Source organism: Pseudomonas sp. DWRC2-2 (genome assembly GCF_049897885.1).
In the GTDB taxonomy this organism is placed as follows: domain Bacteria; phylum Pseudomonadota; class Gammaproteobacteria; order Pseudomonadales; family Pseudomonadaceae; genus Aquipseudomonas; species Aquipseudomonas azotoformans_A.
Genome location: NZ_JAFCXD010000001.1, coordinates 221,823 through 332,090 on the forward strand (window position 1 = coordinate 221,823; position 110,268 = coordinate 332,090).

General features: G+C 61.3%; 118 protein-coding genes (1 of these 118 cut by a window edge). 61 read left to right on the forward strand and 57 right to left on the reverse strand.

The features are described from left to right. Positions 1-375: the 3' portion of a Bax inhibitor-1/YccA family protein gene (locus ACP7EW_RS01205; RefSeq protein WP_025858161.1), read on the forward strand. Its footprint begins 297 nt before the window's first position; 375 of the gene's 672 nt are visible here — the last part of the coding sequence; the start codon falls outside the window, past its left edge; its stop codon occupies positions 373-375. Positions 376-437: 62 nt separating this feature from the next. Here the strand turns inward: ACP7EW_RS01205 and murB are convergent, their stop codons facing one another. The 8 genes from murB to ACP7EW_RS01245 form a co-directional block, all read right to left on the reverse strand. After that, entirely contained in the window at positions 438-1,457 is a 1,020-nt protein-coding gene (murB, locus tag ACP7EW_RS01210) for a UDP-N-acetylmuramate dehydrogenase (protein WP_426214753.1), read from the reverse strand. Next, positions 1,454-1,918 (reverse strand): low molecular weight protein-tyrosine-phosphatase, encoded by a 465-nt coding sequence (locus ACP7EW_RS01215; RefSeq protein WP_010209653.1) that lies wholly within the window; start codon positions 1,916-1,918, stop codon positions 1,454-1,456. Before ACP7EW_RS01215 ends, murB begins: the two co-directional genes overlap by 4 nt. Next, positions 1,918-2,682 carry a 3-deoxy-manno-octulosonate cytidylyltransferase gene (gene kdsB / locus ACP7EW_RS01220; protein WP_177112639.1) on the reverse strand — a complete coding sequence of 255 codons (765 nt, stop codon included), beginning with the start codon at positions 2,680-2,682 and terminating at the stop codon, positions 1,918-1,920. Before kdsB ends, ACP7EW_RS01215 begins: the two co-directional genes overlap by 1 nt. Next, complete coding sequence (locus ACP7EW_RS01225; protein WP_003174668.1) at positions 2,679-2,864, reverse strand: Trm112 family protein; 186 nt, start codon at positions 2,862-2,864, stop codon at positions 2,679-2,681. Before ACP7EW_RS01225 ends, kdsB begins: the two co-directional genes overlap by 4 nt. Positions 2,865-2,888: 24 nt before the next feature. Continuing rightward, positions 2,889-3,899: a tetraacyldisaccharide 4'-kinase gene (gene lpxK, locus ACP7EW_RS01230; RefSeq protein ID WP_426214755.1), complete on the reverse strand. Its 1,011-nt coding sequence runs from the start codon at positions 3,897-3,899 to the stop codon at positions 2,889-2,891. Then, a complete protein-coding gene (locus ACP7EW_RS01235) occupies positions 3,899-4,327 on the reverse strand; it encodes an ExbD/TolR family protein (protein ID WP_010209650.1) in 429 nt (142 codons plus the stop codon). The genes lpxK and ACP7EW_RS01235 overlap by 1 nt, the downstream gene beginning before the upstream one ends. Beyond that, on the reverse strand, positions 4,324-4,959 hold the full coding sequence (locus ACP7EW_RS01240; RefSeq protein WP_033896796.1) for a MotA/TolQ/ExbB proton channel family protein: 636 nt from the start codon (positions 4,957-4,959) through the stop codon (positions 4,324-4,326). The genes ACP7EW_RS01235 and ACP7EW_RS01240 overlap by 4 nt, the downstream gene beginning before the upstream one ends. A gap of 73 nt (positions 4,960-5,032) precedes the next feature. After that, complete coding sequence (locus tag ACP7EW_RS01245) at positions 5,033-7,258, reverse strand: DNA internalization-related competence protein ComEC/Rec2 (protein WP_426214758.1); 2,226 nt, start codon at positions 7,256-7,258, stop codon at positions 5,033-5,035. Positions 7,259-7,393: 135 nt separating this feature from the next. Between ACP7EW_RS01245 and ACP7EW_RS01250 the strand changes: the two genes are divergently transcribed. After that, a complete protein-coding gene (locus ACP7EW_RS01250; protein ID WP_033896799.1) occupies positions 7,394-7,909 on the forward strand; it encodes a DUF2062 domain-containing protein in 516 nt (171 codons plus the stop codon). On the opposite strand, the gene ACP7EW_RS01255 is transcribed toward ACP7EW_RS01250, so the two are convergent. Continuing rightward, positions 7,906-9,276, reverse strand: coding sequence for a histidine kinase sensor domain-containing protein (locus ACP7EW_RS01255; protein ID WP_426214761.1), 1,371 nt, complete (start codon positions 9,274-9,276; stop codon positions 7,906-7,908). The two genes, ACP7EW_RS01250 and ACP7EW_RS01255, sit on opposite strands and share 4 nt — an antisense overlap. Further along, positions 9,263-9,991 carry a response regulator transcription factor gene (locus ACP7EW_RS01260; RefSeq protein WP_426214763.1) on the reverse strand — a complete coding sequence of 243 codons (729 nt, stop codon included), beginning with the start codon at positions 9,989-9,991 and terminating at the stop codon, positions 9,263-9,265. The genes ACP7EW_RS01255 and ACP7EW_RS01260 overlap by 14 nt, the downstream gene beginning before the upstream one ends. A gap of 206 nt (positions 9,992-10,197) precedes the next feature. On the opposite strand from ACP7EW_RS01260, the gene ACP7EW_RS01265 reads away from it, so the two are divergent. From ACP7EW_RS01265 to ACP7EW_RS01280, 4 genes are all read left to right on the forward strand, one after another. Then, a complete protein-coding gene (locus tag ACP7EW_RS01265; protein ID WP_061448894.1) occupies positions 10,198-12,951 on the forward strand; it encodes a response regulator in 2,754 nt (917 codons plus the stop codon). 23 nt (positions 12,952-12,974) lie between these two features. Beyond that, positions 12,975-13,964, forward strand: a complete 990-nt coding sequence (locus tag ACP7EW_RS01270) for a 2-hydroxyacid dehydrogenase (protein ID WP_426214765.1) — start codon at positions 12,975-12,977, stop codon at positions 13,962-13,964. 71 nt (positions 13,965-14,035) lie between these two features. Continuing rightward, entirely contained in the window at positions 14,036-14,476 is a 441-nt protein-coding gene (locus tag ACP7EW_RS01275; RefSeq protein ID WP_033896804.1) for a hypothetical protein, read from the forward strand. Next, positions 14,473-14,877, forward strand: coding sequence for an META domain-containing protein (locus ACP7EW_RS01280; protein WP_016977565.1), 405 nt, complete (start codon positions 14,473-14,475; stop codon positions 14,875-14,877). The genes ACP7EW_RS01275 and ACP7EW_RS01280 overlap by 4 nt, the downstream gene beginning before the upstream one ends. A gap of 32 nt (positions 14,878-14,909) precedes the next feature. On the opposite strand, the gene ACP7EW_RS01285 is transcribed toward ACP7EW_RS01280, so the two are convergent. Then, entirely contained in the window at positions 14,910-15,371 is a 462-nt protein-coding gene (locus ACP7EW_RS01285) for a TlpA disulfide reductase family protein (RefSeq protein WP_426214767.1), read from the reverse strand. 115 nt (positions 15,372-15,486) lie between these two features. Here ACP7EW_RS01285 and arsC point away from each other — a divergent pair, with 115 nt between their 5' ends. The 3 genes from arsC to ACP7EW_RS01300 are packed head-to-tail and all read left to right on the forward strand — an operon-like array spanning position 15,487 to position 16,839. Continuing rightward, a complete protein-coding gene (gene arsC, locus ACP7EW_RS01290; protein ID WP_426214769.1) occupies positions 15,487-15,840 on the forward strand; it encodes an arsenate reductase (glutaredoxin) in 354 nt (117 codons plus the stop codon). Beyond that, on the forward strand, positions 15,837-16,451 hold the full coding sequence (wrbA, locus tag ACP7EW_RS01295) for an NAD(P)H:quinone oxidoreductase (protein WP_177112655.1): 615 nt from the start codon (positions 15,837-15,839) through the stop codon (positions 16,449-16,451). Before arsC ends, wrbA begins: the two co-directional genes overlap by 4 nt. Then, positions 16,435-16,839 (forward strand): DUF2069 domain-containing protein, encoded by a 405-nt coding sequence (locus ACP7EW_RS01300; protein WP_426214771.1) that lies wholly within the window; start codon positions 16,435-16,437, stop codon positions 16,837-16,839. Before wrbA ends, ACP7EW_RS01300 begins: the two co-directional genes overlap by 17 nt. 20 nt (positions 16,840-16,859) lie before the next feature. Here the strand turns inward: ACP7EW_RS01300 and ACP7EW_RS01305 are convergent, their stop codons facing one another. After that, entirely contained in the window at positions 16,860-17,531 is a 672-nt protein-coding gene (locus ACP7EW_RS01305) for a DNA-3-methyladenine glycosylase I (RefSeq protein ID WP_426214773.1), read from the reverse strand. 67 nt (positions 17,532-17,598) lie between these two features. After that, positions 17,599-18,423, reverse strand: a complete 825-nt coding sequence (gene ttcA / locus ACP7EW_RS01310) for a tRNA 2-thiocytidine(32) synthetase TtcA (protein ID WP_016977557.1) — start codon at positions 18,421-18,423, stop codon at positions 17,599-17,601. Between the two features lie 262 nt (positions 18,424-18,685). Here ttcA and ACP7EW_RS01315 point away from each other — a divergent pair, with 262 nt between their 5' ends. Continuing rightward, complete coding sequence (locus ACP7EW_RS01315; RefSeq protein ID WP_016977555.1) at positions 18,686-19,288, forward strand: Yip1 family protein; 603 nt, start codon at positions 18,686-18,688, stop codon at positions 19,286-19,288. A gap of 128 nt (positions 19,289-19,416) precedes the next feature. Further along, the gene (locus tag ACP7EW_RS01320; RefSeq protein WP_010209629.1) at positions 19,417-19,911 is read left to right on the forward strand and encodes a SprT family zinc-dependent metalloprotease; all 495 of its coding nucleotides are present in this window, start codon (positions 19,417-19,419) and stop codon (positions 19,909-19,911) included. 3 nt (positions 19,912-19,914) lie between these two features. Here ACP7EW_RS01320 and ACP7EW_RS01325 read toward each other — a convergent pair whose 3' ends face one another. Beyond that, positions 19,915-21,078 carry a CaiB/BaiF CoA transferase family protein gene (locus tag ACP7EW_RS01325; RefSeq protein ID WP_426214775.1) on the reverse strand — a complete coding sequence of 388 codons (1,164 nt, stop codon included), beginning with the start codon at positions 21,076-21,078 and terminating at the stop codon, positions 19,915-19,917. A gap of 157 nt (positions 21,079-21,235) precedes the next feature. Here ACP7EW_RS01325 and tusD point away from each other — a divergent pair, with 157 nt between their 5' ends. From tusD to ACP7EW_RS01355, 6 genes are all read left to right on the forward strand, one after another. Further along, positions 21,236-21,628 carry a sulfurtransferase complex subunit TusD gene (gene tusD / locus ACP7EW_RS01330; protein ID WP_033896872.1) on the forward strand — a complete coding sequence of 131 codons (393 nt, stop codon included), beginning with the start codon at positions 21,236-21,238 and terminating at the stop codon, positions 21,626-21,628. Position 21,629: 1 nt separating this feature from the next. Continuing rightward, on the forward strand, positions 21,630-21,980 hold the full coding sequence (gene tusC / locus ACP7EW_RS01335; RefSeq protein ID WP_033896810.1) for a sulfurtransferase complex subunit TusC: 351 nt from the start codon (positions 21,630-21,632) through the stop codon (positions 21,978-21,980). After that, positions 21,980-22,258 carry a sulfurtransferase complex subunit TusB gene (gene tusB, locus ACP7EW_RS01340; RefSeq protein WP_426214777.1) on the forward strand — a complete coding sequence of 93 codons (279 nt, stop codon included), beginning with the start codon at positions 21,980-21,982 and terminating at the stop codon, positions 22,256-22,258. The genes tusC and tusB overlap by 1 nt, the downstream gene beginning before the upstream one ends. Then, positions 22,255-22,590 carry a TusE/DsrC/DsvC family sulfur relay protein gene (locus ACP7EW_RS01345; protein WP_426214779.1) on the forward strand — a complete coding sequence of 112 codons (336 nt, stop codon included), beginning with the start codon at positions 22,255-22,257 and terminating at the stop codon, positions 22,588-22,590. The genes tusB and ACP7EW_RS01345 overlap by 4 nt, the downstream gene beginning before the upstream one ends. Next, positions 22,587-23,588, forward strand: coding sequence for a glycosyl transferase family protein (locus tag ACP7EW_RS01350; RefSeq protein ID WP_426214781.1), 1,002 nt, complete (start codon positions 22,587-22,589; stop codon positions 23,586-23,588). The genes ACP7EW_RS01345 and ACP7EW_RS01350 overlap by 4 nt, the downstream gene beginning before the upstream one ends. Before the next feature lie 88 nt (positions 23,589-23,676). Continuing rightward, positions 23,677-24,672, forward strand: a complete 996-nt coding sequence (locus ACP7EW_RS01355) for a glutathione S-transferase family protein (protein ID WP_426214783.1) — start codon at positions 23,677-23,679, stop codon at positions 24,670-24,672. Positions 24,673-24,719: 47 nt separating this feature from the next. Here the strand turns inward: ACP7EW_RS01355 and cysG are convergent, their stop codons facing one another. The 7 genes from cysG to ACP7EW_RS01390 are packed head-to-tail and all read right to left on the reverse strand — an operon-like array spanning position 24,720 to position 32,455. Further along, positions 24,720-26,114, reverse strand: coding sequence for a siroheme synthase CysG (gene cysG / locus ACP7EW_RS01360; protein ID WP_426214785.1), 1,395 nt, complete (start codon positions 26,112-26,114; stop codon positions 24,720-24,722). After that, positions 26,115-27,395 carry a serine--tRNA ligase gene (gene serS / locus ACP7EW_RS01365; RefSeq protein WP_426214787.1) on the reverse strand — a complete coding sequence of 427 codons (1,281 nt, stop codon included), beginning with the start codon at positions 27,393-27,395 and terminating at the stop codon, positions 26,115-26,117. It abuts the gene before it with no gap. A 16-nt stretch (positions 27,396-27,411) separates the two neighbouring features. After that, positions 27,412-27,786: a fluoride efflux transporter CrcB gene (crcB, locus tag ACP7EW_RS01370; RefSeq protein WP_012724934.1), complete on the reverse strand. Its 375-nt coding sequence runs from the start codon at positions 27,784-27,786 to the stop codon at positions 27,412-27,414. Next, a complete protein-coding gene (locus tag ACP7EW_RS01375; RefSeq protein WP_016975526.1) occupies positions 27,786-29,108 on the reverse strand; it encodes a replication-associated recombination protein A in 1,323 nt (440 codons plus the stop codon). The genes crcB and ACP7EW_RS01375 overlap by 1 nt, the downstream gene beginning before the upstream one ends. 10 nt (positions 29,109-29,118) lie before the next feature. Continuing rightward, entirely contained in the window at positions 29,119-29,742 is a 624-nt protein-coding gene (gene lolA / locus ACP7EW_RS01380) for an outer membrane lipoprotein chaperone LolA (RefSeq protein ID WP_016975527.1), read from the reverse strand. Positions 29,743-29,796: 54 nt separating this feature from the next. Then, positions 29,797-32,205, reverse strand: a complete 2,409-nt coding sequence (locus ACP7EW_RS01385) for a DNA translocase FtsK (RefSeq protein WP_033896820.1) — start codon at positions 32,203-32,205, stop codon at positions 29,797-29,799. Further along, positions 32,180-32,455 (reverse strand): hypothetical protein, encoded by a 276-nt coding sequence (locus tag ACP7EW_RS01390; RefSeq protein ID WP_426214789.1) that lies wholly within the window; start codon positions 32,453-32,455, stop codon positions 32,180-32,182. Before ACP7EW_RS01390 ends, ACP7EW_RS01385 begins: the two co-directional genes overlap by 26 nt. 246 nt (positions 32,456-32,701) lie before the next feature. On the opposite strand from ACP7EW_RS01390, the gene aat reads away from it, so the two are divergent. The 3 genes from aat to infA all read left to right on the forward strand — a co-directional run bounded on the left by aat (position 32,702) and on the right by infA (position 34,464). Next, the gene (aat, locus tag ACP7EW_RS01395; RefSeq protein ID WP_033896821.1) at positions 32,702-33,382 is read left to right on the forward strand and encodes a leucyl/phenylalanyl-tRNA--protein transferase; all 681 of its coding nucleotides are present in this window, start codon (positions 32,702-32,704) and stop codon (positions 33,380-33,382) included. A gap of 55 nt (positions 33,383-33,437) precedes the next feature. Continuing rightward, complete coding sequence (locus tag ACP7EW_RS01400; RefSeq protein ID WP_016975530.1) at positions 33,438-34,145, forward strand: arginyltransferase; 708 nt, start codon at positions 33,438-33,440, stop codon at positions 34,143-34,145. Between the two features lie 100 nt (positions 34,146-34,245). Then, complete coding sequence (gene infA, locus ACP7EW_RS01405; RefSeq protein WP_002553999.1) at positions 34,246-34,464, forward strand: translation initiation factor IF-1; 219 nt, start codon at positions 34,246-34,248, stop codon at positions 34,462-34,464. A 126-nt stretch (positions 34,465-34,590) separates the two neighbouring features. Here the strand turns inward: infA and clpA are convergent, their stop codons facing one another. Both clpA and clpS read right to left on the reverse strand, forming a co-directional pair. After that, positions 34,591-36,861: an ATP-dependent Clp protease ATP-binding subunit ClpA gene (clpA, locus tag ACP7EW_RS01410; protein ID WP_033896823.1), complete on the reverse strand. Its 2,271-nt coding sequence runs from the start codon at positions 36,859-36,861 to the stop codon at positions 34,591-34,593. A 29-nt stretch (positions 36,862-36,890) separates the two neighbouring features. Continuing rightward, positions 36,891-37,259, reverse strand: coding sequence for an ATP-dependent Clp protease adapter ClpS (gene clpS, locus ACP7EW_RS01415; protein WP_005789091.1), 369 nt, complete (start codon positions 37,257-37,259; stop codon positions 36,891-36,893). 224 nt (positions 37,260-37,483) lie between these two features. Here clpS and cspD point away from each other — a divergent pair, with 224 nt between their 5' ends. Next, a complete protein-coding gene (cspD, locus tag ACP7EW_RS01420; RefSeq protein ID WP_426214791.1) occupies positions 37,484-37,753 on the forward strand; it encodes a cold shock domain-containing protein CspD in 270 nt (89 codons plus the stop codon). Between the two features lie 62 nt (positions 37,754-37,815). Here cspD and icd read toward each other — a convergent pair whose 3' ends face one another. Next, positions 37,816-39,072 (reverse strand): NADP-dependent isocitrate dehydrogenase, encoded by a 1,257-nt coding sequence (gene icd, locus ACP7EW_RS01425; protein ID WP_426214793.1) that lies wholly within the window; start codon positions 39,070-39,072, stop codon positions 37,816-37,818. Positions 39,073-39,564: 492 nt separating this feature from the next. On the opposite strand from icd, the gene ACP7EW_RS01430 reads away from it, so the two are divergent. Next, positions 39,565-41,790 (forward strand): NADP-dependent isocitrate dehydrogenase, encoded by a 2,226-nt coding sequence (locus ACP7EW_RS01430; RefSeq protein WP_426214795.1) that lies wholly within the window; start codon positions 39,565-39,567, stop codon positions 41,788-41,790. A 57-nt stretch (positions 41,791-41,847) separates the two neighbouring features. Here ACP7EW_RS01430 and ACP7EW_RS01435 read toward each other — a convergent pair whose 3' ends face one another. Both ACP7EW_RS01435 and ACP7EW_RS01440 read right to left on the reverse strand, forming a co-directional pair. Then, positions 41,848-42,720, reverse strand: coding sequence for a LysR family transcriptional regulator (locus tag ACP7EW_RS01435; RefSeq protein ID WP_426214797.1), 873 nt, complete (start codon positions 42,718-42,720; stop codon positions 41,848-41,850). 71 nt (positions 42,721-42,791) lie between these two features. Next, positions 42,792-43,769 carry a DMT family transporter gene (locus ACP7EW_RS01440; protein WP_426214799.1) on the reverse strand — a complete coding sequence of 326 codons (978 nt, stop codon included), beginning with the start codon at positions 43,767-43,769 and terminating at the stop codon, positions 42,792-42,794. A gap of 167 nt (positions 43,770-43,936) precedes the next feature. Here ACP7EW_RS01440 and ACP7EW_RS01445 point away from each other — a divergent pair, with 167 nt between their 5' ends. From ACP7EW_RS01445 to ACP7EW_RS01550, 22 genes are all read left to right on the forward strand, one after another. Continuing rightward, the gene (locus ACP7EW_RS01445; protein ID WP_426214801.1) at positions 43,937-44,383 is read left to right on the forward strand and encodes an NUDIX hydrolase; all 447 of its coding nucleotides are present in this window, start codon (positions 43,937-43,939) and stop codon (positions 44,381-44,383) included. Positions 44,384-44,442: 59 nt separating this feature from the next. Next, complete coding sequence (mnmA, locus tag ACP7EW_RS01450) at positions 44,443-45,567, forward strand: tRNA 2-thiouridine(34) synthase MnmA (protein WP_426214803.1); 1,125 nt, start codon at positions 44,443-44,445, stop codon at positions 45,565-45,567. Then, positions 45,564-46,187, forward strand: coding sequence for a high frequency lysogenization protein HflD (hflD, locus tag ACP7EW_RS01455; protein ID WP_016975539.1), 624 nt, complete (start codon positions 45,564-45,566; stop codon positions 46,185-46,187). Before mnmA ends, hflD begins: the two co-directional genes overlap by 4 nt. A gap of 125 nt (positions 46,188-46,312) precedes the next feature. Then, positions 46,313-47,683, forward strand: coding sequence for an adenylosuccinate lyase (gene purB, locus ACP7EW_RS01460; protein WP_177113304.1), 1,371 nt, complete (start codon positions 46,313-46,315; stop codon positions 47,681-47,683). Between the two features lie 84 nt (positions 47,684-47,767). Continuing rightward, positions 47,768-48,934 carry a JmjC domain-containing protein gene (locus ACP7EW_RS01465; RefSeq protein ID WP_426214806.1) on the forward strand — a complete coding sequence of 389 codons (1,167 nt, stop codon included), beginning with the start codon at positions 47,768-47,770 and terminating at the stop codon, positions 48,932-48,934. Then, entirely contained in the window at positions 48,927-49,349 is a 423-nt protein-coding gene (locus tag ACP7EW_RS01470; protein WP_426214808.1) for a GNAT family N-acetyltransferase, read from the forward strand. The genes ACP7EW_RS01465 and ACP7EW_RS01470 overlap by 8 nt, the downstream gene beginning before the upstream one ends. A gap of 135 nt (positions 49,350-49,484) precedes the next feature. Next, entirely contained in the window at positions 49,485-50,222 is a 738-nt protein-coding gene (locus tag ACP7EW_RS01475) for a secretin N-terminal domain-containing protein (protein WP_426214810.1), read from the forward strand. Positions 50,223-50,712: 490 nt separating this feature from the next. After that, positions 50,713-52,038 carry an isocitrate lyase gene (aceA, locus tag ACP7EW_RS01480; RefSeq protein ID WP_003174717.1) on the forward strand — a complete coding sequence of 442 codons (1,326 nt, stop codon included), beginning with the start codon at positions 50,713-50,715 and terminating at the stop codon, positions 52,036-52,038. Between the two features lie 657 nt (positions 52,039-52,695). Continuing rightward, entirely contained in the window at positions 52,696-53,109 is a 414-nt protein-coding gene (locus ACP7EW_RS01485) for an NADH-quinone oxidoreductase subunit A (protein WP_003219575.1), read from the forward strand. Positions 53,110-53,119: 10 nt separating this feature from the next. After that, entirely contained in the window at positions 53,120-53,794 is a 675-nt protein-coding gene (locus ACP7EW_RS01490; protein ID WP_016975544.1) for a NuoB/complex I 20 kDa subunit family protein, read from the forward strand. A gap of 73 nt (positions 53,795-53,867) precedes the next feature. Next, positions 53,868-55,652: an NADH-quinone oxidoreductase subunit C/D gene (nuoC, locus tag ACP7EW_RS01495; RefSeq protein ID WP_426214812.1), complete on the forward strand. Its 1,785-nt coding sequence runs from the start codon at positions 53,868-53,870 to the stop codon at positions 55,650-55,652. Positions 55,653-55,654: 2 nt separating this feature from the next. Beyond that, positions 55,655-56,152: an NADH-quinone oxidoreductase subunit NuoE gene (gene nuoE, locus ACP7EW_RS01500; RefSeq protein WP_033896837.1), complete on the forward strand. Its 498-nt coding sequence runs from the start codon at positions 55,655-55,657 to the stop codon at positions 56,150-56,152. Next, positions 56,149-57,504, forward strand: a complete 1,356-nt coding sequence (gene nuoF, locus ACP7EW_RS01505) for an NADH-quinone oxidoreductase subunit NuoF (protein ID WP_003174722.1) — start codon at positions 56,149-56,151, stop codon at positions 57,502-57,504. Before nuoE ends, nuoF begins: the two co-directional genes overlap by 4 nt. Positions 57,505-57,639: 135 nt before the next feature. Then, positions 57,640-60,354, forward strand: a complete 2,715-nt coding sequence (gene nuoG / locus ACP7EW_RS01510; RefSeq protein WP_426214814.1) for an NADH-quinone oxidoreductase subunit NuoG — start codon at positions 57,640-57,642, stop codon at positions 60,352-60,354. Next, entirely contained in the window at positions 60,351-61,358 is a 1,008-nt protein-coding gene (gene nuoH / locus ACP7EW_RS01515; protein WP_017137518.1) for an NADH-quinone oxidoreductase subunit NuoH, read from the forward strand. The genes nuoG and nuoH overlap by 4 nt, the downstream gene beginning before the upstream one ends. 11 nt (positions 61,359-61,369) lie before the next feature. Next, on the forward strand, positions 61,370-61,918 hold the full coding sequence (gene nuoI / locus ACP7EW_RS01520; protein WP_003174725.1) for an NADH-quinone oxidoreductase subunit NuoI: 549 nt from the start codon (positions 61,370-61,372) through the stop codon (positions 61,916-61,918). A 9-nt stretch (positions 61,919-61,927) separates the two neighbouring features. After that, positions 61,928-62,431: an NADH-quinone oxidoreductase subunit J gene (nuoJ, locus tag ACP7EW_RS01525; protein ID WP_016974946.1), complete on the forward strand. Its 504-nt coding sequence runs from the start codon at positions 61,928-61,930 to the stop codon at positions 62,429-62,431. Between the two features lie 2 nt (positions 62,432-62,433). After that, on the forward strand, positions 62,434-62,742 hold the full coding sequence (gene nuoK / locus ACP7EW_RS01530) for an NADH-quinone oxidoreductase subunit NuoK (protein ID WP_003174727.1): 309 nt from the start codon (positions 62,434-62,436) through the stop codon (positions 62,740-62,742). After that, positions 62,739-64,592 carry an NADH-quinone oxidoreductase subunit L gene (nuoL, locus tag ACP7EW_RS01535; RefSeq protein ID WP_033896839.1) on the forward strand — a complete coding sequence of 618 codons (1,854 nt, stop codon included), beginning with the start codon at positions 62,739-62,741 and terminating at the stop codon, positions 64,590-64,592. The genes nuoK and nuoL overlap by 4 nt, the downstream gene beginning before the upstream one ends. A gap of 40 nt (positions 64,593-64,632) precedes the next feature. Then, a complete protein-coding gene (nuoM, locus tag ACP7EW_RS01540; protein ID WP_010209575.1) occupies positions 64,633-66,165 on the forward strand; it encodes an NADH-quinone oxidoreductase subunit M in 1,533 nt (510 codons plus the stop codon). Positions 66,166-66,172: 7 nt separating this feature from the next. Next, positions 66,173-67,636 (forward strand): NADH-quinone oxidoreductase subunit NuoN, encoded by a 1,464-nt coding sequence (gene nuoN, locus ACP7EW_RS01545; RefSeq protein WP_426214817.1) that lies wholly within the window; start codon positions 66,173-66,175, stop codon positions 67,634-67,636. Between the two features lie 244 nt (positions 67,637-67,880). Continuing rightward, positions 67,881-68,195, forward strand: a complete 315-nt coding sequence (locus tag ACP7EW_RS01550; protein WP_426214819.1) for a helix-turn-helix domain-containing protein — start codon at positions 67,881-67,883, stop codon at positions 68,193-68,195. A gap of 57 nt (positions 68,196-68,252) precedes the next feature. Here the strand turns inward: ACP7EW_RS01550 and ACP7EW_RS01555 are convergent, their stop codons facing one another. Continuing rightward, a complete protein-coding gene (locus ACP7EW_RS01555) occupies positions 68,253-69,005 on the reverse strand; it encodes an outer membrane beta-barrel protein (RefSeq protein WP_426214821.1) in 753 nt (250 codons plus the stop codon). A 136-nt stretch (positions 69,006-69,141) separates the two neighbouring features. After that, entirely contained in the window at positions 69,142-69,966 is an 825-nt protein-coding gene (locus ACP7EW_RS01560) for an arylamine N-acetyltransferase family protein (RefSeq protein WP_426214823.1), read from the reverse strand. Between the two features lie 120 nt (positions 69,967-70,086). Here ACP7EW_RS01560 and ACP7EW_RS01565 point away from each other — a divergent pair, with 120 nt between their 5' ends. Next, on the forward strand, positions 70,087-70,323 hold the full coding sequence (locus tag ACP7EW_RS01565) for a DUF6555 family protein (protein WP_016979650.1): 237 nt from the start codon (positions 70,087-70,089) through the stop codon (positions 70,321-70,323). A gap of 108 nt (positions 70,324-70,431) precedes the next feature. Here the strand turns inward: ACP7EW_RS01565 and ACP7EW_RS01570 are convergent, their stop codons facing one another. Together ACP7EW_RS01570 and ACP7EW_RS01575 are read right to left on the reverse strand one after the other, a co-directional pair. Beyond that, positions 70,432-70,806 (reverse strand): tautomerase family protein, encoded by a 375-nt coding sequence (locus ACP7EW_RS01570; protein WP_426214825.1) that lies wholly within the window; start codon positions 70,804-70,806, stop codon positions 70,432-70,434. Between the two features lie 6 nt (positions 70,807-70,812). Further along, positions 70,813-71,136: a carboxymuconolactone decarboxylase family protein gene (locus ACP7EW_RS01575; RefSeq protein WP_426214827.1), complete on the reverse strand. Its 324-nt coding sequence runs from the start codon at positions 71,134-71,136 to the stop codon at positions 70,813-70,815. Positions 71,137-71,243: 107 nt separating this feature from the next. On the opposite strand from ACP7EW_RS01575, the gene ACP7EW_RS01580 reads away from it, so the two are divergent. Together ACP7EW_RS01580 and ACP7EW_RS01585 are read left to right on the forward strand one after the other, a co-directional pair. After that, on the forward strand, positions 71,244-72,131 hold the full coding sequence (locus tag ACP7EW_RS01580) for a LysR substrate-binding domain-containing protein (RefSeq protein WP_426214829.1): 888 nt from the start codon (positions 71,244-71,246) through the stop codon (positions 72,129-72,131). Positions 72,132-72,245: 114 nt separating this feature from the next. Further along, a complete protein-coding gene (locus ACP7EW_RS01585; RefSeq protein ID WP_426214831.1) occupies positions 72,246-72,659 on the forward strand; it encodes a hypothetical protein in 414 nt (137 codons plus the stop codon). Between the two features lie 106 nt (positions 72,660-72,765). On the opposite strand, the gene ACP7EW_RS01590 is transcribed toward ACP7EW_RS01585, so the two are convergent. From ACP7EW_RS01590 to ACP7EW_RS01605, 4 genes are all read right to left on the reverse strand, one after another. Further along, positions 72,766-73,281 carry a GNAT family N-acetyltransferase gene (locus ACP7EW_RS01590; protein ID WP_426214833.1) on the reverse strand — a complete coding sequence of 172 codons (516 nt, stop codon included), beginning with the start codon at positions 73,279-73,281 and terminating at the stop codon, positions 72,766-72,768. Between the two features lie 292 nt (positions 73,282-73,573). Next, positions 73,574-74,020, reverse strand: a complete 447-nt coding sequence (locus ACP7EW_RS01595; protein ID WP_426214834.1) for a GNAT family N-acetyltransferase — start codon at positions 74,018-74,020, stop codon at positions 73,574-73,576. Between the two features lie 308 nt (positions 74,021-74,328). After that, complete coding sequence (locus ACP7EW_RS01600; RefSeq protein WP_426214835.1) at positions 74,329-74,529, reverse strand: DUF6021 family protein; 201 nt, start codon at positions 74,527-74,529, stop codon at positions 74,329-74,331. A gap of 14 nt (positions 74,530-74,543) precedes the next feature. Continuing rightward, positions 74,544-74,720 carry a hypothetical protein gene (locus tag ACP7EW_RS01605; RefSeq protein ID WP_016979666.1) on the reverse strand — a complete coding sequence of 59 codons (177 nt, stop codon included), beginning with the start codon at positions 74,718-74,720 and terminating at the stop codon, positions 74,544-74,546. Between the two features lie 114 nt (positions 74,721-74,834). Here ACP7EW_RS01605 and ACP7EW_RS01610 point away from each other — a divergent pair, with 114 nt between their 5' ends. Beyond that, positions 74,835-75,356, forward strand: a complete 522-nt coding sequence (locus ACP7EW_RS01610) for a DUF3087 family protein (RefSeq protein ID WP_426216357.1) — start codon at positions 74,835-74,837, stop codon at positions 75,354-75,356. On the opposite strand, the gene ACP7EW_RS01615 is transcribed toward ACP7EW_RS01610, so the two are convergent. The 11 genes from ACP7EW_RS01615 to ACP7EW_RS01665 all read right to left on the reverse strand — a co-directional run bounded on the left by ACP7EW_RS01615 (position 75,353) and on the right by ACP7EW_RS01665 (position 83,367). After that, positions 75,353-75,820, reverse strand: a complete 468-nt coding sequence (locus tag ACP7EW_RS01615; RefSeq protein ID WP_426214837.1) for an MEKHLA domain-containing protein — start codon at positions 75,818-75,820, stop codon at positions 75,353-75,355. The genes ACP7EW_RS01610 and ACP7EW_RS01615 overlap by 4 nt on opposite strands. A 16-nt stretch (positions 75,821-75,836) precedes the next feature. Beyond that, on the reverse strand, positions 75,837-76,967 hold the full coding sequence (locus tag ACP7EW_RS01620; protein ID WP_016979669.1) for an MFS transporter: 1,131 nt from the start codon (positions 76,965-76,967) through the stop codon (positions 75,837-75,839). A 47-nt stretch (positions 76,968-77,014) separates the two neighbouring features. Beyond that, a complete protein-coding gene (locus ACP7EW_RS01625; RefSeq protein WP_426214840.1) occupies positions 77,015-78,379 on the reverse strand; it encodes an MFS transporter in 1,365 nt (454 codons plus the stop codon). 86 nt (positions 78,380-78,465) lie between these two features. Then, entirely contained in the window at positions 78,466-78,918 is a 453-nt protein-coding gene (locus ACP7EW_RS01630) for an alpha/beta fold hydrolase (RefSeq protein ID WP_426214842.1), read from the reverse strand. Then, a complete protein-coding gene (locus tag ACP7EW_RS01635) occupies positions 78,911-79,660 on the reverse strand; it encodes a putative DNA-binding domain-containing protein (protein WP_426214844.1) in 750 nt (249 codons plus the stop codon). Before ACP7EW_RS01635 ends, ACP7EW_RS01630 begins: the two co-directional genes overlap by 8 nt. Continuing rightward, a complete protein-coding gene (locus tag ACP7EW_RS01640) occupies positions 79,657-80,481 on the reverse strand; it encodes a DUF692 domain-containing protein (RefSeq protein WP_426214846.1) in 825 nt (274 codons plus the stop codon). Before ACP7EW_RS01640 ends, ACP7EW_RS01635 begins: the two co-directional genes overlap by 4 nt. Positions 80,482-80,535: 54 nt before the next feature. After that, positions 80,536-80,808, reverse strand: a complete 273-nt coding sequence (locus ACP7EW_RS01645) for a hypothetical protein (protein WP_016979675.1) — start codon at positions 80,806-80,808, stop codon at positions 80,536-80,538. A gap of 26 nt (positions 80,809-80,834) precedes the next feature. Beyond that, positions 80,835-81,596, reverse strand: a complete 762-nt coding sequence (locus ACP7EW_RS01650) for an alpha/beta fold hydrolase (protein ID WP_426214848.1) — start codon at positions 81,594-81,596, stop codon at positions 80,835-80,837. A gap of 18 nt (positions 81,597-81,614) precedes the next feature. Beyond that, on the reverse strand, positions 81,615-82,022 hold the full coding sequence (locus ACP7EW_RS01655) for a DoxX family protein (RefSeq protein WP_033901356.1): 408 nt from the start codon (positions 82,020-82,022) through the stop codon (positions 81,615-81,617). Then, positions 82,019-82,291, reverse strand: a complete 273-nt coding sequence (locus ACP7EW_RS01660) for a BufA1 family periplasmic bufferin-type metallophore (protein ID WP_010209548.1) — start codon at positions 82,289-82,291, stop codon at positions 82,019-82,021. The genes ACP7EW_RS01655 and ACP7EW_RS01660 overlap by 4 nt, the downstream gene beginning before the upstream one ends. A gap of 200 nt (positions 82,292-82,491) precedes the next feature. Further along, positions 82,492-83,367, reverse strand: a complete 876-nt coding sequence (locus ACP7EW_RS01665; RefSeq protein ID WP_426214851.1) for a Dyp-type peroxidase — start codon at positions 83,365-83,367, stop codon at positions 82,492-82,494. A gap of 138 nt (positions 83,368-83,505) precedes the next feature. On the opposite strand from ACP7EW_RS01665, the gene ACP7EW_RS01670 reads away from it, so the two are divergent. Both ACP7EW_RS01670 and ACP7EW_RS01675 read left to right on the forward strand, forming a co-directional pair. After that, positions 83,506-85,122 carry an NADP-dependent glyceraldehyde-3-phosphate dehydrogenase gene (locus ACP7EW_RS01670; protein WP_426214853.1) on the forward strand — a complete coding sequence of 539 codons (1,617 nt, stop codon included), beginning with the start codon at positions 83,506-83,508 and terminating at the stop codon, positions 85,120-85,122. A 23-nt stretch (positions 85,123-85,145) separates the two neighbouring features. After that, the gene (locus ACP7EW_RS01675) at positions 85,146-86,204 is read left to right on the forward strand and encodes an FUSC family protein (RefSeq protein ID WP_426216359.1); all 1,059 of its coding nucleotides are present in this window, start codon (positions 85,146-85,148) and stop codon (positions 86,202-86,204) included. 180 nt (positions 86,205-86,384) lie between these two features. Here the strand turns inward: ACP7EW_RS01675 and ACP7EW_RS01680 are convergent, their stop codons facing one another. Beyond that, complete coding sequence (locus ACP7EW_RS01680; RefSeq protein WP_177110645.1) at positions 86,385-87,143, reverse strand: TetR/AcrR family transcriptional regulator; 759 nt, start codon at positions 87,141-87,143, stop codon at positions 86,385-86,387. A gap of 360 nt (positions 87,144-87,503) precedes the next feature. Here ACP7EW_RS01680 and ACP7EW_RS01685 point away from each other — a divergent pair, with 360 nt between their 5' ends. From ACP7EW_RS01685 to ACP7EW_RS01700, 4 genes are read left to right on the forward strand one after another with little or no spacing between them, the layout of a single operon-like run. Further along, positions 87,504-88,208: an ABC transporter ATP-binding protein gene (locus tag ACP7EW_RS01685; protein ID WP_426214855.1), complete on the forward strand. Its 705-nt coding sequence runs from the start codon at positions 87,504-87,506 to the stop codon at positions 88,206-88,208. Further along, positions 88,205-89,422 carry an ABC transporter permease gene (locus ACP7EW_RS01690; protein ID WP_426214857.1) on the forward strand — a complete coding sequence of 406 codons (1,218 nt, stop codon included), beginning with the start codon at positions 88,205-88,207 and terminating at the stop codon, positions 89,420-89,422. Before ACP7EW_RS01685 ends, ACP7EW_RS01690 begins: the two co-directional genes overlap by 4 nt. Then, a complete protein-coding gene (locus ACP7EW_RS01695; protein WP_426214859.1) occupies positions 89,415-90,893 on the forward strand; it encodes a TolC family protein in 1,479 nt (492 codons plus the stop codon). The genes ACP7EW_RS01690 and ACP7EW_RS01695 overlap by 8 nt, the downstream gene beginning before the upstream one ends. Then, positions 90,883-92,127, forward strand: a complete 1,245-nt coding sequence (locus ACP7EW_RS01700) for an efflux RND transporter periplasmic adaptor subunit (protein WP_426214861.1) — start codon at positions 90,883-90,885, stop codon at positions 92,125-92,127. Before ACP7EW_RS01695 ends, ACP7EW_RS01700 begins: the two co-directional genes overlap by 11 nt. Before the next feature lie 15 nt (positions 92,128-92,142). Here ACP7EW_RS01700 and ACP7EW_RS01705 read toward each other — a convergent pair whose 3' ends face one another. The 11 genes from ACP7EW_RS01705 to ACP7EW_RS01755 all read right to left on the reverse strand — a co-directional run bounded on the left by ACP7EW_RS01705 (position 92,143) and on the right by ACP7EW_RS01755 (position 102,975). Beyond that, positions 92,143-93,537: an FAD/NAD(P)-binding protein gene (locus ACP7EW_RS01705; protein ID WP_426214864.1), complete on the reverse strand. Its 1,395-nt coding sequence runs from the start codon at positions 93,535-93,537 to the stop codon at positions 92,143-92,145. Between the two features lie 12 nt (positions 93,538-93,549). Beyond that, entirely contained in the window at positions 93,550-94,317 is a 768-nt protein-coding gene (locus tag ACP7EW_RS01710; RefSeq protein WP_426214866.1) for an ABC transporter ATP-binding protein, read from the reverse strand. 3 nt (positions 94,318-94,320) lie between these two features. Beyond that, a complete protein-coding gene (locus tag ACP7EW_RS01715; RefSeq protein ID WP_426214868.1) occupies positions 94,321-95,661 on the reverse strand; it encodes an ABC transporter substrate-binding protein in 1,341 nt (446 codons plus the stop codon). A gap of 21 nt (positions 95,662-95,682) precedes the next feature. Next, entirely contained in the window at positions 95,683-96,732 is a 1,050-nt protein-coding gene (locus ACP7EW_RS01720; RefSeq protein ID WP_033901332.1) for a branched-chain amino acid ABC transporter permease, read from the reverse strand. Positions 96,733-96,736: 4 nt separating this feature from the next. Beyond that, the gene (locus ACP7EW_RS01725; protein WP_339549582.1) at positions 96,737-97,618 is read right to left on the reverse strand and encodes a branched-chain amino acid ABC transporter permease; all 882 of its coding nucleotides are present in this window, start codon (positions 97,616-97,618) and stop codon (positions 96,737-96,739) included. Continuing rightward, on the reverse strand, positions 97,618-98,388 hold the full coding sequence (locus ACP7EW_RS01730; protein WP_033901330.1) for an ABC transporter ATP-binding protein: 771 nt from the start codon (positions 98,386-98,388) through the stop codon (positions 97,618-97,620). Before ACP7EW_RS01730 ends, ACP7EW_RS01725 begins: the two co-directional genes overlap by 1 nt. Then, entirely contained in the window at positions 98,385-99,287 is a 903-nt protein-coding gene (locus ACP7EW_RS01735) for an AMP-binding protein (protein WP_426214871.1), read from the reverse strand. Before ACP7EW_RS01735 ends, ACP7EW_RS01730 begins: the two co-directional genes overlap by 4 nt. A gap of 58 nt (positions 99,288-99,345) precedes the next feature. Further along, the gene (locus tag ACP7EW_RS01740) at positions 99,346-100,725 is read right to left on the reverse strand and encodes an LLM class flavin-dependent oxidoreductase (protein ID WP_426214873.1); all 1,380 of its coding nucleotides are present in this window, start codon (positions 100,723-100,725) and stop codon (positions 99,346-99,348) included. Continuing rightward, the gene (locus tag ACP7EW_RS01745; protein ID WP_177110635.1) at positions 100,725-101,051 is read right to left on the reverse strand and encodes an acyl-CoA dehydrogenase; all 327 of its coding nucleotides are present in this window, start codon (positions 101,049-101,051) and stop codon (positions 100,725-100,727) included. Before ACP7EW_RS01745 ends, ACP7EW_RS01740 begins: the two co-directional genes overlap by 1 nt. A 9-nt stretch (positions 101,052-101,060) precedes the next feature. Further along, entirely contained in the window at positions 101,061-102,257 is a 1,197-nt protein-coding gene (locus tag ACP7EW_RS01750) for an SfnB family sulfur acquisition oxidoreductase (RefSeq protein WP_426214875.1), read from the reverse strand. 154 nt (positions 102,258-102,411) lie between these two features. Then, entirely contained in the window at positions 102,412-102,975 is a 564-nt protein-coding gene (locus ACP7EW_RS01755; protein WP_124528991.1) for a helix-turn-helix domain-containing protein, read from the reverse strand. A 92-nt stretch (positions 102,976-103,067) separates the two neighbouring features. Between ACP7EW_RS01755 and ACP7EW_RS01760 the strand changes: the two genes are divergently transcribed. From ACP7EW_RS01760 to ACP7EW_RS01790, 7 genes are all read left to right on the forward strand, one after another. Further along, positions 103,068-103,997 (forward strand): DMT family transporter, encoded by a 930-nt coding sequence (locus tag ACP7EW_RS01760; RefSeq protein WP_038846035.1) that lies wholly within the window; start codon positions 103,068-103,070, stop codon positions 103,995-103,997. Positions 103,998-104,126: 129 nt separating this feature from the next. After that, positions 104,127-107,048, forward strand: coding sequence for a monovalent cation/H+ antiporter subunit A (locus ACP7EW_RS01765; protein WP_426214877.1), 2,922 nt, complete (start codon positions 104,127-104,129; stop codon positions 107,046-107,048). Beyond that, positions 107,048-107,392 (forward strand): Na+/H+ antiporter subunit C, encoded by a 345-nt coding sequence (locus ACP7EW_RS01770; RefSeq protein WP_003192163.1) that lies wholly within the window; start codon positions 107,048-107,050, stop codon positions 107,390-107,392. Before ACP7EW_RS01765 ends, ACP7EW_RS01770 begins: the two co-directional genes overlap by 1 nt. After that, complete coding sequence (locus tag ACP7EW_RS01775; protein WP_426214879.1) at positions 107,389-109,071, forward strand: monovalent cation/H+ antiporter subunit D; 1,683 nt, start codon at positions 107,389-107,391, stop codon at positions 109,069-109,071. The genes ACP7EW_RS01770 and ACP7EW_RS01775 overlap by 4 nt, the downstream gene beginning before the upstream one ends. Then, positions 109,068-109,556: a Na+/H+ antiporter subunit E gene (locus tag ACP7EW_RS01780; RefSeq protein WP_426214881.1), complete on the forward strand. Its 489-nt coding sequence runs from the start codon at positions 109,068-109,070 to the stop codon at positions 109,554-109,556. Before ACP7EW_RS01775 ends, ACP7EW_RS01780 begins: the two co-directional genes overlap by 4 nt. Next, positions 109,553-109,831, forward strand: a complete 279-nt coding sequence (locus ACP7EW_RS01785) for a K+/H+ antiporter subunit F (RefSeq protein WP_010209507.1) — start codon at positions 109,553-109,555, stop codon at positions 109,829-109,831. Before ACP7EW_RS01780 ends, ACP7EW_RS01785 begins: the two co-directional genes overlap by 4 nt. Beyond that, entirely contained in the window at positions 109,828-110,166 is a 339-nt protein-coding gene (locus tag ACP7EW_RS01790) for a Na+/H+ antiporter subunit G (RefSeq protein ID WP_426214883.1), read from the forward strand. The genes ACP7EW_RS01785 and ACP7EW_RS01790 overlap by 4 nt, the downstream gene beginning before the upstream one ends. The last annotated feature ends 102 nt before the right edge of the window (positions 110,167-110,268 follow it).

Below are 110,268 nucleotides of genomic sequence, written 5' to 3' on the forward strand. Positions count from 1 at the left end.
CTCGGCATGGCCGGCGGCGCGGAAGTGGTCAGCTCGGCGTTTGCCATGACCGCACTGGTGTTTGGTGGTCTGTCGGCCTACGTGCTGATCACCCGCAAGGACATGAGCTTCCTGGGCGGTTTCATCACCGCTGGTTTCTTCGTATTGCTGGCGGCCGTGGTGGCGAGCATGTTCTTCCAGATCAGCGGCCTGCAACTGGCGATCAGCGCAGGTTTCGTGCTGTTTTCCTCGGTGTGCATCCTGTTCCAGACCAGTGCGATCATCCACGGTGGTGAGCGTAACTACATCATGGCGACCGTCAGCCTGTATGTGTCGATCTACAACCTGTTTATCAGCCTGTTGCAGATCTTCGGCATCATGAGCCGCGACGACTGATTGTCAGCACCCAAAAAAATGCCCCGCATCGAAAGATGCGGGGCATTTTTGTTTCAAGGGACTTAATACTGGTTGGGCTCCATTTCCAGATCGACCTTGAATCGCTCGGCAATATCGCGCTGGATACGCTGGGCCAGGTTCGCAATATCGTGCCCCGTGGCGTCGCCGTAGTTGACCAGCACCAGAGCCTGCAATTTATGCACGCCGGCATCGCCGTCACGGAAGCCCTTCCAGCCGGCCTTGTCGATCAGCCAGCCGGCCGCGAGCTTCATCTGCCCATCGGCCTGCGGGTACGCCACCAGGTCCGGATACAGCGCCTGCAGCTCAGCCGCCAGCACGTGGGACACCAGCGGGTTCTTGAAGAAGCTGCCCGCATTGCCCAGCTCTGCCGGGTCCGGCAGTTTTTCCCGGCGGATACTGCAGATCGCGCGGCTGACATCACTCGGTGTCGCTTCGGTGATCCCCTGCCCCGCCAGGCGCTGCTGTACCGGGCCGTAGTCGAGTTTGAGATGGCTGGCGCGGCTCAGGGCAAAGCGCACCCGCAGGATCAGCCAGCGGCCGGTTTCGTGCTTGAACAGGCTGTCGCGGTAGGCAAAGTTGCACTCGTCCAGGCTGAAGTCGCGCAGTTCACCGGTGTGGCGATCCAGGGCTGTCAGGCCGGCGAATACGTCCTTGATCTCCACACCGTAGGCGCCAATGTTCTGCATGGGCGCTGCGCCAACGGTGCCGGGGATGAGGCTGAGGTTTTCCAGGCCGCAGAAACCTTGTTCCAGGGTCCACAGCACGAACGGGTGCCAGGCCTCGCCAGCTTCGGCCTCGACCACCACCTGCGTACCGTCGTCGTGCAACACACGGATACCCTGGCTGGCCATGCGCAGCACCAGCGCCGGAATGTCCTGGGTCAACAGCAAGTTGCTACCGCCACCGATCACCAGCAGCGGCACCGCATGAGCGGCTGAATAGGCCAAGGCTTCACGAACATCATCGTCATTGTGGGCCTCGGCAAACAGCTGGGCGCGCACGTCAATGCCAAAGCTGTTGAATGGCTTGAGCGATACCTGCGCAAGCACCTGCAAGGTCATAACCGCCCCTTCAATTCGATCACCAATAAATCACAGGCGCGCTCGATCAGGTCCAGGACCCGTTCGAAGCCTTGTTCACCTTCGTAATACGGGTCTGGCACTTCGTCCACTTCGGCGTCGTAGCGGCGCAGGAACAGGTCCAGTTCCGCCTTACCCTGGCCCGGTTGCAGGGCCTTGAGGTTGCGCAGGTTGCTGTGATCCATGGCCAGGATCAGGTCATAGCGCGCAAAGTCGGCGCGAGAAACCTGCTGGGCACGCTGGGCCGACAGATCGTAGCCGCGCACCAACGCCGCGCGCTGGCTGCGTTGGTCCGGCGGGTTACCGACATGCCATTCGCCCGTGCCAGCGGACGCGACCTCGACCTGCCCCGCCAGCCCCGCTTCGCGCAATTTATGGCGCAGTACGCCCTCTGCGGTGGGCGAACGGCAGATGTTGCCCAGGCAGACAAACAGAACCTCCATCAGGCCCCCAGCAGGCGACGGACGCGCTCAAGGTCTTCCGGGGTGTCGACACCGGCGGGCGGCGCTTCCAGCGCATCGCCCACATGGATCCGCACGCCGTGCCACAGGGCGCGTAGTTGCTCCAGGGACTCGGTGTTTTCCAGCCAGCACGGGCCCCAGCTGACAAAGTCATGCAGGAAACCGGCGCGGTAGGCGTAAATGCCGATATGGCGACGGTAAGGCACGCCTTCCGGCAACACGTCAGGCTGCTTGGCGAAGGCGTCGCGCGCCCAAGGCAAGGTCGAACGACTGAACGTCAGCGCCAGGCCATTGATGTCACTGACCACTTTCACCACGTTCGGGTTGAACAGGGTCTCGATATCTTCGATCGGCTCGGCCAGGGTCGCCATGCGCGCTTCGCCATGGGCGGCGAGGTTGGCGGCCACCTGGTCGATCACGCGCGGCGGGATCAGGGGTTCGTCGCCCTGCACGTTGACCACGATGGCGTCTGGCGCCAGGCCAAGCTGGGTGGCCACTTCGGCCAGGCGGTCGGTGCCGGAGTTGTGGTCCTCGCGGGTCAGCACCGCCTCGGCGCCGAAGCCCTTGCAGGCTTCGATGATGCGCGGGTCGTCGGTGGCCACCACCACGCGCTCGGCGCTGCTTTTGCAGGCCTGTTCCCACACCAACTGGATCATCGGCTTGCTGCCGATCAGTTGCAGCGGCTTGCCCGGTAGGCGAGTCGAGGCGTAGCGGGACGGGATGACAACGGTAAAGGCGGTGGTCATTTATCCAAGCGCTCGTCGGTGGTCAAGGTGCGGGCTTCGCTTTCCAGCATCACCGGGATGCCATCACGGATCGGGTAAGCCAGGCCAGCGCCTTTGCTGATCAGCTCGGTTTTGTCGGCGCTGAGCTTGAGCGGGCCTTTGCAGATCGGGCAAGCGAGGATGTCGAGCAATTTGGTGTCCATGAGTGTTTCCTGGAAAGCAGCGGTTTAAGGCAAAAGGCGGGCAGGCAGCAGACGCATCAGCTGCGTGTCGAACCAGGCGACGAACGCCGGCGACGGCAGCGCATCCACCGCAAGGTACCACCAGTCGGACTGGGCAAAGGCGCGGCACTTCACCGCGTCCTTCTCGGTCATGACCAGTGGCGATGACGGCGTAAAATTCAGGACCTCGGCGCTGTAAGTCGCGTGGTCGGCAAAGCCATGGGGTATCGGCTGCCAGTGTAGCGTTTCAAGGGTAGTGAAGAAACGTTGCGGGTTGCCGATGCCGGCGACCGCATGCACCTGCTGGCCGGCTGGAAAATGATCCACCGGCTGCCGTTCGCCGGTCAGCAGGTTGACCAGCGCGGTGGGTTGCAGGCGAAAGGCAAAGCCATCGTCTCGATCACTGGCGGCGCCGTTGTACAGCAACGCGTCGACGCTCTGCAGACGCTCCACCGGCTCACGCAACGGCCCGGCCGGCAGGCAACGGCGGTTGCCCAGGCCACGGGCGGCGTCGATCAGCACCAGTTCAAGGTCACGGGCCAGGCGATAGTGCTGCAGGCCGTCGTCGGAGAGGATCAGGTCGAGGGTTTCGCTGGCCAGCAGCGCCTTGACCGCACGGCTGCGGTCGGGGTCGATCATCAACGGCACGCCGCAGCGCTGTACGATCAACAGCGGTTCATCACCTGCCACGTCGGCGCTGTGGCTGGCTTCGACCCGCCAGGGCAACTGCGGCGGCTTGGCGCCATACCCCCGGCTGACCACCCCCACGCGCAGGCCGCTGCGTCGGCAGTGTTCGATCAGCCACAGGATCAACGGCGTCTTGCCGGTGCCACCCACGGTGATATTACCGACCACCACCACCGGCACCGGCGATTGATAGATCTCGCCCTCTCCCGCCAGGAAGCGTGCACGCTTGCCCTGCACCACCCGGCGATACAAGGACTCCAGCGGACGGAGCAGCGCAAGTGCCGGATGGCCCTCGTACCAGGCCTTGAGCAAACGATCGGACAGGGCCATCAGGGTTGGCCCGCCGCCTCGACGGTGGTCATGCGCAAATGGCTGAAACCGAGCTTGCCGGCAGCGTCCATCGCAGTGATCACAGCCTGGTGCTGGGTCTTGCCATCGGCACTGATGGACAGCGGCAGCTTAGTGTCGCCGCCGGACTCTTTCTGCAAGGCATCCATCAGGCTGGCCAAGTCGTTTTTCTCGAGCAATTGGTTATTCACCGAAAACACCCCGTCGGCGCTGATGGCGATGTCCAGTTGCTTGACTTGCTGGTCTTCGGCCGGCGAACCGCTCACGGCTTCCGGCAGGTCGACGCGCAGCTCGGTCTGCCGGGTGAAGGTGGTGGTGACGACAAAAAACAGCAGCAGGATAAACACTACGTCGATCAGCGACGCGAGGTTGATATCGACGTTTTCCCGTTGCTTGCGGCGAAATTTCACGCTTTGCCCCCAACCAGGTCCACGTCACGATCGCCCTGCACCACTTCCACCAGCTTGATGGCTTCCTGCTCCATGCCGACCACCAGTTCATCGATGCGGCGTTGCAGGAAACGGTGGAAGAACACCGACGGAATACCCACCATCAGGCCTGCGGCCGTGGTGATCAGCGCCTTGGAGATACCACCGGCCAGTACGGCTGCGTTGGTGGTCATGCCGGAACCCATGAACGAGCTGAAGATATCGATCATGCCCAGCACCGTGCCGAGCAAGCCGAGCAACGGCGCCATGGCGGCGATGGTGCCGAGGGCGTTGATGTAGCGCTCCAGTTCATGGATGACGCGGGCCGCGGCTTCCTCGATGCACTCTTTCATGATCTCGCGACCATGCTTGGAGTTGGCCAGGCCAGCGGCGAGGATTTCACCCAGCGGGGAATTGGCGCGCAGTTCCTTGAGCTTTTCCTTGTCGAGCTGCTTGTTCTTGATCCAGGCCCAGACCTGCCCCAGTAAATGCTCGGGGGTCACGCGGCTGGCGCGCAGGGTCCACAGGCGTTCGGCGACGATGCCGAGTGCGGCGATAGAGCTCATGATGATCGGCAACATCATCCAGCCGCCGGATTTGACCAATTCCCACACAGTGAATGTCCCCTCGAAAAAGTGCGCCACTTTACCATATAGGTGCGTTGACCACAGACCCCATCGGCCGCGCCTAAGGTAACCGCTCGCGCCAGAACCGGCGTTGATTGCGCGCAACTACCGGCGGCGTAAAAGCCCCCAACTGCAGACGCACGGCGCCCTGCTCGGCACTGTCATACACCTGGCTGCCCAACCGCCGGTAGCGTTCCATCACCTGTGGATGAGGATGGCCGAACGCGTTGTGGCGCCCTCGCGAGATCAGCACGGATCGCGGACTAAGCCGTTCCACAAAGGGCCAGGACGAAGAACTGCGACTGCCGTGGTGCGGCGCTTGCAGCCAATCAGTGCGCACCGCCAGGGGTGATGCGAGCATGGACTGCTCGGCGGCGCGGTCAATATCACCGGTCAGCAGCAGGCGCTCGCCATTGGCCTGCACCTGCAAGACGCAGGACTTCGCGTTTCCACTGATGGCGTCCGGCCACTGCCAGAGTTCGAAGGTCACACCGTCCCAGGTCCATCGCTCGCCGCTGACACAAGGTTGGGTGCCGAGCGATGACGGCAGGCCTTCAGTTTCCCCGCCCACCACGCGCTTGATCGGCATGCCCTTGGCAACGGCTGCTGCACCACCCGCATGATCGGCATCGGCGTGGCTGAGCAGCAGCATGTCCAACTCCCCTACCCCGAGTTTTCGCAGCGACGGCAGGACAACGCGTGCGCCCAGATCAAAGCTTCCGGAGCGCGGGCCGGCGTCGTAGAGCAAAGTGTGATGACGGGTGCGCAGAATCAGCGATTGGCCCTGGCCGACGTCCAGTTGCACGACCTCTACTGTTCCATGAGGGACCAATTCTCGCGGGGGAAACACCGCCAACAGTAGCATCGACAACCCGAGCAGGCGAAATGGAACACCCTTGGGCAGCAGGAGCAGCACGGTCCCCAGCAGACTCACCAGCCAATAGCCCAACGGCACTTCGGCCGGAATCCAGGCGGGCATTAGCCCGGCGAGCCACGCCAAGCCCTTGAACAAGACATCCAGTGCCCCACCCGCTAGCCATAGCAGACCGTCACCCACAAAGGGCAGCGCGAGCAGAGCTGTCCCCAACAAGGCCAGCGGCAACACCACCAAGCTGATCCACGGCACGGCTATCAGGTTAGCGAACGGTGCGCTCAGACTGATGGGCAACCCCAACACCAACAAGACCGGAAACAACCCGATGGCAATCAACCACTGCGGCCGGGTCCACGCCTGCCACAGGCTCCACGGCCCCAGACGGCCACCAAACGCCAGGATCAGCACCGCCACCGCCGCAAAGGACAGCCAGAACCCCGGCTGCAAACTCGCCAACGGCTCCAACACCAACACCCCATTGAGTGCCAGCAACAAAGGCCACCACAGCCCCAGATGACGAAAGCGCAAACGCCACAACAACACCAACCCGACCATCACACAGGCGCGCTGCACCGGCACGCCAAACCCGGCCAGCAAGCCGTAACCCAGCGCCGTGGTGAACGCCAACCCACAGGCCCACGGCAACCACGGCCAGCTTCGGGGCCAGCACCCATAGCGCGCCAGGCTGGCGATCAAACCGTAGACCAAGCCCGCAAGCAAACCGATATGCTGGCCGGAGATGACCAGCAAATGCACGGTCCCTGTGTCCTGCAGCACCTGCCAATCAGCAGCGGTCAATCCAGAGCCATCGCCCAACACCAGGGCAATCAGGCCTGCTTCCCGGCCCTGGGCGTCCACCGCAAGCAAGCGCTGACGCACACCGTCGCGCCAGGCATTAGCAGCCGGTGCCAGGCGTTCTCCGTCCTTTACCGTGCCTGTGGCGCCAATTCGCTGGGCCAGCAACCAGGCCTCCTGATCAAACCCATGGAAGTTCAGCAACCCGGCCGGCCGCTTCAGGGTGATTGCCAGGCGCCAGCGTTCGCCACTGCGCACAGGCGGCCCGCCATGCCAGGAGACCCGGATACGCGTGGGCAACCGGGCATTACGCGACCGACTGTCGGTCAGCACGAAGCGCACGCCATCGCCCGTTTGCTGAGGCAAACCGGTAACCCGCCCTTCTACCCAGCGCGTCTGGCCATCCAACACCGGCCTAAGGCGATCATCCAGCGCCCACTGCGCACTCATGCACGCCCAACTCAGCCCGAACAGGAAAAACGCCAAGGGATACGTGCGAAACGGCAACAACATCAAGGCCAGCACCAGCAAGGCAATCAGCCAACCGGTCGTCGGCAATGCCGGTAAAAAGCGCAAGGCCAGCAGCCCCAGCGCAAACGCGCACATCCCTGTCCTCATGGATCATCCTTTTCCAGTGATCCACTCAGTCTTAGCCAGATGCCCAGCACGGCCTATGATGTTTTGTCACAAAGTCTGAATTTTCTGTTTATAGAATGCGGGCATACTTGCCCCTCGAACTGACCTGGACCCCTTATGCCCCGGCGCTTATTCAAACGGTACATGCCTGACCCCAGCAGTATCAGGGAACACAAGTCATTACAGTTTCTCGGCACTTTGCTGCATGACCCGAACCTCTGGCACCTGAACCGGCATTCGGTCGCACGCGCAATGGCCGTGGGTTTGTTCGCGGCATTTATCCCGATTCCGTTGCAGATGCTGCTGGCCGCCGTGCTGGCAATCACCGTGCGCGGCAATATGCCCATCGCGGTCAGCCTGGTGTGGCTGACCAACCCCATCACCATGCCGGTGGTGTTTATCTGCACCTACATGACTGGCGCCTGGCTGATGAATGTGCCGCCGCGCAGCCTGCCGGATGACCTGACCTGGGAATGGATCAGCGGCCAATTGAGCACGTTATGGCAGCCATTCCTGCTGGGTTCAGTGGTGCTGGGGCTGGTGTTGGGTGCGATAGCGTATTGCCTGACCATGGGTTATTGGCGCTGGTGGGTGGCCCACCAATGGAAAAAACGCAAACAGCGTCGCGCCTAGCAAGCCCTCAGGCGCAGATGCACGCGCAGCCCTTTTCCGGTGTTTTCCGCCCACAGGCTGCCGTCCTGGCGCTGCACGGCATTGCGCGCGATGCTCAGCCCAAGCCCGAAGCCACCATCGCCAGGGCGTGATCCGTCCAGGCGCGTGAACGGTGCGAAGATCCGTTCCAGGTCCCCGTCATCAATCCCGCCGCCCTGATCCTCCAGCCACACATGCCAATAGTCACCTTCGCGACGCCCATCCAGGCTGACCACACCGCCCACGGGTGAGTGGCGAATGGCATTGCGCAGGATGTTTTCCAGGGCCTGGGCCAACGCATTCAGGTTGCCCCGCACCCAGCACTCCGGGCCGAGCAGGCACGGCAGGCGCGGTGCCGGCCAATCGCTCTCGAAACATGCGTTTTCGCGCAGCATGTCCCACAGTGCCTGAAGCTGGATATCTTCCTGGGGCAGCGGCGCCCGTTCGGTGTCCAGCCAGGCCAGTTGCAGGCTGTCTTCCACCAGGCGCTGCATGGCGTCGATCTCACGGCCGAGCCGCTCGCGCAGTTGCGTCAGGTCTTGCTCACTGTCACAGGCCACCCGCAGGCGGCTCAGCGGTGTGCGCAGTTCATGGGACATGTCTCGCAGCAGTTGCTGCTGCAACACCACAGTGCCCTGCAAACGCTCGGACATATGGTCGAACGCGCGGCCCAGCTCGCCCAACTCATCCTGACGACTGGTGGCGTCGTGGGACAGCCGCGTATTCAACTGGTCGGCCCGCCAGGCGTTGGCCTGCTCACGCAATTGATTGAGGGGCATGATCAGCAGCCGATACAGGCCGACGCACAGCAACAGCGTAAACAGACCGGGAATCACACCATTGGTCACTACCCGCCAGAACAGTTGATAGCGTCCCGGCATGAAACGCTGTGGCAATTCGATCACCAGCGAACCCGCGCTGGGGTCGGCGGGAAACGGGATTTTCAGCCACGGCAGGCCTTTGGTATGCCGGCTCACCGGCCAGTCCAGGCCACGCAGAAAGGTCAGGCGCTGGCTTTCCTTATCGGTCAGCGGGTAGCTGCTCAGCGATTGCAAGTCATTGCCGATCACGCCGATCCAGGTGGTTTCGCGTTTGCCCATCTCCTGCAACCACGCATCGACGCCCGCATTGCCGCTTCGGTTCCATGCCTGTTCCGCACGTACCGCGTAGCCACTCAAGGTGATCCGCGCTTCATCGGACAGGTAGGCGTTCTGCTGCTCCATGTATCGCCCCCACGACCAACTGAGCCAGATCATCAGCAAACAGAAGGCGATCAGCAGGCAGGCCAGCTTCCAGAATAACGAGTGCTTGCCCGGCAGGCGTTCAAAGGGCCGTTTAAAGGCTGTCATCGGCACCGCTCAACACATAGCCCTTGCCCCACACCGTGCGCACTTCGCGCTCGGTGTAGCTGATGGCCTTGAGCTTGCGGCGGATCTGGCTGATATGCATGTCCAGGCTGCGGTCATGGGGCGCGTAACCGCGTTGCAGCACATGCTGGTAAAGGAAGGGTTTGCTGAGGACTTCTTCCGCGTTGCGATGCAGGGTTTCCAGCAGGCGATATTCGCTGCGGGTCAGGCCAGCCCAGTGTTGCAGGTGGAAGACATCGCACAGTTCATCGTCAAATCGCAGGGTGCGGGCATCGCCACGTGCGGGCGCCAGGCTCGGCAAGGGGCGTCGGTCCAACGCGACACGGCGCAGGATGGCTTCAATGCGCACGCGCAGCTCGATCATGCTGAACGGCTTGGGCAGGTAGTCATCGGCGCCCAGGCGAAAACCGCTGATCCGATCAGCCTCGGCACCGAGTGCCGACATCAGGATCACCGGGATCGAATGGCTCTGGCGCAGATGGGTGAGGATCGACAACCCATCCAGCCCCGGCAGCAAAATATCCATCAACACCACGTCGAACACCTGGTCGCGCGCCATCTGCAGGCCTTGCTGGCCGTTCTGGCACCAGGTCACGTGAAAACCACAGCGCCCCAGGTGCTCATGGACATAGGCGCCCAGCACGGGGTCATCTTCGATGGTCAGGATACTGGGCAGGCCAACTGCTACGGGATTCATTAGTATCTGCAAGTCATTCTCAATGACTGATTATTCAAGATAACCCCGCCGCAGGCAATCGCCACTGGCCACCAAATACCTTCAAGATTGCCGTATGTCATTAATTTGCAAGATTCCTCGCCGCGCAAATGGCTACACTGCGCAGGTGGCGCGGGCCGGATGCCCGCGCAATTCCGTAGATATCAATGTGGTAGCAGGAGAGTGGCGTGCTGACAAGAATGGGGATAAAAGGCCGCGTACTGTTGCTGACCTTATTACCGACCAGCCTGATGGCCTCGTTGCTGGGCGGCTATTTCACCTGGATGCAGCTCTCGGAACTGCAGACCCAATTGCTGCAACGCGGCGAAATGATCGCCGAACAGTTGGCGCCCCTGGTCGCGCCCGCCCTCAGTGCGCGCAACACCGATCTGCTCGAACGCATCGCCACTCAGTCCCTGGAACAGCCGGACGTGCGTGCCGTGTCCTTTCTCAGCCCAGACCGCGCGTCCCTCGCTCACGCCGGCCCGACCATGCTCAACCAGCCGCCGGTGGGCAACAGTTCCCATTTATTGCAGCGCACCGGCAATGACGCCACCCGCTATTTGCTGCCGGTGTTTGGCCGCCATCGCAACCTCGCGGGCGACCTGATCCCGGATGAAGCCGACCGCCTGCTGGGCTGGGTCGAGGTGGAACTGTCCCACAACGGCATGCTGCTGCGTGGCTACCGCAGCCTGTTCGCCAGCCTGTTACTGATCGCCATCGGCCTGATCTGCACCGCAGCGCTGGCCCTGCGCATCAGCCGCACGATCAACTCGCCCATCGGCCAGATCAAGCAAGCCGTGGCCCAGCTCAAGGACGGCAACCTGGAAACCCGTTTGCCGCCCTTGGGCAGCCAGGAACTGGACCAGCTCGCCTCGGGCATCAACCGCATGGCCGAGACCTTGCAGAACGCCCAGGAAGAACTGCAACACAGCATCGACCAGGCCACTGAAGACGTGCGCCAGAACCTGGAAACCATCGAGATCCAGAACATCGAGCTGGACCTGGCGCGCAAAGAAGCCCTGGAGGCCAGCCGCATCAAGTCGGAGTTCCTGGCCAACATGAGCCATGAGATCCGCACGCCGCTCAACGGCATTCTCGGCTTTACTCACTTATTGCAAAAAAGCGAACTGACCCCGCGCCAACTCGACTACCTGGGCACCATCGAAAAATCCGCCGACAACCTGCTGGGCATCATCAACGAAATCCTCGACTTCTCGAAAATCGAGGCCGGCAAGCTGGTGCTCGACAGCATCCCGTTCAACCTGCGCGACTTGCTGCAAGACACCCTGACCATCCTCGCCCCCGCCGCCCATGCCAAGCAGCTGGAACTGGTGAGCCTGGTGTACCGCGACACGCCGTTGGCGCTGGTGGGCGACCCGCTGCGCCTCAAGCAGATCCTCACCAACCTGATCAGCAACGCGATCAAGTTCACCCGCGAAGGCACTATCGTCGCCCGCGCGATGATCGAGGACGAGCAAGAAGACAGCGTGCAATTGCGCATCAGTGTGCAGGACACCGGCATCGGCTTGTCCAGCCAGGACGTGCGCGCGTTGTTCCAGGCCTTCAGCCAGGCTGACAACTCGCTGTCGCGCCAACCGGGCGGCACGGGGTTGGGCCTGGTGATTTCCAAACGCCTGATCGAGCAGATGGGCGGTGAAATCGGCGTCGACAGCACGCCGGGCGAAGGCTCGGAATTCTGGATCAGCCTGAACCTGCCCAAGACCCGCGACGACGTCGAAGACTTGCCGTCCGCACCTTTGCTGGGTCATCGCGTCGCGGTGCTGGAAAACCACGAACTGGCACGCCAGGCGCTGCAACATCAATTGGAAGACTGTGGCCTGGAAGTCACCCCGTTCAACAGCCTGGAAAGCCTGACCAACGGCATCACCAGCGCCCACCAGACCGAGCAGGCCATCGACCTTGCGGTACTCGGCGTCACCGCCAACGACATCCCGCCTGAGCGCCTCAACCAGCACCTGTGGGACCTCGAACACCTGGGCTGCAAGGTGCTGGTGCTGTGCCCGACCACCGAGCAGATGCTGTTCAACCAGTCCGTGCCCAACCCCAACAGCCAATTGCAGGCCAAGCCGGCGTGTACGCGCAAGTTGCGTCGCGCGCTGTCCGACCTGATCAGCCCGCGCCCGTCACGCAGCGAACCGGGCGAACCATTGTCCAGCCGTGCACCACGCGTGTTGTGCGTGGACGACAACCCGGCAAACCTGCTCTTGGTGCAGACGCTGCTGGAGGACATGGGCGCACGGGTGCGCGCCGTGGAAAGCGGGTATGCCGCCATCGACGCCGTAAAACAGGACACCTTCGACCTGGTGCTGATGGACGTGCAAATGCCCGGCATGGACGGCCGCCAGAGCACCGAGGCGATCCGCCAATGGGAAAGCGAGCGCAGCGGCACGCCATTGCCGGTGGTCGCCCTCACCGCCCACGCCATGGCCAACGAAAAACGCGCCTTGCTGCAAAGCGGCATGGACGATTACCTGACCAAACCCATCAGCGAGCGCCAACTGGCCCAGGTGGTGTTGAAGTGGACCGGCCTGGCCCTGCGCAATCAAGGCCCGGAAAGGGCAACAGATGGTCTTGGCCCTGGCGTGCAACTGCCTGTGCTTGACCATGAAGAAGGCCTGCGCCTGGCCGCCGGCAAGGCAGATCTCGCGGCGGACATGCTCGCCATGTTGCTCGCCTCCCTTGAGGCCGACCGCCTGGCTATCACCCTTGCCCGTGACGCCAACGACAACAACGCGCTGATCGAACGCGTGCACCGCCTGCATGGCGCCACCCGTTATTGCGGCGTACCGCAACTGCGGGCTGCCTGCCACCGCGCCGAAACCTTGCTCAAGCAAGACGACGCCAAGGCCCAGCATGCTCTGGACGAACTGGACATGGCCATTGCCCGACTCGCCAGTGAAGCGCGGGTCAACGCCTGAACTCATCAAAAAGGAAGCCTTTGATGCGCGTCATTCTTTTCAGCAGCCAGACCTACGACCGCGACAGTTTTCTCGGTGAACCCCTGCCGCATGGCCTGGAACTGCAGTTCCAGCCCGCCCGCCTCAACCTCGACACCGTGGCCCTGGCCGAACACCACGAAGTGGTCTGCGCCTTTATCAACGACGACCTCAGCGCCCCGGTCCTGGAGCACCTGGCCAAGGGCGGCACGCGGTTGATCGCGCTGCGCTCGGCGGGCTACAACCATGTGGACCTGGCCGCCGCCAAGCGCCTGGGCCTGACCATCGTGCGCGTGCCGGCCTATTCGCCCCATGCGGTGGCCGAGCATGCGGTCGCGCTGATCCTCGCCCTCAACCGTCGCCTGCACCGCGCCTATAACCGCACCCGCGATGGCGATTTCAGTCTGCACGGCCTCACCGGCTTCGATCTGGTAGGCAAGACCGTCGGCGTGGTCGGCACCGGGCAGATCGGCGCCACTTTTGCCAAGATCATGGCCGGCTTCGGTTGCCAGTTACTCGCCTACGACCCCTTCCCTAACGCACAGGTGCAGGCCCTGGGCGCGCGCTACGTGAGCCTGCCCGAACTGCTGGCCCAGGCGCAGATCATCAGCCTGCATTGCCCGCTGACCACCGACAGCAAGCACCTGATCAACGCCCGCTCCCTGGCGCAGATGCAGCCAGGCGCGATGCTGATCAACACCGGGCGCGGTGGGCTGGTCGACACCCCGGCGCTGATCGAGGCGCTCAAGGACGGCCAGCTCGGCTACCTGGGGCTGGATGTGTATGAAGAGGAAGCCCAGCTGTTTTTCGAGGACCGCTCCGACCTGCCCCTGCAGGACGACGTCCTCGCGCGCCTGCTGACCTTCCCCAACGTGATCATCACCGCCCACCAGGCGTTCCTCACCCGCGAAGCCCTGGCGGCGATTGCCGGCACCACCCTGGCCAACATTGCCGCGTGGGCCGATGGGCAGGCGCAGAACCTTGTCGAAGGATGATCAGCGGTCACATACCAGGCTCATGATGAGCCAGCACCCGTGATAGGATGCCGCGCCTATTTGGAGGATCCATGGCCGAACACGATTTCCGCTTCAGTTTGCTGAGCCCGCAACACACCCTGATCGAATGCCGCGCCCTGGTGCCGGGCCGTTACCAGGTCACCGGCAACGGTGGCTCGATCAAGCATGGCGACATCTTGATCGTCTCCCTGCGCGGCAGTAAAACCCTGTCGATGCGCCTCACCGTCGAAGGTGATGCGCGCTATTCCATCCGCCCGGCGGGCCAATGGGTCGCCATGGCCCAAGGGCCGAAGTTCGGCGAGTTGGAGATTCACACCTGGAAGGTCAACTGCGACAGCTGCGAGGCCGTGTTGGAGTTTGAATTCGCGGTGGAAACCAAGCTGACCAAAGAACCGCTGCAACCGGCCGCCAACGCGCGCATTGCCGAATTGGGATGGGCCAGCGAGGGCGATAAACACCGCTGCCCTAAATGCCAAAAGGCCGCGCAATGAAAGGCCTGCTTCTGCTCGCCGCCGTCGGAGTTGCCCTGACGGGCTGCGCCGGGGATGCGGTCAAGCTCAAGCAGGATCACAGCTACGTGGTGGAATGGATTGGTGAACGGCCGCTGATGGATTACGCGCACCTGACCGTCACCCTCGGCGCCGATGGCCGTGCCTACGGCAACGGCGGCTGCAACCACTGGTTCGCGCCCTACACCGTCGATGGCGAAAAGCTCAGCTTCGGCCAGATCGGCAGCACCCGCAAACTCTGCGCCGAGGCCTTGATGGAGCAGGAACACCGCTTCTTCCAGGCCCTGCAAGGTGTGCAGCGTTGGGACATCTCGCCGATCGAGCAGACGCGTTTCTGGCCGGCCGAGGGCAAGCCGATTCGTTTGTGGCTTGAAGAAGGCTGATCGATGGGAGGGGCAAAACCCCTCCCATTTTGTTATCCGCGCAACGCCTTGAGTTTGGCCAGCACCCCTTCCGCCGTCTGCTCGCCCATCAACGTCTCACGCACCTTACCCTTGTCATCGATGATGTAGGTCACCGGCAAGGCTTCGCTGCGTGGAATATCGAAAATCTCTTCCGGGTTCTGCGCCAGCACCGTGAACTTGATGCCCAGCTTGTCGCTGGCGGCTTTCAGCTCTTCGCCCTGCACATTGTCGAAGTTCACTCCAAAGACGCCCACGTTCTGCGCCTTCAGTTGGTCGGCCAAGGCATTGAGCTCGGGGATTTCCGTGCGGCACGGGCCACACCATTCGGCCCAGTAGTTGACCACCATCCACTGCTTGTCCAAGCGTTCGGCAGCCACCTTCTTGCCATATTGGTCAACGCCGTAATCGTTACCGCAGCCGCTGAGCAGCAGGGTTGTGATGATCGCCAATGCACCGATCAGTCGCCTTGTCATGGGGTAATCCTTCGCAAAAATGAACGTTGGCTGCGACCTATCGCCTCTTACGGTTTAAGGACAGGTCGCTGCGCGGGTAGAATACCCGCCACCTTACGCAAGATGCGACCCGCACATGACCGATCTGACGCTTTATCACAACCCGCGCTGCTCGAAATCCCGCGGTGCGCTGGAACTGCTGGAAGCCCGCGGCCTCACCCCCAACGTGGTGCGCTACCTTGAAACCCCGCTGAACGCCGCGCAATTAAAGGCGCTGCTGGGCAAACTGGGCATCAGTGCCCGCCAACTGCTGCGCACCGGCGAAGATGAATACAAGGCGCTCAACCTGGCCGACGCCAGCCTCAGCGAAGCCCAGTTGATTGCGGCCATCGCCGAACATCCAAAGCTGATGGAACGCCCGATCCTGGAAACCGTCGACAAAGCCATCATTGGCCGTCCGCCAGAAAACGTACTGGAGATACTGCCGTGACGTCGCCCTATGTGCTGGTGCTGTATTACAGCCGCAATGGCTCGGTGAGCGAAATGGCCCGGCAGATCGCCCGGGGCATCGAGCAAGGCGGCATGGAAGCGCGACTGCGCACCGTGCCGGCGATCTCCACCGAGTGCGAAGCCGTGGCACCGAGCATTCCGGACGAAGGCGCACTGTATGCCAGCTTGGATGACCTGAAGCACTGCTCGGCCCTGGCCCTGGGCAGCCCGACCCGTTTCGGCAACATGGCCGCACCACTCAAATACTTCCTCGACGGCACCAGCAACCTGTGGCTCACCGGTGCCCTCGTCGGCAAGCCGGCCGGGGTGTTCACGTCTACCGCCAGCCTGCACGGCGGCCAGGAAACCACACTGATGTCGATGCTGCTGCCGCTGCTGCACCACGGCATGCTGATCACGGGCCTGCCCTACAGCGAACAGGCCTTGCTCGACACCCAGGGCGGTGGCACGCCGTATGGCGCCAGCCATCACGCCGGCCCCGACGGCAAGCGCATGCTCGATCAACATGAAATCGCCCTGTGCCGTGCCCTTGGCCTGCGCCTGGCAACGACCGCTACCTTGCTGGAGAGCGGCAGTGGCCAGAAAGCCTAAGCTCCTGCCACCCCAGGCGTGGCTGGAGCCACGGGTCAAGCTGGCACGCGTGCTGAGCCTGCTGGCGTTTTTTGGCCTGGTGGGTTTGCTCTGCGTTTACTACCTGTTCGTCGCCGACCTGCATGGCGCGCGGCCCTGGGTGATCCTGCTGATCGAGTTGGTGCCGCTGCTGGTGCTGACGCCGGGCATGCTGCTGGGCAGCGCGCGCGGGCATTCGTGGATGTGCTTTGTGGTGAACCTGTATTTCATCAAGGGCGCGCTGGCGGCGTATGACCCGAACCGGCAGTGGTTCGGGGTGCTGGAGATGCTCGCGAGTCTGGCGGTGTTTTGTACGGCGTTGTTGTATGTGCGGTGGCGGCATCAGTTGAATCGGCGGTTGACTGAATAACCTAGCGTTTTGGCGAGCGGTTAGTGATTGACGGTATACGCCAACATCATCGACAACTGGCACATCGGCCGCCCGCTCTCGGCATGCCACTGGTTGAATGCGCCCTGCACCGTCGCCAGGTCGCGCAGGCTGGTGGGTGCCTTGTCGACGATCTTCTGCGCGTTCAGCGCCGCCACCACGTCATAACTCGGCACAAAGGTGTCCTTGCCAACCATGCGCAAGAAGCGCGGCGCTGACAGCCCGCCAAGCTGATGGCCATGCTTGCTCAGGTACTTCCACAGCCCGACGATATCGGTCACCGGCCAGTCGGCGATAAACGCGCCGAAGCTGCCCTTCTCCTGCTCGATGTCGAGGATCATCTGCGCATTGCGCGGCACACTCTTGAGCTTGCCCAGATGACGGATGATGCTGGTGTCCTGCATCAGCCGCTCCAGGTGCTCGGCCCCCATCAGCACGACTTTTTCCGGGTCGAAGCCGAAAAACACCTTTTCGAACGCTGGCCACTTGGAATCCACCACGCTGTGCTTCAAGCCCGCACGAAACACGCGCAGCGCCAGGGTCGACAGGTAGCGATCATCACTGATCTTGCGCAATTGCGCCGGGGTCTTGGGTACAGGCAGATGGGCTTCCAACTCGGCCGCCGAACCGAAGCGGTTCAGACAGTATTCGTGCAGCCATTTGTAATCGCGCATGCCCTCTCCTGGCAGTTGAATTGAAAACGGCGCCCGCGAGCGCCGTGTGTCAGAGCGTTGAAATGGCTCAGAGGTTCACCACATTGACAAAGCGCGAGGCGGCGGTTTCATCAATTTTCAGGCTGGTGAAGTCGAACAGGTTGCGGTCGGCCAACTGCGACGGCTGCACATTCTGCAGGCTGCGGAAGATGCTTTCGGTACGGCCTGGGGTCTTGCGCTCCCAATCCACCAGCATTTCCTTGACCACCTGGCGCTGCAGGTTTTCCTGGGAGCCGCACAGGTTGCACGGAATGATCGGGAATTGCTTGAAGTCGGAGTAGGCCTGGATGTCCTTCTCGTTGCAATACGCCAGCGGGCGGATCACCACGTTGCGCCCATCATCGGCACGCAGCTTGGGCGGCATGGCCTTGAGCGAGCCGTTGAAGAACATATTGAGGAAGAAGGTCTCAACGATATCGTCGCGGTGGTGACCCAGGGCCATCTTGGTCGCGCCGATCTCGTCGGCGAAGGTGTACAACGTACCACGGCGCAGGCGCGAGCACAGCGAGCAGGTAGTCTTGCCTTCCGGAATCAGCTCCTTGACCACTGAGTAGGTATCTTTCTCGACGATATGGTACTCGACGCCCAACTCCTTGAGATAGGCCGGTAGCACATGCTCGGGGAAGCCCGGTTGTTTCTGGTCCATGTTGACGGCGACGATCTCGAACTTGATCGGCGCGACCTTTTGCAGGTGCAGCAGCACGTCGAGCATTGTGTAACTGTCTTTGCCACCGGAGAGGCAGACCATGACCTTGTCGCCGTCCTCGATCATGTTGAAATCGGCGACCGCTTCACCGGCCAGGCGACGCAGGCGTTTTTGCAGTTTGTTCTGGTTGACCGTAAGAGTGCCCATGGCGCTTGGATCCGCTAGAGGTGTGTGACGAAAAGCCGGGTATTTTACGCAAAAAAACCATCAAAAGGGCGAGCGGTAAAAGACCCCGCCGCGATTAAGCCCAATGTTTACAGCGCAATTTGCTCTAAAGGCCCTACAGTTATTCCGGTCATCACTTCCTATACTGCGACTAGAGGTCGCACATCTATCCAGACCTTTGAGGCCATTTGGCCCGTGGGCGCTCCGACGGGGGGCGATGGTAATAACGACAGGAGTGACTGGCATGATCCATCACGTCGTGGGGCTGTTTACCCATCCCGACCAGGAATGGCGGGAAATCCGTGGCGATAAAGAAGAAAGCATCGGCCACATGTACCTCACTCACACCTTGATTCTTGCGGCGATCCCCGCCGTGTCCGCCTTTATCGGCACCACCCAGGTTGGCTGGGTCATCGGCAACCGTGCGCCGGTGATGCTGACCCAGGAAAGTGCCTTGTGGATGACCATCATGTCCTACGCCGCCATGCTGGGTGGCGTGGCGGTGATGGGCGCCTTCATTCACTGGATGGCGCGCACCTACGACGCCAACCCCAGCATGGCGCGCTGCGTGGCCTTTGCCACCTACACCGCTACGCCGCTGTTTATCGGTGGGCTAGCCGCGCTTTATCCGCATATGTGGCTGGGCATGGTCGTGGGTACGGCGGCCATCTGTTACACAGTGTATTTGCTCTATGTGGGGCTGCCGACCTTCATGAACATCGACCCGGATGAAGGTTTCCTGTTTTCCAGCTCGGTACTGGCCGTGGGCCTGGTAGTACTGGTGGCAATCATGGCGTTTACCGTGATCGTGTGGGGCCTGGGCGTGGGCCCGATCTACACCAACTGACCGTTTAAACCCTCAGGCAAAGCCACCGCAAGGTGGCTTTGTGCATGATGCATGACCATTCGGCGCCTGACAGATTCGGAAACACCCAGCTTTGCGGCATACTGGGCGTCTCTGGAGATATGTACAGCATGCCCGAGCAACTCAATACCCGCGTCGAAGATTGTTTCCTACAAGCCGAATCCTTTTTTAAACGAAGCTTCAAACGCCCCCAGGTCAGCCTCAAGCTGCGGGGCCAGAAAGCCGGTGTCGCGCATTTGCACGAGAACCTGCTGCGATTCAACCCACAGCTGTACCGTGAAAACAGCCAACACTTCCTGAAACAGACCGTGGCCCATGAAGTGGCGCATCTGATTGCCCACCAATTGTTTGGCGAACGCATCCAGCCCCATGGTGAGGAATGGCAATTGATCATGCGCGGGGTTTACGAACTGCCGCCGGACCGTTGCCACACCTATGAGGTGAAGCGTCGCCAGGTGACCCGTTACATCTACCGATGCCCGTGTGCGGACAGTGACTTTCCGTTCTCGTCACAACGCCATGGCATGGTGGCTCAGGGGCGGCGGTATTTGTGTCGGCGGTGCCGGCAGACCTTGGTGTTTACCGGCGAAACTCGCGTCGAGTAGACATCAGGCAATTACGCGAGCGGCGCGCAGCTCGCTGATTCGCTGCGGGCTCAGGCCCAGTTCCGCCAACACTTCGTCACTGTGCGCCCCCATCGCGGCGCCAATATGCCTCGGTGCTGGCAACCCTTGCGAAAACTTCAGCGGACAGGCCAGTTGCGCCTGAGTCGAGCCATCGCCCCGCGGAACCTTGCTGACCAGTTGCCGCGCCTTGAGCTGTGGATGCTCCACCGCCTCACTCAGGCTCAACACCGGCTCCACGCACGCATCCACCCCGGCGAACAACGCGCACAGCTCATCAAAGCTGCGCTTCTCAAATTCGACCTGCAGCGCCGCCTTGAGCTTGGGTGACAAACCCAGTGCCGCCAACTCCGGCCGCCCCAGCGCCTCGCAGAGCTGCTGCATAAACCCAGGCTCCAGGCTGCCCACCGACATCCAACGCCCATCCCGCGAGCGGTAGTAATCGTAAAAGCTACCGCCATTGAGTACATGGCCCTCCCGCTCCGGCTCCACCCCACACGCCAAGTAACCCGCGCCGGCCATGGCATTCAGGCTGAACGAACAGTCGGTCATGCTCACATCCAGGTATTGACCCACCCCGCTCTGCTGCCGGGCGATGACCGCCGCGAGCAACCCCACCACCGCATGCAACGAACCACCGCCCACGTCCGCCACTTGCACGCCCAACGGCAGCGGCCCGCTGTCCTGGCGCCCGGTGTAACTGGCCACGCCGGCCAACGCCAAGTAGTTGATATCGTGCCCGGCGCGGTCCTTATAGGGCCCTGTCTGGCCATAACCGGTGATCGACACATAAATCAGCCGGGGATTGATCGACTTCAATGCCTCATAACCCAAACCCAGACGCTCCATCACACCCGGTCGGAATTGTTCGAGCAGGATGTCGTAGTCCTTCACCAGCGTCCGCACGATCTCCAGCGCCTCGGCCTGCTTGAGGTCCAGCGCCAGGCTGCGTTTATTGCGATTGAGGTAGGCATGGCTCGCCGACGTGCCCTGATCATGGGGCGGCAGCACCCGCAACAGGTCCAGGCGCGTGGGCGACTCGATACGCAGCACCTCGGCGCCCATGTCCGCCAGCATCAGGGAGGCAAACGGGCCGGGCAGCAGGGTGGAAAAATCCAGCACTTTGAGGGACGCCAAGGGACCTGACATGGGCACTCCATTTCCATTTCGACTGCCCACAGACTAGGCAGCCTTGCCCCTCACGGCAATCGCCGAAACAGTCAGCAAAGATGACCGTTTTGATCACGGCGGGCTTTTTCGTGGCGGCGGCTTTATCATTGGCCCACGTTTGTTTGCCGAGTGTTCCATGAAGTTTGCGATTGCCTTGTTTTCCGCCGCCCACGCGCCCTCCTCGCGCCGCGCCCTGCTGTTCGCCCAGGCGGCGCTGGCCGGTGGGCATGAGATTGTGCGGCTGTTTTTCTATCAGGATGGCGTGCACAGCGCATCCAACAACATCGTTGCGCCCCAGGATGAGCAAGACATCGCCCGCCAATGGCGTGAGTTTGTCAGCCAGCACCAGCTTGATGGCGTGGTGTGCATTGCCGCTGCGTTACGCCGTGGCGTTCTCAACCAGGAGGAAGCCACGCGGTACCAGCGCACAGCGGTGAATCTGGATGCGCCCTGGGCGCTGTCTGGCCTGGGGCAGTTACATGATGCGATCCAGGATGCCGACCGCCTGATCTGTTTTGGAGGGCCGTGAGATGTCTAAATCCTTATTGGTGATCAGCCGTCAGGCACCGTGGTCCGGGCCGAGCGCACGGGAAGCGCTGGATATCGTGCTGGCCGGTGGCGCATTCGATCTGCCCATCGGCTTGCTATTCATGGATGACGGCGTGTTCCAGCTCGCTGCGCACCAGAACGCCAAGGCCGTGCAACAAAAGGACCTCAGTGCCAACCTGCAGGCACTGGAGCTGTTCGGCATCGATGATGTCTTTGTCTGCCGCCACAGCATGGCCGTGCGTGGCTTGACGCCGCCCACTGAGGCGCAACCGTTGAGCAACGACGCTATTTCCCAATTGATTGACCGTTACGACCAGGTGATTACCCTCTGATGTCGACTTTACACGTGGTGTCTCATTCCCCGTTTTCCGACAGTCGCCTCCACAGCTGCCTGCGTATCTGCGGCGCCGAGGACTCGATCCTGCTGTGCGGCGACGGCGCCTATGGGCTGCACGTCCCTGCCCTGCACACCCAGGGCGTGAAGGTGTTCGTGCTGGCCGAAGACATGCAGGCGCGCAACCTGCCGCTCCCGGACTGGGCCGACAGCGTGGACTACCCAGGTTTCGTGCAGCTGTCGATTGACTACGACAAGGTCAACACCTGGCTATGAACACCCTGACCGTAGGCGCACGTACCCTGGAACTGGACAAGGACGGTTATTTAGCCGACTTGGACGACTGGTCCGCTGACGTCGCCCATGCCCTGGCCGCCGCCGAAGCCATGGAGCTGACGCCGGCCCACTGGGAAATCCTCGAACTGCTGCGCCAGTTCTATGCCGAATTCCAACTGTCCCCGGCCACACGTCCGCTGATCAAGTACACAGCCTTGAAGCTCGGCCCGGAAAAGGGCAACAGCCTGTACCTCAACAAACTGTTCAACGGCACTCCCGCCAAACTCGCCGCCAAGCTGGCGGGCCTGCCCAGGCCGACGAATTGCTTATGACCGACTTTGCCCCGCTGACCCTTGAACCCCCTGCCGAGCACCCGTTTGCCCAGTTCGTGCGCATCCTGGGCAAAGGCAAGCGCGGTGCGCGCAACCTCACCCGCGAGGAAGCCCGCGAAGCCATGGGCATGCTGCTCGATGAAAAAGTCGAAGATACCCAGCTCGGCGCCTTCCTGATGTTGTTGCGCCACAAGGAAGAAAGCCCGGAAGAACTCGCCGGCTTCACCGAAGCCGTGCGCGAACGCCTGGATGCCCCGGCGCTGAACGTGGATGTCGACTGGCCAACCTACGCCGGCAAGAAACGCCACCTGCCGTGGTACCTGCTGGCGGCCAAGTGCCTGGCGCAGAATGGTGTGCGCATCCTTATGCACGGCGGCGGCGCGCACACGGCGGGCCGGCTGTACACCGAACAACTGCTGGAAGGTTTGCAGATCCCGCTGTGCCGCAACTGGCAGCAGGTCGAGGCCGCCTATGCGCAAGGCAACCTGGCGTTTATTCCGCTGGGCGACTGGGCGCCGCAATTGCAACGCATGATCGACCTGCGCAACACCCTGGGCCTGCGCTCGCCGATCCACTCCCTGGCGCGTTTGCTCAACCCCTTGAATGCGCGCCTGGGCCTGCAAAGCATTTTCCATCCGGGTTATCAGGGCGTGCACCGCGATGCCAGCGGCCTGCTCGGCGACAACGTGATCGTGGTGAAGGGCGACGGCGGCGAGATCGAGATCAACCCCGACTCGGCCAGCCACCTTTACGGCACCACGGGCGGCGAAAGCTGGGACGAAGAGTGGCCCGCCCTCTCCGCCCAGCGCCACGTCAAACCCGCCACACTCGAACCGGAACACCTGAAGGCGTTCTGGCGCGGTGATGTCGAAGACAGTTACCCGCAACTGGCCTTGATCGCGACCATGGCCCTGGCCTTGCGCGGCCTGGGCCATTCACGGGAACAGGCGTTCGTCCTGGCCCAGCAATACTGGGACGCGCGGGACAAATCGATTTAATCGATCATTAACGCCCGGTCTTTGCGCTTTTAAATCGAACTCAGCCCTTTAGACTGGCCTCCAACGCTTATTAGCCAAGGAGCCAGTCATGGGTTTGCTGATCGAAGGACACTGGAAAGACCAGTGGTACGAAAGTAGCGCAGACGGCGCATTCCAACGGGAGCAGGCGCAACGCCGCAACTGGGTGACCGCCGATGGCGCGCCGGGCCCAAGTGGCGAAGGCGGCTTCAAGGCTGAAGCCGGCCGTTATCACCTCTACGTCTCCCTTGCCTGCCCCTGGGCCCATCGCACCCTGATCCTGCGTAAGCTCAAGGGCCTGGAAAGCCTCATCGACGTGTCCGTGGTCAGTTGGTTGATGCTGGAAAACGGCTGGACCTTCGACAAGGCTCACGGCTCCACCGGCGACAAGCTGGATGATTTCGACTTCATGCACCAGCGCTACACGGCTGACACGGCCGACTACACCGGGCGCGTCACCGTGCCAGTGCTGTGGGACAAAAAGCTCAAGCGCATCGTCAGCAATGAGTCGGCGGAGATCATCCGCATGTTCAACAGGGCGTTTAATGAGCTGACCGGCAACACCCTGGACTTCTACCCCGAGCCGCTGCGCCCGACCATTGACGCACTGAATGAGCGTATTTACCCGGCCGTGAACAACGGCGTGTACCGCGCGGGCTTCGCGACGTCGCAGCAGGCGTATGAACGTGCGTTTGAGGATGTGTTTGCGGAGCTGGATAACTTGGAGCAGCATCTGGGCGATCATCGCTACCTGGCCGGTGAATACCTGACCGAGGCGGATGTACGGCTGTTCACCACGCTGATTCGCTTTGATGCGGTGTATTACAGCCACTTCAAATGCAACCTGCACAGGATTGCGGATTATCCGAACCTGTCGAACTGGCTGAGGGAAATGTACCAGTGGCCGGGCGTGGCCGAGACGGTGGATTTTGCGCATATCAAGGGGCATTACTATGCCAGTCACCGCACGATCAACCCGACCGGGATTGTGCCGAAGGGGCCGTTGCAGCATTTTGACGCTGCCCATGATCGTCAGCGCCTGGTCGGTAACGGCATCTTGAGCTGAAAACACCTTGTGGCGAGGGAGCTTGCTCCCTCGCCACAGGTACAGTGTCAGACTTGAGATTGCGCGCCTTCAAACCACTTGAGCTTCTCGCGCAACACCACCACCTCACCCACAATCACCAGTGTCGGCGCATGCACTTCATGCTCCGCCACCATGCGCGGTAAATCCGCCAGCGTACCGGTGAACACGCGCTGGTTGGACGTGGTGCCCTGCTGGATCAATGCCGCAGGGGTATCCGATGCACGCCCGTGCTTGATCAGCTGCTCGCAGATGATCGGCAAGCCAATCAACCCCATGTAGAACACCAGGGTCTGCGACGGCCCGACCAGATCATGCCAGGGCAGGTCCGAAGTGCCGTCCTTTAAATGCCCGGTAATGAAGCGCACCGACTGTGCGTAGTCGCGGTGAGTCAGCGGAATCCCGGCATACGCCGCGCAACCGCTGGCCGCCGTGATCCCCGGCACCACCTGGAACGGAATGCCGTGGGCCGCCAGTTCCTCGATCTCTTCGCCCCCACGGCCAAAGATGAACGGATCGCCACCCTTGAGGCGCAGCACGCGCTTGCCTTGCTTGGCCAGGTCCACCAATTGCTGGTTGATCTGGTCTTGCGGCACGGCGTGGTCGGCGCGGCGTTTGCCGACGTACACACGTTCGGCGTCACGGCGACACAGTTCGAGAATCGCGGGGGCTACGAGGCGGTCATACAGCACCACATCGGCTTGCTGCATCAGGCGCAGGGCGCGGAAGGTCAGCAGGTCCGGATCACCCGGCCCTGCGCCCACCAAGTAGACTTCGCCCGGTGCATTCGGCGGCGCGCCGTTGACCTTTTCGATCAACAGGCGCTCGGCTTCAGCCCCCTGCCCGGCCAATTGACGGTCGGCAATCGGGCCCTGGAACACGTCTTCCCAAAATGCGCGGCGCTGCTGCACATCCGGGTACAAGCTTTTGACCTGGGCACGAAAACGCGCCGCCAAACCGGCCAGTTGGCCATAGGTGGACGGAATCCAGGTTTCCAGCTTGGCACGGATCAGCCGCGCCAGCACCGGTGCATCGCCGCCGCTGGACACCGCGATCACCAAGGGTGAACGGTCAACAATCGCCGGGAAGATCACGCTGCACAAGGCCGGTGCATCTACCACGTTGACCGGTACACACCGACGCTTGGCATCGCTGGACACTTGCGCGTTCAACGGCTCATCGTCCGTGGCCGCGATGATCAGGGTGCAGCCGTCGAGGTCCGCCTCCTGATAACCGCGCAAAATCAGTTCCCCGCCACTGCCCAGTACCAGTTCACGCAACTGGTCTTCGATCTGGGGAGCAACCACCCGCAGCAACGCACCGGCATCGGCCAGCAGCCGGGATTTGCGCAAGGCAATCTCCCCGCCACCGACGACCAACACACGACTGCCGCGCAGGTTATGAAACAGCGGCAGAAATTCCATTTAGCGGATGACCTCGACGCCCGCCATGTAAGGCTTGAGCACTTCAGGTACACGGATCGAGCCGTCAGCCTGCTGGTAGTTTTCCAGCACCGCCACCAGGGTACGGCCTACGGCCAAGCCGGAACCGTTGAGGGTGTGCACCAGCTCGGGCTTGCCGGTTTCCGGGTTACGGAAACGCGCTTGCATGCGACGGGCCTGGAAATCACCGCAGTTGGAGCACGACGAAATCTCGCGGTATTTGTCCTGGCTCGGTACCCACACTTCAAGGTCGTAGGTCTTCACGGCGCTGAAGCCCATGTCGCCGGTGCACAGCGCCAGCACGCGGTACGGCAGCTCCAGCAATTGCAGGACGCGTTCGGCGTTGGCGGTCAGGCCTTCCAGGGCTTCCATGGAAGTCGACGGCTCGACCACCTGCACCATCTCGACCTTGTCGAACTGGTGCTGGCGGATCATGCCGCGGGTGTCACGACCCGAGGCACCGGCTTCGCTGCGGAAGCACGGGCTGTGGGCCACGAACTTGATCGGCAGTTGCTTGGCGTCGAGGATCTCGCCGGCCACGATGTTGGTCAGCGACACTTCGGCGGTCGGGATCAGGTACAGGTCGGCTTCGCCGTCGCGGCTGATCTTGAACAGGTCTTCTTCGAATTTCGGCAGCTGGCTGGTGCCCATCAGCGCCGGCGCCTGCACCAGGTATGGGGTGTAGGCTTCTTCGTAACCGTGTTCGCCGGTGTGCAGGTTGATCATGAACTGCGCCAGGGCACGGTGCATGCGCGCGATCGGGCCGCGCAGCAAGGCAAAGCGCGCGCCGGACATCTTGGCGGCGGTTTCGAAATCCAGGCCGCCGGTCAATTCGCCCAGGGCAACGTGGTCCTTGATCTCGAAATCAAAGGCGGTTGGGGTGCCCCAGCGGCGCACTTCAACGTTACCGTCTTCGTCTGCGCCAATCGGCACGGATTCGTGCGGGATGTTGGGGATGCCCAGCAGGATCGAGTTCAATGCAGACTGAATTGCATCGAGCTCTTGTTTGTCAGCGTACAGCTGGAGCGCCATACCATCGACATCCGCCATCAACGGCGCGATGTCTTCGCCGCGCTGCTTGGCCTGACCGATGGATTTGGAACGCGCATTACGCTCAGCCTGCAGTGCTTCGGTGCGGGTCTGGACGGTCTTGCGCTGTTCTTCCAGCGCTTCGATGCCCGCAACATCCAAGGCAAAGCCACGGGATGCCAGGCGGTCCGCTACGTCCTGAAGGTTGCTACGTAACAGTTTGGAATCGAGCATGTCGGTCTCTCGTTTATCAAAGTTTGGTCAAGGACAGGCCAGCCCAGGTGGCGAGCAGCCCGCCGAACACGCTGATGCCCAAGTACCCGAAGGCTATCAGAGCCTGCCCGCTTTCCAGCAGGCGCAGCGTGTCCAGTGAAAAGGATGAAAAGGTCGTCAGACCGCCTACAAAGCCGACGATCAAGCCGGCGCGAATTTCAATCGGTACTTCCGGGCGCAACAGGAACCAGCCGTACAACAGCCCGATGATCAGGCAGCCGACCAGGTTGACCGCCAGGGTCGCCGCATAAAAATGCTTCGGCCAATTGGCGCTGACCCATGTGCCAGCGGCGAAACGCAATAATGTACCAGCGATGCCGGCTGCGGACACGGCAAGAATCGTCTTGAACACTACTTTCTCCGCTGTCTGGGGCTGAGTCGATCGAGTTGGGCGAGGTGATTGAGCTTTTCGCCGATCTTCAGCTCCAGGCCACGGGGCACCGGCTGATAGAGCGGGAGTGGCTCAAGGTCATCGGGGAAGTAGTCTTCACCGGCCGCATAGGCGTCCGGTTCATCGTGGGCGTAGCGGTATTCATCACCGTAGCCCAACTGTTTCATCAGCTTGGTCGGCGCGTTGCGCAGGTGCATCGGCACTTCGAGGGAGCCGTACTCGGCGGCGGCGCGCAGGGCGGACTTGAAGCCCATGTACACCGCGTTGCTTTTCGGCGCACAGGCCAGGTAGGTGATGGCCTGGGCCACCGCCAACTCGCCTTCCGGGCTGCCGAGGCGCTCCTGCACATCCCAGGCGGCGAGGCACAGGCTCAAGGCGCGCGGGTCGGCGTTGCCGATGTCTTCGCTGGCCATGCGCACCACGCGGCGTGCGAGGTACAGCGGGTCGCAGCCGCCGTCGATCATGCGCGCGAACCAGTACAGCGCGCCGTCCGGGTTGGAGCCGCGCACGGATTTATGCAGCGCCGAAATCTGGTCGTAGAAAGCTTCGCCACCCTTGTCGAAGCGCCGACGCGTGTCGCCGAGCAGGCTTTGCAGGAGGTCGACGCCGATCTCGCTGCCGTCTTCGGCCAGGTCGGAGGCGTTCTCCACCAGGTTGAGAAAGCGGCGGCCGTCACCATCGGCGGCGGTGAGCAGAATCTTGAAGCCCTCTTCGCTCACACTCAGTTGCCGTTTGCCCAGCCCTTTGTCTTCACTCAGAGCACGGTGCAGCAACTTCTGCATCGCCGCCTCGTCCAGGCTTTTGAGCACATAGACCCGCGCACGCGACAGCAAGGCGTTGTTCAATTCAAACGAAGGGTTTTCCGTGGTGGCGCCGATAAAAATCAGCGTGCCGTCTTCCACATAAGGCAGGAACGCATCCTGCTGCGACTTGTTGAAGCGGTGCACTTCATCGACAAACAGGATGGTGCGCTTGCCGTATTGGCCGGCCTGCTGCTTGGCGACTTCCACCGCCTGGCGGATCTCCTTGACCCCCGCCAGTACCGCCGAGACCGTTTCGAAGTGCGCATCCGAGACCTTCGCCAGCAGCCGCGCCAGGGTAGTCTTGCCCACCCCCGGCGGCCCCCAGAAAATCATCGAGTGCAGCGCACCCTGCTCCAGGGCTTCGCGCAAAGGCTTGCCGCGAGCGAGCAGGTGCTCCTGACCGACGTACTCGTCCAGGTTGGTCGAACGCAAGCGCGCGGCCAGTGGCTGGGCAATCGGGTCACTTCGAAACAGGTCCATGGGCAGCGATTTATTCCTGGATCACATCGGCACCCTTGGGGATGTCGAACTTGAACTTGGAGGCAGGCACCGGCTGGTTGGCCTTGACCCCGGAGAACAGGATGTCGGTGCGTTGGCCGACGCTGTCGACCAGGCGCATGTTGTTGATCACGCCATTGCCGAACGACAGGGACAGCGTGTCGAACAGCGTGTCCTTGGATTTCGGCTTGAGGGTGAACTCGATCACGTTGCTGGTTTGCTTGGAGGTGATGTCGAAGCTGTCGTTGATTTTCGACACATCACCCGACAGCAGCAGCGCCGGGGTCTGGTTCAGGCGCGGGTCGAGCTTCTTGATGGTCGCCTGCTCCAGGTCCGGGTCCCACAGGGTGACCTTCTGGCCGTCAGACACGATGGTCTGCTCGGCCTTGCCTTCAGTGTGCCAGTAGAACAGGCCAGGACGCTGCACGGCCATTTCACCTGCGGTTTCCTGCAACTGGGTGCCGCCAGCATCCAGGGTCAGCTGGGAGAAGCGCGCGGTCAGGGTCTGGGATTTGTCCAACAGGTTCTTCAGGCTGGCGACGGAGGCCGGATCAGCGTGGGCCGAAACAGCGGTCAAGGCCAGAGCCGGCAACAACAGCATGCGGATAAGGCGCATGGGAGTCCTCATTGAGTGTTCAGGGCGTGCCGCGTGTTGCCACGCGGCACGGGATCAGTCGCGCATCTGCCCAGGGGCGATGACTTCACGCGAGCCGTTGGTGTTCATTGCGGTCACGACGCCGGCCATTTCCATGGCTTCGATCATGCGGGCGGCGCGGTTATAGCCGATTTTCAGTTTACGCTGCACCGCGGAAATCGACGCACGACGGCTTTCCAGCACAAAGGCCACGGCCTCGTCGTACAGCGCGTCGGTTTCAGCATCGTCGTCACCCCCGCCGCCGCCGTTTTCAAAGCCGCTGCCGGCTTCTTCGACGCCGTTAAGGATGTCGTCGTTGTACTCGGGTGCGCCACGCAGTTTCCAGGCTTCAACGACACGGTGCACTTCGTCATCGGAAACGAAGGCGCCGTGGACCCGGATTGGCAGGCTGGTGCCCGGCGGCATGTAGAGCATGTCACCGTGGCCGAGCAGTTGTTCGGCGCCGCCCTGGTCGATGATGGTCCGCGAGTCGATCTTGCTCGACACCTGGAACGCCATGCGCGTCGGAATGTTGGCCTTGATCAAGCCCGTGATCACGTCCACCGATGGACGCTGGGTGGCGAGGATCAAGTGGATACCGGCGGCACGGGCTTTCTGGGCAATACGTGCGATCAGTTCTTCGACCTTCTTGCCGACGATCATCATCATGTCGGCGAATTCGTCGACCACCACCACGATGGTCGGCAGCTTGGTCAGCTTCGGTGCTTCGTCATGGATGCTTTCGCGTTTGTACAGCGGGTCATCAATGGTCTCGCCACGCTCTTGGGCTTCCTTGATCTTGGCGTTGAAACCCGACAGGTTACGCACGCCCATCTTCGCCATCAGTTTGTAGCGGCGTTCCATCTCGGCCACGCTCCAGCGCAGGGCGTTGGCGGCGTCCTTCATGTCGGTGACCACCGGGCACAGCAAATGCGGAATGCCTTCGTAGATCGACAGTTCCAACATCTTCGGGTCGATCATGATCAGCTTGGCGTCTTCCGGGCCGGACTTGAACAGGATCGACAGGATCATTGCGTTCACACCCACCGACTTACCGGAACCGGTGGTACCGGCCACCAGCAGGTGAGGCATCTTCGCCAGGTCGGTGATCACCGGCTTGCCGCCGATGTCGTGGCCCAGGGCCAAGGTGACCGGCGACTTGAAGTTGTCGTATTCCGGGGTCGACAGCACCTCGGAGAAGCGCACGATCTGGCGGTCTTCGTTGGGGATCTCGATACCCACGGTGGTCTTGCCGGGGATGACTTCCACCACGCGCACGCTGGTCACGGCCAGGGAGCGGGCCAAGTCCTTCGCCAGGTTGGAAATGCGGCTGACCTTGACGCCGGCGGCCGGCTGGATTTCGTAACGGGTAATCACCGGGCCGGGATGGATCGAGTCCACCGACACTTCGACGCCGAACTCCTTGAGCTTGATTTCCAGCAGGTGGCCGACGGCCGCCAGGGATTCCGGGGAATAGTTGAGTTGTTTCTTTTCGGCCGGGTCGAGGATCGAGATCGGCGGCAAGGTGCCTTCGACGGCACTGTCGACGAACAGCGGCGCCTGTTTCTCTTTCTGTACGCGATGGCTGGGCTCAGGAGCCTTGGGCGGTGCAGGGGCGATCACCGGCGGCACCTGCTTCTCGCGGTCCGACATGTGTTTGCTCAGGGCCTGCTCGCGCTCAATGAGGCGCTCCTTGACCTTGGCCTGTTCGCGCCGGTCCGGCGTGGTCGGGGCCACCACTTCGTTGACGCGGGTGTCCACCTCACGCAGTTGGGCAACCATGCGCTTGCGATCGACACGGGCCGCCCACCAGCGGTTGGCGGCGCCCTGGAACAGCTCCAGCAGGTCGAGGGTGATCTTGCCGGTCACGTCCATCACCTTGAACCACGACAGGTCGGTGAACACGGTGAGACCGAACAGGAACAAGGCGATGAACATCAGGGTGCTGCCCTGGATATTCAGGGTCCTGCGTGCCAGATCACCCAGGCTTTCGCCCAACGCCCCGCCCGCGCCCGCCGGCAAGCCGGTAGGGGCATGGAAATGGATATGGGCCAGGGCTGCGCCGGACAGAACGAGGAACACCAGGCCGATCAGGCGCCAGGAGAACAACCAACCGCTCCACTGCCACGGTTCATGACGCTGGCGAAAGATCTGCCAGGTCTTGATCGCCAGCAGCAACGGGAAGATATAGGCGAAGTAACCCAGCACCATGAACAGGATATCGGCGCTGTAGGAACCGGCAGGCCCACCGAAGTTCTGCACGTCTTCGATCTTGCTGTTGTGGCTCCAGCCCGGGTCGTCCTTGCCGTACGTGAGCAAGGCCATCATCAGGAACAGGCACAGCGCGCCGATCGCGATCAGCGCACCTTCCTTGAGGCGATAATGCAGGTGCTGGCGCCAGGCCGGCACGACTGCTGCTTTAGGTGTTGCGGCGGATTTCTTCAAAACGGGTCTTTTCCTGCGCCTTTAGCGCGTCCATCTGTTGAATGACTGCAAATACTGCCCAATCCGAGCAGCTGAAAAATGAACGAGCGTCGTTGAATCTACTTTTAACATTGGGCGCTTGCTGGATGAAATGACGAAAGCGCCACAATGCCCGCATTGTACGGGTTTGTGCCAGCGATGCCACGCCCTCGCCTTTTACTCGGCAGCATAGCCAATTTTGTGTCACAACATGTTCAATTTGAGCATGCATTGTCTTTGCTGACAAAGGCTTATGCGCTGTTTTTATCAATCCAGGCAAGCTTGGCAAATGGCCTGCATGGCACAGACCCGATTACGACCACGTCGCCGGCACAGAGTTGCAGAAACACCCGCTCACGCTAATCCACCTCAATAGCCGATTCGGGCTGGCCCGATGGCGCCGTGTCGACAATAATCAGCACTGCGCAGACAGGTGTCATACCTGCCACTCCCCTCCCCTTCCGTAAGCCTGGATGCCATGCTGACCTGGTTACAACGCGACTCACTGACATTCCCTCCCCTGGCCAAAGCCATGCGCGAACCCAATGGGCTGCTGGCGGCTGGCGGCGATCTTTCGGCCGAACGCCTGGTACACGCCTATCGCCATGGCTGCTTTCCGTGGTTTTCGGAGGGTCAACCGATCCTCTGGTGGTCGCCCGACCCGCGCACCGTCATATTCCCCGACGAGCTGCATGTCTCCCGCAGCCTGGGCAAGCTGTTGCGCCAGCAGCGCTACACCGTGACCTTCGATCAGGATTTTGCCGCCGTCATCCAGGCCTGCGCCGCACCGCGCGCCTATGCCGACGGCACCTGGATCACCGAAAGCATCCAGAGCGCTTACCTGGAGCTGCACCAGCGCGGCTACGCGCATTCGGTGGAGGTGTGGGACGACGGCAAACTGGTGGGTGGCTTGTATGGCTTGGCGATGGGCCAGCTTTTTTTTGGCGAGTCCATGTTCAGCCGCGCCGACAACGCCTCGAAGTTCGGCTTTGCCACGCTGACCCGCCAGCTACAGGAATGGGGTTTTGTATTGATCGACTGCCAGATGCCCAACGATCACCTCCACAGCCTGGGCGCCCGTGCCATATCCCGCAGCGACTTCGCAGGTTTCCTGCGCGACCATCTGGATCAGCCCAGCGCTGGACCGTGGGTTTCCTAGGCGACTTCCGCGCTCCTGGCTTACACTTATTTCAAAGCTTATCCGAGGGTTGATCATGACCGAGTTGGCGCGTTTGAAGTTTTATGCCACTCAACCCCACTCTTGCAGCTATCTGCCCGACGAGCAGGCCACCACACTGTTCCTCGACCCCAGCCAGCCTATGGACGTGCATGTGTATGCCGACCTGTCGGAGATGGGCTTTCGGCGCAGCGGCGATCATCTGTACCGGCCTCATTGCCAGAACTGTAATGCCTGCGTCCCGGCACGTATTCCCGTGGCGCAGTTTCTGCCGGACCGTAACCAGAAACGCATCCTCAAGCGCAATGCCGACCTGACGGTGATGCCGGCCAAGCCACGCTTCACCGAGGAGTACTTCGATCTGTACCAGCGCTACATCGAAGAGCGCCACGCCGACGGCGATATGTTTCCGCCCAGTCGCGACCAATTCTCCACGTTCCTGGTACGCGACCTGCCCTTTTCACGCTTCTATGAATTTCGCGCCGACGGCCGGTTAGTGGCAGTGGCCGTGACCGATTTGCTGCCTAACGGCCTGTCGGCGGTCTACACCTTCTACGAGCCTGCCGAGGAGCGTCGCAGCCTGGGACGCTTTGCAATCCTGTGGCAAATCGGCGAAGCACTGCGCCTGGAACTGGAGGCGGTGTACCTCGGCTACTGGATCAAGAACTGCAAAAAGATGAACTACAAGACCCAATATCGGCCCATAGAACTGCTGATTAATCAAAGATGGGTCGTGCTTAACTAGAACCCCTTGGCTTAAACACCCTTTTTCGGGCACAATGCACGCCGCTTTTGCCTGGCGCAGTTGCACCGGGCCATTCACTGGATACCGAGGGCTTTACTGCATGTCGAAAGAAGACAGCTTCGAAATGGAAGGCACTGTCGTCGACACCCTGCCCAACACCATGTTTCGTGTGGAGTTGGAAAATGGGCACGTCGTAACCGCGCATATCTCCGGCAAGATGCGCAAGAACTACATTCGTATTCTTACCGGTGACAAAGTGCGCGTCGAGCTGACGCCCTATGACTTGAGCAAAGGGCGCATCACTTACCGCGCTCGCTAAGCAAGTCAATACAAGACGCCCGGTTATGCCGGGCGTTTTTGTGTGCGCGCTATTTAACAATCACCACAGCCCACACAGACAGCAAAAAGGCGCCTTTCGGCGCCTTTGCTTTATTGCAGCTATCGATCAGGCCATTTCAGCCGTGGTTTCGAACTCGAAGGTCAGCTCGCCATCCTTCAGGTCGATGTGCACCACGCCGCCATGGTCGGAAAGTTCGCCGAACAGGATCTCTTCGGCCAATGGCCGCTTGATCTTGTCCTGGATCAGACGCGCCATTGGGCGTGCGCCCATTGCCGCATCGTAGCCACCCTCGGCGATCCAACTGCGCGCCGCTTCCGTGACATCCAGCTGCACGCGCTTGTCTTCCAACTGCGCCTGAAGCTCGGTGAGGAACTTGTCCACCACGCTTTTGATGACCTCATGACTGAGGCGACCAAACTGGATAATGGTGTCCAGACGGTTGCGGAACTCCGGCGTGAAGCTCTTCTTGATCACTTCCATTGCATCGGAAGAGTGATCCTGATGGCTGAAGCCGATCGAAGCCCGCGCAGCCGTTTCGGCACCGGCGTTGGTGGTCATGATCACGATCACATTGCGGAAGTCCGCCTTGCGCCCGTTGTTATCGGTGAGGGTCCCGTGATCCATCACCTGCAACAGCAGGTTGAAGACTTCCGGGTGAGCCTTCTCGATTTCATCGAGCAGCAACACGCAATGCGGTTGCTTGGTGATCGCCTCGGTCAACAGACCGCCCTGGTCGAAACCGACATAGCCCGGAGGCGCACCGATCAGGCGCGACACGGTGTGACGCTCCATGTACTCGGACATGTCGAAACGCACCAGCTCAATGCCCATGGCCTTGGCCAACTGCCGCGCCGCTTCGGTCTTACCGACGCCGGTCGGGCCGGCGAACAGGAACGAACCAACCGGTTTGTCCGGCGACTTGAGGCCCGCACGCGACAACTTGATCGCGGTGGACAGCGCATCGATGGCCGCATCCTGGCCGAACACGGTCAGCTTGAGGTCACGCTCCAGGTTACGCAGCAGCTCCTTATCGGAACTGTTGACGTGCTTAGGCGGAATCCGCGCGATCTTCGCCACGATGTCCTCGACCTGAGGCACGTCGATGCGCTTCACACGCTTCTCGACCGGCTGCAGGCGCTGGTAGGCACCCGCCTCGTCGATCACGTCGATGGCCTTGTCCGGCATGTGCCGGTCATTGATGTAGCGCGACGCCAGCTCAGCCGCCGAACGCAGGGCTTCATCGGTGTACTCGATGCCATGGTGCGCTTCGAAACGCCCCTTGAGCCCTCGCAGGATGCCGATAGTATCTTCAACCGAAGGCTCGGACACGTCGACCTTCTGGAAACGACGCGCCAGGGCACGGTCTTTTTCGAAGATGCCGCGAAACTCCTGGAAGGTGGTAGAGCCGATGCAACGGATATCACCCGACGACAGCAGCGGCTTGAGCAGGTTCGAGGCGTCCATCACGCCACCGGACGCCGCACCGGCGCCAATGATGGTGTGGATTTCGTCGATGAACAGGATCGCCTGCGGGCGTTTTTTCAGCTCACCAAGCAGCGCCTTGAAGCGCTTCTCGAAATCGCCACGGTACTTGGTCCCGGCGAGCAACGCGCCCAGGTCCAAGGAGTAGACGACACTGTTGGCCAGCAGGTCCGGCACCTGGTTGTCCACGATGCGCTTGGCCAGGCCTTCGGCAATCGCGGTTTTACCCACGCCCGCCTCACCCACCAGCAACGGGTTGTTCTTGCGACGACGGGCAAGGATCTGCGCCACGCGCTCAACTTCAAGCTCACGCCCCACCAGCGGATCGATCCGCCCCTGGCGCGCCAGTTCGTTGAGGTTGCTGGCATAGGCATCCAGTGGATTGCCCGAAGAAGAAGACTCACCGCCCTCGTCGTCCTGCATATCCTGCTCACCCTCGGAATGATCGCCGTGCCCAGGCACCTTGGAGATACCGTGGGCGATGTAGTTGACGACATCGATACGGGCAACGCTCTGCTGTTTGAGCAGGAACACTGCCTGGCTTTCCTGTTCGCTGAAAATCGCCACAAGCACATTGGCGCCCGTGACTTCACGCTTACCGGAGCTCTGAACATGGAACACGGCACGCTGAAGCACCCGCTGGAAGCCCAGGGTTGGCTGGGTTTCACGGTCTTCATCGTGGACTGGAATAAGTGGCGTCGTGGAGTCGATAAACTCCTGCAGGTCATGCTTGAGTTTGTCGAGGTTGGCGCCGCACGCACGCAAAACGGTGGCGGCAGCTTCATTGTCCAAAAGTGCCAACAGCAGGTGTTCGACGGTCATGAATTCATGACGCTTCGAACGAGCCTCCTTGAAGGCAAGATTGAGGGTGACTTCGAGCTCGCGGTTTAACATAGCTTCACCTCATACCCAAGTGGTCGGCGTTAACCGTCCTTCTCGATTTCACAGAGTAGCGGATGCTGGCTTTCCCTGGCGTACTGGTTGACCTGCATGGCCTTTGTCTCGGCGATGTCGCGGGTAAACACTCCACATACTGCCCGTCCTTCTGTGTGAACGGCCAGCATTACCTTGGTCGCCAACTCGCGGTTCAGGTTAAAAAACACCTCGAGTACTTCGACCACGAAATCCATCGGTGTGTAGTCATCATTGAACAAAACCACCTTGTACATCGGCGGCGCCTGTAAGGCAGGCTTGGCCTCCTGAACAGCAATGCCTGCAGAACCGTCGTCATCATGTTCCTGATCCGGTCGATCCTGATTGAATGTTAGTCGAATCTGGCTGTTTGCATGCATGGAAAGAAAGGTTCGTCAGTGGTTCAAATACAGTGGTGGGGGCGACCTGTCAGAATTTCAACTCTGACCGACTGGTCGCCTTGACTATCGGCGAAACGGTGTTACAACCAATAGAACCCACAGTGGGTAAAAAAGGTCCGCGCAGTCAACCTTATTTATTCGGGTTAGGACGGATAAACTGGATGATACTCCAGTGATGGAGTCTGGTGCAGAGGGATATGGGCATGGCAAGCGGTAAGGTCAAGTGGTTCAACAATGCCAAAGGGTACGGCTTCATTATTGAAGACGGCAAGGATGAAGACCTTTTTGCGCATTACTCAGCGATCAAAATGGACGGTTATAAAACGCTGAAAGCGGGGCAGCCGGTCTCCTTTGACATTATTCAGGGGCCCAAAGGCAAGCACGCAATCGAAATCAGTGCGCCAGTCACCATCGGCACAACCAAAGTCGCTCATAATTCAAAAGAGCAATTAGCCTATTCGGCTACCGAATAGACGCCCAATAAAAAACCGGCCATTCCGTTTACGGTATGGCCGGTTTTTTACCCCCCGTCGCCTTACATATGCGAGATCAGCGCATCCCCGAAGCCAGACGAAGAAACCAGGGTGGCACCGTCCATCAGACGCTCGAAGTCATAGGTCACCGTCTTGGCCGAAATCGCGCCATTGGTGCCCTTGATGATCAAATCCGCCGCCTCGGTCCAACCCATGTGCCGCAGCATCATCTCGGCCGACAAAATCAACGATCCCGGATTCACCTGATCCTTGCCCGCATATTTAGGCGCAGTACCGTGGGTCGCCTCGAACATCGCCACGGTGTCCGACAGGTTCGCGCCCGGCGCAATACCGATACCGCCCACCTCCGCCGCCAAGGCGTCAGACAGGTAATCCCCATTCAGGTTAAGCGTCGCGATCACATCATACTCGGCCGGACGCAGCAGGATCTGCTGGAGCATGGCGTCGGCAATGGCGTCCTTGACCACCACGTTCTTGCCGGTCTTGGGGTTCTTGAACTGCATCCACGGGCCGCCATCCAGCAGCGTCGCGCTAAATTCTTCAGCTGCCACTTCATAGGCCCACTCCTTGAAGGCCCCTTCGGTGAACTTCATGATGTTGCCTTTGTGCACGATGGTCAGTGAGTCGCGGTCGTTATCCACTACATATTGCAGGGCTTTACGCGCCAGGCGCTTGGTCCCTTCCTTGGAGACGGGCTTCACGCCAATCCCGCAATCCTGGTCGAAACGGATCTTGGTCACGCCCATTTCTTCCTTGAGGAACTTGATCACCTTGATCGCCTCGGGCGAACCGGCCTTCCACTCGATCCCGGCGTAAATGTCTTCGGAGTTTTCACGGAAGATGGTCATGTCCACATCGCCAGGCTTCTTGACCGGGCTGGGTACGCCTTCGAACCAACGCACCGGGCGCAGGCACACATATAGATCGAGTTGTTGGCGCAGGGCCACGTTCAACGAACGGATGCCGCCGCCGACCGGTGTGGTAAGCGGCCCTTTGATGGAAACCACGTAATCCTTGACCGCATCCAGGGTTTCCTGAGGCAGCCAGGTGTCCTGGTCGTAGACTTGAGTCGCCTTTTCACCGGCATATACCTCCATCCAGGAGATTTTTCGCTTGCCGCCGTAGGCCTTTTCAACAGCTGCGTCGACCACCTTGATCATCACCGGGCTGATGTCGACGCCGATACCGTCACCTTCGATATAAGGAATGATCGGTTGGTCAGGAACATTGAGAGAATGGTCTGCATTGACGGTGATTTTGTCGCCGACTGCCGGAACCTGAATCTTCTTGTATCCCATGCTGAACTCCATCTATGGATTGAACATCTGGCTGCGTTCGAGCCTACTCCAGATAAATGGCGACTGAAACCTCACGCCATGCTCATTTGCATCGAAAACAGCATAATTTGTCGCCTACAAGCCTGAAAGCAAAGGCAAATCGCCAATCTTGAGCATATCGTGCGACTTTGGCAGCAACCTGGGCCCTGCGACCTTTAGACCAATGGACGACACACCTTTTGTATGAAGGCTCGGCGTAAGCATAGCGACCTATGTATAATGCCGCCGCTGACCAAAGAGTCACGACGGTTGACCGCTCTAGACAGAAGCCCTCAGCCAGAAAGCAGGACTATTACAATAGTCCAAACGCTTGACGCTCGACTGATGCAACCCAACATCACCGCGAAGAAACCTCGACATTTCGCTCATGGATGACTTTGAACGAACGCGCTCCACCCGGCGCATCTCGAGTTTCTGCGCACGCTTTCAGCAAAGAAGAGAGTTAATCCGAATATGCCCACCCGCTCGAAGATCATCTACACCTTCACCGACGAAGCCCCGGCCCTCGCCACCTATTCACTGCTGCCTATCGTAGAGGCCTTCACCGCTTCCGCTGATATTGCCGTGGAAACCCGCGACATCTCCCTCGCCGCGCGCATCCTCGCAAGCTTCCCCGAGCAACTGGGCGCCAAGGCTATCCCGGACCACCTCGCCGAACTGGGCGACCTGGCCGTTACGCCTGAAGCCAACATCATCAAGCTGCCTAACATCAGCGCCTCGACCCCGCAGCTGCAAGCCGCGATCAAGGAACTGCAGGCCCAGGGCTACGCCCTGCCGGACTACCCGGAAACCGTAACCACCGATGCGGAAAAAGAAACCCGTGCACGTTACGACAAGGTCAAGGGCAGCGCCGTGAACCCGGTACTGCGCGAAGGCAACTCCGACCGCCGCGCACCGCTGTCGGTCAAGAACTACGCACGCAAGCACCCGCACAAGATGGGCGCCTGGGCTGCGGACTCCAAGTCGCACATTGCCCACATGAACAGTGGCGATTTCTACGGCAGCGAAAAAGCCGTGCAAATCGAAGCCGCTGACGCTGTCAAAATCGAGCTGATCGCTCAAGACGGCACCGCGACTGTCCTGAAAGAAAAGACTTCGGTACAGGCCGGCGAAATCATCGACACCGCCGTACTGAGCAAGAAAGCCCTGCGTGCGTTCATCGCCGCTGAAATCGAAGACGCCAAGAAGCAAGGCGTGCTGCTGTCGGTTCACCTGAAAGCCACCATGATGAAGGTCTCCGACCCGATCATGTTCGGCCAGATCGTTGCCGAGTTCTATAAAGACGCCCTGGCCAAGCACGCCACCGTGCTGGAGCAGATCGGCTTCAACCTGAACAACGGCATCGGCGACCTGTACGCTCGCATCAAGGCCCTGCCGGCCGACCAGCAAGCGCAGATCGAAGCTGACATCCAGGCCGTTTACGCGGCTCGCCCTTCCCTGGCGATGGTCAACTCCGACAAAGGCATCACCAACCTGCACGTGCCGAGCGACGTCATCGTCGACGCCTCGATGCCAGCCATGATCCGTGACTCCGGCAAGATGTGGGGCACCGACGGCCAGCTGCACGACACCAAGGCCGTGATCCCGGATCGCTGCTACGCCACCATCTATCAAGCGGTCATCGAAGACTGCAAGGCCAATGGCGCCTTCGACCCAACTACCATGGGCAGCGTGCCGAACGTTGGCCTGATGGCGAAAAAAGCCGAAGAGTACGGCTCCCACGACAAGACGTTCCAGATCAAGGCTGACGGCGTAGTCCGCGTCACCGACAGCAAGGGCAACCTGCTGATGGAACAGAAAGTCGAAGCCGGCGACATCTTCCGCATGTGCCAGACCAAAGACGCGCCGATCCAGGACTGGGTCAAACTGGCCGTCAACCGTGCCCGCGCCAGCAACACCCCGGCTATTTTCTGGCTGGACCCTAAGCGTGCTCACGACGGCGTCGTGGTCGAGAAAGTTCAGGCTTACCTGAAAGACCACAATACCGAAGGCCTGGACATCCGCATCATGTCGCCGGTCGACGCGATGAAGTTCACCCTGGAGCGCACCCGCAAGGGCCTGGACACCATCTCGGTGACCGGCAACGTACTGCGCGACTACCTGACCGACCTGTTCCCGATCATGGAACTGGGTACCAGCGCCAAGATGCTGTCTATCGTGCCACTGATGAACGGCGGTGGCCTGTTCGAAACCGGCGCCGGCGGTTCGGCTCCAAAGCACGTGCAGCAACTGGTGGAAGAGAACTTCCTGCGCTGGGATTCCCTGGGCGAGTTCCTGGCCCTGGCCGCTTCCCTTGAGCATTTGGGTGTGACGTACAACAACCCGAAAGCCCTGGTACTGTCCAAGACCCTGGATCAGGCCACCGGCCAGTTCCTCGACAACAACAAGTCGCCATCGCGCAAAGTCGGCAACATCGACAACCGCGGCAGCCACTTCTACCTGGCGCTGTACTGGGCTCAAGCCCTGGCCGCCCAGAGCGAAGACACTGCACTGCAAGCGCAGTTCGGCGAACTGGCAAAAACCCTGACCGCGAACGAAGCGACCATCGTCGCCGAGCTCAACGCAGTACAGGGCAAGCCAGTGGACATCGGTGGCTACTACGCGCCGAACCCGGAGCTGACCAGCAAGGCCATGCGCCCGAGCAACACCCTCAATGCGGCGATTGCCAAGTTGAAGTAAGGTTGTGAGGTGACATCATAAACCCCGGCCTGGTGCCGGGGTTTGTGTTTTTAGCATTCATGCAGCGCCGTACTCCTCGCGCCACGCCGCCTCGATAATTGCTAACAACTGAGGCCTGTACCAAGGCTCCCAGCCCACCCTCTGCTTAAGCTCCACACCAAATCCGGGCAACGCCGGAAAATGCGCGAGCGCGTCCAGCTTATTCAAGCCCTGCACTTGGGCGAACCAAGGCAGAAGCGTCACGCCAACCCCTGCGTGGACCGCCGAACGCAATGACATCAGGTCTTCACACTCGTACACACAGCGCCATTTGACTCCACTCTCTTCAAGGCGTCGAATCGCCAGGCTCCTGAACACGCAGGGCGCCTTGAACAAGGCCAGCGCCACTTCCTGACCAGCCAACAGGGCTGCTCCACGCTCACCACCCAGCCATACCAACGAAAGCTCGTGCAAAGGCTGTCCAGCGACTTTTTTCAACTCGTCAATCATCAGGAGAATATCGACTCGCCCCTCATTGAAAGCCTCCGCGAGCACTGTGGATCGCGCCACTTTGACCACAATTCGCACTGCGGGCAATTCAAGCACGACAGCAGGAATAACACGCTGCAGGATCTCCTCGCTGAAATACTCGGGAATGCCCAGCGTCACGGACTCCTGAGTGCGACTGACATCAAACAGGCTCCCCACTTTATCGTTGACGCTAACCATCTGCTGGGCGTAGCCGGTCAGGCGCTCACCCTCAAGCGTGAGCAACACCTGACGGTTGTCGCGAGCAAAAAGCTCGACACCTAGCAAATCCTCCAACCGCCGAATCTGCTGACTGATCGCCGGCTGAGTCAGGCTCAGCGCCTGCGCGGCCCGAGTAAAACTACCCAACTCAGCGACCTTGAGAAAACTGCGCAGCGACTGAATATCAAGATTGACTCTCATGACACACCAATGCGAGTGAGTAAATACGCCAAACATTAGTGCAAGGCACCTGGCGTTTCTGTCAATACCACTCACTTCGCCCGCAAATGATTCATCAAATAAACCCCAACCGCCGAAACAACAAACCCCACAATCGCCACCGCACTCGGCACTTCACCCAACACTAGCGACGCCATGATCTGCGTGACCGCCGGAATAACATGAAACAAGTTAGTCGCCTTACTTGCCTCCCCCCGGCGAATCATCAAATACAGCAGCGTTAGCGCCCCAACGGAGTTCATCAACGTGATCCAGGCTATCGACGCTGCAAATGGCGCCCATTCGGTCACGCGCATGGTTTCGGTGGTGTAGGCCAGCAGCAACATAACCAGCGACGCGACAACCATCTGAATGAAGCAGCCCACCCACAGGTTCACGCCACCTAGAAAACGCTTCTGATAGAGCGTGCCTAACGTGATACCCAACAACGCCAGGCCCACTGCGCCATATCCGGCTAGTGACGCCTCGGAGCCGAAAAGGCTGCTGGCTACGACAATAACCACACCGCCGACGCCCAGGATGGACCCCGGCAGGTCGCGCCAACTCAATTGCTCACCTAAAAAGAAAAAAGCACCGACCACGACAAATACCGGCATCAGCCCGACGATCAGCGCGGCTTGCCCTGCTGGAACGCCCTGACTGATGCCGGTGTACAGGCCACCGAACTGCAACGCCTGCAGAAGTAACCCAACTGCAGCAGCGTGAAGGTAAGGCTTCAGCTTTTTCGGCCATTGCGCATTAATCGCGAGTGCAACTCCCAGGAAAACCAGCGCCGCCAGGCCAAATCGGTAGAACGTCATGGTGAACGGCTCGCCATAACGCACGCCGAAGGCGCCGCCGATATAACCGGAACTCCACAGCAGAATGAAGGCAATGGGTAGCGGCGAGGTGAGACGTACTTCGTAGCTTTTGTGGGCAACCGGACTCATGACACTCTCCAAATTGACTTGAAGAGGTAAACTGCGCCAGGCCCTGGCATCCGTAAAATCATAAAATGTCAGGTTCATCATGCAGATTGCTTATGCAGACTCACTGAAGAACCCCAATCAAAATGTGGGAGCTGGCTTGCCTGCGATAGCTGTCTGCCAGCCGATATAGCTGCAACTGACCCACCGCCATCGCAGGCAAGCCACACATTGACCAAGTTTCTCCAGCCACATCATCCTCGAGGCCGCTTATGACCTGGCAACCCCACATCACCGTCGCCACTATCGTTGAGGACAACGGCCGCTTCCTCATGGTGGAGGAACTCAAGGGCGGCTGCGCCGTGCTCAACCAGCCCGCCGGCCACCTCGACCCGCATGAAACCCTCACGGAAGCCGCCGTGCGCGAAACCCTCGAGGAAACCGGCTGGGACGTCGAAGCCACCGGCATCGTCGGCATTTACCTGTACACCGCCCCCAGCAACGGTGTGACCTATCAACGTGTCTGCTTCATCGCCAAGGCCTTGAAACACCACCCAGACTATCAACTCGACGAAGGCATCCTCCGCGCCCGTTGGCTGACCCGTGACGAACTGATGGAACTGCGCAACGACTGGCGCAGCGAGCTGATCATCCGCTGTATCGATGATTATCTGGCCGGTCAGCGCCACAGTCTCGAATTGATCCGCCCTTCTCTTTAGCCTTGAAGGCCTGAGCCTGATAGAATCGCGTCCTTTTTCAAGACACCCGTTGAAACCCTATGCGTGATCCAGCCCCTTCTGACACACAAAAGAAGCGCGTCATCGTCGGCATGTCCGGCGGCGTGGATTCTTCCGTTTCCGCCGTTCTGCTCATGGAGCAGGGTTATGAGGTGGAAGGCCTGTTCATGAAGAACTGGGAAGAAGACGATGGAACGGAATACTGCACCGCCATGGACGACCTGGCGGACGCCCAGGCCGTGTGCGACAAGATCGGTATCAAGCTGCACACCGCCAACTTCGCCGCCGAGTATTGGGACAACGTGTTCGAGCACTTCCTGGCCGAATACAAGGCCGGCCGCACGCCGAACCCGGACATCCTGTGTAACCGTGAAATCAAGTTCAAGGCGTTCCTCGACTACGCCATGATGCTCGGCGCCGATTTGATCGCCACTGGCCACTACGTGCGCCGTCGCGATATCGATGGCCGCACCGAACTGCTCAAGGGCCTGGACCCGAACAAGGACCAGAGCTATTTCCTGCACGCCGTCGGCGGTGAACAGATCGCCAAGACCCTGTTCCCGGTGGGCGAGCTGGAAAAACCCGAAGTGCGCAAGATTGCCGAGAAACACGGCCTGGCCACCGCCAAGAAGAAGGATTCCACCGGGATCTGCTTTATCGGCGAGCGCCGCTTCAGCGACTTCCTCAAGCAGTACCTGCCAGCGCAACCGGGCGAAATCCACACCACCGAAGGTGAAGTCATCGGCCGTCACCATGGCCTGATGTACCACACCATCGGCCAACGCCAGGGCCTGGGCATCGGCGGCTTGAAAGATGCAGGTGAAGAGCCGTGGTACGTGCTGGTCAAGGACCTGGAAAACAACGTGCTGATCGTCGGCCAAGGCAACGAGCATCCACTGCTGTTCTCCGGCGCCCTGCTCGCTTCGGAAATCTATTGGGTCAACCCGATCGACCTGAGCACCCCGCGCCGCCTGACTGCCAAAGTGCGTTATCGCCAGAGCGACCAATCCTGCACCCTGGAAAAAACCGCCACCGGCTACCGCGCTATCTTCGATGACCCGCAACGCGCGGTCACGCCTGGCCAGTCGGTGGTGTTCTACGACGGTGAAATCTGCCTGGGCGGCGGCGTGATCGAAGTGGCCGAAGCCTGGAGCAAATCGGCATGAGCCCGACCCAGGAGCAATTGACGGCGCTGGGCGGGGTCTTTCTCGCCGCCGTGCTGGTGGACAAGATCGCCAAGACCGGCCAGGTCACCGAAGCCGGCCTGACCTGCATGCTCGGCAGCCTGCTGATCCGCGACCCCAAGGACACGCTGGAAGTCTACGGCGGCGACGATATCGCACTGCGTGAAGGTTACCGCGCGCTGATCGGCGCCCTTGAGCGCGACCCGAGCACCTTGCAGCGCGAGCCGTTGCGCTATGCGCTGTCGATGCTCGGCCTTGAGCGTCAACTGGCCAAGCGCGACGACATGCTGGAGGTCATCGGCAAGCGCTTGCCGCAGATCCAATCCCAAGTGGAACACTTCGGCCCAGCTCACGAAAACGTGATCGCGGCCTGTGGTGCGCTGTACCAAGACACCTTGAGCACCTTGCGCCAGCGGATCCAGGTGCACGGCGACATGCGCAACCTGCAGCAACCGAACAACGCCTCGAAAATCCGCGCCCTGCTCCTGGCCGGTATTCGTTCGGCGCGGTTGTGGCGTCAGTTGGGCGGTCATCGTTGGCAGTTGGTGATCAGCCGCCGCAAATTGCTCAAAGAGCTTTACCCGTTGATGCGCAACGAATAAGTCGCACCAGCAGGCTATTTTCAAGCCGTTACGCGTAATACGCCGGTCAGTTGGCGACGGACCGGCGGATTTTTTCATGTATGATACGCGCCCCATTTCGTTGCCCGACTGTCCGAGAACACCCCATGCAGCTCTCTTCGCTCACTGCGGTTTCCCCTGTTGACGGCCGCTACGCCGGCAAAACCCAGGCCCTGCGCCCTATTTTCAGCGAATACGGCCTGATCCGTGCTCGCGTGCTGGTTGAAGTGCGCTGGCTCCAGCGCCTGGCCGCTCACCCTGCCATCAGTGAAGTGCCGGCGTTTTCCGCCGAAGCCAACGCTGTATTGAACACCCTGGCGGAAAACTTCTCCCTGGAGCACGCCGAGCGTGTGAAAGAGATCGAGCGCACCACCAACCACGACGTCAAAGCCATCGAATACCTGCTCAAAGAGCAAGCGGCCAAGCTGCCGGAACTGGCCCAGGTCAGCGAGTTCATCCACTTTGCCTGCACCAGCGAGGACATCAACAACCTGTCCCACGCCCTGATGCTGCGCGAAGGCCGTGATGACGTGATGCTGCCGCTGATGCGCCAGACCGCCAACGCCATCCGCGAACTGGCCATCCGCTTCGCCGACGTGCCGATGCTGTCGCGCACCCACGGCCAGCCGGCGTCGCCGACCACCCTGGGCAAAGAATTGGCCAACGTGGTGTACCGCCTGGAGCGTCAGATCGCTCAAGTGGCGGCCGTGCCGCTGCTGGGCAAGATCAACGGCGCCGTAGGCAACTACAACGCCCACCTGTCGGCCTACCCTGAGATCGACTGGGAAGCCAACGCCCGCGCCTTCATCGAAGACGAGCTGGGCCTGGGTTTCAACCCGTACACCACGCAGATCGAGCCGCACGACTACATCGCCGAGCTGTTCGACGCCATTGCGCGCTTCAACACCATCCTGATCGACTTCGATCGCGATATCTGGGGCTACATCTCCCTGGGCTACTTCAAGCAGCGCACCATTGCCGGTGAAATCGGTTCGTCGACCATGCCGCACAAGGTCAACCCGATCGACTTCGAAAACTCCGAAGGCAACCTCGGCATCGCCAACGCCCTGTTCCAGCACCTGGCCAGCAAGTTGCCGATCTCCCGCTGGCAGCGCGACCTGACCGACTCCACCGTACTGCGCAACCTCGGCGTGGGCTTCGCTCACAGCGTGATCGCGTACGAAGCCAGCCTCAAAGGCATCAGCAAGCTTGAGCTCAATGAGCAGAAGATCGCCGCTGACCTGGACGCGTGCTGGGAAGTCCTGGCCGAGCCGATCCAGACCGTGATGCGCCGCTACAACATCGAAAACCCGTACGAGAAGCTGAAAGAGTTGACGCGCGGCAAGGGCATCACCTCTGACGCACTGCAAACTTTCATCGACGGCCTGGACATGCCAGCCGCGGCCAAGGCCGAGCTGAAACTGCTGACCCCGGCCAACTACATCGGCAACGCTGTAGAGCAAGCCAAGCGTATCTGATCGCTGCTTGACCCTTTGAGACGCCCGGCCGCGCCGGGCGTTTTTATTCCAGTCTGAAAAGTGCTTTTTTTCAATAGGTTACACATGAATCCTGATATCCCTCTTCAACTTCTGGGCGGCATCACAGCACGGGAATTCCTGCGCGACTACTGGCAGAAAAAGCCGCTGCTGATCCGTCAAGCCATCCCTGATTTCGAAAGCCCGATCGACGCCGACGAACTCGCCGGCCTGGCCCTGGAAGAAGAAGTCGAGTCGCGCCTGGTGATCGAACACGGCGAGCGTCCGTGGGAACTGCGCCGCGGCCCGTTTGCTGAAGATGCCTTCAGCACCCTGCCCGAGCGTGAGTGGACCCTGCTGGTGCAGGCCGTTGACCAGTTCGTGCCGGAAGTGGCCGAATTGCTCGAGCAGTTCCGCTTCCTGCCAAGCTGGCGCATCGACGATGTGATGATCAGCTTCGCCGCGCCGGGTGGCAGCGTCGGTCCGCACTTCGACAACTACGATGTGTTCCTGCTGCAAGCCCAAGGCAAGCGCAACTGGAAAATCGGCCAGATGTGCAACTCGGAAAGCCCGCTGTTGCAGCACGCCGACCTGCGGATCCTCGCTGAATTCGAAGAGAGCGCCGAGTGGGTCCTGGAACCGGGCGACATGCTTTACCTACCGCCGCGCCTGGCGCACTTCGGTATTGCTGAAGATGACTGCATGACCTACTCCGTGGGTTTCCGCGCGCCAAGTGCCGCTGAAGTGCTGACCCACTTCACCGACTTCCTCAGCCAATACCTGACTGACGAAGAACGCTACACCGACGCCGACGCCCAGCCGGTCAGCGACCCGCACCAGATCCAGAGCGACGCGCTTGACCGCCTCAAGAGCCTGCTGGCCGAGCACATGAGCGACGAACGCATGCTGCTGACCTGGTTTGGCCAGTTCATGACCGAACCGCGCTATCCTGAACTGGTGGCCGGTGAAGAATTGGGCGAAGAAGATTTCGTCAACAGCCTGCAAGACGGCGCGATCCTGGTGCGCAACCCAAGCGCGCGCATGGCTTGGTCGGAAGTCGACGATGATGTGCTGCTGTTCGCCAGCGGCCAAAGCCGTTACCTGCCGGGCAAGCTGCGCGAACTGCTCAAGCTGATCTGCGCCGCCGACGCCCTGCACGCCGAAAACCTCGGCCCGTGGCTGGCGGACGAAGACGGTCGTGATCTGCTGTGCGAATTGGTCAAGCAAGGAAGCCTGGGATTTGCCGATGAATAAGATTCACGTAAGTGTCGCGGACTGGCAAAAGGATATCGCCGAGATTCGGCGCATTCGTGAAGCGGTGTTTATCGCTGAGCAATCGGTTCCACCGGAGCTGGAATGGGACGCGGATGACGCGGGCGCAGTGCATTTTCTTGCATTCGAAGGTGATTTTCCGATTGGCACCGCGCGCCTGCTGCCCAGCGGCGAGATCGGACGCGTGTCGGTACTCAAGGACTGGCGCGGGCTGAAGGTCGGCGACAAGCTGATGGAAGCGGTGATCGGCGTGGCCGAGCAACGCGGCCAGGCCAAGCAGTTCCTGAGTGCGCAGGTGTATGCAGCGCCGTTCTATGAGCGACTGGGCTTCAAGATCGTCAGTGACGAATTCCTTGAAGTCGGGATTCCGCATGTGGACATGGTGCGCGGGGGTTAAACCTCCCATCTGCTACAAATAAACACCCTGCCATCTCCCGATGTCAGGGTGTTTTGCCGTCTAGAATTCAATTTGCGACCAGCCAGGCCGACAAACTGGCACTATCCAGCCTAATGACTCGCAGAGATAACGGACATGTCCCTACGCACCCTGCTCACTGCCCTTCTCCTGACCGCCAGCGTTTCGGCCATGGCTGACACTGAAGTCGTCAACCTGAGCAACCGCACCAGCGCCGATTTGCTGCCTGTAGCGCAGAACTTCATCGGCAAGGACGGCACCGTCAGCGCCTACGGCAACCAGCTTATTGTCAACGCCGACCCCGCCAAGATCCAGGACTTGCGCGCCCTGCTCTCCCAACTCGACACACCGGCCAAGCGGCTGCTGATCACCGTCGACACCAACGAAAACAACCAACAGAACAGCGGCGACAGCCAGACCCGCATCATCAGCTACGGCACCGCCAGCCGCGACGGCGGGATCCAGCAGATCCAGGCCAGCGAAGGCGTGCCCGCGCTGATCCAGGTCGGCCAGAGCGTCCCACTGACCACCACCCAGCAAGACAGCTACGGCCGCCTGCAGAACCAGACCCAGTATCGCAACGTCACTCAGGGTTTCTACGTGACGGCGAGCGTCACCGGCGAAACCGTGCACCTGGCCATCAGTACCAACCGTGACCGCATGAGCCAGGAACATCCCGATGTAGTGAATGTTCAAAGTACCGACACAACCGTCAGCGGGCGACTGGGCGAGTGGATTCCCCTGGCCGGCATCAATCGCGAAACCCAGGCCGACAAATCCTCTACAACCCGCACCTACTCTACTCAGGGGCGCGATGACCTGACTGTGCGGGTCAAGGTCGATACCCTGAACTGAAGCACCAAAAACTGACTGATGAGTCGTATTAGACTAAAGATGTAGTGCTTGAAAAAAAGCACTACAAAACATTTGACGATCCAAAAAAGCATGGGCATGATGGCCTCGCTCCCGCTAATCAGGGGCCCTGGCAAGGGCCTTCGGATCGCCGCTCCAAGCTACCCACCTGAGCCGATTCGTGTCTGTACCGCCCACAAGGCGTGTTTGACGAGGTTGCGACTGGAACGAAGTTGTCCCGAGGGACGGAAGCTAACCAGGTAACCCGGCTACACGCTGTTGAACACCCAAGGGCCCACGACGCCCTCAGACTGTTCGCGGCCCGCCTTTACCTACCGCCCCTCTCGCCAATCGTTCATCCCGTCGCATTCCCCGCCAGACCCGACATGACCGCCTAAGCTTCTGGTCAGCGAGCAGCCCTGCCCACGCATTTGAATGCAGGGCTGGCAAATGGATTTTTCCAACACAAGAAGACGCGACGAGGTTTACTTCCATGGCACTGACACGCGAACAGCAAATTGCAGCCCTCGAAAAAGACTGGGCTGAAAACCCACGCTGGAAAGGCGTGACCCGCGCTTATTCCGCTGCTGACGTCGTCCGCCTGCGTGGCTCGGTTCAACCTGAGCACACCTTTGCAAAACTCGGCGCCGAGAAGCTGTGGAACCTGGTGACCCAAGGTGCCAAGCCTTCCTTCCGTCCCGACAAAGATTTCGTCAACTGCATGGGCGCCCTCACTGGCGGCCAGGCAGTGCAACAGGTGAAAGCCGGTATCCAGGCGATCTACCTGTCCGGCTGGCAAGTGGCAGCGGACAACAACTCCGCTGAATCCATGTACCCCGACCAATCGCTGTACCCGGTGGACTCGGTCCCAACCGTGGTCAAGCGCATCAACAACTCGTTCCGCCGTGCCGACCAGATCCAGTGGAAAGCCGGCAAGAACCCAGGCGACGAAGGCTACATCGACTACTTCGCGCCGATCGTGGCTGACGCGGAAGCCGGTTTCGGCGGCGTGCTGAACGCCTACGAATTGATGAAGAGCATGATCGAGGCTGGCGCTGCCGGCGTGCACTTCGAAGACCAGCTTGCTTCGGTGAAGAAATGTGGCCACATGGGCGGCAAAGTATTGGTGCCAACCCAGGAAGCCGTACAAAAGCTCACCGCTGCCCGCTTGGCTGCTGACGTTGCCGGTACTCCGACCATCATCCTGGCGCGTACCGACGCCAACGCTGCTGACCTGCTGACTTCGGACTGCGACCCGTACGACCAGCCATTCGTGACCGGTGAGCGCACCCAGGAAGGTTTCTACAAGGTACGTGCCGGCCTGGACCAGGCGATTGCTCGCGGCCTGGCCTACGCGCCGTACGCCGACCTGATCTGGTGCGAAACCGCCAAGCCGGACCTGGATGAAGCCCGCCGCTTCGCCGAGGCGATCAAGAAGGAATACCCGGACCAACTGCTGTCCTACAACTGCTCGCCTTCCTTCAACTGGAAGAAGAACCTGGACGACGCGACCATCGCCAAGTTCCAGCGTGAACTGTCCGCCATGGGCTACAAGCACCAGTTCATCACCCTGGCCGGCATTCACAACATGTGGCACAGCATGTTCAACCTGGCGCACGACTACGCCCGTAACGACATGACCGCCTACGTGAAGCTGCAAGAGCAGGAGTTCGCCGACGCCGCCAAAGGCTACACCTTCGTGGCTCACCAGCAGGAAGTGGGCACCGGCTACTTCGACGACATGACCACCGTGATCCAGGGCGGCACCTCGTCCGTGACCGCACTGACCGGCTCGACCGAAGAAGAGCAGTTCCACTAAGCACCGCGTTCACGGCCACTGCGACCCCAAGGAAGACCTAACCGCAGTGCCGCACAACAATCACGCCCCGACCTGTTCGGGGCGTTTTTTTGGGCGCTAAGAAGCCTCCTGACACAATGAAGATCAAAATGTGGGAGCGGGCTTGCTCGCGAATGCGGTGGGTCAATCAGCCCATCAGTGACTGAGACACCGCATTCGCGAGCAAGCCCGCTCCCACATGGGGAATGCATTCATTCAGAAGATTTTTGGCAAAACATTGATCCAGAGCGGTATTTGGCCGGATCAGATCGGTTAAAAGATCCCCATCAGCAACTAAGCGGCACTCTAGCAAGTAACGGCAACTTCCCTCGCCACACGAGAAACATTCGCTTAAACCCCACGCAAACAATATTCATTATCATTTAGGGCATGAAAACTTCGTTACAGGATAACCAAAACACATTTGATTAAATGCCCGCTAATGCCCGCCGCACAAGGGCTACAGCCCCAAGAAGGTGCACTATGTCCTTATTCCATCGAATAATTTCGCTATAGGAATTTTACTTGCCCGGTGTTTAGCCATAAAATCACCGCGATTGATTGCAGTGCGACATATCGTCACTGCATCGTTACTTTTTCGAGCTCAGAGACTTTTGCTCTCTGTTAAGGATTTCCAGCATGACCGAAGCGACAGGACTCATGGCCCACAACTGGGGCTTTGCCATTTTCCTCCTCGGTGTTGTCGGCCTCTGCGCCTTCATGCTCGGTGTCTCCAGCCTCCTCGGGTCAAAAGCCTGGGGCCGCAGCAAAAATGAACCGTTCGAGTCCGGCATGCTGCCTACAGGTGGCGCCCGCTTGCGGCTCTCAGCCAAATTCTATCTGGTCGCGATGCTGTTCGTGATCTTCGATATCGAAGCCCTTTTTCTCTTTGCCTGGTCTGTGTCCGTCCGCGAAAGCGGCTGGACCGGATTCGTCGAAGCTCTCGTTTTCATAGCAATTCTGTTGGCAGGCCTTGTCTACCTATTTCGAGTGGGCGCCCTTGACTGGGCTCCGGAAGCTCGTCGTAAGCGGCAAGCGAAGCTGAAACAATGAGGCTTTGGCGATGCAATACAATCTCACCAGGATCGACCCGGATGCTCCTAACGATCAGTACCCCATCGGCGAACGGGAAACCGTCTCCGATCCGTTAGAAGATCAAGTCCACAAAAACATCTACATGGGCAAGCTTGAAGACGTGCTGAGTGGCGCGGTCAACTGGGGGCGTAAAAACTCCCTGTGGCCGTATAACTTCGGTCTTTCGTGCTGCTACGTGGAAATGACCACCGCCTTCACGGCGCCCCACGACATCGCGCGCTTTGGCGCCGAAGTTATCCGGGCATCGCCGCGCCAGGCGGATTTCATGGTTATCGCCGGCACCTGCTTCATCAAGATGGCGCCGATCATCCAGCGCCTCTACGAGCAAATGCTCGAACCGAAGTGGGTTATCTCCATGGGTTCGTGCGCCAACTCGGGTGGCATGTACGACATCTACTCCGTCGTTCAGGGGGTAGACAAGTTCCTGCCCGTGGACGTCTACGTGCCTGGCTGCCCGCCCCGCCCTGAAGCATTTCTGCAAGGCTTGATGCTGCTGCAGGAATCGATCGGCAAGGAGCGTCGCCCGCTTTCCTGGGTCGTTGGCGATCAAGGCGTGTACCGCGCCGAGATGCCTTCGCAAAAGGAAGAGCGCCGCGAACAGCGAATCGCAGTCACCAACCTGCGCAGCCCTGACGAAGTCTGATCCAGCCCGCTTCTTTAAATAGAACGAACACCTGGCTTCATTCTTTACGTTGACCGAAAGCGATAAAAAAACCATGACTACAGGCAGCGCTCTGTACATCCCGCCTTATAAGGCAGACGACCAGGATGTGGTCGTCGAACTCAATAACCGTTTTGGCACTGACGCCTTCACCGCCCAGGCCACACGCACCGGTATGCCGGTGCTGTGGGTGGCGCGCGCCAAGCTCGTCGAGGTCCTGACCTTCCTGCGCAACCTGCCCAAGCCGTACGTCATGCTCTATGACCTGCATGGCGTGGACGAGCGTCTGCGCACCAAGCGTCAAGGGCTGCCGAGCGGCGCCGATTTCACCGTGTTCTACCACTTGATGTCGCTGGAACGTAACAGCGACGTGATGATCAAGGTCGCACTAAGCGAAAGCGACTTGAGCGTCCCGACCGTCACCGGTATCTGGCCGAACGCCAGCTGGTACGAGCGTGAAGTCTGGGACATGTTCGGTATCGACTTCCCAGGCCACCCGCACCTGACGCGCATCATGATGCCGCCGACCTGGGAAGGTCACCCGCTGCGCAAGGACTTCCCTGCCCGCGCCACCGAATTCGATCCGTTCAGCCTCAACCTCGCCAAGCAACAGCTTGAAGAGGAAGCCGCACGTTTCCGTCCGGAAGACTGGGGCATGAAACGCTCCGGCACCAACGAGGACTACATGTTCCTCAACCTGGGCCCGAACCACCCTTCGGCTCACGGTGCCTTCCGTATCATCCTGCAACTGGACGGCGAAGAAATCGTCGACTGCGTGCCGGACATCGGTTACCACCACCGTGGTGCCGAGAAGATGGCCGAGCGTCAGTCGTGGCACAGCTTCATCCCGTACACCGACCGTATCGACTACCTCGGCGGCGTGATGAACAACCTGCCGTACGTGCTCTCGGTCGAGAAGCTGGCCGGCATCAAGGTGCCCGACCGCGTCGATACCATCCGCATCATGATGGCCGAGTTCTTCCGGATCACCAGCCACCTGCTGTTCCTGGGTACCTATATCCAGGACGTCGGCGCCATGACCCCGGTGTTCTTTACCTTCACCGACCGTCAGCGCGCCTACAAGGTTATCGAAGCCATCACTGGTTTCCGCCTGCACCCGGCCTGGTACCGCATCGGCGGCGTGGCCCACGACCTGCCCAATGGCTGGGAGCGCCTGGTCAAGGAATTCATCGACTGGATGCCCAAGCGTCTGGACGAGTACCAAAAGGCTGCGCTGGACAACAGCATCCTCAAAGGCCGTACCATCGGCGTCGCCCAGTACAACACCAAAGAGGCGTTGGAATGGGGCGTCACCGGTGCTGGCCTGCGTTCCACCGGTTGCGAATTCGACCTGCGTAAAGCGCGTCCGTACTCGGGCTACGAAAACTTCGAATTCGAAGTCCCGTTGGCGTCCAATGGCGATGCCTACGACCGTTGCATCGTGCGCGTCGAAGAAATGCGCCAGAGCCTGAAAATCATCGAGCAATGCATGCGCAACATGCCGGCAGGCCCGTACAAGGCGGATCACCCGCTGACCACGCCGCCGCCGAAAGAGCGCACGCTGCAGCACATCGAAACCCTGATCACGCACTTCCTGCAAGTTTCGTGGGGCCCGGTCATGCCGGCCAACGAATCCTTCCAGATGATCGAAGCGACCAAGGGTATCAACAGTTATTACCTGACGAGCGATGGCGGCACCATGAGCTACCGCACCCGGATCCGTACCCCAAGCTTTGCCCACTTGCAGCAGATCCCTTCGGTGATCAAAGGCGAGATGGTCGCGGACTTGATTGCGTACCTGGGTAGTATCGATTTCGTTATGGCCGACGTGGACCGCTAAGCATGAACAGCACGCTTATCCAGACAGACCGTTTCACCCTGAGTGAAACCGAGCGCTCGGCCATCGAGCACGAGCTGCATCACTACGAAGACCCGCGCGCGGCGTCGATCGAAGCCTTGAAGATCGTCCAGAAGGAACGTGGCTGGGTGCCGGACGGCGCCCTCTACGCCATCGGCGAGATCCTCGGCATCCCTGCCAGCGACGTTGAAGGCGTGGCCACGTTCTACAGCCAGATCTTCCGTCAGCCGGTTGGCCGCCACATCATTCGTGTGTGCGACAGCATGGTCTGCTACATCGGTGGCCACGAGAAAGTGGTTGACGCGATCCAGACCAAACTGGGCATCGGCCTCGGCCAGACCACTCCGGACGGCCGCTTCACGCTGCTGCCGGTGTGCTGCCTGGGCAACTGCGACAAGGCGCCGGCGTTGATGATCGACGACGACACATTCGGTGACGTGCAGGCAACTGGCGTGACCCAATTGCTCGAGGGCTACCCATGACCCTTACATCTTTCGGCCCGGCCAACCTGATCAAGCGTTCGCCTGAGACCCACCCGCTGACCTGGCGCCTGCGTGACGATGCCGAGCCGGTATGGCTCGACGAATACCAGGCCAAGAACGGTTACGCGGCGGCGCGCAAAGCCTTCGCCGACATGGCCCAGGACGATATCGTCCAGACCGTGAAAGACGCCGGCCTTAAAGGCCGCGGCGGCGCAGGCTTCCCCACTGGCGTTAAGTGGGGCCTGATGCCAAAAGACGAATCCATCAACATCCGCTACCTGCTGTGCAACGCGGATGAAATGGAGCCGAACACCTGGAAAGACCGCATGCTGATGGAGCAACTGCCCCATCTGCTGATCGAAGGCATGCTGATCAGTGCCCGTGCGCTGAAAACCTACCGTGGATATATCTTCCTGCGTGGCGAGTACACCACCGCCGCCAAGCACCTCAACCGTGCCGTAGAAGAAGCCAAGGCCGCTGGCCTGCTGGGTAAGAACATCCTCGGTTCCGGCTTTGACTTCGAACTGTTCGTGCACACCGGCGCCGGGCGTTATATCTGCGGTGAAGAAACCGCACTGATCAACTCCCTCGAAGGCCGCCGCGCCAACCCACGCTCCAAGCCGCCCTTCCCTGCCGCCGTCGGCGTGTGGGGCAAGCCGACCTGCGTGAACAACGTTGAAACCCTGTGCAACGTGCCGGCAATCATCGCCGATGGCGTGGACTGGTACAAATCGTTGGCCCGTGAAGGCAGCGAAGACATGGGCACCAAGCTCATGGGTTTCTCCGGCAAGGTCAAGAACCCTGGCCTGTGGGAGCTGCCGTTCGGCGTGACCGCACGCGAGCTGTTCGAGGACTACGCCGGCGGCATGCGCGACGGCTACACCTTGAAAGCCTGGCAGCCAGGCGGCGCCGGTACTGGCTTCCTGTTGCCCGAGCACCTCGACGCACAGATGTATGCCGGCGGCATCGGCAAGGTCGGCACCCGGATGGGTACGGGCCTGGCGATGGCGGTGGACAACACGGTGAACATGGTCTCGTTGCTGCGCAACATGGAGCAGTTCTTTGCCCGTGAATCCTGCGGCTTCTGCACCCCATGCCGCGACGGTCTGCCGTGGAGCGTGAAGCTGCTGATGGCCCTGGAAAATGGCGAAGGTCGCGAGGGTGATATCGAAACCCTGCTCGGCCTGGTCGGTTTCCTCGGCCCTGGCAAGACCTTCTGTGCTCACGCACCGGGCGCCGTGGAGCCATTGGGCAGTGCCATCAAATACTTCCGCTCGGAGTTCGAAGCCGGCATCGCGCCTACCAGCGCCGCCGTCCCGCCTCTGGCAAGGCCGATCGTAGTCGGCGCGTAACGCTTAAAAAGGCGAAGGGTCCGTGCCCTTCGCTTTCTCATGGGCTGACGCCGTAAAGGCTGTGTTGATGCCCATGAATAACAAGATTCCATTAGCCACGCCCGCTGACAACGGGCCAACGAAGAACTTTGAACCATGGCCACTATCCACGTAGACGGCAAAGCGCTCGAAGTCGATGGGGCAGACAACCTGTTACAGGCATGTCTCTCACTAGGCCTCGACATCCCGTATTTCTGCTGGCACCCCGCGCTTGGTAGCGTCGGTGCCTGTCGCCAGTGCGCGGTCAAGCAATACACCGACGAGAACGACACCCGTGGTCGTATCGTCATGTCCTGCATGACCCCAGCCACCGACAACACCTGGATCTCCATCGACGATGAAGAATCCAAGGCGTTCCGCGCCAGTGTCGTCGAATGGCTGATGACCAACCATCCCCACGACTGCCCGGTCTGTGAGGAAGGCGGTCACTGCCACCTGCAAGACATGACGGTGATGACCGGCCACAACGAGCGCCGTTATCGCTTCACCAAGCGTACCCACCAGAACCAGGACCTCGGCCCGTTCATTTCCCACGAAATGAACCGCTGCATCGCCTGCTACCGTTGCGTGCGCTTCTATAAGGACTACGCCGGCGGCACCGACCTCGGTGTGTTCGGCGCCCACGACAACGTGTACTTCGGTCGCGTTGAAGACGGCGTGCTCGAAAGCGAGTTCTCCGGCAACCTCACCGAGGTCTGCCCGACCGGTGTGTTCACCGACAAGACGCACTCCGAGCGCTACAACCGTAAGTGGGACATGCAATTCGCCCCGAGCATCTGCCATGGCTGCTCCAGCGGTTGCAACATCTCCCCGGGTGAGCGCTACGGTGAACTGCGTCGCATCGAAAACCGCTTCAACGGTTCGGTGAACCAGTACTTCCTGTGCGACCGTGGCCGTTTCGGCTATGGCTACGTCAACCGCGAAGACCGCCCGCGTCAGCCACTGCTGGCCAACGGCGGCAAGCTGAGCCTGGACGACGCGCTGGATAAAGCCGCCGACCTGCTGCGCGGCCGCAACATCGTCGGTATCGGTTCGCCACGCGCCAGCCTCGAAAGCAACTTCGCGTTGCGTGAACTTGTCGGCGCCGAGCACTTTTACTCCGGTATCGAAGCCGCTGAGCTGGAGCGCATCCGCCTGGTCCTGCAAGTGCTGAACGACAGCCCGCTGCCGGTGCCGAACATGCGCGACATCGAAGACCACGACGCCATTTTCGTGCTCGGTGAAGACCTGACCCAGACCGCCGCGCGCATCGCCCTGTCCCTGCGCCAGTCGGTCAAAGGCAAGGCCGAAGACATGGCCGACGCCATGCGCGTACAGCCGTGGCTCGACGCCGCCGTGAAAAACATCGGCCAGCACGCGCTGAACCCGCTGTTTATTGCAAGCCTGGCTGAAACCAAGCTCGACGACATCGCCGAAGAATGTGTGCACGCAGCCCCAGACGACCTGGCCCGCATCGGTTTCGCCGTGGCCCACGCCCTGGACGCCAGCGCACCTGCCGTCGAAGGCCTGGACACTGAAGCCGTTGAACTGGCTCAGCGTATCGCCGACGCCCTGCTGGCCGCCAAGCGTCCACTGATCATCGCCGGCACCTCGTTGGGTTCCAAGGCGTTGATCGAAGCCGCTGCCAACATCGCCAAGGCCTTGAAACTGCGTGACAAGAACGGTTCCATCAGCCTGGTCGTGCCTGAAGCCAACAGCCTTGGCCTGGCCATGCTCGGTGGCGAGTCCCTGGACGCGGCCCTGCAAGCCGTGACCGACGGCAAAGCCGACGCCATCGTGGTGCTGGAAAACGACCTGTACACCCGCACCGATGCCGCCAAGGTCGACGCTGCGCTCAACGCCACCAAGGTGCTGATCGTTGCCGACCACCAGAAGACCGCCACCAGCGAGCGCGCCGACCTGGTCCTGCCAGCCGCCACCTTTGCCGAAGGCGACGGTACCCTGGTCAGCCAGGAAGGCCGCGCCCAGCGCTTCTTCCAGGTGTTCGATCCGAAGTACATGGACGCCAGCATCCTGGTTCACGAAGGCTGGCGCTGGCTGCATGCCCTGCGCGCCACCCTGCTGAACCAGCCGATCGACTGGACCCAACTCGACCACGTCACCGCCGCCACCGCCGCGAGCGCGCCGCAACTGGCACGGATCGTCGACGCTGCACCGTCCGCCGCGTTCCGCATCAAGGGCATGAAACTGGCCCGTGAACCGCTGCGTTATTCCGGTCGTACGGCCATGCGCGCCAACATCAGCGTGCACGAACCGCGCACTCCACAAGACCCGGACACCGCGTTTGCCTTCTCCATGGAAGGTTATTCGGGTTCGGTCGAGCCTCGTCAGCAGGTGCCGTTCGCCTGGTCGCCAGGCTGGAACTCGCCGCAGGCCTGGAACAAGTTCCAGGACGAAGTCGGTGGTCACATCCGTGCTGGCGACCCGGGCACCCGCCTGATCGAAAGCACCGGTGATTCGCTGAACTGGTTCTCTGCCGTACCGCGTCCGTTCAACCCGGCCCAGGGTACTTGGCAGGTCGTGCCGTTCTTCCACCTGTTCGGCAGCGAAGAGAACTCTTCCAAAGCCGCGCCGGTTCAAGAGCGCATCCCAGCCGCCTACGTTGCCCTGGCCAAGTCCGAAGCCGACCGCCTGGGCGTCAACGACGGTGCCTTGCTCAGCCTGAACGTGGCCGGCCAGACCCTGCGTCTGCCGCTGCGCATCAACGACGAGCTGGGCGCTGGCCTGGTTGCACTGCCGAAAGGTTTCGCCGGCATTCCAGCGGCGATCTTTGGCAAAACCGTTGACGGTCTGCAGGAGGCAGCGCAATGACTTGGTTCACGCCGGAAGTAATTGACGTGATCATTTCGGTGGTCAAGGCCATCGTGATCCTGTTGGCCGTGGTCGTCGCGGGCGCCCTGCTCAGCTTCGTCGAACGTCGCCTGCTGGGCTGGTGGCAGGACCGTTACGGTCCGAACCGCGTTGGCCCGTTCGGTATGTTCCAGATCGCCGCCGACATGCTGAAAATGTTCTTCAAGGAAGACTGGACCCCGCCGTTTGCCGACAAGGTGATCTTCACCCTGGCACCGGTCGTGGCCATGAGCGCCTTGTTGATCGCCTTCGCGATCATCCCGATCACCCCGACCTGGGGCGTGGCGGACCTGAACATCGGCTTGCTGTTCTTCTTCGCCATGGCCGGTTTGTCGGTCTATGCGGTGCTGTTCGCCGGTTGGTCGAGCAACAACAAGTTCGCCCTGCTGGGCAGCTTGCGGGCTTCGGCCCAGACCGTGTCCTATGAAGTGTTCATGGGCCTCGCGCTGATGGGCATCGTGGTGCAGGTCGGCTCGTTCAACATGCGCGACATCGTCGAGTACCAGGCGCAGAACCTGTGGTTCATCATTCCGCAGTTCTTCGGCTTCTGTACTTTCTTCATTGCTGGCGTCGCCGTGACTCACCGTCACCCGTTCGACCAGCCGGAAGCGGAACAGGAACTGGCCGACGGTTACCACATTGAATACGCCGGCATGAAATGGGGCATGTTCTTCGTTGGCGAGTACATCGGCATCATCTTGATCTCGGCCCTGCTGGTCACGCTGTTCTTCGGCGGCTGGCATGGTCCGTTCGGCATCCTGCCGCAGTTGGCGTTCTTCTGGTTCTTCCTGAAGACCGCGTTCTTCATCATGTTGTTTATCCTGCTGCGCGCGTCCATTCCGCGTCCACGATACGACCAGGTGATGGATTTCAGCTGGCGCTTCTGCCTGCCACTGACCCTGATCAATTTGCTGGTGACGGCTGCCGTTGTGTTGTTGAACACGCCAGCCGGCGCGGTTCAGTGAGGATTTGACCCATGTTCAAATATATTGGCGACATCGTTAAGGGTACCGGTACCCAGTTGCGAAGCCTGGTGATGGTGTTCGGTCACGGTTTCCGCAAACGCGACACCCTGCAATACCCGGAAGAAGCGGTGTACCTGCCGCCGCGTTATCGCGGCCGTATCGTGCTGACCCGCGACCCCGATGGCGAAGAGCGTTGCGTAGCCTGCAACCTGTGCGCCGTGGCGTGCCCGGTGGGTTGCATCTCCCTGCAGAAAGCTGAAACCGAAGACGGTCGCTGGTACCCGGACTTCTTCCGCATCAACTTCTCGCGCTGCATTTTCTGCGGCCTCTGCGAGGAAGCTTGCCCGACCACCGCGATCCAGCTTACGCCGGATTTCGAGATGGCCGAGTTCAAACGTCAGGACCTGGTGTACGAGAAAGAAGATCTGCTGATCTCTGGTCCCGGTAAAAACCCTGATTACAACTTCTATCGTGTTGCAGGTATGGCCGTTGCCGGTAAGCCGAAAGGCGCCGCACAAAACGAAGCCGAGCCGATCAACGTGAAGAGCTTGCTGCCTTAAGGAAGAAAGATGGAATTCGCTTTCTATTTCGCGTCCGGTATTGCAGTCGTGTCCACGCTTCGCGTGATCACCAACACCAATCCTGTGCACGCCCTGCTCTACCTGATCATTTCGTTGATCGCCGTGGCCATGACCTTCTTCGCACTCGGCGCCCCGTTCGCCGGCGTGCTGGAAGTGATCGCCTATGCGGGCGCCATCATGGTGCTGTTCGTGTTTGTGGTGATGATGCTCAACCTGGGGCCGGCTTCGGTCGCCCAGGAGCGCGTCTGGCTCAAGCCCGGCATCTGGCTCGGCCCGGTCATCCTGGCAGCGCTGCTGCTGGGTGAACTGCTGTATGTGCTGTTCGCTCACCAGAGCGGTCAGGCCATCGGCCACACCACCGTAGACGCGAAAGCCGTGGGCATCAGCCTGTTCGGCCCGTACCTGCTGGTGGTCGAACTGGCTTCGATGCTGCTGCTCGCCGCAGCTATCACCGCCTTCCACTTGGGCCGCAACGAAGCCAAGGAGCAATGACGATGCCTGCTATCCCTTTGGAGCATGGTCTGGCGGTCGCCGGCATCCTGTTCTGCCTTGGCCTGGTTGGCCTGATGGTTCGCCGTAACATTCTGTTCGTGTTGATGAGCCTGGAAATCATGATGAACGCCGCTGCACTGGCGTTCATCGTTGCAGGTGCACGTTGGGGCCAGCCGGATGGACAAGTCATGTTCATCCTGGTGATCAGCCTGGCAGCCGCCGAGGCCAGTATCGGCCTGGCGATCCTGCTGCAACTGTATCGTCGCTTCCACACGCTTGATATCGACGCTGCCAGTGAGATGCGCGGATGAACATGATCTTTCTGACTTTCGTATTCCCCCTGATCGGTTTCCTGCTGCTGTCGTTCTCTCGCGGACGCTGGTCGGAAAACCTCTCGGCCCTGGTGGGTGTGGGCTCCATTGGCCTCTCGGCCATCGTGACCGCCTACGTCATCTGGCAATTCAACGTGGCCCCGCCGGAAGGCGGTCACTACACTCTCGTGCTGTGGCAGTGGATGTCGGTGGAGGGCTTCAAGCCCAACTTCGCCCTCTACGTCGACGGCCTGTCGATCACCATGCTTGGCGTGGTGGTGGGTGTGGGCTTCCTGATCCACCTGTTCGCGTCTTGGTACATGCGCGGTGAAGCCGGTTACTCGCGCTTCTTCTCGTACACCAACCTGTTTATCGCCAGCATGCTGTTCCTGGTGCTGGGCGATAACCTTTTGTTCCTGTACTTCGGCTGGGAAGGCGTGGGCCTGTGCTCGTACCTGTTGATCGGTTTCTACTACAGCAACCGCAACAACGGTAACGCAGCACTCAAGGCCTTCATCGTCACCCGTATCGGTGACGTGTTCATGGCCATCGGCCTGTTCATCCTGTTCCAACAGGTGGGCACGCTGAACATCCAGGAACTGCTGGTGCTGGCACCACAGAAATTCCAGGTTGGCGACTTCTGGATCACCCTGGCGACCCTGATGCTGCTGGGTGGTGCTGTCGGTAAATCCGCGCAACTGCCGCTGCAAACCTGGCTGGCGGACGCGATGGCCGGTCCTACCCCGGTGTCGGCACTGATTCACGCCGCAACCATGGTGACCGCCGGTGTCTACCTGATCGCCCGTACCCACGGCCTGTTCACCCTGGCGCCGGATATCCTGCACCTGGTGGGCATCGTTGGCGGCGTGACCCTGGTACTGGCCGGATTCGCCGCGCTGGTACAGACCGACATCAAGCGTATCCTCGCCTACTCGACCATGAGCCAGATCGGCTACATGTTCCTGGCCCTGGGCGTTGGCGCCTGGGACGCGGCGATCTTCCACTTGATGACCCACGCCTTCTTCAAGGCGCTGCTGTTCCTTGCTTCCGGTGCGGTGATCGTTGCCTGCCACCACGAGCAGAACATCTTCAAGATGGGCGGCCTGTGGAAGAAACTGCCACTGGCCTACGCCAGCTTCATCGTCGGTGGTGCCGCACTCGCAGCCCTGCCGCTGGTGACCGCCGGTTTCTACTCGAAAGACGAAATCCTCTGGGAAGCCTTTGCCAGCGGTAACCAGAACCTGCTGTACGCAGGCCTGGTGGGTGCGTTCATGACCTCGCTGTACACCTTCCGCCTGATCTTCATCACCTTCCACGGTGAAGCCAAGACCGAAGCACACGCAGGCCATGGCATCTCGCACTGGTTGCCGTTGTCGGTGCTGATCATCCTGTCGACCTTCATCGGCGCCCTGATCACCCCACCGCTGGCCGGTGTCCTGCCAGAAAGCGCCGGCCATGCCGGTGGCGCTGCCAAGCACAGCCTGGAAATCGCCTCGGGCGCCATCGCCATCGCCGGTATCCTGTTGGCAGCCCTGCTGTTCCTCGGCAAGCGTCGCTTCGTGACCGCCGTGGCCAACAGTGGCATTGGCCGTTTCCTGTCGGCCTGGTGGTTCGCTGCCTGGGGCTTCGACTGGATCTACGACAAACTGTTCGTCAAGCCTTACCTAGCCATCAGCCATGTACTGCGCAAAGACCCGCTCGACCAGACCATCGGTTTGATCCCGCGTGCCGCCAAGGCCGGTCACACCGCCCTGAGCCGCAGCGAGACCGGTCAACTGCGTTGGTATGCCGCTTCCATGGCAGCCGGTGCCGTACTGGTGATCGGCGCCATCGTTGTGGTAGCGGTCTGACTATGAATATTGCGAACCTGCGAAAGGAAACGAGCCTGTCATGATTCTGCCCTGGCTAATCCTGATCCCCTTCATCGGCGGCCTGCTCTGCTGGATGGGTGAACGCTTCGGCGCCACCCTCCCCCGCTGGATTGCGTTGCTGACCATGTCCCTGGAACTCGCACTCGGCCTCTGGCTGTGGGCCCATGGTGACTATTCATTTGCTCCGGCACCGGGTGTCGATCCGACTTTCGCGCTTGAATTCAAGCACGTGTGGATCCAGCGCTTCGGCATCAACGTGCACCTGGCCCTCGACGGCCTGTCACTGTTGATGATCCTGCTGACCGGCCTGCTGGGTATCCTCTCGGTACTCTGCTCCTGGAAAGAGATCCAGCGTCACGTGGGCTTCTTCCACCTGAACCTAATGTGGATCCTGGGCGGCGTTGTCGGCGTGTTCCTCGCCCTCGACCTGTTCATGTTCTTCTTCTTCTGGGAAATGATGCTGGTGCCGATGTACTTCCTCATCGCACTCTGGGGTCACAGTTCTTCGGACGGCAAGAAAACCCGGATCTACGCGGCGACCAAGTTCTTCATCTTCACCCAGGCTTCCGGCCTGATCATGTTGGTGGCGATCCTGGGCCTGGTACTGGTCAACTTCAACAACACTGGCGTGATTACCTTCAACTACGCCGACCTGTTGAAAACCAAGATGTCCCTGACCACCGAGTACATCCTGATGCTGGGCTTCTTCATCGCGTTCGCGGTGAAGCTGCCGGTGGTGCCGTTCCACTCCTGGCTGCCTGACGCTCACGCACAGGCGCCGACCGCCGGTTCCGTGGACCTGGCCGGTATCCTGCTGAAAACCGCTGCCTACGGCCTGCTGCGTTTCGCCCTGCCGCTGTTCCCGAATGCCTCGGCCGAGTTCGCGCCGATCGCCATGACCCTGGGTCTGATCGGGATCTTCTACGGTGCGTTCCTGGCGTTCGCACAAACCGACATCAAGCGTCTGATTGCCTTCTCGTCCGTTTCCCACATGGGCTTCGTACTGATCGGCATCTACTCCGGCAGCCAACTGGCGCTGCAAGGCGCAGTAATCCAGATGCTGGCCCACGGTGTCTCGGCCGCTGCCCTCTTTATCCTGAGTGGCCAGCTGTACGAGCGCCTGCATACCCGTGACATGCGTGAAATGGGTGGTGTGTGGTCGCGCATCGCGTACCTGCCGGCGATCAGCCTGTTCTTCGCCGCCGCGTCCCTGGGCTTGCCGGGCACCGGCAACTTCATCGGCGAGTTCCTGATCCTGATGGGTGCATTCGTGCAAACACCGTGGATCAGTGCGATTGCTACCTCCGGCCTGGTGTTTGGTTCGGTTTACTCGCTGATCATGATCCACCGCGCCTACTTCGGCCCGGCCAAGTCCGACACCGTCCTGCAAGGGATGGATGCTCGCGAACTGATCATGGTGCTCGGCCTTGCGGTGCTGCTGATCTACATCGGCGTGTACCCGCAACCGTTCCTGGACACTTCTGCCGCGACGATGCATGGCGTGCAGCAGTGGTTCGGCACCGCCTTCTCTCAACTCGCTTCGGCCCGGTAAGAGCGCTATGGAATTCACGATCCAACACTTTATCGCGCTTGCGCCGCTGCTGATTACCAGCCTCACCATCGTGGTGGTGATGCTGGCAATCGCCTGGCGCCGCAATCATTCGCAAACGTTCCTGCTGTCCTGTGCCGGTCTCAACCTGGCCCTGCTGTCGATCATCCCGGCCCTCAAGGTCGCGCCACTGGCGGTCACGCCATTGATGATGGTGGATGACTTCGCACTGCTGTATATCGCGCTGATCCTGGTCGCGACCCTGGCGTGCGTCACCCTCGCCCACGCCTACATGGGCGAAGGCGGCACCGGTTACCCAGGCAACAAGGAAGAGCTGTACCTGCTGATCCTGCTGGCTGCGGCCGGCGGTATCGTGCTGGTCAGCGCACAGCACCTGGCGGGCCTGTTCATCGGCCTGGAACTGCTGTCGATCCCGACCTACGGCCTGGTGGCCTACGCCTTCTTCAACAAGCGCTCCCTGGAAGCCGGCATCAAGTACATGGTGCTGTCGGCCGCCGGTTCCGCGTTCCTGTTGTTTGGTATGGCCCTGCTCTACGCCGAAGCCGGCAGCCTGAGCTTTACCGGTATCGGTCACGCCCTGGCCACTACCCAAATGCCTGCGCCAATCGCCCAACTGGGCCTGGCCATGATGTTGATTGGCCTGGCGTTCAAGCTGTCGTTGGTGCCGTTCCACCTGTGGACCCCGGACGTGTACGAAGGCGCCCCGGCGCCGGTAGCGGCGTTCCTGGCCACCGCGTCGAAGGTTGCCGTGTTTGCGGTGATGGTGCGTCTGTTCCAGATCTCCCCTGCTGCCAACACCGGCGTGCTGAGCACCGTGCTGACCGTGATCGCCATTGCGTCGATCCTGTTCGGTAACCTGCTGGCCCTGACCCAGAACAACCTCAAGCGTCTGCTGGGTTACTCCTCCATTGCTCACTTCGGCTACCTGCTGATCGCCCTGGTGGCGAGCAAAGGCCTGGCAGTGGAAGCCATGGGCGTGTACCTGGTCACCTACGTGATCACCAGCCTGGGTGCATTCGGCGTGATCACGCTGATGTCCTCGCCATTCAAAGGCCGCGACGCCGACGCCCTGTACGAATACCGCGGCCTGTTCTGGCGCCGTCCGTACCTGACCGCCGTACTGACCGTGATGATGCTGTCCCTGGCCGGTATCCCGCTGACGGCGGGCTTTATCGGCAAGTTCTACATCGTCGCCACCGGTGTTGAAGCCCACGAATGGTGGTTGGTTGCCTCCCTGGTATTGGGCAGCGCCATCGGCGTGTTCTACTACCTGCGCGTGATGGTCACCCTGTACCTGATCGAGCCAAACCTGCGCCGTGTGGATGCCGAGCTGCATTGGGAACAGAAGGCAGGCGGCGTGATGCTGCTGGCCATCGCCCTGCTCGCGTTCTTCCTGGGCGTGTACCCACAACCGCTGCTCACCCTGGTGCAGCACGCGGTGCTGGGCGTTTGATCGCTTAGCGGGATGCAGTCAACAAAACGGCGCCTTCGGGCGCCGTTTTGCGTTTGCGACGCTGAGTACATCTCTTGCTCCCTTCCCTCGCCACAACAAGCCCGCTCACCACAAAGGCCTACCCGGCAGTTGGTGCGCCCACATCAGATTTTTCTGACTGGACACACATACCATGGCTGGCATCCAGCGCTTCTCATCAAAACGTAAAGTTGCCACTTCATACGCAACCTACGTAGAAAAATTAATGAAACGTGAAATCTTTTCCGAACTGGTCGAAGGCTTCGACGCCCTGGCAGACGAACGCCAAGGCAAAGTCACCCTGCGGACCCACAAGGTTCATCTCAACCACCTGGGGCCGCTCACCGCAGAGGAAGTGGTCGCCGTGCGCCAACAGCTCAACCTCTCCCGCGCGGTCTTCGCCATGTACCTGCGCACCAATACACGTACGCTGGAGAACTGGGAGCAAGGCCGGGCCAAGCCGAATGCCCAGGCTGCCACGCTGATTCGCCTGGTGGCACGTTTTCCTGAGACCGTGGCGCAACTTGCTGCCTTGGGTTGACCTGCAATTACCCAAAAAAACGCCCCGAACATTCGGGGCGTTTTCATTGCGGCGGCGTCAGAACGCGATACCGACCTTGAAGCCGTACTCGTTGCGCTTGAGCTTGGTGTTGTCGGCCACTTCGGAATCACCGTCGAGCTTGTACTCGGTGCGGGTGTAGTACAGGCCCGCGACCACCGGCAGGTCGCCCTTCTGGTTCATCAGCAGGCTGACTTCGGCGTAGGGGTTGGTGCGGTCCTTGAGGTCCACGGTGTCGCTGCCGAAATCTTCCACCTTGAGCTTGGTGCGGCCATCAATAGTACGGCGGGCGCCGGCTTCAACACGCAGGGTCATGTCATCGAACTGGTGGTTATAGCCCAGAGCTGCCTTGGCGAACGGCGACTTGTTGGTGAGTTTCACGTCGAGGTCGTTGATCTCTGGCTCGTAACGGGTCCAGCTGTAGCCACCGCCAACGATCACGTCGACAAAGTTGCGCGCATCCAGCGCGGCACGCCAGCCGAGATCCAGGTCAGCCTGGCCTTCCTTGAGTTTGTTGTCGCTCTTTTCGCCGTACTTGGCTTCGATAACGGCCTGGTAGATAAAGCCGGATTCAGCGGTGAGCTTGTTGCCGAAGTTATAGAACAGGCCCGCCTCGGGCATGTGGCTCTTGTCACTCTCGCTGCCGCCTTCGAACTTGAAATCGTTGTAGCTGCCCAGGATCCCGAAGGTGGAAATCGGATCGGTGGACGGAGCAGCGAACACCGCAGCAGGCGCAGCGACCAGCGCCAGCAGCGAGGAACCTTTGAGGAATTTTCCGAATAGCTTGGACATCGTTTTACATCTCCTTGTCTGGTGAGCAAATTATTCAGGAACCGCTTCGAACCCCGGCAGGCGCCAAAGGTTCGAATTAATTTGCGTTGATTTGGAGGTAAAACGGTTCAGCGAAGGCTCTAACTCAACACTTCTATCAATTAGCCATTACCAAGCCATCAAGCACAGTGCGCAGCGCCGGCGTGACCGGCACGCGAAGCCCAAAGGTTTCAGTCAATAACTGCAACACCTCGTCGGCACTGGCGAGGGCGCGCTTTTCACTCGGCCGGTCCAGATAGTGAATCGCATAATGGGCGTTGTTGAGGGTATGGCGCTTACCCGCAGCCAAGCGCGCGACCTTCAATTGGCCAACAAATACCGAGTCCGGATGGGTGGAGACATACCAGTTGCCGATTTCATAATCGATGGCCGCCTGCACCTGCAGGTCGAACACATACAGCCCGCGCCACTCCTCGGCCACTTTCGCCCACAGGGTGTAGCTGCCCTGCCCGTCGAAGGTCACCCGATATGGCTCATGGGCAGTGGCTTGCACCACCTCAGTGTCCAACCGCAACGGACTGCTGGGCACCATGCCGCCAAAGCCGACATCGGTGATATAGCGCACGCCATCCAACGTCACCAGGCTCAAACGATGAGTACGCGCCGTCCGCGCATCCGGCGGCCCGCCCATCACCACCCTCCCCGTGATACCACGCGCGTCAAAGCCGAGTTCCTGCAACAGCGCCAGGAACATCTGGTTCAACTCATAGCAATACCCACCCCGCCCCGCCAGCAGCACTTTCTGCTCGACGCTGGCCAAATCGATTGGCACCGGCAAGCGCATCAGGCTCGACAGGTTCTCGAACGCAAAGGTGCACACATGGCGCAGTTGCAGCTCCCGCAGGGTGTGCAAGGTCGGCGCTGGCGGCGAGTCATAACCCAGGCGTTGCAGATAGAGGCGGCTATGGGTCAACAGTGACATGGCGCAATCCTTGGGCGCGGGAGGAAGGCGACACTATGCCGCGCCGACAGGCAGATTGTCATTTTGAATGAACCTTTTTGAACGCTGCCCTATCCATCTATAACAACACAGGGAGGCAACATGAGTACCGCAAAAATCTACACCATCAACTACCAGCTGCACGGCAAGCCAAAATCCTTTGTGGTGCGCGCCGAAGTGATGAACAACGCCGAAGCCTGGCACTGGGCGGCGGTGGATGCCGATATCGCCCATGTGAGCCGCGTGGGGCGGGTTGGGCACGAGCAAGTGAAGAAGACGACCCGACCGTGGGCGGAGAAGTTTGGGATTACGGAGGTGACGTGGGTGGCGCCAAAGTGAGGGGGAAAAGCCCCGCTGGGTGAGGCGGGGCTTTCTGGGCAGTAGCGGCTATTCGCGAACGACGCCTTTCGGCCATCTGTACAAGCGATGCATAAACCCGCAGGCTAGCTAGTTGCCCCGCCCGCCTCCAAACGACCACTCGTCACCGGCTGTAGTAGAAATCACCACCATGACATCCTCCACGTTCAGCCCCGTCGCCCGCTCCAATTTTCCAACCAGATCACGGTAAAAACGCTGTTTGGTCTCAATACTTCGAGGCCGGCCTGCGGTGATCGCGATCAGCACAAAGTCATGGCTACGCGGCCCACCCAAGTAATGGGGGTCGAATATCAGCTCGCCAATTTCATGTTGGTGAATAGCCTGGAAGCGATCGGTCTTCGGCACTTCGAAGCTCTCGACCAAGGCGTCGTGCAACCCTTCAGACAACGCGTGTAGATACTCGACCGACTTCCCACGGTGCAGTGAAATTCGTGCAAACGGCATCAACGGTTACTCCTGAGGTGTTGGAAGGCTGGCCTGTAGTTCACTGAGCACATTTAACGCCGAGGCGGCTGTTGGCCAACCTGAATAAAACGCGAGATGGGTGATGACCTCGGCCAGCTCGTCAACACTCAAGCCGTTATCCAGTGCACGTTTCAAATGAAAAGGCAGCTGTTCCAGACGGTACATCGCCACCAGCGCGGCCACGGTCGCCAGGCTGCGCTCACGGGGACTCAATTGCGTACGCGTCCACATGTCACCAAACAATACGTCGTCAGTCAGCTCGGCAAATTTTTGCGGGTAGCTGCTCTGGTGTTCTCGCCCCGTGATCATCGTTTTTCCCCCTGAAGTCCCTATTGACGAGGAAAAACTATCAACTCGCGATAGTCCCGAATATCAGATTTAATAGCACCCATTATCCCGAATTAGTGGACTGTCGAATGCGCCGCCCAACCTTCGATCTTGACGTATTGCGTACCTTCGTCACCGGCGTGGACTTCAACAGTTTTGCCAGAGCGGCGGATCGTCTCGGTCGTTCGACGTCTGCCGTCAGCGCTCAATTGAGGAAACTCGAAGAGCAGGTCGGTACGCCGATCCTGGCCAAGTCCGGTCGCGGGCTGGCCTTGACCCCCACGGGAGAAACACTGCTCAGTCATGCCCGCCGGTTGCTGGAGCTGAACGACGGCATTTTTCAGACCCTAAGCGAAGGTCAAACCGCCGGGACCCTACGCCTCGGACTTCAAGAAGACTTCGGGGAACATTTCCTGAGCGATATCCTGCGACGCTTCGTCCAGACACACCCGAGGATCAATCTCGAAGTCAGGATCGCCCGTAACGCCGAACTGCTAGCGCTGGTCGAACGCTCTAATCTGGACCTCGCCCTGACCTGGGACACCGGGCACACGTCGCCCTATGCCACACATCTTGGCGAAACACAGATGCACTGGATCGGCGCCCGCGATACACCACTGCTGACGGCCCTTGACGACTCACCGTTGCCATTGATCCTGTTCGACGCGCCTTGCCTATTGCGCAGCGCCGCCACCCAGGCGCTGGATGCCGCACACATTCCCTGGCGAATTGCCCTGACCAGCCCCAGCGTGGGCGGTATCTGGGCTGCCGTCGCCGCCGGACTGGGCCTGACACTGCGAACCCGCATTGGGCTGCCGAGCCACTTGACCGTTGTGTCGGGCCTGCCCCCCGTGCCAAGCCTTGGCTATGTGCTTCACTGCGATAACGACGACCCGAGTCCCGCCACCCAACAATTGGTCGCGTTAATCAAAACGAGCCTCCAAGAACAGGCGTTTCGATTCACGCTTACGAAATGATCGAAAGCAACCGAGGGTTCAACTCGGACGATGGCAATGGCTTAGAGTGGACGACATAAATCCAAACCCCAGCAGTTTTCCACACATCTGTTTATAGCCAGGAGCGACGTTCCCATGAGCGGGCTGTATGAGAAAGCCGAGTTCGCCTTGCGAGCCAACGACAGTGCGGCCTTCTGGGCTGCACTCGCCGGTGTCGACGCACACATGACCGCGCCACTTTTGGCGAAACTCCTGTTGGAAGACTGGCATGAAGAGCATGAAGATATCGTTTTTGAGTTGGGGCTAATCGGGGAAAACTGCGCGACGTCCGCGATTGCGCAAGCCGCGCAGAAAAATTTCGAATACCTGGTCAGGTGGGGCAACCTGAAAGAGTTTCAGCGCAAGTGCGCTTATGCGTTAGCGCGTATTGGCTCTGGCGATTCGAAGGTAGCGTTGGAGCTTATGGCGCAGCAGTTCGACACAGGCGTTAGCAAGTATGCTGAGGAAGGGCTGAGGCATTGGGCTGTGCCGGTTAAAAAGCGGGGTTAGTGGGTGGAGTTTTTCTGCCTAAATGACGGCTTCTGGCAGAGAGCTGCCACTCACGAACGACTGCTTTCGGCCAGAAGCAGTCCGTCGACGGGCTTGATAAAGATGATTACACCGGTGGTATTTGGTAAACAACCGAGTCGTATTTGGCTGATGTGCGCGTCTCGAAGATGATCCCACCCAGAGCCTCGGCAATACGTCGACTCGCATGGTTGTCCGTCGCAACCGGGTAGATGAAATTTTTTGCTTCCAATCTCTGGCTGGCCCACTGAACAATCGCTTGGACCGCTTCACCTCCAAAGCCCAACCCGTGTTTATCTTCACGAATCCAGATACCCAGTTCCGGTGCTTCACTGTGGGTATCATGTAACCCAACCAGGCCAGTAAAACGAGCATCGTCTAGTTGTCTAATCGCGAACACAAAGTCGCTGCCATCTGCGATTGAAGGCAGCCACTGCCGCCAGACTTTTGCATACTCATCAAGAGAGGCAGATGGTTCCCACGACATGTAGCGCGTCAACGACGCAGTTATACAAGCGAAGGATTCAACAGCGTCCTGCGCGCAGAATGGCTCAATACTCAGGCGTGGCGACTGAATGCAGATTTCGCGGGTATCGATGGGCATTGTAGTTTCCTTGTCAGAGGTGCAGCACTCCGTTCGTGTCCAAGAAAAGTATCATGCTGATCGTTTCTTCCGGGAAAGGGGGCAGATTTATCTCTGGAAAAATAAATCTGTCCCCTTTTCGGCCATCAGCGGCGTGGGCACAAGTCTGGGACTGTGCGGCACCGCATCGGGATTAAGGACCTTATTCGGAAAAATCCTTTCTCCGAAGGGTGATGCGATCGAGCTTCCGAATTACGAGCACCCGCAGCGGACGTAGACACGAATGTCCGCTTCTGGCCGAAACCTACCCACATCAATCGTTACTCAACTCCACCCTATGAGTCGCATCCCCATCCTCTACCCGCACAAAGCCACAGCGCAGGTAAAACGCGCTTCCCTCGACAGTATCGGTATTAAGCCTCACGCTTCTAAAGTGCAAAGCAGCATGAACAAGCAGCGCATTCACCAGCCTCTGACCAACATTCTGCCCTCTAGAACCAGGCACCACGTACACACGTCGCAACCTCCCGACACTGGCCTCAGCGTAGGGATCAACTGAAAGCCCCCCGATCCCCACCAGTCGCTCGTTCAAATAAGCTGCCATCAGGCACTCTCCAGGCGCATCGAAGCGATTAGCGCCTGACTGCCACTCCGAGATCAATCGGGTAAGAAACCTGAAACCCTCAGCCACCGCCGCGTTCTCAAGGTCAGCGATCTGTGGCGGTAGGTGTGTGATCGGTTGAATCTCCGTCTGGTTCATCCGTACTCCCTGGCTTGGCAAAAAACACTGGCGGCGTGGCTGGAAAACCCTTGAGCAACGCCTCTATTTGCCGGCGATTTTGCAACTGGACAGTCGGCACCTCTGGCCCCACCGCCGGGCGCGTTTTCTCGATGCCAGGGCGCGAGTCACGGTCGAAATTCCACACATAGCGCAGGAAGGTCAGAAACTCCCGGTCGGGCTCCCCGCTACAGCCGTCTGGCATGTGGGCGACCAATGGTCAGTGACTGACTGATGCAGGTCAACTCCTTACCTTCTGCAGGATGCAGGTGTGGGAAGGTCGCACAGACTCAAGGCTTCAAGTCGCCCAGCGGATCATAAGGCGGCTTTTTCTCATCCTTGTGTTTCTTCTCCTTATCCAACGGCGCAATCGCCGGCCCTATCGGGTCTACCTGCGGATCCGCCACATCCGGCGAATCCGGGTCAAACCCCAACTCATCCTTGCCACTGGAATGCTCGCCCGAAGCCGGGCCTTTGGGTGGGTTACTCACGGCGTTCTCCTCGTTCAAAGTGGGCGGGCCTTGTCATGCAGGTTTTCCAGGTCTTCCTCGACGCGTTCCACGTCGTCGTCCTGACGCTCCGCCGGGTCGTTGGGGCGCAACGCATCGTTGTCGCGCTCTTCTTCTCCGGGTGTGCGGTCAGGGTTTGGGGTGCCGGGCGGTGGCTGGTTGTAGTCGGACATGATGGTTCACCTCAAAGGGGTCTACACAGGTTTAGAGAAACCGCCGTGCGCCATCGTTCAACTTGTTTGCCCAGGCGTGAGATGATGCGTGCCCCTTCTGGAGGCATGAACCGGATGTTCGAGCTCAAACCCTGCGACCCTGTCACCTTCCGCCAACAGACCCGGCGCAGCACGCTGATGGTGGCGGTGCTGTTCCTGGCCTTGGCGATGTTGCTGTCGAGCCTGGCGGTGATGCTGTTTGGCGAGCCTGGCGGGGATAATTTCCGCTTTAATGTCGGCGGTGTGTTCGCCGGGGTGCTGATTACGGTGGCGCTGGTGCGCGGGCCGTTCTGGAGCCAGCCGTGGCTGACGGCGGCGGTGTATGGCTGGCAGCTCAAGCGTAACCTGATGAGCGTGACCAACGTGATGCACAAGGTCACTGAGCGGGTGCAGGCGAATGACCCGACGGCGATCAAGGTGCTGCGCTTTTATCACTTGGGCCTGACGCAGATGCATGAGCTGGACGCCAACTCCAGCGCCCAGGTGCAACTGGTCGCTGAGGTCGAGGCGCATAAGGCCAAGATGCAGGCGCTGGGGATCAATCCCGAGCAGACCCGGTTCGATCCCGCGTGGCTGGAGGCCTTTAAAAACGCTTAGGCCAGCACGCCGATGCGTTGCGCGTCGGGCCAGAACAGCGCGGCCTGGCCGCAAGGTTGCCCAGCGTCGTCGAGCAGGGTCCACACCACCCCGGCGTGGATCATGAAGGGTTGATCAAAGGCATCTACGCGCCAGCCGCTGTAACCGTCGGCGATGCCGTTGGCGGTGACTTGCTCCAGCAGCACCTGGCGCGCGGCGCGGTCGAGTTCCGAGGCGCTGAAGCGTGAAGGCATGCCGATGAAGCGTTCGCGCGGGTATTTGAAGCACTGCAACGCGCAGTCATTCACGTAGGTAAAACGCGGGTCTGCGGCGCCGTCATGGGCGAGCAGGCTGTAGGGCGCGTCGCGGTGCAGCCAGGCCAGGCGCTGTTGCGGGTCGAGGTGGTCGGGGGCCGGCAGTCCCTGGCCGGTCCAGTGTCGATACGCCTTGTCCAGCACGCCTACGAAGTCTTCTTGATGGGACACGCACACCCTCACATCGTCAGTTGGAAATCTTTGCCCGCCAGCAGAACACCGCGCTGACGGCAATGGCCGCACCGGCCAGGCCAAACACCCAGGGCGCCGAGGCGATCGGCAGCAGCAAGCCGGCGAGCAAGGGCCCGAGGCCGGCGCCGATATCGCGCCACACGGCGTTCGAGGCCAGCGCGGACACGCGCATGGAACCAGGGTTGCGCTCAGCCACCAATGTCGTCACCAGCGGCAGTTGCAGCGCACGCAACACCAGCACCGCCGCCGCGCCGACAATCACCCAGTAGCTGCCAAATGCGGTCAGGGCCAGGGCACTCAGGAACGAAAACAGCAACAGCATCGAGGTCGCGCCAAACCGCTGGGCCGCGCGACCGCCCAGGGGGCTCAGGAGCATTTCCGAGACGTACCGCAGCGCCATCAGGCCGCCGGCGATCAGCACCGCATCGCCGCCCAGCAGCTTCTGCGCCTGGATCGACAGGCCGAAGATAAACAGGCCGTCCAGCGCCACCCCTTCGATAAACGACCACATTGCCACGCTGTCCGGCCACTTGAAGCGCCGCCCCGGCGTGCTGTGCAAGTCATGCCCGACCGTAGGCAAGCCGCGCGCCATCCACAAGCCCACCAGGCAGCAGCCGGCCAGAATCAGAAAGATCGGACGCGGCCCGGCCATTAATGTGAGCCAGCCGCCCAAGGGCAACGCCAGCATCGGCCCCAGGGCGATGAGCGCGCGGGAACGCCCGGCCCGGCGTGCGGCACCAGCGGGTTCCGAGGTGGCCAATACTTGGGTCGACAGGTTCAACGCAGCAAAACACAGGCCCCACACCAGGCGCAGGCAGAGCAACGCGGCGAAGCCGGACAGCAGCGAGTTGCCCACGGCGCACAGGGTGGCGGCGCCGGCGGCGATCATGCAGGTCAGGCGGTCGCCGTTGCGCGCGTAGAAATTGAGGACATGGCGATAGCCGAAAATCCGCACCAGGCGGTTGGCCGCCAGCAGCACACCGGCCTGGGCCAGGGTGATGCCGAAGGCCTGGGATTCCATCGGCAGCAGCAGGTAGAGCAACACGTCGCTGGGCAGGCATAACGCCAGGGTCAGCGCGGCGCGGCGGGAGTGGGTATCAGCGGTGCGGAGGGCCAGGCTGGACATAAATCTGGAAACATCCCGAAATATTCAGGTCGCCACGGTAGCGTTAATCAGCGCTTTTTCCCATAGGGAAACAACCGCAGACCACTGGCCACCGCACCGACCAAGGCAAACCCGCAGCCCAGCCACAGTGCATATTGCGGTCCGCTGCCCAGGGACAGGTGAAAACACAAGGCCACCAACGACGCGCCCAGCGTCTGCCCCAACAACCGCGAAATCGCCACGATGCCACTGGCCCCGCCGCTGCGGGCCAACGGCGCGCTGGTCATCAACGCCTTGAGGTTGGGTGACTGGAAGAAGCCGAAACCGGCCCCGCACAATGCCATGCGCCAGCCGATATCAAACGCAGAAGCACCGCTGCCCAGGGTCGCGAGCGCGGCCATGCCCAGGCTGAGCATCAACAGGCCGATGCCGCACAACACGCCCAGGTTAACGCGGTCGGCCAGGCGCCCCGCCACCAGCGCCATTACTGCCACGACCGCGGGCCACGGCGTCATCAGGAAACCGGTTTCCACCTGGCTATGCCCCAGCACCGCCTGCAACAGGAACGGCAGCGACACAAAGGCCAGGCCCTGGGCGCTGAACGCGCAAATGGCAGTGAGGGAAGACAAGGCAAACACCGGGCGCTTGAACAGGTCCAGCGCCAGCATCGGCGCCGGGTGCCCGGCCTGGCGCCGCAGCAGCAATGCGCCGCACACCAGCGCCACGGCGATCAGGCCCAAGGTCAAGGCGCCCTGGGCGCCGTGCACCGCCGTGCCCAAACCCAGCACCAACAAGGCAAACAGCCCCGCGCACAACACAGCGGCAAGGCGATCGAACGCGTGCCCGGTCATCGGCAAGGTCGGCAACGAGCGCACGCCCAACGCCAGCGCCAGCAACCCCAAGGGCACGTTGATCAGGTACAGCCAGTGCCAGGTCGCCACCGACAGAATCGCCGATGCGGCGGTCGGCCCCAGGGTAAACGCCAACCCCACCACCAGCGAGTTGTAACCCAGCCCCCGACCCAACATTTTTGACGGGTAGATATGCCGCAGCAGTGCCGTGTTCACGCTCATGATCGCCGCCGCGCCCAGCCCCTGCACCACCCTCGCCGCCGTCAGGGTGACCAACGAGCCGGCCAGCCCGCAAAACAACGACGAGACAATAAACAGCAGCAACCCGCCGAGGTACACCCGGCGATGCCCCAGCACATCACTGAGGGACGCAAACGGCAGCACCGTGGCGATGATCGCCAACTGGTAGGCGTTCACCACCCAGATCACCGAGGCGGAATCGGTGCCAATCCCCTCGGCTAGGGTCGGCAACGCCGTGTTGACGATGGCTGTGTCCAGGGTCGCCATGCCGATCCCCAGGGAGATCGCCATCACGGCCGGCAGGCGTTTATTGAGGGGCAACCCATCGGCAACAGAAGACATGGACAATCCGCGCAGGTGACAAAGGCGTTTAGATTAAGGGCTGCGGCGAATTTTTTCAGTGCTGGATTGGCTGGCTGTCAGTATTTTCATGTTCGCCAGTGCCCGGTCTTGGCCATCACCTCCACCGCCTCGGCGAAACCGGCCTGAGGTGCGCTGTTCAAGCTGACCAGGCCCACACAGCGGCTCGGTTTCAATGCCGCGGCACGCACGGCCACGCGCCCACCCGCCTCCACACCCGCCAACACCGCCTCGGGGATATGCAGCGCGTTCATCAGTTCCAGCACATCCTGGCCTTGCGCCGCCTCATCCTGCCCGCGCAGGTCGGGGACGATCACCCGGAAACCTTGGGCCGCCAACGGCCCGCTGACCGTGGCAAAAGCGCTCACATCCGCCGCCAGCAAGATGATCGCCCGGCCCTCCTCCGGCCCGAAGGTTTCATAACGGATCTCGCCGTCATCGGTGCTCACCTGCTGCACGGCCAATGCCGGTGCGGCCATCACCACCGCTGCCAACAGCAAAAAACCACGACGATCAAACATGACGGACTCCCATTATTAATTCACTGCCCAGCCAACCGGCCAGGTATTCCCCTGCCTGCATCACACCCGCTTCTTCCCCCAGGCGCTGCACCAGGAACTCACACAGCCCGGCGAAACTGCCGTCGGCCTGTAGCTGTTGCACGGCCAGTAGTTCCAGCGCATCCACCTGGCGCAAACGCGACGTGAATTGGCGTCGCCACACCAGCAAGCCACCCGCCTGTTCCAGCATCACCGCTTCCGGCGCGGTCGCTTCCTGCCACAGCGCTGACCAGATGGCCTCGGCATTGGTGGTCAGGGCGTGGCAGCGCAACGACGGCGTCAACTGCAACACGGCTGTGTCCCAATCCAGTTCGGCCAGGACCTCCAGGGCCAACGGCTGTGCATCGGCGGCGACAAAGGCTTCATTCAGGGCCGACTCGATCCAGGCCAGTTCATGCACATCCGGGTTGCGCGGGAACACCGCCTTCAAGGTGGCGTAGAAGCCCTCCGGGTACGCGTCCAGCGTCCAGGCGTGAGGCGGATGACGGTCGATATGGGTGATGCTTGCGGCCAGGAAGGCTTCCTCCCCGACCCACCGGCGCAAGTTGGGAAACGCCTGTTCCAGGCAGCCCACCAACTGCGCACGGTAGTTGTTCTGGTACACCGCCAGGCCGGCGTGATGATTGCCCAGCGCCTGCGCGGATTCATCCGACGCACTTACCAACCAGTTGCGAAAGGTCTGTTGTAGCTGTGCCAGGTTCATCGTCGCGCTCCCAACGTGCGGGCCATGGCCAATTCCTGGAGCAGCTCGGCAAGCGGCGGGATTTCATCGTCGCGCTCGATCATGGTCGCCACCGGCCCCAGCCGGGTCATGGCCTGGGCGTACAGCTCCCAGACGCCGGTGCACACCGGGCTGTCATGGCTGTCGATCAACATGTCACGGCCTTGACTGTGGCCAGCCAGGTGCACCTGGCGCACACGTTCGGCGGGAATACCCTTGAGAAACGCCTGGGCGTCGAAACCGTGGTTGCAGGCGCTGACGAACACATTGTTGACGTCCAGCAGCAGTTCACAGCCGGTGCGCTGGGCCATGGCCGCGATAAATTCCCACTCGGTCATGGAGGCGCCTTCGAACGCCAGGTAACTCGACGGGTTCTCGAACAACATCGTGCGGCCCAGCACGTCCTGGGCTTGCTGGATGTTGGCGCAGACCCGGTCCAGTGCCTCCTCGGTGTATGGCACTGGCAGCAAGTCATGGGAATTGAATCCCCCGCTGCGCGACCAGCTCAAGTGGTCGGACACAAACAGCGGTTTAACTTCGTCCACCAGCGACTTGAGGCGCTTCAAGTAATCCCCGTCCAGCCCTTCGGCGGTGCCGATGGACATGGACACACCGTGCAGCGCCACCGGGTAGCGTTCGCGCACCTGACGTAAAATGTGCCGGGGCTGGCCGCCCGCGACCATGAAGTTTTCGGAGATCACCTCGACGAAATCCACGGGCACCGAGGTCTCCAGGAAGTCGCAGTAATGCTCCTTGCGCAGCCCAAGGCCGTAGCCTGAAAAGTGCGGGTTGGATGTCGACATGGCGGATCTCCGCAAAGAATAAGTGGCGAGCCCACGAGGGGCCCGCCGGGTGGATTACTTCGGTTCGGTCAGGGTGCCGCCGGCCTTGAGGCACTCGGACGGGGTCTTGACGATCACGCCTTCGCCTTTGCAGCTGTTGAGGCCTTTGCAGTCGTTCTTGGCGGTGGCGCACAGGCTGGTGCCTTTGCAGGTGTTGACGCCGTAGCAGCGGCCGGGTTTTTCCTGCTGATCAGCAGCGCTGGCGGCCGTGGCAAACGAAGCCGACGCCATGGCGATCAGGGCAGCAGCGGCAGCGAGGCTCAGACGGGATTTGAGTGCAGTGTTCATGGGTGTTTCTCCGGGGTTGGGGTGAATTACTTGATAACGGACGCAGCGTCTTCGATGACCTTCGCCACAGCCTCAGGCTGGGAGATGTACACCGAGTGGCTGGCTTTGATTTCGGTGACCTTGGAACCGGCGCGCTTGTACATCCAGCGTTGCAGGTCCGGGCTCAGGGCACGGTCTTCGGTGGAGACCACGGCGTAGGTCGGTTTTTTATGCCAGGCCGCAGCCCACACGGTGCCGCCGAACAAGGCAGCGGTCGCCGGTACTTGGGAGGCGGCCATGAAGTCGGTGCGGTTGGTGGTCAGGTCGGCCGCAAAGTCGGCGTTGAATTTGGTGCGGTCGAAGAACAGATGACCGTCGCGGCTGGCCTTGATGTCATCGCTGGGCGCCGGCATCGAGCCGATCAACTGGGCCATGTTCTCGCCCACTTCCGGCTGCAACGCCGACACGTAGACCAGCGACTTGACCTTGTCGCGGTCGCCGGCAATCGAGATCACACCGCCACCGGAGCTATGCCCCACCAGCACCACCGGGCCGACTTGCTGCTCCAGTACTTCGCGGGCCTCGGCCACATCGGCGGCCAGGCTCTCGTGGCCCTGGTGCACCACGGTGACCTTGTAGCCCTTGTGAATCAGGATGTCGTGCACCACCCGCCAGCCGGAACCGTCGACAAACGAACCGGGCACGATCACCACGCTTTTACCGGTGCCAGGCTGCGGGGCATCGGCCGCCTGGGCCAGCATCGGGACAGTCAGGGCCATGGCAATGGCCAGTGAAGAAAGCATACGCATTGGAAATCTCCATCAAAGTTAAGAACGTTTGCCCAAGATCAGGCGGTCCAACGACCAGGCCCCACCGCCGTACGCCAGCAGCGGCAACAACAAGCCCGCCCAGGTCAGGTGCACCGGCCAGGCGGCGGGGTACACAAACACCTCGATCACCAGGGTCATGCCCAGCAGCGCGGCGGCGGCCGGACGGGTCAGCAGGCCCAGCACCAGCAACAGCGGGAACAGGTGCTCGGCATAAGTCGCCAGGTGCGCAGCCCAATCCGGCGGAATCAGCGGCAAGGCATATTCCGAACGAAACAGCGTGTAGGTCGACGGCTTGAGCTCAAGAAACCCCGTGACCTTGGTACGCCCCGACAGGAAGAACACCGCCGCAATCGCCACCCGCGCCACCAGCAACAGCAGGGCTTCGGGGAGCAGGCGCTGGATCACGGCTGCTCCGTCAGGCTGCCGAAGCCTTTAGGGGTCTTGATCTGGGTGCAGGTGCCTTTGTCCACCAGCACCCAGGCGTTGCCCTGGTAGTCGGTGGTGGAGGTGGCGGCGCACGAAGTGCCAGCGCCTGCGGCGCAATCGTTGGCGCCGGCCAGGGCCACGCCGAAGCATTTTTCCTGGGGCTTGGGTTCATCGGCATGGGCCACGGCCGCGAAGGCGCTGAGGGACAGGGCGAGGGTTGCCGCAAGGGCTGCGTAAGGACGCTTCATGGGGTGAGTCTCCTGGCTTGACTGAGTGTGGCCAGGGCGCCTCGGGGTCGGTGACCGCCTGCGCCAGCTGGTGTACAGAGTTAAAGCCAGGCGTGTATCCGGTCTGTGTCGCGAACGCGATAGAACGTCATGCGGGTGTATCAGGAGGGGGTGCGGATACAGTGCGATACACAGTCACGGGAAGGTCAACATCGTTGATTTCAGGTGTGTGGAGTGGCGAACAGTGCACCCAGGTCTAGACGCCCGTCCTGGGTCGGCGGGCACCAGTAATACCCGCCGGTCAATGGTGTGCTGATGCGGTACAGGCCATCGACAATCCCATCTTCCAGCCCGCTCATGCGGCGCAGTTGAGCTTCGAACGCGTCGAAGGAATGGCCGAACGCGAGAAACATCAACCCGGCCTGGCCGTTCTCGGCCCATGGCATCGAGCGGCGCACTACGAAGGCTTCCGGGGTGAAGCTTTCCTGGGCGGTGCGTTTGGTGTGGGCGGACTCGGGGGCGTCGTCGAGTTCTTCGTTGTCGCCATGGCGGCGACCGATGATGTGGTCGCGCTCTTGCGCAGGCAAGGCGGCGAAGCCGTCGAGATCGTGCTGCCACTGCTGGATCGCGGCAAAGCTGGCGCCGCTGTCGGTCAGGGCCGCTTCAACGGCTGCGTCGTCGTGGGGGTTCTCGGTGCCGTCTTCGTAGTCGGTGAGGTCGAAACCGGTCTTGTAGCGGAAGCCTTCGGTCATCTGCACCAGGCGGAACGCCGGGGCCAGGGCCTTTTCGAAGGCGCGGCTGCGCAACAGCAATTCCCCGCGATCCACGCCGTGCAGCCATACCCACAACGCCTGTTGGGTTGACGGGTTGTGCGCGCCCGGCCCGCTGACCGTGGGGAATGTGCGCAGGCCTTCAATCCGGGCGCCCAAGGCATTCACCAGCAGCTCGCCAAAACCGACCACCGCCGCCGAATCGGTCAACTGCACCAGCGCGTCCAACGCAGCGGGCACGGCTGCTAATGAATCCACGGCAAAAAACAGATGGCGTGCCTGCAACGGCACCGGTGCGGCAAGAATGCCCGGCTGGTACTGACTCATGTGAACTCCTTCTGAAAAGCCGCGCAGTTTAACCGCCAGGCGCATGACTGCGTACAAGAAAGCGCGCAAGCCTTGCCATAGAGCCTGTTGTTGGGTGACTCTCTAGTCATGTTTTGCAACTATTCCAGGGGTAGCGACATGACCACCAGCAACCTGCTCGCCCAGCTGTTTCCCGCCTCCGCCGCCGAGATTCCCGAGCCATTCCAGCTAGGGGCGCCCATTGAACAGCGTGATTACCTGGTCGATGGCCAGTTGCAGGTGTGGAACGGCCCTTTGGCCAAAGTGCAGAGCCCGGTGCAGTTTGGCGACGAACGTGTGCATATCGGCAGCACGCCGCTGCTGGACGCCGAGACCGCCCTCACCGCCCTGGATGCCGCCGTTCGAGCCTATGACCGAGGCCAGGGTGAATGGCCGACGATGCGCGTGGCCGAACGTATCCAGCACGTCGAAACCTTCCTGCGCCGCATGCGTGAACAGCGCGATGCAGTCGTCAAACTGCTGATGTGGGAGATCGGCAAGAACCTCAAGGACTCGCAGAAAGAGTTCGACCGCACCTGCGACTACATCACCGACACCATCAATGCCCTCAAGGAACTCGACCGTCGCTCCAGCCGCTTCGAGTTGGAACAGGACACCCTCGGCCAGATCCGCCGCGTGCCGCTGGGCGTGGCCCTGTGCATGGGGCCCTATAACTATCCGCTGAACGAGACCTTCACCACGCTGATCCCGGCGTTGATCATGGGTAACACCGTGGTGTTCAAGCCGGCCAAGCTGGGCGTGCTGCTGATCCGCCCTTTGCTGGAAGCGTTCCGCGACAGCTTCCCGGCCGGGGTGATCAACGTGATCTACGGCAGTGGCCGCGAAACCGTCAGCGCGTTGATGGCCAGCGGCAAGATCGATATCTTTGCGTTTATCGGCACCAACAAGGCCGCCAGTGACTTGAAGAAACTGCACCCCAAGCCGCATCGCCTGCGCGCAGCACTGGGCCTGGACGCGAAAAACCCCGGCATCGTGTTGCCCGAAGTGGACCTGGACAATGCCGTCAGCGAAGCGGTCACCGGTTCCTTGTCGTTCAATGGCCAGCGCTGCACCGCGTTGAAAATCCTCTTTGTGCATGAAGACGTGGTCGATCGTTTCATCGAGAAATTCAACCAGAAGCTGGCCACGCTCAAACCCGGCATGCCGTGGGAAGACGGCGTGGCGCTGACGCCATTGCCCGAAGTGGGCAAGGTGGATTACCTCAACGGCTTGGTGGATGACGCCGCGCAACACGGTGCCAAGGTGGTGAATGCGCACGGTGCCGAGAGCCGCGGATCGTTCTTCTACCCGGCGGTGCTGTACCCGGTGAACCCGCAGATGCGCGTGTACCACGAAGAGCAGTTCGGCCCGGTGGTGCCCATCGTGCCTTACCGCGACCTGGAGACCGTGATCGACTACGTGCTGGGCTCGGATTTCGGCCAGCAGTTGAGCATTTTCGGCACCAACGCCGTGCAAGTCGGGCGCCTGGTGGACACTTTTGCCAACCAGGTCGGCCGCATCAACATCAACGCCCAGTGCCAACGTGGCCCAGACACGTTCCCGTTCAACGGGCGCAAGAACTCGGCCGAGGGCACGCTGTCGGTGCATGACGCCTTGCGCGTGTTCTCGATTCGCACCTTGGTGGCGACCAAGTTCCAGGAGAGCAACAAGGCACTGGTCAGCGACATCCTGCGTAACCGCGATTCGAGCTTCCTGACCACCGATTACATTTTCTAGAGGACGATTCGTCGTTGATTAACCTGCATCTGCCTGTGTTTGCCCGGCGCCTGTTGCGCCCCCTGCTCGACCCGTACCGCCGCTATCGCCATGCCAAGCTGATCCACGCCGTGCGCGTGTCCATCGGCTTGCTGGCGACGATCCTGCTGACCACCGGCATCAACCTGCCCCACGGTGAGTGGGCGTCGGTGACCATGCTGGTGGTGATCGGCGGGTTGCAGCACCACGGCAATATCGGCAAGAAAGCCGTGGAGCGCGCCTACGGCACCTTGATCGGCGCCAGTGTCGGCTTGCTGCTGGTGGTTCAGGAAGCCTATGTCGGCCAGCCATTGCTGACTTACCTGTTGATGTCGGTGGTGTGCGGGTTCTTTTCCTATCACGCCATCGGCAAGGGTGGGTACACCGCGCTGTTGTCGGCGATCACCGTATTTATCGTCGCCGGCCACGGTGACAACCCGCTATCGGATGGGTTGTGGCGCACGGTCGACATCCTGATCGGTATCGCCCTGGCCCTGGCCTTTTCCTTTGCCCTGCCGCTGTACGCCGTGTACTCCTGGCGCTACAACCTGGCCAGCGCGTTGCGCGATTGTGCCGAGATCTATAGCCGGATCATCAACGGCGAGTCCGTCACCAGTGACGAACACCTCAAGCTGCTCAACCGCCTGAATGCGGCGATGTTGCAGTTGCGTTCACTGATGCCGTCGGTGTCCAAGGAAGTGCGCATCTCCATGACCGAACTGGACGCGATCCAGCGGCATCTGCGCATGTGCATCAGCACCTTGGAAATTCTCGGCAACACCCGGCCCGCCCCCCGCGATGAACAAGCGATGGCGCGCATGCAGGTAATGTTGAAGGCCGAGCATCGGCAGATCCGTGTGCAACTGGTGGGGATGGCGCGGGCGTTGAAGTCGGGGGTGACGGAGCGCTTGGAGCGGCAGAGCCATCCGGGTGTTGAGCCTGCCCTTGATTCGCCCGTGTACAGCGCGCTGGATGGTTATCGGCTGCTGACGCTGCAACTGGCGCAGAACGTGGATGCGATGCGCCAGCGGTTGGCCAAGAGTGCGGGGCGCTGGAAAATCTGAATCCGCTGGGCAAAAAGCGAGATTCCCACGCGTCTACAGTTTTCAAACATTTCACACTTTGCCTTACAAAGTTTTCACGTTTTATTCACATCCCGGAACGTAGTGTGAAGCCTCATCCGTTACAAATGTTGCATATCAAGCCCGCCGCCCCAGCGGGCTTTTTTTTGCCTGGGATTTGAGTCAACGCGCGGCCTTGCTCGCTGGCGCGGCGGACTGCTCGCGAATCTCCCGCTGGGTATCCAGCACCTTGGCCAAGGCATGTTCCGCCTCCGGGCTTTGCTGCGGCACACGAATCGCTGCCGAGACCAACGTGATCAACTTGGCCATTACCTCGGCATCCGTGGCCGGACGGCCCAGGCTCATGGAGTTCATCAGCAGGCGCAGTTCGGTACCGGCCATCACCCCGGAAATCGCCTTGAGCGCAAATTGCAGGCGCACCCCCAGTTCATTACGCGGCAGATCCGGCAGGGCCAGGGCAAAGGCTTCGAAGAACCGCTGGAACACCGGCTGGTAATGCACCTTGAGGTATTCCTGGATAAACGGCGACGTGTCGCTGTACACCCGCCCCAAGAAACGGATGAACGAACGCCCTTCCCCACTGGCGCTGGCCGGATCGCTGCGCTCCAGGCCCATGGCCGGGGCAAACAGCACACCGAGCAGGGTGTCGCAGTCCAGCGGGCCGTCGGCCTGCGCCTCGCAGCGCGCGAGCAATTCCAGGCGCTGTTCGTTGAGCGGCTCCAGGCGCTGCTTGAGCAAGGTTTGCATCAGGGAATCCTTGTCCCCGAAGTGGTAGTTCACCGCCGCCAGGTTTACCTGGGCACGCTCGGTAATCTGCCGAAGCAGAACGGCGTCGTAGCCATACTTGATGAAGAGAGCCTCTGTCGCATCCAGCAATCGAGTCTTGGTGATGTTTGGAGCGCTGACTTTCTTCGCGACCATAGAAGTTCCACGTAGGAAATATTGTTTAAAAAAATAATTTGATTTTTTATACCGGGGCCCTCGTTCGAAAGCAAGTAGTGACACACCGCCATATGATCGAAAGCCTTGGCCGACGGGCCCATCGGCGGCAGGCATGCGGGTTTTCCCCAACCTCCCGACCCCTTTGAGTAGGCCTTTTCCCAAGCTGAAACCGCTCTACATCGACGGCTGGCGAAGCGGCTGGAAGGCGGTTAGTATTCAAACAATATTTTAAAAACAAGAAACAAAAACCGGTCCATGGCGCACCCTGAGGCGACCCCTAACTTGTTACAAGGCTTTACCGGGGACGATAACGACGGCGTCGAGACTGAAGGCGTATTCATGACAGATACTCCCGCGCACCCAGGCTTGATCTCCCTGCAAGGCATCGGCAAACGCTATCAGTTGGCCGGGCAGCATCTGTCCATTCTCAATGATGTGTGCCTGTCCATCGCCCGCGGTGACAGCTGCGGCATCCTCGGGGCCTCCGGCTCCGGCAAAAGTACCCTGCTCAATATCCTCGGCCTGCTGGACCTGCCCAACTGCGGCCAATACCACTTTGCCGGCCACGATATCTTCAACGCCACGCCCGATGAACTGGCGGCGATCCGCAACCAGCAGATCGGTTTTGTGTTCCAGAGCTTCAACCTGTTGCCACGCCTCAGCGCCCTGGACAATGTCGCCCTGCCGTTGAGTTACCGCGGCGTGTCGCGCCATGAATCGGTGGAACAAGCCCTGCGCATGCTCGAACAGGTCGGCCTGGCCAACCGCGCTCACCATCGCCCCGCCGACCTGTCCGGCGGCCAGCGCCAACGCGTGGCCATTGCCCGGGCGCTGGTGGGCAAGCCCTCGGTGATCCTGGCCGACGAGCCCACCGGCAACCTCGACAGCACCACCGCCCAAGACATCATGGACCTGCTGCTGGCGCTGAACCGCGAGCAACAGGTCACCCTGATCATCGTCACCCACGACCCACACATTGCCGAGCGCCTGGACCGCAAGATCCTGGTGCGCAATGGCGTGGTGCAAGAGGCCGGGCGCCCATGAAGGAGCGGGTAAGGAGCAGCCTGCGGGTCGAACAAAGCCTCAGCCAACTGCTGCATGAAGCCTTCGTCAGCCTGCGCACCTTGGGCAAGCGCTCGATCCTGGCCCTGCTGGGTATCGTGATCGGCAGCTCGTCGGTGGTGGCATTGATCAATATCGGCAATAACGCAGCGGTAGATGCCGCGATGATTTTCAAGGACATGGGCACCGACACCCTGATCGCGCAGTTCCCCCCCAAGGGCGCCAGCACGATACCCATGCCCGCGCGCCTGGACCTGGACGCCTTGCGCCAGACAGTAGCGGGCATCGACCATATCGGCGCCCTCACGTTGTTCAGTGGCCCCGTCGTATTCCACGGTCGTACCGTCAACGCCAACGTTGTCGGGAGCACCCCGCACGTCAAGGATGCAATGCGCCTGGCGGTGCAACAGGGACGTTTCCTCTCGAACTACGATGCCAACGAAACCTACGGCGTGATCGGTGACCAAGTGGCCCAGTCACTGAGTGCGCCGGGCGATCCCCTGCAATTGGGCGATCGCGTGCGCATCAACGATTACCTGTTCCTGATCGTCGGCATCCTGCGCAACCAACCACGGGCGATGCTGATGCCGGTGCAGGCCAACGAATCGCTGTTCATTCCCGCCGAAGGCATGCGCCGCCTCTTTGCAACCCCGCAGATTGGCAACGTGATCATCCGCGCCGCTCCCGGCCAGGACATGGAACGTATCGCCCAGGACGCGGCCGCCGCGTTGAAACCCCAACTTCCCGACCACGATGTGGACATCCAGGTGCCTCAGCAAATGATCGACGGCATGACCCGGCAAAGCCGCACCTTCGCTTACCTGCTGCTGGCCCTGGGCGCGATCTCCCTCGTGGGCGGTGGCGTGGGAGTGATGAACGTGATGCTGATGAACGTCTCGGAGCGCCGCCGCGAGATTGGCATCCGCATGGCCCTCGGTGCGCGCCAGCGGGATATCCGCAACCTGTTCCTGCTCGAAGCCGTGACCCTCACTGCCGTCGGCGCCCTCTGCGGCGCGGTGCTGGGCATGACCGCCGCCTGGTTGTACGCCTGGCTGTCGGGCTGGGCGTTTGCCCTGGCGGCGACCGCGTTGCCGCTGGGCGTGGGCAGCACATTGCTGGTGGGATTGTTCTTCGGCATTTACCCGGCGGTCTCGGCCTCACGCTTGCAGCCGGTGGAGGCCCTGCGCGATGAATAAATGGCTCTGGCTGCTCGCATTCGCCAGCCTGCCCGGCATGGCCGCCGACGTGGTGATCAAGCCATCGGCACCCAGTACCACCCGCAGCGGCTATGACCGCAGCGTCTCGTTGAATGCCCAGGTCACCAGCCTGACCCTAGGCGACGCAGTGTACCTGGGCCTGCGCAACAACCCGGCGATCCGCAGCGCGTACCTGCAACGGGTGGCGCAGAAGTTCGACCTGCGGGTGGCCGAAGATGTGTTCAACCCCAAGCTCACCCTCAACAGTTATTACCGCAGTAGCCGTGGCTCCGCCGACAACGCGCGCAATGCCAATGTGGCACCGGCCACCAGTCTGCTCGGCGAGTACGGCACGCGCCTGAGCATGGCCTGGACCCAGCAACTGAACACCGCTGACCGCGCCGGCCGTTACCGCAGCGACGGCCTCGACCTGGCGGTCATCCAGCCGCTGCTGCGCGGCGCCGGCTGGGACGCCACCACCGCGCCGCTGCGCCTGTCGCGCCTGTCGGAACAGGCCAACCGCCTGAACCTCAAGGCCACCGTGGCGCAGACCATCAGCCAGATCATCGCCACCTACCGCGAACTGCTGCGCGCCCAAGAGCAACTGAGCATCGTGCAGGACGCCCTCAAGCGCTCCGGCACCTTGCTGGAAGTGAACAAGGCGCTGATCAATGCCGGGCGCATGGCCGAGTTCGAAATCGTGCAGACCGAAGCCGACATCGCCACCCAGCAACTCGGTGTGGAAGAAGCGCAGAACCAGCTGGACACCAGTCGCCTGGCCCTGCTGCGTCTGCTGGCACTGGACCTGTCCACGCCGGTTCGCGCCACCGAGGCCCTGGAGGCCCAGCCCATGCAGATCGACAAGCGCCAGGCCTTCAACCTCGCGCAGACCCAGCAGCCGGAATACCTTGCCGCGTTACTCGGCAGTCAACAGGCCGACCTCAACCTGGTGATCGCCAAGGATTCCGGGCGCTGGCAGGTGGACCTGGTGGCCGGTGCCAACCAGATACGCGCCAACACCGATAACGACGCCGGCCGCTCCAACAACCGAACCTGGGATAGCTACGCCGGGGTACAGGTGCAAATCCCTATCGGCGACATCAGCACGCGCCAGGCCGAAGTGCGCGCGCGGGTGAACGTGGAGGACCAGGAGATCCGTATCGTCGACGCGCGCCAGGAGTTGGAGCGCAACGTCAACAATGTGGTGCGCGACCTCGGCACGCGTTGGCGCCAATATGAAATCTCCCAGCGCGCCGTCGAGCTGTCGCGGCGCAAGATCGAGATCGAACGGGAAAAACTCAGCGCCGGACGCTCCACCAACTTCCAGGTGCTGAGTTTCGAAACCGACCTGCGCAACGCCGAAAACGCAAGGCTCAATGCGCTGATCGCTTATTTGAACGCCCAGACCCAGCTCGACTTGACCCTGGGCATGACGCTGGAAAGTTGGGAAATCGCCCTCAATGACTACTAATCAGAAACGCCTGCTGGGTGCTGTACTTATCCTGTTGCTGGGCGGCGCGGGCCTGGCCTTGCGCAGCCCAGCCTCCGATCCGGCCAGCACTCCCGAGCAGTGGCAAGCCGTCCAGCCCGACGCGCTGGTGCACCAGATCGGCCTGGTGGGCAAGATCGAGCCCGACACCACCATCACCCTCACCGCACCATTCGACGGCAACGTGCAAGCCAACCTGGTGGAGCAAGGCCAGCGGGTCGAGGCCGGCCAGGTGCTGCTGCGCATGGACCCGGCCACCCTGGAAGTGCAACTGCGCGACGCCCTCTCCGCCCAACTCAAGGCCCGGCGTACCGTGCAGGAAATGCAGGACTGGGACAACGGCCCCACCGTCAGCCGCGCACGCCGCAGCTTGCGCACCGCCGAAATGACCGCCGGCAATACCCAGCGCAAACTCACTGAAAGTGAAAACCTGTTCCAGCGTGGCATCATCCCGCGCAACGAACTGGACGACCTCAGGCAACAGACCCAACAGCAACAGCTGGATCTCGCCTCCGCCCGCAGCGAACTGCAACAGGCCGTCAATCAGGGCAAGGGCGAGTACCGCCAGATCGCCGACATGGAACTGACCAACGCCACGGTCAAATACGACGCCCTGCATAAACTGCTTGAAGGCAAGGAAATCCAGGCGCCGTTCTCCGGCATCGTGGTGCCGCCGCCGGGCAATAATTCGACTCAGGTTGGCGGCAACAACACTGCTCCAGTGCAGGCCGGCAGCAAGGTTAGCCAGGGCCAGGTGCTGTTTGGCCTGGCGAACATCGAACGGCTAAAAATCGTCGCCAAGGTCTCGGAGCTGGACATCAACCAGTTGCATCAAGGCCAGGCAGTGGAAGTACTGGGGGACGGGTTTGACGGCGAGCGACTGAGCGGCTCGGTGAGCGTGGTGAGCGGCTTGGCGATTGCCAGTGACGGCCAGGGCAGTGCGCAATTTCCAGTGACCCTGTCGATCCCCAAGCTTACGTCGCAGCAGTTGCAACGGGTGCGACTGGGCATGAGTGCGCGCTTGACCATCGTGACCTACAACAACGCGCAGGCGATGGTGATTCCAAGCCAGGCGATTGGTCCGGACATGACGGTGGAATACCGCGAGGCGATGGATAAGCCGGTGGAACGGGTGAAGGTGACGACCGGGCAATCGACGCCCCAAGGCGTTGAGGTGTTCGGTTTAAAACCCGGCTTTGTGAAGACCTCGAAATAGATGGCGATCCCACAGTTAGATTTGTGTCAGCTTGGCTGCCAAGGCCTTCGCTTGAATCGCCACATCCGTCACCGCCGTGCTTTCCCACCACATCCCCCGCAACGGCGGGCCCATGGCGAACAAGCGCGGGCTGACCTGCCCCTGGGCATCCACCACGGCCCCCGAAACATCCGCCGCAATCCCCAACGCCAACGGCCCAGGCTGGATCAGCCCACGCTTGAGCAACTGCCGGGGCAACGGCCGGGCCACGCGGCGCCAGTCGTATTCGATACCGCTGGAGTTGATCAGCGCCGCGCCGCAAACCTGCTGCAACGCCTGCTCACCCCGGTAGCGCACACCAATGGTCACGCCCTCGACCGAAGGTTCCAGGCCTTTGAACGACGCCGCCCGAATCCGCAACCGTCCCTCATCCTGCAAGCGCGCCACCAACTGCGCACTCAACGGCGGCGAACGATGGTGATGGCTTTCCCACCACGGCCGCACATGGCGCACGAACTGGCGTTTTTCGCGCTCACTGGCCTGGCTCCACAGCCGGCCGATATGCGCACGCACCGTGTCCAGCGGTGCCTGCCAATCGATGCCCTGTGCTTGCGCCAGAGCGCATTGCCGACGCACCTCGCGCAGCAATTGCCGAGGGCTGCGCAGGCGGTGATCTTCGCCAAGGAAATCCGCCCAGCTCGGCGGCTGCCGGCGCACATGGGGCAACAGGCCATGGCGCGAGAAAACCTCAATGGGCCCGCGATGACCGGCCTGTTCCAGGGACACCACCGCATCAACCATGGTCAGCCCGGAACCGATGATCAGCACCGGCGCTTGCGGGTCAATCGCGGTCATGGCTTGCACATCCCAGGGATCCACCGCCGCTGCGTTCAACCCGCTGGACTCGGTCTGCGGTGTGCGCGCCGCCGGGAACATGCCGGTGGCCAGCACCGCAACACCGCCGCGCAATTGCTGGCCGTCATCCAGGGTGAGCAGCGCTGAACCTTGGTCCACCTGCAGGTCGACCCCTTCGGCACGCACATGCTCGACGCTGGAGGCAGACCGCGCCTTCGCCTCAGCCAAGCGTTGCTGGGCATACAAACCGAAAATCCCGCGCGGCGGGAACAATTCGCTGATCGGCACAGGCTGCTGACGCGACTCCGGCCAGCCGCCGGCGCCAATGTACTCGGTGAGCCATTGAGTCAGATCGTCGACATTGTCCGGGTCGACACTCATGCGCGCCGCATTGCCGTTCAGGGTGTGGCCCAGTTCGACAGCGCTGTAGGCCTCGCCCCGGCCGAGCTCGGCACGCGGCTCAATCACCAGGATCCGGCGCCGACCCGGCAGGCGCAGCAGTTGCACGGCCAGCATCGTGCCGCTCAGGCCGCCGCCGATGATCAGTACATCAGCGTTGCGGATGGATTCAGTCATGCAGAGTCGCCCTTACTGTTTGCCCAGGTAAATGTCATGCAAGTCGCCCCGCGCCAACAGCTCAGCGGCGCTGCCACTCAAGGCCACGCGGCCAGTATCCAATACGTAGCCGTGGGACGCATAGTTCAGTGCGACATTGATGTTCTGCTCGGCGATCAGGAAGCTCACCTGCTGCTCACGGTTGAGCTGCGCGATGATCTCGAAAATCTCCTGCACGATCATAGGCGCCAAACCCATGGACGGCTCGTCGAGCAGTACCAAAGTAGGACGCGTCATCAACGCCCGGCCGATGGCGACCATCTGCTGCTCGCCGCCCGAGGTGAGCCCGGCGCGGGTGTGGCGCTTGGTCTTGAGCCTTGGGAACCAGGTGTAGAGGCGCTCCAGGTCCTGCTCCATGTCCCTACGGCTCAAACGCCGCACGAAGCCGCCGCTGCGCAGGTTGTCTTCCACCGTGAGTTGGCCGAACACATGACGGCCTTCCAGCACGTGGACCATGCCCTGGCGCACACGTTGGCTGGGATCGACACCGGCCAGGTCCAGGCCCGCGTATTCGATCACGCCCCGGCTGACCTCGGCCCGCTCAGCACGCACCAACCCCGAGATCGCCTTGAGGGTGGTGCTCTTGCCGGCGCCATTGGCACCGAGCAAGGCGACGATGGCGCCTTTGGGCACGCTCAGCGACACCCCGGCCACCGCGAGGATCGCGCCGTCGTAGATCACTTCGATGTCGTTGACCGTCAACAGTGACGGGCTGGCGGATTCAGCGGCGGGCTGGCTCATGCTTTATTCATCCCCGGTGCAGGTGCGCGGTGTCAGGCCTTTTTCCTTGGCGAAAGCGGCGGACTTCTCATCGATCAACGGACGCAGCAACGCGCGGTCGGCGGCGATCCAATCGCTGATCAGCGTCCAGTTGGCGCCGTCCCACTGCTGCACCCGCGCCGAGCCGCCACCTTCGTGGTCGCGGCACGACAGCTTGAGGTTCTGCATCAGGCCCAGGTAGCCCATGTCCTTCAAGCGGGCGTCGTCAATGTTCAGGTGTTCCAGGCCCCAGCGGCCCTCTTCGCCATTCAGCGGGCGCTTGCCGAACTTGGCCTGGCCGGTGCGGATCGCTTCCACCGCCACCGCGGCGTTCACCAGGCCGGAGTTGTAGTAGACGCTGCCGAAGTTCTTCAGGTCCTTGAGGTCGCTGTGGCCCTTGTCGAGGATGGATTGCTTGAGGCGCTTGTGGATCTCGAAGTCGGCACCTGCCGGGTACGGCGTGAGCGCCAGGTAGCCCTTGGCGGCGGCACCTGCGGGTAACACGTCTTCGCTGGAACTGGCCCAGATATCGCCGATGATGTGGTCCACCGGGAAGCCGAAGCGCGCGGCGGTCTTCACCGCGACCGGGGTCGATACGCCCCAGGTGCGCAGGAACACCCAGTCCGGGTTGGCCTGGCGCACCTGGCGCCATTGCGCAGATTGCTCGTTGCCCGGATCGGCGACCGGAATCTGGATATTTTCAAAGCCGTATTTTTCAGCCAGCAACTTCAGCGGGCCGAGGGTTTCGCGACCATAGGCCGAATCGTGATAGACCGTGGCGATCTTCTTGCCCTTGAGTTTGTCGAAACCGCCTTCGCGCTGGGCGATGTAGTTCACCAGGGTCGAGGCCTCACTGTAGAAGGTCAGCATCACCGGGAAGTTGTAGGGGAACACCGTGCCGTCGGTGGCTTCGGTGCGGCCGTAGCCGAGGGTGATCAGCGGGATCTTGTCCACTTCCGCGCGCTCGCTCAGGGCATACGCCGCCGGCGCGCCGTTAGGCTGGTACACCGCGACCGGCGCGCCATCCAGGCCATTCTTGAAGCGCTCGTAGCACTCGATGCCCTTCTCCGCCGTCCATTCGGTCTCGCATTCCTGCCACACCAGCTTGACGCCGTTAATGCCGCCTTCGACCTCGTTGATGTAGCGCAGGTAGTCGATCATCCCGGCCCACACCTGCACACCGCTGGAGGCATAGGCGCCGACGCGGTAGGTGGCCAAGGGAATGAATTGCTGGTCCGGCGAGGCCATCGCCTGGGGAACAGCACCGGCCAGGGCGGCCAGCGCAAATGCAGCGCCGGCCAGGGAACGTTTCAAGGATGCACGCATGGGAATTCTCTTGAGGGAATGTTAGAAACGCAGCGGCCACTGCCGCACACGGTCACGCAGGTTGTGCAACAGGCGAATCAAGCCCTCGGGTTCCTTGATCAGGAACACGATGATCAACACGCCAAAGATGATTTTCTGCAGGTTCTGCAACTGCCCCGCATCCACCGAACCGCCAAACAGCGCCTGCCCGGCGTGGCTGAGGAAAATCGGCAACAAACTGATGAAAGCCGCGCCGACAAAGTTGCCGGCGATGCTGCCCATGCCACCGATAATGATGATGAACAGGATCTGGAATGAACGATTGATATCGAAGCTGCTGGCGCTGGCCGTGCCCAGGTAGGCAAAGGCCCACAGCGCGCCGGCAATGCCGAGGTAGAACGAACTCACCGCAAACGCCAGGCGCTTGTAGCGCACCACTGGGATGCCGACCACGGCGGCGGCGGTGTCCATGTCGCGGATCGCCATCCAGTTGCGCCCGACCTGGCTGCGCACCAGGTTGATCGCGGTCCAGGTCAGCAGCAGCACCGTGACCAACGTCAGCAGGTAACGGCCCAGCGGCGTGTTGAGGTCATGCCCGAACAACGCAAGCTTCGGCGCGGAGATGGTCCCGGACGAGCCATAGTTGTAGAACCAGGGGAATTTGACGAACAGCCACTCCAGGAAAAACTGCGCGGCCAAGGTGGTGACCATCAGGTAGAAGCCCTTGATCCGCGAGCTGGGCAGGCCGAACAACAGGCCAACCAGCGCGCTGATAATCCCGCCGCCGAGCAGCGCCACCGGTAGGCCCAGCTCCGGCAGGCGCAGCAAAAAACCGTACGTGGCAAACGCGCCGACGGCCATGAAACCGGCGGCCCCCACCGAGGTTTGCCCGGTGTAGCCGGTGAGCAGGTTCAAGCCCAACCCGGCCAACGACAGCACTAAAAAAGGAATCAGGATCGCATTGAGCCAATAGTCATTGCCCCACAGCGGCACCACGACAAAGGCCAGCGCCAACAGGCCAATCAGCCCCCAGGGAATGCGCCGCTGGATCAGCAGCAATGGCGCGGTGTCTTGAGCAACGGGAATCGACATGGTTTCAGACTCGCTCGATGGCGCGCTCGCCGAACAGGCCGGCGGGACGGATATACAGGAAGGCCAGGGCCAGTACGTAGGCGAACCACGGCGTGATGCCGCCGCCGATCAAGGGGCCGATATACACCTCGGCCAAATTCTCCGCCGCGCCGACAATCAGCCCGCCGACAATCGCCCCGCCAATCGAGGTGAAGCCGCCAATAATCAACACCGGCAAGGCCTTGAGCACCACCAGCGACAACGAAAACTGCACCCCTTGGCGCGCGCCCCACAGCAGCCCCGCCACCAGCCCGACAATCCCGGCCACCGCCCAGACGATCTGCCAGATACGGTTGAGGTTGATGCCGATGGACAGCGCCGCCGTGGTGTCATCCGCCACCGCACGCAGCGACACGCCGATGCGGGTCTTGTTGAACAGCAACGCCAGCACGGTCACCAGCACCACCGCCGCCGCAGCAGCGATCAGGTCGAACTGGCTGAGCATCAGCGGGCCGATGAACAGCGGCACGTCATCGATGCCCAGGTCGAGTGCGCGCACTTGCGAGCCCATCAGACCCTGGGCCAGGCCTTCGATAATGAACGACAGGCCCAAGGTGGCCATGAACAAGGTGATCTGTGAACGGTTTACCAGCGGCCGCAACACCAAGCGCTCTATCAGCAAGGCGCCGACGATCATCACGATCACGGTCAAGAGCAGCGCCAAGGCAAATGGCACGCCCTGATCATGCAGGCTGACGAAGGTCAGCGCGGCAAACAGCAGCATCGAGCCCTGGGCAAAATTGAACACGCCACTGGCCTTGTAGATCAGCACGAAACCGATGGCGACCAGCGAATACATGGTGCCGGCGAGCAGGCCGCCGAGCAGGGTTTCAAAGAAAAACGTCATCAGTGCACCACTCCCAGGTAAGCCGCGATCACCTCGGGATTGGCCTGTACTTCGGCGGGCGTGCCGTCGCCGACCTTGCGCCCGTAATCGAGCACCACCACGTGGTCGGACAGCCCCATGACCACGCCCATGTCGTGTTCGATCAATACAACGGTGGTGCCGAGGTCGCGGTTCACGTCGGCGACGAAGCGCGCCATTTCCTGTTTTTCCTCGGCGTTCATGCCCGCCATGGGTTCGTCGAGCAGCAACAGGCTGGGCCCGGCGATCAAGGCGCGGCCTAGCTCAACGCGCTTTTGCAGGCCGTAAGAGAGGTTGCCCACCAGCACATCACGTTGAGCTTGCAACTCAAGAAATTCGAGAATGCCCTGGGCACGCAGGCGGAACGCTTCGGCTTCCCGGCGTGCGCGGGGTAAGCCCAGGGCCTGTTCGATAAAGCTGCTGCGCAGGTGCCGCGACAGGCCGGTAAGGATGTTGTCGAGTACGCTCATCTTCTTGAACAGCGCGTTGTTCTGGAAGGTGCGACCAATGCCCCGGCGCGCGGCGCCCAACGGGTCAATGCGGTGGAAGTGCTGGTCTTCGAAGACGATCTCGCCGGCATCGAAGCGATACACGCCATTGAGTACGTTGAGCAACGAACTTTTGCCTGCACCGTTAGGGCCGATCAGCGCGCAGATCTCGCCGCGTGCCACCTCGAAGGACAAGGCATTGATCGCCTTGACCCCCTTGAACGACAGCGAAATATCCCGCACCTGGAGAATGGCTTGGCTCATGCGATGTCCCGTTTGAATTCCGCCAGCCACACCGGCGAAGGGGTGGATTTGAGGGGTTGCCAGATATAGGCCAGGCGCTGGAAGCCGAGCAGCTTGCGCACACGGTTTTTCAACAGGCGGCGCAGGCCACTTTGTGGATGGGCGATGGCCCAGTCGCACAGGCGCCGGCGCCAGGTGCCTTGGGGTGCCAGGCGGCTTTCAATCTCGTCGGCCAGGTGCTGCAAGCGTGCGGGTGACAACAGCAGGCCGGTGGGCGCCACTTCACTGCGATCACGCCGGGCGGAGGCCGGGCTTTCCGGGAAAGCCAGGCCATGGCCGCTGTTCAGCCATTGCTCCAGCACGACCGCCAGGCCGCCTTGCCAGTGAGTGCCCTCTTCGCTCCACAATGCGGTTTCGCCGCTGGGTTGCCACCAGCGGGCGAGGTGCTGTGCCGGGTCAACCGGACCCAGCAATTGGGCGAAGTCCAGCAGGTTGGCCGATTGCCAATGCCGCACTTGCTGGCGGTCCTGGGTGTAAGAGTGGGTGGGATGGATGCGCCATAAATGTTGTTGCAGCGCTTCGGGTTCCAAATCATCGGCCAGGGTCAGGACTTGCCCGCCGATGGAATGAGCCGCCAGTGCCAACAGCAACAGGTTCGGCTCGAACGCCCCGCTGAGGGCCAAGCGCGATTGCTCGTCAAAGCCCTGCTGGCGCAAGCCATCGGCCAGGCGTTCTACATCCCGCAAGGTGTCGATCCAGCGCCACGCATGCCACTGGCCCTGGCGTTTGTGGCGCAAGGCGGTGTGCAGCGGCGTGATCTGTGCCCAGTGGTGCAGTTGTTCCAGCGCCTTGGGCAGGTTGCCGAGCAGTTCGGCGGGCCATTCCGGGGCCAGCGGACGTTTGAGTTCGTGCACGCTCATAGGGAGGTTCTCCTATTCAGGTTGTGTGCGTGCGGTGGTCCGCTGGCGGGGTGATCAGTTAGATTGCGCTGGCCTTGAGGTCGCGGTAACCGGCGCCGGGGTGATTGGCGCCCAACCGCGCACCGTCACCCAACAACTTCTCGCGCAGCGTGCCCTGGGCATATTCGGTCTTGTACACCCCGCGCTTCTGCAACTCCGGCACCAGCAGGTCCACGGCGTCGATGAAGGTTTCGTGGGTCAGCGCATAGGCCAGGTTGAAGCCGTCTACATCGGTTTCCTCGACCCACTCCTGCAACAGGTCCGCCACGGTTTCCGGGCCGCCGACAAACAGCGGGCCAAAGCCGCCGATGCCGACCCAATCGGCCAGCTCGTTGGGCGTCCAGACCTTGTTCGGGTCGGCAGTGGAGAAGGCTTCCACCGCCGATTGGATAGCGTTGGTGTGCACATGCTTGAGGGGTTCGTCAGGTTTGAACTGGCTGAAGTCGATGCCGGTCCAGCCGGAGATCAGCGCCATCGCGCCTTCATAGCTGACGTAGGATTTGTACTCGTCGAACTTGGCCTTGGCCTTGGCATCGGTCTCACCGACGATCACGGTCTGCAGGTTGAAGATCAGGATTTTCTTCGGATCACGCCCCGCCTCGGCGGCACGCAGGCGGATGTCAGCAACCGTTTTTTTCAGCAGCACCTTGGACGGTGCGGCGACGAACACACACTCGGCCTGCTCGGCGGCGAACTGTTTACCTCGGCTGGACGCGCCGGCCTGGTACAGCACCGGCGTACGTTGCGGCGAGGGTTCACACAGGTGAATACCGGGCACCTGGAAGTGTTTGCCGACATGGCGGATCTCGTGGATCTTGCTCGGGTCACTGAAAATCCGGCGCTCGCGGTCACGCAACACGGCGCCCTCCTCCCAGCTGCCTTCCCAGAGTTTGTAGCAAACCTCCAGGTATTCCTCGGCGTAGTCGTAGCGCGCATCGTGTTCGGTCTGGGCTTTTTGGCCGAGGTTCTTGGCGCCGCTTTCCAGGTAGGAGGTGACGATATTCCAGCCAATGCGGCCCTTGGTCAGGTGATCCAGGGTCGAGAGGCGACGGGCGAACGGATACGGATGTTCGAATGACAACGAAGCCGTCAGGCCGAAACCAAGGTGTTCGGTGACCAAGGCCATCGGCGCGATCAGCGACAGCGGATCGTTAACTGGCACCTGCGCCGCCTGGCGAATCGCCGCGTCGCCGTTGCCGTTGTACACGTCGTAAATGCCCAGCACGTCGGCGATGAACAGGCCGTCGAACTTACCGCGTTCAAGGATCTTGGCGAGGTCGGTCCAGTATTCCAGGTCCTTGTACTGCCACGAACGGTCACGCGGGTGCGCCCACAGGCCGGGCGATTGGTGGCCGACACAGTTCATGTCGAAGGCATTCAAGCGGATTTCACGGGACATCAAAGCACTCCGTTGAGATGGTAGTTGCCGACAACCTGGTATTTCCAGCGCAGGGGGTCGTCGAGGGTCGACGGCAGTGCGGTGCGTTGGCCGGTCAGTTCGAATTCGGCGTTGCTCGCGGCAATCAAGGCTTCGGCGGCGGCGATCTGCGCTTCGGTGGCGGCCACCGGGCTTGGGTGGGTTTCAGCGCGTTCCAGCAAGGCGGCGGCCACGTCAACGCGGATCTGCAGATCGCCGAAGCGGCTGATCACATAGGGGTCATCGCTTTTCTGGACATGGCGGCGGGTGCTGTCCAACAGTTGGCGCGCAAGGCTCAGTGCGGTCATGGTTAATCCTCAGTTCCAGGCGTGGCGCGCGGGCTTCACGCCGTTGAGCACGAAATTGCCGATCAGGTGGTATTTCCAGCGGGCCGGGTCGTGCAGGGTGTGGGTGCGTGCGTTGCGCCAGAAGCGGTCAAGGTTGTGTTTGCCGGTGACCGAGCGGGTGCCAGCCAGTTCGAAGAGCTTGCTGCTGGCGAGCAAGGCGGTTTCGGCCGACAGCACTTTGGCCTGGGCGACCCCCAAGGAGGCCTGGGCCACGCTGTCTTCACTTGGCTCGGCGAGGGCACGGTCCACCGCCAGGCCGGCCTTGGCGAGGATGGCTTCGGTGCCGTGCACGCGCCATTCCAGGTCGCCGATGGCGGCGATGGTGAACGGGTCCTGCCAGCCGTGATCCTGTTGGCTGTCGATCCACGGCCGCGCCTGGCGTGCGTAGATCTTGGCCTGTTCAAGGGCGCCCAGGGCGATGCCGGTGTCGACGGCTGCCTGGATGATCTGTGAAATCGGGCCGTTGGCAGTGGGTTGATCGAAGGCCCGGTGAGCGGGGATCACCGCGCAGACGGGGACGGTCACACCGTCGAGAGTCACGCCGCCGCTGGCGGTGGTGCGCTGGCCGAAGCCGTCCCAGCTGTCGATCACACTCAGGCCATGGGCATCGCGTTCGATGAAGGCAATAAACGCCTGGTCTTTTTCGTTATTGCCGACGGTGGGCACGATGTGGGCGAACAACGCGCCGGTGCAGTAGAACTTCTCGCCGTTGATTTGCGCGGTGTCGCCGTGGAAACGGATCTGCGTGTCGAATGTGCCGGCATTCTTGCTCTTGGCTTCGGAGAACGCGTTGCCGAAGCGATAACCCTGGAGGACTTTGCCGAAGTAGTACTGCTTTTGTGCCTCCGTGGCCGTCTGCAGCAGAATGTCGACGACACCGAGGTGGTTCTGCGGAATCTGCCCCAGGGAGGGGTCGGCGGCGGAGATCAGTTTGATCACCTCGGCCACTGTCACATACGACACCTCAGCACCGCCATAAGCCTTGGGAATGGTGATGCCCCACAAGCCGCTGGCCGAGAATTCGTCGAGTTCGGCCACCGGCAGGCGACGCTCACGGTCGCGCGCGCTGGCGTCGACCGCGAACCGTGCAGCCAGGCGCGTGGCGACCTCGATGGCTTCCGCGTCCGAGCGGATGATATGGGCAGGGTGTTGAGGGTGGGCTGACATGGGCCGACTCCAGGCTCCGAGGGGATACTGGAGTGATTGCAGGAGTCGTGCCTGAATGTAATCGCCAATAAAATCAGCGATTTGCTGGTCATTCTGCGCAACAGGGCGCGTTTCAAAGCAGCAAAGTGTCCATCCGCTGTTGCCGGGCGAACAGTTAGATCACCACGTTGCGCACAAACCGCACAGACACATCGCCGTCATTGCGATAGCCATGCACGTGACGGCTGGCGAACATATAAAACTCACCGGCGGCGACGTGTTTTTCTTCCTCGCCCACCAGCAGGGTGAGGCAGCCTTCGAACACGAACAGTTGCACGCTCCAGCCTTCCGGATCGGGATCGGGGCTGTAGCGATCGCCCGGTTCCAGTTGCATCTCCCACAACTCGACTTCACGCCGCGCCGTGGCCTTGGCCAGCAACACCGCCTTGCTGCCGGGAATTTCGCCGGCCCAGGCCAGTTCGTTGATGCGGCTGTGGTCGGGGGCATCCGGCGCCTGGATCAGGTCACTGAACGCCACGTCCAACGCTTCAGCCACGCGGTCGAGGGTGGACAGGCTGACGTTCTTCTCCCCCGCCTCGATGGCCACCAGCATGCGCCGGCTGACCCCGGATTTTTCCGAAAGCGCGGTCTGGCTCAGGTCGGCGGCATGGCGCAGGCGACGCACGTTCTGGCTGACGTGCTGCAGGACCGAGGCCCGTTGTGGGTTTTCTTTGTGCACTATATTGCTCAATGGGTGGGTGTGCGCAGTATACTGCCCAGCGTGCGGCGCATTGTGCGGTCCGTGCCTTTCCCTTGCAAGACCGAGCCGCCATGACCACCGCGAACGCCTCCCCTCGTTTCAACCGTTTCAGCAAAGCCGAATGCATCCTGGTGGTGATCACCATGATCTGGGGCGGCACCTTTTTGCTGGTGCAACACGCGATGACCGTCAGCGGGCCGATGTTTTTCGTCGGGCTACGGTTTGCGGCGGCGGCGATTGTGGTCGGCTTCTTTTCCTTGCGCACGTTGCGTGACCTGACGCTGTTCGAGTTGAAGGCCGGCGTGTTTATCGGCGTGGCGATCATGTTTGGCTACGGGCTGCAAACCATTGGCTTGCAGACGATCCTGAGCAGCCAATCGGCGTTTATCACGGCGTTATATGTGCCGTTCGTGCCGCTGTTGCAATGGCTGGTATTGGGACGCCGTCCAGGCTTGATGCCGAGCATTGGCATCATGCTGGCGTTTACCGGCTTGATGCTGCTGACCGGGCCGGCGGGTGCTTCGCTGAATTTCAGCCCCGGTGAAATCGCCACGTTGATCGGCGCGGTCGCGATTGCCGCTGAAATCATCCTGATCAGCGCCTTTGCCGGCCAGGTGGATGTGCGCCGGGTGACCGTGGTGCAACTGGCCACGGCCTCGTTGCTGTCGTTCCTGATGGTGGTGCCGATGGGTGAGGCGCTGCCAGGTTTTTCGTGGCTGCTGCTGTTCAGCGCAGTGGGCCTGGGCTTGACCAGTGCGGTGATCCAGGTCGCCATGAACTGGGCGCAGCAAAGCGTTTCGCCCACCCGAGCCACGTTGATTTATGCCGGTGAGCCGGTGTGGGCAGGCGTGGTGGGACGGATCGCCGGGGAGCGCTTCCCGCCGATTGCGATGCTGGGCGCGGCGTTGATTGTGGCGGCGGTGATTGTCAGTGAGATGAAGACCAAGGCACAAAAGGCGCTTGCAGTGGACAATGAGCTGGAGCAGGAACATCAGGGCTAAGCGGGGCATTGAAACAATGCCAAATGGGAGTTTTCGGCCTACCTTGTAGGATCCTGCCACATCTTGCCGTTTGGTGATCGAGAAAGCGGCACGTATGATGCATCCCAAACTTCCGCAGATTAGAAGCCTATGTCCCTGATAGTTCTACTGCTTCTGCCGTTCGCTGGCAGCTGTCTGGCGGCCTTGCTGCCGCACAATGCACGTAACACCGAATCCCTGCTGGCCGGCCTTGTGGCCCTGGTCGGAACCATTCAAGTCGCCCTGCTCTACCCCCAGATCGCCCACGGTGGCGTGATCCGCGAAGAATTCATGTGGTTGCCCAGCCTCGGGCTGAACTTCGTGCTGCGCATGGATGGGTTTGCCTGGCTGTTCTCGATGCTGGTGCTGGGCATCGGCACGCTGGTGTCGTTGTATGCGCGCTATTACATGTCGCCGGATGACCCGGTGCCGCGCTTCTTCGCATTTTTCCTGGCGTTCATGGGCGCCATGCTCGGGCTGGTGATTTCCGGCAACCTGGTCCAGATCGTGTTCTTCTGGGAGCTGACCAGCCTGTTCTCGTTCCTGCTGATCGGCTATTGGCACCACCGCGCCGACGCGCGACGCGGCGCGTACATGGCGTTGATGGTCACCGGCGCGGGCGGCTTGTGCCTGCTGGCGGGCGTGATGTTGCTGGGGCATATCGTCGGCAGCTATGACCTGGACCTGGTGCTGGCGGCGGGCGATCAGATTCGCGCGCACTCGCTGTACCCGGTCATGCTGGCCCTGGTGCTGATCGGTGCCTTGAGCAAAAGCGCGCAGTTTCCGTTCCACTTCTGGCTGCCCCACGCGATGGCGGCCCCCACGCCGGTGTCGGCGTACTTGCATTCGGCAACGATGGTGAAGGCCGGCGTGTTCCTGTTGGCCCGCCTGTGGCCGTCGCTGTCCGGCAGCGAAGAATGGTTCTATATCGTCGGCGGTGCCGGCGCGATTACCCTGCTTCTCGGCGCTTACTGCGCCATGTTCCAGAATGATCTCAAGGGCCTGCTGGCCTACTCCACCATCAGCCACCTCGGGCTGATCACCTTATTGCTGGGCCTTAACAGCCCGCTGGCCGCCGTCGCGGCGGTGTTCCATATTCTCAATCACGCGACCTTCAAGGCGTCGCTGTTCATGGCGGCGGGCATCATCGACCACGAAAGTGGCACGCGGGATATCCGCAAGCTCAGCGGGTTGGTGCGGTTGATCCCGTTTACCGCGACCCTGGCGATGGTGGCCAGTGCGTCCATGGCCGGCGTGCCGTTGCTCAACGGCTTCCTGTCCAAAGAGATGTTCTTCGCCGAAACCGTGTTTATCTCCTCGACTCAATGGGTGGAATTCGCCCTGCCGTTGATCGCGACCATCGCCGGTACGTTCAGCGTGGCCTATGCCCTGCGCTTTACCGTGGATGTGTTTTTCGGCCCGCCCGCCACCCACTTGCCGCACACGCCCCACGAACCGCCACGCTGGATGCGCGCCCCCGTCGAACTGCTGGTATTCACCTGCCTGCTGGTGGGGATTTTCCCGGCCCAGGTGGTCGGCTCGATCCTCGCCGCCGCCGCACTGCCAGTGGTGGGCGGTGTGCTGCCGGAATACAGCCTGGCGATCTGGCACGGCTGGAACGCGCCAATGATCATGAGCCAGGTGGCCATGTCCGGTGGCGTGGTGCTTTATCTGCTGCTGCGCAAGCAGCTCAAGCTGGGCCGCATCAAATACCCGCCGATCATCAGCTACTTCAACGGCAAGCGCGGTTTTGAGCGCTGCCTGGTGGTGATGATGCGCGGGGTGCGCAAGATCGAGAAACGCATCAGCACCAAGCGCCTGCAGACGCAACTGTTCCTGCTGGTGCTGGTGGCGGTCATCGGCGGCATGATCCCGATGCTCAACAGTGGCCTCAGTTGGGGCGACCGGCCGAAGATCCCCGGTTCCATCGTATTCGTGACCCTGTGGCTGCTGGCGATTGCCTGTGCCCTCGGTGCCGCCTGGCAAGCCAAGTACCACCGGCTGGCGGCCCTGACCATGGTCAGCGTGTGCGGCCTGATGACCTGCGTGACCTTTGTGTGGTTCTCGGCGCCGGACCTGGCGCTGACCCAGTTGGTGGTCGAAGTGGTGACCACTGTGTTGATCTTGCTGGGCCTGCGCTGGCTGCCACGGCGGATCGAAGAAGTGTCGCCACTGCCAAGTTCCTTGCGCAAGGCGCGCATCCGGCGCCTGCGCGACTTCCTGTTGTCGACCGTGGTCGGCGGCGGCATGGCGCTGCTGTCCTACGCGATGTTGACGCGCCAGACGCCCAACGATATTTCCTCGTTCTACTTAAGCCGCGCCCTGCCCGAAGGCGGCGGCAGCAATGTGGTGAACGTGATGCTGGTGGACTTCCGGGGTTTCGATACCTTGGGTGAAATCACCGTGCTCGGCGCCGTGGCGCTGACCGTTTACGCCCTGCTACGACGCTTCCGACCATCGAAAGAAAGCATGCAACTGCCCGCGCAACAGCGCCAACTAGCACCGGACGTGGCCACCGACCTGGTCAACCCACGCCAGGCCAGCGACACCGCCCTGGGCTTCATGATGGTGCCGGCGGTGCTGGTGCGCCTGTTGCTGCCGATTGCGCTGGTGGTGTCGTTCTACCTGTTCATGCGCGGCCACAACCAACCGGGCGGCGGGTTTGTCGCCGGCCTGGTGATGTCGGTGGCGTTTATCCTGCAATACATGGTCGCCGGCACGCAGTGGGTCGAAGCGCAGATGAGCCTGCGGCCGATGCGCTGGATGGGCTTTGGGCTCTTCTCGGCGACGCTGACCGGTCTCGGCGCGCTATTTGCCGGGTATCCGTTCCTCACCACCCACACCTGGCATTTCAGCCTGCCGCTGCTCGGCGACATTCACATCGCCAGCGCGCTGTTCTTCGACGTCGGCGTGTACGCCATGGTCGTCGGCTCGACGCTGCTGATGCTTACCGCCCTCGGTCACCAGTCCGTGCGGGCCCATAAACCGAGCAACCAGGCCAAAGTGGTTGCCGCAACGGAAGGAGCCGCCTGATGGAAGAAGTCATCGCAATTGCCATTGGAGTCCTGGCCGCCTCCGGCGTCTGGCTGATCCTGCGGCCACGGACCTTCCAGGTGGTGATGGGCCTGTGCCTGTTGTCGTATGGGGTCAACCTGTTCATTTTCAGCATGGGCAGCCTGTTTATCGGCAAGGAGCCGATCATCAAGGACGGCGTGCCGCAAGACTTGCTCAACTACACCGATCCCCTGCCCCAGGCGCTGGTGCTGACGGCTATCGTAATCAGCTTCGCCATGACCGCCTTGTTCCTGGTGGTGCTACTCGCCTCCCGTGGCTTGACCGGCACGGACCATGTGGACGGCCGGGAGCCCAAGGAATGACGTGGATGAATCAAATGATCGTCGCGCCGATCCTGCTGCCGTTGCTCACCGCCGCGTTGATGCTGATGCTCGGCGAGAAGCACCGTCCGCTCAAGGCGCGCATCAACCTGTTCTCCAGCATGATCGGCCTGGGCATTGCTGTTTTGCTGCTGTACTGGACGCAAAAAGGCGGCCCCGGCTCGATTGGCGTGTACCTGCCGGGCAACTGGCAAGTGCCGTTTGGCATCGTGTTGGTGGTCGATCAGTTGTCGGCGCTGATGCTGGTACTCACCGGCATCATCGGCGTGAGCGCGCTGTTGTTCGCCATGGCCCGCTGGGACAGGGCCGGCACCAGTTTCCACGCGCTGTTCCAGGTGCAGATGATGGGTCTGTATGGCGCCTTCCTGACCGCGGACCTGTTCAACCTGTTCGTATTCTTCGAGGTGCTGCTGGCGGCGTCCTATGGCTTGATGCTGCACGGCTCGGGCCGGGCGCGGGTGTCGGCGGGGCTGCATTACATTGCGATCAACCTGCTCGCGTCGTCGCTGTTTTTGATTGGCGCGGCGATGATCTACGGGGTGACTGGCACGCTGAACTTCGCTGACCTGGCGCTGAAAATCCCGCTGGTGCCGGAGGCGGATAGTGGCCTGTTGCACGCCGGTGCGGCGATCCTGGCGACGGCGTTCCTGGCCAAGGCCGGCATGTGGCCGCTGAACTTCTGGCTGGCGCCCGCCTATTCTTCGGCGAGTGCGCCGGTGGCGGCGATGTTCGCGATCATGACCAAGGTCGGCGTGTACACCGTGCTGCGCCTGTGGACCCTGCTGTTCTCCGGCCAGGCCGGAGCCTCGGCGCTGTTTGGTGGCGACTGGCTGGTGTATGGCGGCATGGCAACCATCATCTGCGCCGGGTTGGCGATGGTGGCGGCGCAGCGGTTGGAACGTATGGCCAGCTTGAGCATTCTGGTGTCGGCGGGGATTTTGCTGTCGGCCGTGGGTTTTGCTCAGCCAAGCCTGACGGCAGGGGCGTTGTTTTATCTGGTCAGCTCGACACTGGCGTTGAGCGCGCTGTTCTTGCTGGCCGAACTGATCGAGCGTTCGCGCTCGGCCAACGACCTGCCGCTGGATGAAGAGATCGATGCGCTGCCCAAAGCCATGGAATCGCTGCACCCGCGCCCCGGCGTGAACCTGGATGATGAACAGCAAGCCGTGGTCGGCCAGGTGATTCCCTGGACCATGGCCTTCCTGGGCTTGAGTTTTATCGCCTGCGCCCTGCTGATCATCGGCATGCCGCCGCTGTCCGGTTTTATCGGCAAGCTCAGCCTGTTGAGTGCACTGGTCAATCCGCTGGGCCTGGGCGTCAGCGTTGACGCGCCGATCCGCCCGGCAGCCTGGGGCTTGGTCGCGCTGTTGATCCTCTCGGGCCTGGCCTCGTTGATCGCCTTCGCCCGCCTCGGCATCCAGCGTTTCTGGACCCCGGAAGAGCGCCCTTCGCCGCTGCTGCGTCGCTACGAGTGCCTGCCGATCTTCTTCCTGCTGGGCCTGAGCATCCTGCTGACCTTCAAGGCCGAGCCGCTGATGCGCTACACCCAGGACACGGCCGTCAGCCTGAACAACCCGGAACACTACGTGATGGCAGTGATGGCCACGCGCCCGGTGCCGAGCCCTGAAGCCAAGGCCGCCGCGCTGGAGGTGCAGCCATGAAGCGTCTGTTCCCTGCCCCGTGGTTGTCGCTGGCGTTGTGGCTACTGTGGCTGGTGCTCAACCTGTCCGTGAGCCCCGGCAACCTGCTGCTGGGCGCGCTGCTGGGTTTTCTGGCGCCGCTGATGATGGCGCCGCTGCGGCCGTTGCCGATCCGCATTCGCCGCCCAGGGGTGATCATTCGCCTGTTCTTTGTGGTGGGCCGCGATGTGATCGTGTCCAACCTGCAAGTGGCCTGGGGCGTGCTGATCTGCAGCTCCCGTCCACCGCGTTCGCGCTTCATCAAGATCCCCCTGGACCTGCGCGACGCCAACGGCCTGGCGGCGTTGTCGATGATCACCACCGTGGTGCCCGGCACCATCTGGTCGGAACTGGCGCTGGACCGTAGCATCCTGCTCTTGCACGTATTTGACCTGGAGGATGAAGCATCCTTCATCGAGCACTTCAAGACCACCTACGAACGGCCCCTGATGGAGATCTTCGAATGAGCGCCCTGCTCTCCAATGCGATCCTGCTCAGCCTGTTCCTGTTCTCACTGGCCATGGTGCTGACGCTGATCCGTCTGTTCAAAGGCCCATCGGCCCAGGACCGGGTATTGGCGCTGGACTACCTGTACATCCTGGCGATGCTGATGATGCTGGTGTTGGGCATTCGCTACGCCAGTGACACCTACTTTGAAGCGGCGCTGCTGATTGCGCTGTTCGGCTTCGTCGGCTCGTTTGCCCTGGCGAAATTCCTGCTGCGTGGGGAGGTGATTGAATGATGCCGTTATGGATGGAAGTCGTCGTGGCCGTGCTGCTGGTGTTGAGCAGTGTGTTTGCATTGATTGGCGCGGTCGGCTTGCTAAGGATGAAGGACTTCTTCCAACGCATGCACCCGCCGGCATTGGCTTCGACGTTGGGGGCGTGGTGTGTGGCGCTGGCGTCGATCATCTACTTTTCGGTGCTCAAGTCCGGGCCGGTGTTGCACGGGTGGTTGATCCCGATCTTGTTGTCGATCACGGTGCCGGTGACCACGTTGCTGCTGGCGCGTACGGCGTTGTTCCGTAAGCGCATGGCCGGTGACGATGTGCCTGCCGAGGTCAGCAGCCGTCGCTGATTTCTGAAAAGTACGCGGTCAAAATGTGGGAACGGGCTTGCTCGCGAAAGCGGTGTATCAGACACACATACAAAGACTGACACTCCGCTTTCGCGAGCAAGC

Excerpts from the sequence above, each read along its gene's own strand:
- ACP7EW_RS01685 (WP_426214855.1), top strand. The coding sequence starts at position 87,504 with ATGACAGATACTCCCGCGCACCCAGGCTTGATCTCCCTGCAAGGCATC.
- ACP7EW_RS01640 (WP_426214846.1), bottom strand. The coding sequence starts at position 80,481 with ATGTCGACATCCAACCCGCACTTTTCAGGCTACGGCCTTGGGCTGCGC.
- nuoH (WP_017137518.1), top strand. The coding sequence starts at position 60,351 with ATGACTTGGTTCACGCCGGAAGTAATTGACGTGATCATTTCGGTGGTC.
- ACP7EW_RS01730 (WP_033901330.1), bottom strand. The coding sequence starts at position 98,388 with ATGAGCCAAGCCATTCTCCAGGTGCGGGATATTTCGCTGTCGTTCAAG.
- ACP7EW_RS01255 (WP_426214761.1), bottom strand. The coding sequence starts at position 9,276 with ATGACAGCCTTTAAACGGCCCTTTGAACGCCTGCCGGGCAAGCACTCG.
- ACP7EW_RS01590 (WP_426214833.1), bottom strand. The coding sequence starts at position 73,281 with ATGCCCATCGATACCCGCGAAATCTGCATTCAGTCGCCACGCCTGAGT.
- ACP7EW_RS01215 (WP_010209653.1), bottom strand. The coding sequence starts at position 1,918 with ATGGAGGTTCTGTTTGTCTGCCTGGGCAACATCTGCCGTTCGCCCACC.
- ACP7EW_RS01705 (WP_426214864.1), bottom strand. The coding sequence starts at position 93,537 with ATGACTGAATCCATCCGCAACGCTGATGTACTGATCATCGGCGGCGGC.
- ACP7EW_RS01260 (WP_426214763.1), bottom strand. The coding sequence starts at position 9,991 with ATGAATCCCGTAGCAGTTGGCCTGCCCAGTATCCTGACCATCGAAGAT.
- ACP7EW_RS01355 (WP_426214783.1), top strand. The coding sequence starts at position 23,677 with ATGGGTTTGCTGATCGAAGGACACTGGAAAGACCAGTGGTACGAAAGT.
- ACP7EW_RS01250 (WP_033896799.1), top strand. The coding sequence starts at position 7,394 with ATGCCCCGGCGCTTATTCAAACGGTACATGCCTGACCCCAGCAGTATC.
- hflD (WP_016975539.1), top strand. The coding sequence starts at position 45,564 with ATGAGCCCGACCCAGGAGCAATTGACGGCGCTGGGCGGGGTCTTTCTC.
- ACP7EW_RS01435 (WP_426214797.1), bottom strand. The coding sequence starts at position 42,720 with ATGAGAGTCAATCTTGATATTCAGTCGCTGCGCAGTTTTCTCAAGGTC.
- aat (WP_033896821.1), top strand. The coding sequence starts at position 32,702 with ATGCTGACCTGGTTACAACGCGACTCACTGACATTCCCTCCCCTGGCC.
- nuoC (WP_426214812.1), top strand. The coding sequence starts at position 53,868 with ATGACTACAGGCAGCGCTCTGTACATCCCGCCTTATAAGGCAGACGAC.
- ACP7EW_RS01225 (WP_003174668.1), bottom strand. The coding sequence starts at position 2,864 with ATGGACACCAAATTGCTCGACATCCTCGCTTGCCCGATCTGCAAAGGC.
- arsC (WP_426214769.1), top strand. The coding sequence starts at position 15,487 with ATGACCGATCTGACGCTTTATCACAACCCGCGCTGCTCGAAATCCCGC.
- ACP7EW_RS01625 (WP_426214840.1), bottom strand. The coding sequence starts at position 78,379 with ATGTCTTCTGTTGCCGATGGGTTGCCCCTCAATAAACGCCTGCCGGCC.
- ttcA (WP_016977557.1), bottom strand. The coding sequence starts at position 18,423 with ATGGGCACTCTTACGGTCAACCAGAACAAACTGCAAAAACGCCTGCGT.
- ACP7EW_RS01280 (WP_016977565.1), top strand. The coding sequence starts at position 14,473 with ATGAAAGGCCTGCTTCTGCTCGCCGCCGTCGGAGTTGCCCTGACGGGC.
- ACP7EW_RS01650 (WP_426214848.1), bottom strand. The coding sequence starts at position 81,596 with ATGCGTATGCTTTCTTCACTGGCCATTGCCATGGCCCTGACTGTCCCG.
- tusD (WP_033896872.1), top strand. The coding sequence starts at position 21,236 with ATGAAGTTTGCGATTGCCTTGTTTTCCGCCGCCCACGCGCCCTCCTCG.
- ACP7EW_RS01610 (WP_426216357.1), top strand. The coding sequence starts at position 74,835 with ATGTTCGAGCTCAAACCCTGCGACCCTGTCACCTTCCGCCAACAGACC.
- ACP7EW_RS01490 (WP_016975544.1), top strand. The coding sequence starts at position 53,120 with ATGCAATACAATCTCACCAGGATCGACCCGGATGCTCCTAACGATCAG.
- ACP7EW_RS01565 (WP_016979650.1), top strand. The coding sequence starts at position 70,087 with ATGAGTACCGCAAAAATCTACACCATCAACTACCAGCTGCACGGCAAG.
- aceA (WP_003174717.1), top strand. The coding sequence starts at position 50,713 with ATGGCACTGACACGCGAACAGCAAATTGCAGCCCTCGAAAAAGACTGG.
- ACP7EW_RS01710 (WP_426214866.1), bottom strand. The coding sequence starts at position 94,317 with ATGAGCCAGCCCGCCGCTGAATCCGCCAGCCCGTCACTGTTGACGGTC.
- ACP7EW_RS01750 (WP_426214875.1), bottom strand. The coding sequence starts at position 102,257 with ATGTCAGCCCACCCTCAACACCCTGCCCATATCATCCGCTCGGACGCG.
- ACP7EW_RS01320 (WP_010209629.1), top strand. The coding sequence starts at position 19,417 with ATGCCCGAGCAACTCAATACCCGCGTCGAAGATTGTTTCCTACAAGCC.
- nuoF (WP_003174722.1), top strand. The coding sequence starts at position 56,149 with ATGACCCTTACATCTTTCGGCCCGGCCAACCTGATCAAGCGTTCGCCT.
- serS (WP_426214787.1), bottom strand. The coding sequence starts at position 27,395 with ATGCTCGATTCCAAACTGTTACGTAGCAACCTTCAGGACGTAGCGGAC.
- ACP7EW_RS01470 (WP_426214808.1), top strand. The coding sequence starts at position 48,927 with ATGAATAAGATTCACGTAAGTGTCGCGGACTGGCAAAAGGATATCGCC.
- ACP7EW_RS01765 (WP_426214877.1), top strand. The coding sequence starts at position 104,127 with ATGTCCCTGATAGTTCTACTGCTTCTGCCGTTCGCTGGCAGCTGTCTG.
- ACP7EW_RS01245 (WP_426214758.1), bottom strand. The coding sequence starts at position 7,258 with ATGAGGACAGGGATGTGCGCGTTTGCGCTGGGGCTGCTGGCCTTGCGC.
- ACP7EW_RS01660 (WP_010209548.1), bottom strand. The coding sequence starts at position 82,291 with ATGAAGCGTCCTTACGCAGCCCTTGCGGCAACCCTCGCCCTGTCCCTC.
- ACP7EW_RS01700 (WP_426214861.1), top strand. The coding sequence starts at position 90,883 with ATGACTACTAATCAGAAACGCCTGCTGGGTGCTGTACTTATCCTGTTG.
- ACP7EW_RS01315 (WP_016977555.1), top strand. The coding sequence starts at position 18,686 with ATGATCCATCACGTCGTGGGGCTGTTTACCCATCCCGACCAGGAATGG.
- ACP7EW_RS01440 (WP_426214799.1), bottom strand. The coding sequence starts at position 43,769 with ATGATGAACCTGACATTTTATGATTTTACGGATGCCAGGGCCTGGCGC.
- ACP7EW_RS01325 (WP_426214775.1), bottom strand. The coding sequence starts at position 21,078 with ATGTCAGGTCCCTTGGCGTCCCTCAAAGTGCTGGATTTTTCCACCCTG.
- clpS (WP_005789091.1), bottom strand. The coding sequence starts at position 37,259 with ATGCATGCAAACAGCCAGATTCGACTAACATTCAATCAGGATCGACCG.
- nuoE (WP_033896837.1), top strand. The coding sequence starts at position 55,655 with ATGAACAGCACGCTTATCCAGACAGACCGTTTCACCCTGAGTGAAACC.
- ACP7EW_RS01760 (WP_038846035.1), top strand. The coding sequence starts at position 103,068 with ATGACCACCGCGAACGCCTCCCCTCGTTTCAACCGTTTCAGCAAAGCC.
- ACP7EW_RS01345 (WP_426214779.1), top strand. The coding sequence starts at position 22,255 with ATGAACACCCTGACCGTAGGCGCACGTACCCTGGAACTGGACAAGGAC.
- ACP7EW_RS01665 (WP_426214851.1), bottom strand. The coding sequence starts at position 83,367 with ATGAGTCAGTACCAGCCGGGCATTCTTGCCGCACCGGTGCCGTTGCAG.
- ACP7EW_RS01270 (WP_426214765.1), top strand. The coding sequence starts at position 12,975 with ATGCGCGTCATTCTTTTCAGCAGCCAGACCTACGACCGCGACAGTTTT.
- ACP7EW_RS01595 (WP_426214834.1), bottom strand. The coding sequence starts at position 74,020 with ATGAACCAGACGGAGATTCAACCGATCACACACCTACCGCCACAGATC.
- ACP7EW_RS01690 (WP_426214857.1), top strand. The coding sequence starts at position 88,205 with ATGAAGGAGCGGGTAAGGAGCAGCCTGCGGGTCGAACAAAGCCTCAGC.
- ACP7EW_RS01400 (WP_016975530.1), top strand. The coding sequence starts at position 33,438 with ATGACCGAGTTGGCGCGTTTGAAGTTTTATGCCACTCAACCCCACTCT.
- nuoM (WP_010209575.1), top strand. The coding sequence starts at position 64,633 with ATGATTCTGCCCTGGCTAATCCTGATCCCCTTCATCGGCGGCCTGCTC.
- ACP7EW_RS01715 (WP_426214868.1), bottom strand. The coding sequence starts at position 95,661 with ATGCGTGCATCCTTGAAACGTTCCCTGGCCGGCGCTGCATTTGCGCTG.
- ACP7EW_RS01630 (WP_426214842.1), bottom strand. The coding sequence starts at position 78,918 with ATGTTTGATCGTCGTGGTTTTTTGCTGTTGGCAGCGGTGGTGATGGCC.
- ACP7EW_RS01745 (WP_177110635.1), bottom strand. The coding sequence starts at position 101,051 with ATGACCGCACTGAGCCTTGCGCGCCAACTGTTGGACAGCACCCGCCGC.
- ACP7EW_RS01725 (WP_339549582.1), bottom strand. The coding sequence starts at position 97,618 with ATGACGTTTTTCTTTGAAACCCTGCTCGGCGGCCTGCTCGCCGGCACC.
- ACP7EW_RS01390 (WP_426214789.1), bottom strand. The coding sequence starts at position 32,455 with ATGCATGCTCAAATTGAACATGTTGTGACACAAAATTGGCTATGCTGC.
- ACP7EW_RS01555 (WP_426214821.1), bottom strand. The coding sequence starts at position 69,005 with ATGTCCAAGCTATTCGGAAAATTCCTCAAAGGTTCCTCGCTGCTGGCG.
- ACP7EW_RS01775 (WP_426214879.1), top strand. The coding sequence starts at position 107,389 with ATGACGTGGATGAATCAAATGATCGTCGCGCCGATCCTGCTGCCGTTG.
- ACP7EW_RS01740 (WP_426214873.1), bottom strand. The coding sequence starts at position 100,725 with ATGTCCCGTGAAATCCGCTTGAATGCCTTCGACATGAACTGTGTCGGC.
- lolA (WP_016975527.1), bottom strand. The coding sequence starts at position 29,742 with ATGCGCCTTATCCGCATGCTGTTGTTGCCGGCTCTGGCCTTGACCGCT.
- ACP7EW_RS01735 (WP_426214871.1), bottom strand. The coding sequence starts at position 99,287 with ATGAGCGTGCACGAACTCAAACGTCCGCTGGCCCCGGAATGGCCCGCC.
- ACP7EW_RS01485 (WP_003219575.1), top strand. The coding sequence starts at position 52,696 with ATGACCGAAGCGACAGGACTCATGGCCCACAACTGGGGCTTTGCCATT.
- ACP7EW_RS01570 (WP_426214825.1), bottom strand. The coding sequence starts at position 70,806 with ATGCCGTTTGCACGAATTTCACTGCACCGTGGGAAGTCGGTCGAGTAT.
- lpxK (WP_426214755.1), bottom strand. The coding sequence starts at position 3,899 with ATGGCCCTGTCCGATCGTTTGCTCAAGGCCTGGTACGAGGGCCATCCG.
- ACP7EW_RS01770 (WP_003192163.1), top strand. The coding sequence starts at position 107,048 with ATGGAAGAAGTCATCGCAATTGCCATTGGAGTCCTGGCCGCCTCCGGC.
- ACP7EW_RS01575 (WP_426214827.1), bottom strand. The coding sequence starts at position 71,136 with ATGATCACGGGGCGAGAACACCAGAGCAGCTACCCGCAAAAATTTGCC.
- nuoG (WP_426214814.1), top strand. The coding sequence starts at position 57,640 with ATGGCCACTATCCACGTAGACGGCAAAGCGCTCGAAGTCGATGGGGCA.
- ACP7EW_RS01465 (WP_426214806.1), top strand. The coding sequence starts at position 47,768 with ATGAATCCTGATATCCCTCTTCAACTTCTGGGCGGCATCACAGCACGG.
- icd (WP_426214793.1), bottom strand. The coding sequence starts at position 39,072 with ATGGGATACAAGAAGATTCAGGTTCCGGCAGTCGGCGACAAAATCACC.
- infA (WP_002553999.1), top strand. The coding sequence starts at position 34,246 with ATGTCGAAAGAAGACAGCTTCGAAATGGAAGGCACTGTCGTCGACACC.
- nuoI (WP_003174725.1), top strand. The coding sequence starts at position 61,370 with ATGTTCAAATATATTGGCGACATCGTTAAGGGTACCGGTACCCAGTTG.
- ACP7EW_RS01350 (WP_426214781.1), top strand. The coding sequence starts at position 22,587 with ATGACCGACTTTGCCCCGCTGACCCTTGAACCCCCTGCCGAGCACCCG.
- ACP7EW_RS01585 (WP_426214831.1), top strand. The coding sequence starts at position 72,246 with ATGAGCGGGCTGTATGAGAAAGCCGAGTTCGCCTTGCGAGCCAACGAC.
- ACP7EW_RS01445 (WP_426214801.1), top strand. The coding sequence starts at position 43,937 with ATGACCTGGCAACCCCACATCACCGTCGCCACTATCGTTGAGGACAAC.
- ACP7EW_RS01620 (WP_016979669.1), bottom strand. The coding sequence starts at position 76,967 with ATGTCCAGCCTGGCCCTCCGCACCGCTGATACCCACTCCCGCCGCGCC.
- ACP7EW_RS01430 (WP_426214795.1), top strand. The coding sequence starts at position 39,565 with ATGCCCACCCGCTCGAAGATCATCTACACCTTCACCGACGAAGCCCCG.
- ACP7EW_RS01305 (WP_426214773.1), bottom strand. The coding sequence starts at position 17,531 with ATGCGCGATTACAAATGGCTGCACGAATACTGTCTGAACCGCTTCGGT.
- ACP7EW_RS01645 (WP_016979675.1), bottom strand. The coding sequence starts at position 80,808 with ATGAACACTGCACTCAAATCCCGTCTGAGCCTCGCTGCCGCTGCTGCC.
- ACP7EW_RS01275 (WP_033896804.1), top strand. The coding sequence starts at position 14,036 with ATGGCCGAACACGATTTCCGCTTCAGTTTGCTGAGCCCGCAACACACC.
- ACP7EW_RS01375 (WP_016975526.1), bottom strand. The coding sequence starts at position 29,108 with ATGGACCTGTTTCGAAGTGACCCGATTGCCCAGCCACTGGCCGCGCGC.
- kdsB (WP_177112639.1), bottom strand. The coding sequence starts at position 2,682 with ATGACCACCGCCTTTACCGTTGTCATCCCGTCCCGCTACGCCTCGACT.
- clpA (WP_033896823.1), bottom strand. The coding sequence starts at position 36,861 with ATGTTAAACCGCGAGCTCGAAGTCACCCTCAATCTTGCCTTCAAGGAG.
- nuoJ (WP_016974946.1), top strand. The coding sequence starts at position 61,928 with ATGGAATTCGCTTTCTATTTCGCGTCCGGTATTGCAGTCGTGTCCACG.
- murB (WP_426214753.1), bottom strand. The coding sequence starts at position 1,457 with ATGACCTTGCAGGTGCTTGCGCAGGTATCGCTCAAGCCATTCAACAGC.
- nuoL (WP_033896839.1), top strand. The coding sequence starts at position 62,739 with ATGAACATGATCTTTCTGACTTTCGTATTCCCCCTGATCGGTTTCCTG.
- ACP7EW_RS01790 (WP_426214883.1), top strand. The coding sequence starts at position 109,828 with ATGATGCCGTTATGGATGGAAGTCGTCGTGGCCGTGCTGCTGGTGTTG.
- nuoN (WP_426214817.1), top strand. The coding sequence starts at position 66,173 with ATGGAATTCACGATCCAACACTTTATCGCGCTTGCGCCGCTGCTGATT.
- ACP7EW_RS01670 (WP_426214853.1), top strand. The coding sequence starts at position 83,506 with ATGACCACCAGCAACCTGCTCGCCCAGCTGTTTCCCGCCTCCGCCGCC.
- ACP7EW_RS01560 (WP_426214823.1), bottom strand. The coding sequence starts at position 69,966 with ATGTCACTGTTGACCCATAGCCGCCTCTATCTGCAACGCCTGGGTTAT.
- tusB (WP_426214777.1), top strand. The coding sequence starts at position 21,980 with ATGTCGACTTTACACGTGGTGTCTCATTCCCCGTTTTCCGACAGTCGC.
- cspD (WP_426214791.1), top strand. The coding sequence starts at position 37,484 with ATGGCAAGCGGTAAGGTCAAGTGGTTCAACAATGCCAAAGGGTACGGC.
- ACP7EW_RS01550 (WP_426214819.1), top strand. The coding sequence starts at position 67,881 with ATGAAACGTGAAATCTTTTCCGAACTGGTCGAAGGCTTCGACGCCCTG.
- ACP7EW_RS01475 (WP_426214810.1), top strand. The coding sequence starts at position 49,485 with ATGTCCCTACGCACCCTGCTCACTGCCCTTCTCCTGACCGCCAGCGTT.
- cysG (WP_426214785.1), bottom strand. The coding sequence starts at position 26,114 with ATGGAATTTCTGCCGCTGTTTCATAACCTGCGCGGCAGTCGTGTGTTG.
- ACP7EW_RS01680 (WP_177110645.1), bottom strand. The coding sequence starts at position 87,143 with ATGGTCGCGAAGAAAGTCAGCGCTCCAAACATCACCAAGACTCGATTG.
- ACP7EW_RS01635 (WP_426214844.1), bottom strand. The coding sequence starts at position 79,660 with ATGAACCTGGCACAGCTACAACAGACCTTTCGCAACTGGTTGGTAAGT.
- ACP7EW_RS01695 (WP_426214859.1), top strand. The coding sequence starts at position 89,415 with ATGAATAAATGGCTCTGGCTGCTCGCATTCGCCAGCCTGCCCGGCATG.
- nuoK (WP_003174727.1), top strand. The coding sequence starts at position 62,434 with ATGCCTGCTATCCCTTTGGAGCATGGTCTGGCGGTCGCCGGCATCCTG.
- mnmA (WP_426214803.1), top strand. The coding sequence starts at position 44,443 with ATGCGTGATCCAGCCCCTTCTGACACACAAAAGAAGCGCGTCATCGTC.
- ACP7EW_RS01720 (WP_033901332.1), bottom strand. The coding sequence starts at position 96,732 with ATGTCGATTCCCGTTGCTCAAGACACCGCGCCATTGCTGCTGATCCAG.
- ACP7EW_RS01580 (WP_426214829.1), top strand. The coding sequence starts at position 71,244 with ATGCGCCGCCCAACCTTCGATCTTGACGTATTGCGTACCTTCGTCACC.
- ACP7EW_RS01605 (WP_016979666.1), bottom strand. The coding sequence starts at position 74,720 with ATGTCCGACTACAACCAGCCACCGCCCGGCACCCCAAACCCTGACCGC.
- purB (WP_177113304.1), top strand. The coding sequence starts at position 46,313 with ATGCAGCTCTCTTCGCTCACTGCGGTTTCCCCTGTTGACGGCCGCTAC.
- ACP7EW_RS01780 (WP_426214881.1), top strand. The coding sequence starts at position 109,068 with ATGAAGCGTCTGTTCCCTGCCCCGTGGTTGTCGCTGGCGTTGTGGCTA.
- ACP7EW_RS01785 (WP_010209507.1), top strand. The coding sequence starts at position 109,553 with ATGAGCGCCCTGCTCTCCAATGCGATCCTGCTCAGCCTGTTCCTGTTC.
- ACP7EW_RS01285 (WP_426214767.1), bottom strand. The coding sequence starts at position 15,371 with ATGACAAGGCGACTGATCGGTGCATTGGCGATCATCACAACCCTGCTG.
- tusC (WP_033896810.1), top strand. The coding sequence starts at position 21,630 with ATGTCTAAATCCTTATTGGTGATCAGCCGTCAGGCACCGTGGTCCGGG.